General features: G+C 66.9%; 116 protein-coding genes, 2 tRNA genes and 1 pseudogene (2 of these 119 cut by a window edge). 42 read left to right on the top strand and 77 right to left on the bottom strand.

Annotation, left to right across the window (positions count from 1 at the left end; genetic code table 11):
- Positions 1–289, top strand: partial view of an HpcH/HpaI aldolase family protein gene (locus tag ACZ5TV_RS08465; RefSeq protein WP_379780246.1) — the 3' portion only. The gene continues 539 nt to the left of window position 1, outside the view; 289 of the gene's 828 nt are visible here — the last part of the coding sequence; its start codon lies off the left edge, out of view; it ends in the stop codon at positions 287–289.
- A 76-nt stretch (positions 290–365) separates the two neighbouring features.
- Here ACZ5TV_RS08465 and ACZ5TV_RS08460 read toward each other — a convergent pair whose 3' ends face one another.
- A complete protein-coding gene (locus ACZ5TV_RS08460; protein ID WP_379780244.1) occupies positions 366–917 on the bottom strand; it encodes a DUF1684 domain-containing protein in 552 nt (183 codons plus the stop codon).
- 91 nt (positions 918–1,008) lie between these two features.
- On the opposite strand from ACZ5TV_RS08460, the gene ACZ5TV_RS08455 reads away from it, so the two are divergent.
- Positions 1,009–1,410, top strand: coding sequence for a hypothetical protein (locus ACZ5TV_RS08455; protein ID WP_379780242.1), 402 nt, complete (start codon positions 1,009–1,011; stop codon positions 1,408–1,410).
- Positions 1,411–1,421: 11 nt separating this feature from the next.
- Here the strand turns inward: ACZ5TV_RS08455 and ACZ5TV_RS08450 are convergent, their stop codons facing one another.
- The 3 genes from ACZ5TV_RS08450 to ACZ5TV_RS08440 all read right to left on the bottom strand — a co-directional run bounded on the left by ACZ5TV_RS08450 (position 1,422) and on the right by ACZ5TV_RS08440 (position 2,909).
- Positions 1,422–2,126: a helix-turn-helix domain-containing protein gene (locus tag ACZ5TV_RS08450; RefSeq protein WP_379780240.1), complete on the bottom strand. Its 705-nt coding sequence runs from the start codon at positions 2,124–2,126 to the stop codon at positions 1,422–1,424.
- A 124-nt stretch (positions 2,127–2,250) separates the two neighbouring features.
- On the bottom strand, positions 2,251–2,529 hold the full coding sequence (locus ACZ5TV_RS08445) for a DUF7521 family protein (RefSeq protein ID WP_379780238.1): 279 nt from the start codon (positions 2,527–2,529) through the stop codon (positions 2,251–2,253).
- Entirely contained in the window at positions 2,526–2,909 is a 384-nt protein-coding gene (locus ACZ5TV_RS08440; RefSeq protein ID WP_379780236.1) for a helix-turn-helix domain-containing protein, read from the bottom strand. Before ACZ5TV_RS08440 ends, ACZ5TV_RS08445 begins: the two co-directional genes overlap by 4 nt.
- A 100-nt stretch (positions 2,910–3,009) precedes the next feature.
- Between ACZ5TV_RS08440 and ACZ5TV_RS08435 the strand changes: the two genes are divergently transcribed.
- Complete coding sequence (locus tag ACZ5TV_RS08435) at positions 3,010–3,384, top strand: DUF7853 family protein (protein WP_379780234.1); 375 nt, start codon at positions 3,010–3,012, stop codon at positions 3,382–3,384.
- Positions 3,385–3,434: 50 nt separating this feature from the next.
- On the opposite strand, the gene ACZ5TV_RS08430 is transcribed toward ACZ5TV_RS08435, so the two are convergent.
- Positions 3,435–5,585: a (Fe-S)-binding protein gene (locus ACZ5TV_RS08430; protein WP_379780232.1), complete on the bottom strand. Its 2,151-nt coding sequence runs from the start codon at positions 5,583–5,585 to the stop codon at positions 3,435–3,437.
- Between the two features lie 236 nt (positions 5,586–5,821).
- Between ACZ5TV_RS08430 and ACZ5TV_RS08425 the strand changes: the two genes are divergently transcribed.
- Entirely contained in the window at positions 5,822–6,304 is a 483-nt protein-coding gene (locus ACZ5TV_RS08425; RefSeq protein ID WP_379780230.1) for an Lrp/AsnC family transcriptional regulator, read from the top strand.
- A gap of 51 nt (positions 6,305–6,355) precedes the next feature.
- Here the strand turns inward: ACZ5TV_RS08425 and ACZ5TV_RS08420 are convergent, their stop codons facing one another.
- Entirely contained in the window at positions 6,356–8,752 is a 2,397-nt protein-coding gene (locus tag ACZ5TV_RS08420; protein WP_379780228.1) for an APC family permease, read from the bottom strand.
- A 420-nt stretch (positions 8,753–9,172) separates the two neighbouring features.
- On the opposite strand from ACZ5TV_RS08420, the gene ACZ5TV_RS08415 reads away from it, so the two are divergent.
- Positions 9,173–9,526, top strand: a complete 354-nt coding sequence (locus ACZ5TV_RS08415; protein ID WP_379780226.1) for a hypothetical protein — start codon at positions 9,173–9,175, stop codon at positions 9,524–9,526.
- A 130-nt stretch (positions 9,527–9,656) separates the two neighbouring features.
- Complete coding sequence (locus ACZ5TV_RS08410; RefSeq protein ID WP_379780224.1) at positions 9,657–10,019, top strand: hypothetical protein; 363 nt, start codon at positions 9,657–9,659, stop codon at positions 10,017–10,019.
- A gap of 7 nt (positions 10,020–10,026) precedes the next feature.
- On the opposite strand, the gene ACZ5TV_RS08405 is transcribed toward ACZ5TV_RS08410, so the two are convergent.
- Genes ACZ5TV_RS08405 through ACZ5TV_RS08395 form a run of 3 tightly spaced genes read right to left on the bottom strand, consistent with a single transcriptional unit; the run spans position 10,027 to position 12,111 of the window.
- The gene (locus ACZ5TV_RS08405) at positions 10,027–10,740 is read right to left on the bottom strand and encodes an energy-coupling factor transporter transmembrane component T family protein (protein ID WP_379780222.1); all 714 of its coding nucleotides are present in this window, start codon (positions 10,738–10,740) and stop codon (positions 10,027–10,029) included.
- Positions 10,741–10,780: 40 nt separating this feature from the next.
- Positions 10,781–11,512, bottom strand: a complete 732-nt coding sequence (locus tag ACZ5TV_RS08400; protein WP_464383693.1) for an energy-coupling factor ABC transporter ATP-binding protein — start codon at positions 11,510–11,512, stop codon at positions 10,781–10,783.
- A 5-nt stretch (positions 11,513–11,517) separates the two neighbouring features.
- Positions 11,518–12,111: a biotin transporter BioY gene (locus ACZ5TV_RS08395; RefSeq protein WP_379782486.1), complete on the bottom strand. Its 594-nt coding sequence runs from the start codon at positions 12,109–12,111 to the stop codon at positions 11,518–11,520.
- Between the two features lie 100 nt (positions 12,112–12,211).
- On the opposite strand from ACZ5TV_RS08395, the gene ACZ5TV_RS08390 reads away from it, so the two are divergent.
- The gene (locus tag ACZ5TV_RS08390; protein WP_379782488.1) at positions 12,212–12,835 is read left to right on the top strand and encodes a hypothetical protein; all 624 of its coding nucleotides are present in this window, start codon (positions 12,212–12,214) and stop codon (positions 12,833–12,835) included.
- A 42-nt stretch (positions 12,836–12,877) separates the two neighbouring features.
- On the opposite strand, the gene lrp is transcribed toward ACZ5TV_RS08390, so the two are convergent.
- Positions 12,878–13,339, bottom strand: coding sequence for an HTH-type transcriptional regulator Lrp (lrp, locus tag ACZ5TV_RS08385; protein WP_379782490.1), 462 nt, complete (start codon positions 13,337–13,339; stop codon positions 12,878–12,880).
- A 126-nt stretch (positions 13,340–13,465) separates the two neighbouring features.
- On the opposite strand from lrp, the gene glnA reads away from it, so the two are divergent.
- A complete protein-coding gene (glnA, locus tag ACZ5TV_RS08380) occupies positions 13,466–14,836 on the top strand; it encodes a type I glutamate--ammonia ligase (RefSeq protein ID WP_379782492.1) in 1,371 nt (456 codons plus the stop codon).
- A gap of 654 nt (positions 14,837–15,490) precedes the next feature.
- Here glnA and ACZ5TV_RS08375 read toward each other — a convergent pair.
- From ACZ5TV_RS08375 to ACZ5TV_RS08365, 3 genes are all read right to left on the bottom strand, one after another.
- On the bottom strand, positions 15,491–16,480 hold the full coding sequence (locus tag ACZ5TV_RS08375) for a phosphatase PAP2 family protein (protein WP_464383692.1): 990 nt from the start codon (positions 16,478–16,480) through the stop codon (positions 15,491–15,493).
- A 21-nt stretch (positions 16,481–16,501) separates the two neighbouring features.
- Positions 16,502–17,788 (bottom strand): YhjD/YihY/BrkB family envelope integrity protein, encoded by a 1,287-nt coding sequence (locus tag ACZ5TV_RS08370; protein ID WP_379778513.1) that lies wholly within the window; start codon positions 17,786–17,788, stop codon positions 16,502–16,504.
- A 112-nt stretch (positions 17,789–17,900) separates the two neighbouring features.
- Entirely contained in the window at positions 17,901–19,022 is a 1,122-nt protein-coding gene (locus ACZ5TV_RS08365) for a tRNA (guanine(26)-N(2))-dimethyltransferase (protein ID WP_379778511.1), read from the bottom strand.
- A gap of 94 nt (positions 19,023–19,116) precedes the next feature.
- On the opposite strand from ACZ5TV_RS08365, the gene ACZ5TV_RS08360 reads away from it, so the two are divergent.
- Entirely contained in the window at positions 19,117–21,210 is a 2,094-nt protein-coding gene (locus tag ACZ5TV_RS08360; protein ID WP_379778509.1) for a heavy metal translocating P-type ATPase, read from the top strand.
- Between the two features lie 128 nt (positions 21,211–21,338).
- Here ACZ5TV_RS08360 and ACZ5TV_RS08355 read toward each other — a convergent pair whose 3' ends face one another.
- From ACZ5TV_RS08355 to ACZ5TV_RS08345, 3 genes are all read right to left on the bottom strand, one after another.
- On the bottom strand, positions 21,339–23,042 hold the full coding sequence (locus ACZ5TV_RS08355) for a formate--tetrahydrofolate ligase (RefSeq protein WP_379778507.1): 1,704 nt from the start codon (positions 23,040–23,042) through the stop codon (positions 21,339–21,341).
- Between the two features lie 97 nt (positions 23,043–23,139).
- A complete protein-coding gene (locus tag ACZ5TV_RS08350) occupies positions 23,140–23,439 on the bottom strand; it encodes a DUF7521 family protein (RefSeq protein WP_379778505.1) in 300 nt (99 codons plus the stop codon).
- A gap of 1 nt (position 23,440) precedes the next feature.
- On the bottom strand, positions 23,441–23,851 hold the full coding sequence (locus ACZ5TV_RS08345) for an ArsR family transcriptional regulator (RefSeq protein ID WP_379778503.1): 411 nt from the start codon (positions 23,849–23,851) through the stop codon (positions 23,441–23,443).
- 277 nt (positions 23,852–24,128) lie between these two features.
- Between ACZ5TV_RS08345 and ACZ5TV_RS08340 the strand changes: the two genes are divergently transcribed.
- The 3 genes from ACZ5TV_RS08340 (at position 24,129) to ACZ5TV_RS08330 (ending at position 28,202) form a co-directional block, all read left to right on the top strand.
- Entirely contained in the window at positions 24,129–24,617 is a 489-nt protein-coding gene (locus tag ACZ5TV_RS08340; protein ID WP_379778501.1) for a cation:proton antiporter regulatory subunit, read from the top strand.
- 140 nt (positions 24,618–24,757) lie between these two features.
- Entirely contained in the window at positions 24,758–26,500 is a 1,743-nt protein-coding gene (locus tag ACZ5TV_RS08335; protein WP_379778499.1) for a cation:proton antiporter domain-containing protein, read from the top strand.
- Positions 26,493–28,202 carry a cation:proton antiporter domain-containing protein gene (locus ACZ5TV_RS08330; RefSeq protein WP_379778497.1) on the top strand — a complete coding sequence of 570 codons (1,710 nt, stop codon included), beginning with the start codon at positions 26,493–26,495 and terminating at the stop codon, positions 28,200–28,202. The genes ACZ5TV_RS08335 and ACZ5TV_RS08330 overlap by 8 nt, the downstream gene beginning before the upstream one ends.
- Before the next feature lie 40 nt (positions 28,203–28,242).
- Here ACZ5TV_RS08330 and ACZ5TV_RS08325 read toward each other — a convergent pair whose 3' ends face one another.
- Both ACZ5TV_RS08325 and ACZ5TV_RS08320 read right to left on the bottom strand, forming a co-directional pair.
- Complete coding sequence (locus ACZ5TV_RS08325; protein ID WP_379778495.1) at positions 28,243–28,545, bottom strand: FkbM family methyltransferase; 303 nt, start codon at positions 28,543–28,545, stop codon at positions 28,243–28,245.
- A gap of 90 nt (positions 28,546–28,635) precedes the next feature.
- Positions 28,636–29,454 (bottom strand): phosphatase PAP2 family protein, encoded by an 819-nt coding sequence (locus ACZ5TV_RS08320; protein ID WP_379778493.1) that lies wholly within the window; start codon positions 29,452–29,454, stop codon positions 28,636–28,638.
- Between the two features lie 205 nt (positions 29,455–29,659).
- On the opposite strand from ACZ5TV_RS08320, the pseudogene ACZ5TV_RS08315 reads away from it, so the two are divergent.
- Positions 29,660–30,509, top strand: a pseudogene (locus ACZ5TV_RS08315) (AAA family ATPase).
- 141 nt (positions 30,510–30,650) lie between these two features.
- On the opposite strand, the gene secY reads toward ACZ5TV_RS08315, so the two are convergent.
- From secY to ACZ5TV_RS08190, 25 genes are read right to left on the bottom strand one after another with little or no spacing between them, the layout of a single operon-like run.
- Positions 30,651–32,126, bottom strand: coding sequence for a preprotein translocase subunit SecY (secY, locus tag ACZ5TV_RS08310; RefSeq protein ID WP_379778491.1), 1,476 nt, complete (start codon positions 32,124–32,126; stop codon positions 30,651–30,653).
- A gap of 3 nt (positions 32,127–32,129) precedes the next feature.
- Positions 32,130–32,627: an uL15m family ribosomal protein gene (locus ACZ5TV_RS08305; protein ID WP_379778489.1), complete on the bottom strand. Its 498-nt coding sequence runs from the start codon at positions 32,625–32,627 to the stop codon at positions 32,130–32,132.
- On the bottom strand, positions 32,624–33,088 hold the full coding sequence (locus tag ACZ5TV_RS08300) for a 50S ribosomal protein L30 (protein WP_379778487.1): 465 nt from the start codon (positions 33,086–33,088) through the stop codon (positions 32,624–32,626). Before ACZ5TV_RS08300 ends, ACZ5TV_RS08305 begins: the two co-directional genes overlap by 4 nt.
- Positions 33,088–33,735, bottom strand: a complete 648-nt coding sequence (locus ACZ5TV_RS08295; protein WP_379778485.1) for a 30S ribosomal protein S5 — start codon at positions 33,733–33,735, stop codon at positions 33,088–33,090. The genes ACZ5TV_RS08300 and ACZ5TV_RS08295 overlap by 1 nt, the downstream gene beginning before the upstream one ends.
- A complete protein-coding gene (locus ACZ5TV_RS08290) occupies positions 33,728–34,285 on the bottom strand; it encodes a 50S ribosomal protein L18 (protein WP_379778483.1) in 558 nt (185 codons plus the stop codon). The genes ACZ5TV_RS08295 and ACZ5TV_RS08290 overlap by 8 nt, the downstream gene beginning before the upstream one ends.
- Complete coding sequence (locus ACZ5TV_RS08285) at positions 34,285–34,746, bottom strand: 50S ribosomal protein L19e (RefSeq protein ID WP_379778481.1); 462 nt, start codon at positions 34,744–34,746, stop codon at positions 34,285–34,287. Before ACZ5TV_RS08285 ends, ACZ5TV_RS08290 begins: the two co-directional genes overlap by 1 nt.
- Entirely contained in the window at positions 34,739–35,455 is a 717-nt protein-coding gene (locus ACZ5TV_RS08280) for a 50S ribosomal protein L32e (RefSeq protein WP_379778479.1), read from the bottom strand. Before ACZ5TV_RS08280 ends, ACZ5TV_RS08285 begins: the two co-directional genes overlap by 8 nt.
- A 1-nt stretch (position 35,456) precedes the next feature.
- A complete protein-coding gene (locus ACZ5TV_RS08275) occupies positions 35,457–35,990 on the bottom strand; it encodes a 50S ribosomal protein L6 (protein ID WP_379778477.1) in 534 nt (177 codons plus the stop codon).
- A gap of 2 nt (positions 35,991–35,992) precedes the next feature.
- A complete protein-coding gene (locus tag ACZ5TV_RS08270; protein WP_209483241.1) occupies positions 35,993–36,385 on the bottom strand; it encodes a 30S ribosomal protein S8 in 393 nt (130 codons plus the stop codon).
- A 2-nt stretch (positions 36,386–36,387) separates the two neighbouring features.
- Positions 36,388–36,561 (bottom strand): 30S ribosomal protein S14, encoded by a 174-nt coding sequence (locus ACZ5TV_RS08265; protein ID WP_379778474.1) that lies wholly within the window; start codon positions 36,559–36,561, stop codon positions 36,388–36,390.
- A complete protein-coding gene (locus tag ACZ5TV_RS08260; protein WP_379778472.1) occupies positions 36,558–37,082 on the bottom strand; it encodes a 50S ribosomal protein L5 in 525 nt (174 codons plus the stop codon). Before ACZ5TV_RS08260 ends, ACZ5TV_RS08265 begins: the two co-directional genes overlap by 4 nt.
- Entirely contained in the window at positions 37,075–37,830 is a 756-nt protein-coding gene (locus ACZ5TV_RS08255; RefSeq protein WP_379778470.1) for a 30S ribosomal protein S4e, read from the bottom strand. The genes ACZ5TV_RS08260 and ACZ5TV_RS08255 overlap by 8 nt, the downstream gene beginning before the upstream one ends.
- Positions 37,827–38,183: a 50S ribosomal protein L24 gene (gene rplX / locus ACZ5TV_RS08250; RefSeq protein ID WP_379778468.1), complete on the bottom strand. Its 357-nt coding sequence runs from the start codon at positions 38,181–38,183 to the stop codon at positions 37,827–37,829. Before rplX ends, ACZ5TV_RS08255 begins: the two co-directional genes overlap by 4 nt.
- 2 nt (positions 38,184–38,185) lie before the next feature.
- Entirely contained in the window at positions 38,186–38,584 is a 399-nt protein-coding gene (locus tag ACZ5TV_RS08245) for a 50S ribosomal protein L14 (RefSeq protein ID WP_379778466.1), read from the bottom strand.
- Positions 38,584–38,928 carry a 30S ribosomal protein S17 gene (locus ACZ5TV_RS08240; protein ID WP_379778464.1) on the bottom strand — a complete coding sequence of 115 codons (345 nt, stop codon included), beginning with the start codon at positions 38,926–38,928 and terminating at the stop codon, positions 38,584–38,586. The genes ACZ5TV_RS08245 and ACZ5TV_RS08240 overlap by 1 nt, the downstream gene beginning before the upstream one ends.
- Positions 38,919–39,377 (bottom strand): ribonuclease P protein component 1, encoded by a 459-nt coding sequence (locus ACZ5TV_RS08235; RefSeq protein WP_379778462.1) that lies wholly within the window; start codon positions 39,375–39,377, stop codon positions 38,919–38,921. Before ACZ5TV_RS08235 ends, ACZ5TV_RS08240 begins: the two co-directional genes overlap by 10 nt.
- A gap of 2 nt (positions 39,378–39,379) precedes the next feature.
- Complete coding sequence (rpmC, locus tag ACZ5TV_RS08230) at positions 39,380–39,592, bottom strand: 50S ribosomal protein L29 (protein ID WP_379778460.1); 213 nt, start codon at positions 39,590–39,592, stop codon at positions 39,380–39,382.
- Positions 39,593–39,594: 2 nt separating this feature from the next.
- Positions 39,595–40,536 carry a 30S ribosomal protein S3 gene (locus ACZ5TV_RS08225; protein WP_379778458.1) on the bottom strand — a complete coding sequence of 314 codons (942 nt, stop codon included), beginning with the start codon at positions 40,534–40,536 and terminating at the stop codon, positions 39,595–39,597.
- Positions 40,536–41,000: a 50S ribosomal protein L22 gene (locus ACZ5TV_RS08220; protein ID WP_379778456.1), complete on the bottom strand. Its 465-nt coding sequence runs from the start codon at positions 40,998–41,000 to the stop codon at positions 40,536–40,538. Before ACZ5TV_RS08220 ends, ACZ5TV_RS08225 begins: the two co-directional genes overlap by 1 nt.
- 3 nt (positions 41,001–41,003) lie before the next feature.
- Positions 41,004–41,429, bottom strand: a complete 426-nt coding sequence (locus ACZ5TV_RS08215) for a 30S ribosomal protein S19 (protein ID WP_379778454.1) — start codon at positions 41,427–41,429, stop codon at positions 41,004–41,006.
- Positions 41,426–42,148, bottom strand: a complete 723-nt coding sequence (locus ACZ5TV_RS08210; RefSeq protein WP_379778452.1) for a 50S ribosomal protein L2 — start codon at positions 42,146–42,148, stop codon at positions 41,426–41,428. Before ACZ5TV_RS08210 ends, ACZ5TV_RS08215 begins: the two co-directional genes overlap by 4 nt.
- A 1-nt stretch (position 42,149) precedes the next feature.
- Complete coding sequence (locus ACZ5TV_RS08205; protein ID WP_379778450.1) at positions 42,150–42,404, bottom strand: 50S ribosomal protein L23; 255 nt, start codon at positions 42,402–42,404, stop codon at positions 42,150–42,152.
- Positions 42,401–43,147, bottom strand: coding sequence for a 50S ribosomal protein L4 (gene rpl4p / locus ACZ5TV_RS08200; protein WP_464383691.1), 747 nt, complete (start codon positions 43,145–43,147; stop codon positions 42,401–42,403). Before rpl4p ends, ACZ5TV_RS08205 begins: the two co-directional genes overlap by 4 nt.
- Positions 43,148–43,150: 3 nt before the next feature.
- Entirely contained in the window at positions 43,151–44,167 is a 1,017-nt protein-coding gene (locus ACZ5TV_RS08195) for a 50S ribosomal protein L3 (RefSeq protein WP_379781252.1), read from the bottom strand.
- Between the two features lie 4 nt (positions 44,168–44,171).
- Positions 44,172–45,038, bottom strand: a complete 867-nt coding sequence (locus ACZ5TV_RS08190) for a putative RNA uridine N3 methyltransferase (protein ID WP_379781254.1) — start codon at positions 45,036–45,038, stop codon at positions 44,172–44,174.
- Between the two features lie 246 nt (positions 45,039–45,284).
- On the opposite strand from ACZ5TV_RS08190, the gene ACZ5TV_RS08185 reads away from it, so the two are divergent.
- A complete protein-coding gene (locus tag ACZ5TV_RS08185; protein ID WP_379781256.1) occupies positions 45,285–46,427 on the top strand; it encodes an aminopeptidase in 1,143 nt (380 codons plus the stop codon).
- A gap of 81 nt (positions 46,428–46,508) precedes the next feature.
- On the opposite strand, the gene ACZ5TV_RS08180 is transcribed toward ACZ5TV_RS08185, so the two are convergent.
- The 11 genes from ACZ5TV_RS08180 to ACZ5TV_RS08130 all read right to left on the bottom strand — a co-directional run bounded on the left by ACZ5TV_RS08180 (position 46,509) and on the right by ACZ5TV_RS08130 (position 59,048).
- Positions 46,509–46,928 (bottom strand): hypothetical protein, encoded by a 420-nt coding sequence (locus tag ACZ5TV_RS08180; protein ID WP_379781258.1) that lies wholly within the window; start codon positions 46,926–46,928, stop codon positions 46,509–46,511.
- An 89-nt stretch (positions 46,929–47,017) separates the two neighbouring features.
- The gene (gene pheT, locus ACZ5TV_RS08175) at positions 47,018–48,754 is read right to left on the bottom strand and encodes a phenylalanine--tRNA ligase subunit beta (protein ID WP_379781260.1); all 1,737 of its coding nucleotides are present in this window, start codon (positions 48,752–48,754) and stop codon (positions 47,018–47,020) included.
- A complete protein-coding gene (pheS, locus tag ACZ5TV_RS08170; protein ID WP_379781262.1) occupies positions 48,754–50,292 on the bottom strand; it encodes a phenylalanine--tRNA ligase subunit alpha in 1,539 nt (512 codons plus the stop codon). Before pheS ends, pheT begins: the two co-directional genes overlap by 1 nt.
- 295 nt (positions 50,293–50,587) lie before the next feature.
- On the bottom strand, positions 50,588–51,244 hold the full coding sequence (locus ACZ5TV_RS08165; protein WP_464383690.1) for a M48 family metalloprotease: 657 nt from the start codon (positions 51,242–51,244) through the stop codon (positions 50,588–50,590).
- Between the two features lie 189 nt (positions 51,245–51,433).
- Positions 51,434–52,084, bottom strand: coding sequence for a nucleotide-binding protein (locus tag ACZ5TV_RS08160; protein ID WP_464383689.1), 651 nt, complete (start codon positions 52,082–52,084; stop codon positions 51,434–51,436).
- On the bottom strand, positions 52,081–53,055 hold the full coding sequence (locus ACZ5TV_RS08155) for a DUF7857 domain-containing protein (protein ID WP_464383688.1): 975 nt from the start codon (positions 53,053–53,055) through the stop codon (positions 52,081–52,083). The genes ACZ5TV_RS08160 and ACZ5TV_RS08155 overlap by 4 nt, the downstream gene beginning before the upstream one ends.
- Before the next feature lie 24 nt (positions 53,056–53,079).
- Positions 53,080–53,850: a DUF7856 family protein gene (locus tag ACZ5TV_RS08150; RefSeq protein ID WP_379780791.1), complete on the bottom strand. Its 771-nt coding sequence runs from the start codon at positions 53,848–53,850 to the stop codon at positions 53,080–53,082.
- Positions 53,847–54,185 (bottom strand): DUF7855 family protein, encoded by a 339-nt coding sequence (locus ACZ5TV_RS08145; RefSeq protein ID WP_379780789.1) that lies wholly within the window; start codon positions 54,183–54,185, stop codon positions 53,847–53,849. The genes ACZ5TV_RS08150 and ACZ5TV_RS08145 overlap by 4 nt, the downstream gene beginning before the upstream one ends.
- 80 nt (positions 54,186–54,265) lie before the next feature.
- A complete protein-coding gene (locus tag ACZ5TV_RS08140; RefSeq protein ID WP_379780787.1) occupies positions 54,266–54,565 on the bottom strand; it encodes a DUF7854 family protein in 300 nt (99 codons plus the stop codon).
- Positions 54,566–58,606 carry an LAGLIDADG family homing endonuclease gene (locus tag ACZ5TV_RS08135; protein ID WP_379780785.1) on the bottom strand — a complete coding sequence of 1,347 codons (4,041 nt, stop codon included), beginning with the start codon at positions 58,604–58,606 and terminating at the stop codon, positions 54,566–54,568.
- Positions 58,607–58,685: 79 nt separating this feature from the next.
- The gene (locus ACZ5TV_RS08130; protein WP_379780783.1) at positions 58,686–59,048 is read right to left on the bottom strand and encodes a TRAM domain-containing protein; all 363 of its coding nucleotides are present in this window, start codon (positions 59,046–59,048) and stop codon (positions 58,686–58,688) included.
- A 137-nt stretch (positions 59,049–59,185) separates the two neighbouring features.
- Between ACZ5TV_RS08130 and ACZ5TV_RS08125 the strand changes: the two genes are divergently transcribed.
- The gene (locus ACZ5TV_RS08125) at positions 59,186–61,528 is read left to right on the top strand and encodes a DEAD/DEAH box helicase (RefSeq protein WP_464383687.1); all 2,343 of its coding nucleotides are present in this window, start codon (positions 59,186–59,188) and stop codon (positions 61,526–61,528) included.
- 65 nt (positions 61,529–61,593) lie between these two features.
- On the opposite strand, the gene ACZ5TV_RS08120 is transcribed toward ACZ5TV_RS08125, so the two are convergent.
- The gene (locus ACZ5TV_RS08120; RefSeq protein ID WP_379780953.1) at positions 61,594–62,052 is read right to left on the bottom strand and encodes a pyridoxamine 5'-phosphate oxidase family protein; all 459 of its coding nucleotides are present in this window, start codon (positions 62,050–62,052) and stop codon (positions 61,594–61,596) included.
- Between the two features lie 106 nt (positions 62,053–62,158).
- Between ACZ5TV_RS08120 and ACZ5TV_RS08115 the strand changes: the two genes are divergently transcribed.
- Positions 62,159–62,899 carry a DUF91 domain-containing protein gene (locus ACZ5TV_RS08115; RefSeq protein WP_379780951.1) on the top strand — a complete coding sequence of 247 codons (741 nt, stop codon included), beginning with the start codon at positions 62,159–62,161 and terminating at the stop codon, positions 62,897–62,899.
- Positions 62,900–62,957: 58 nt separating this feature from the next.
- Here the strand turns inward: ACZ5TV_RS08115 and ACZ5TV_RS08110 are convergent, their stop codons facing one another.
- Positions 62,958–63,944, bottom strand: a complete 987-nt coding sequence (locus tag ACZ5TV_RS08110) for a tyrosine--tRNA ligase (protein WP_379780949.1) — start codon at positions 63,942–63,944, stop codon at positions 62,958–62,960.
- 88 nt (positions 63,945–64,032) lie between these two features.
- Entirely contained in the window at positions 64,033–66,075 is a 2,043-nt protein-coding gene (locus ACZ5TV_RS08105) for a DUF460 domain-containing protein (RefSeq protein ID WP_379780947.1), read from the bottom strand.
- Positions 66,076–66,317: 242 nt separating this feature from the next.
- Here ACZ5TV_RS08105 and rio1 point away from each other — a divergent pair, with 242 nt between their 5' ends.
- From rio1 to ACZ5TV_RS08085, 4 genes are all read left to right on the top strand, one after another.
- A complete protein-coding gene (gene rio1 / locus ACZ5TV_RS08100) occupies positions 66,318–67,241 on the top strand; it encodes a serine/threonine-protein kinase Rio1 (RefSeq protein WP_379780945.1) in 924 nt (307 codons plus the stop codon).
- 142 nt (positions 67,242–67,383) lie between these two features.
- Entirely contained in the window at positions 67,384–67,926 is a 543-nt protein-coding gene (locus ACZ5TV_RS08095; protein ID WP_379780943.1) for a KH domain-containing protein, read from the top strand.
- A gap of 348 nt (positions 67,927–68,274) precedes the next feature.
- The gene (gene thsA, locus ACZ5TV_RS08090; protein ID WP_464384335.1) at positions 68,275–69,927 is read left to right on the top strand and encodes a thermosome subunit alpha; all 1,653 of its coding nucleotides are present in this window, start codon (positions 68,275–68,277) and stop codon (positions 69,925–69,927) included.
- A gap of 329 nt (positions 69,928–70,256) precedes the next feature.
- Positions 70,257–70,913, top strand: a complete 657-nt coding sequence (locus ACZ5TV_RS08085) for a lactate utilization protein (protein ID WP_379783488.1) — start codon at positions 70,257–70,259, stop codon at positions 70,911–70,913.
- A gap of 185 nt (positions 70,914–71,098) precedes the next feature.
- On the opposite strand, the gene ACZ5TV_RS08080 is transcribed toward ACZ5TV_RS08085, so the two are convergent.
- A tRNA-Lys gene (locus tag ACZ5TV_RS08080) sits at positions 71,099–71,172 on the bottom strand.
- A gap of 96 nt (positions 71,173–71,268) precedes the next feature.
- Here ACZ5TV_RS08080 and ACZ5TV_RS08075 point away from each other — a divergent pair.
- Positions 71,269–72,627 (top strand): M20 family metallopeptidase, encoded by a 1,359-nt coding sequence (locus ACZ5TV_RS08075; RefSeq protein WP_464383686.1) that lies wholly within the window; start codon positions 71,269–71,271, stop codon positions 72,625–72,627.
- Between the two features lie 14 nt (positions 72,628–72,641).
- Here ACZ5TV_RS08075 and ACZ5TV_RS08070 read toward each other — a convergent pair whose 3' ends face one another.
- The 6 genes from ACZ5TV_RS08070 to ACZ5TV_RS08045 all read right to left on the bottom strand — a co-directional run bounded on the left by ACZ5TV_RS08070 (position 72,642) and on the right by ACZ5TV_RS08045 (position 77,692).
- Entirely contained in the window at positions 72,642–73,322 is a 681-nt protein-coding gene (locus ACZ5TV_RS08070; RefSeq protein ID WP_464383685.1) for a DUF7119 family protein, read from the bottom strand.
- A 70-nt stretch (positions 73,323–73,392) separates the two neighbouring features.
- Positions 73,393–73,734, bottom strand: a complete 342-nt coding sequence (locus ACZ5TV_RS08065) for a DUF7126 family protein (RefSeq protein ID WP_464383684.1) — start codon at positions 73,732–73,734, stop codon at positions 73,393–73,395.
- Positions 73,734–74,651 carry a glutamine-hydrolyzing GMP synthase gene (gene guaA / locus ACZ5TV_RS08060; protein WP_379779710.1) on the bottom strand — a complete coding sequence of 306 codons (918 nt, stop codon included), beginning with the start codon at positions 74,649–74,651 and terminating at the stop codon, positions 73,734–73,736. Before guaA ends, ACZ5TV_RS08065 begins: the two co-directional genes overlap by 1 nt.
- Positions 74,651–76,306, bottom strand: a complete 1,656-nt coding sequence (locus ACZ5TV_RS08055) for a CTP synthase (protein ID WP_379779712.1) — start codon at positions 76,304–76,306, stop codon at positions 74,651–74,653. The genes guaA and ACZ5TV_RS08055 overlap by 1 nt, the downstream gene beginning before the upstream one ends.
- 214 nt (positions 76,307–76,520) lie before the next feature.
- A complete protein-coding gene (locus ACZ5TV_RS08050; protein ID WP_379779714.1) occupies positions 76,521–76,718 on the bottom strand; it encodes a DUF8106 domain-containing protein in 198 nt (65 codons plus the stop codon).
- An 890-nt stretch (positions 76,719–77,608) separates the two neighbouring features.
- Positions 77,609–77,692: transfer RNA gene (locus ACZ5TV_RS08045), tRNA-Leu, on the bottom strand.
- A gap of 122 nt (positions 77,693–77,814) precedes the next feature.
- Between ACZ5TV_RS08045 and ACZ5TV_RS08040 the strand changes: the two genes are divergently transcribed.
- The 4 genes from ACZ5TV_RS08040 to ACZ5TV_RS08025 all read left to right on the top strand — a co-directional run bounded on the left by ACZ5TV_RS08040 (position 77,815) and on the right by ACZ5TV_RS08025 (position 80,907).
- The gene (locus ACZ5TV_RS08040) at positions 77,815–78,309 is read left to right on the top strand and encodes a DUF309 domain-containing protein (RefSeq protein WP_379779716.1); all 495 of its coding nucleotides are present in this window, start codon (positions 77,815–77,817) and stop codon (positions 78,307–78,309) included.
- Positions 78,306–78,941, top strand: a complete 636-nt coding sequence (locus tag ACZ5TV_RS08035) for a DUF192 domain-containing protein (protein WP_379779718.1) — start codon at positions 78,306–78,308, stop codon at positions 78,939–78,941. Before ACZ5TV_RS08040 ends, ACZ5TV_RS08035 begins: the two co-directional genes overlap by 4 nt.
- A gap of 57 nt (positions 78,942–78,998) precedes the next feature.
- Positions 78,999–79,802 carry a M14 family metallopeptidase gene (locus ACZ5TV_RS08030; RefSeq protein WP_379779720.1) on the top strand — a complete coding sequence of 268 codons (804 nt, stop codon included), beginning with the start codon at positions 78,999–79,001 and terminating at the stop codon, positions 79,800–79,802.
- Positions 79,803–80,109: 307 nt separating this feature from the next.
- Positions 80,110–80,907 carry a transcriptional regulator FilR1 domain-containing protein gene (locus ACZ5TV_RS08025; RefSeq protein WP_379779722.1) on the top strand — a complete coding sequence of 266 codons (798 nt, stop codon included), beginning with the start codon at positions 80,110–80,112 and terminating at the stop codon, positions 80,905–80,907.
- A gap of 6 nt (positions 80,908–80,913) precedes the next feature.
- Here ACZ5TV_RS08025 and ACZ5TV_RS08020 read toward each other — a convergent pair whose 3' ends face one another.
- Together ACZ5TV_RS08020 and ACZ5TV_RS08015 are read right to left on the bottom strand one after the other, a co-directional pair.
- Positions 80,914–81,210: a DUF7521 family protein gene (locus ACZ5TV_RS08020; protein WP_379779724.1), complete on the bottom strand. Its 297-nt coding sequence runs from the start codon at positions 81,208–81,210 to the stop codon at positions 80,914–80,916.
- Positions 81,207–81,560, bottom strand: a complete 354-nt coding sequence (locus tag ACZ5TV_RS08015; protein WP_379779726.1) for an ArsR/SmtB family transcription factor — start codon at positions 81,558–81,560, stop codon at positions 81,207–81,209. Before ACZ5TV_RS08015 ends, ACZ5TV_RS08020 begins: the two co-directional genes overlap by 4 nt.
- A 176-nt stretch (positions 81,561–81,736) precedes the next feature.
- On the opposite strand from ACZ5TV_RS08015, the gene ACZ5TV_RS08010 reads away from it, so the two are divergent.
- From ACZ5TV_RS08010 to ACZ5TV_RS07995, 4 genes are all read left to right on the top strand, one after another.
- Positions 81,737–82,117 (top strand): hypothetical protein, encoded by a 381-nt coding sequence (locus ACZ5TV_RS08010; protein ID WP_379779728.1) that lies wholly within the window; start codon positions 81,737–81,739, stop codon positions 82,115–82,117.
- Positions 82,114–83,043 (top strand): ABC transporter ATP-binding protein, encoded by a 930-nt coding sequence (locus ACZ5TV_RS08005; RefSeq protein ID WP_379779730.1) that lies wholly within the window; start codon positions 82,114–82,116, stop codon positions 83,041–83,043. Before ACZ5TV_RS08010 ends, ACZ5TV_RS08005 begins: the two co-directional genes overlap by 4 nt.
- Positions 83,040–83,885, top strand: coding sequence for an ABC transporter permease subunit (locus ACZ5TV_RS08000; RefSeq protein WP_379779732.1), 846 nt, complete (start codon positions 83,040–83,042; stop codon positions 83,883–83,885). Before ACZ5TV_RS08005 ends, ACZ5TV_RS08000 begins: the two co-directional genes overlap by 4 nt.
- Before the next feature lie 110 nt (positions 83,886–83,995).
- Entirely contained in the window at positions 83,996–84,892 is an 897-nt protein-coding gene (locus tag ACZ5TV_RS07995; protein ID WP_379779734.1) for a hypothetical protein, read from the top strand.
- 25 nt (positions 84,893–84,917) lie between these two features.
- Here the strand turns inward: ACZ5TV_RS07995 and ACZ5TV_RS07990 are convergent, their stop codons facing one another.
- Positions 84,918–85,361, bottom strand: a complete 444-nt coding sequence (locus ACZ5TV_RS07990) for a cupin domain-containing protein (protein WP_379779736.1) — start codon at positions 85,359–85,361, stop codon at positions 84,918–84,920.
- A 110-nt stretch (positions 85,362–85,471) separates the two neighbouring features.
- Between ACZ5TV_RS07990 and ACZ5TV_RS07985 the strand changes: the two genes are divergently transcribed.
- The gene (locus ACZ5TV_RS07985; protein ID WP_379779738.1) at positions 85,472–86,650 is read left to right on the top strand and encodes a CBS domain-containing protein; all 1,179 of its coding nucleotides are present in this window, start codon (positions 85,472–85,474) and stop codon (positions 86,648–86,650) included.
- A gap of 3 nt (positions 86,651–86,653) precedes the next feature.
- Here the strand turns inward: ACZ5TV_RS07985 and ACZ5TV_RS07980 are convergent, their stop codons facing one another.
- Positions 86,654–88,174: an alpha-isopropylmalate synthase regulatory domain-containing protein gene (locus ACZ5TV_RS07980; protein ID WP_379779742.1), complete on the bottom strand. Its 1,521-nt coding sequence runs from the start codon at positions 88,172–88,174 to the stop codon at positions 86,654–86,656.
- 361 nt (positions 88,175–88,535) lie between these two features.
- Here ACZ5TV_RS07980 and ACZ5TV_RS07975 point away from each other — a divergent pair, with 361 nt between their 5' ends.
- Complete coding sequence (locus tag ACZ5TV_RS07975; RefSeq protein WP_379779740.1) at positions 88,536–89,024, top strand: cupin domain-containing protein; 489 nt, start codon at positions 88,536–88,538, stop codon at positions 89,022–89,024.
- A gap of 18 nt (positions 89,025–89,042) precedes the next feature.
- On the opposite strand, the gene ACZ5TV_RS07970 is transcribed toward ACZ5TV_RS07975, so the two are convergent.
- The 3 genes from ACZ5TV_RS07970 to gap form a co-directional block, all read right to left on the bottom strand.
- Positions 89,043–89,702 (bottom strand): hypothetical protein, encoded by a 660-nt coding sequence (locus ACZ5TV_RS07970; protein ID WP_464383683.1) that lies wholly within the window; start codon positions 89,700–89,702, stop codon positions 89,043–89,045.
- A 141-nt stretch (positions 89,703–89,843) separates the two neighbouring features.
- Complete coding sequence (locus ACZ5TV_RS07965) at positions 89,844–91,061, bottom strand: phosphoglycerate kinase (protein ID WP_379780842.1); 1,218 nt, start codon at positions 91,059–91,061, stop codon at positions 89,844–89,846.
- 119 nt (positions 91,062–91,180) lie between these two features.
- Entirely contained in the window at positions 91,181–92,239 is a 1,059-nt protein-coding gene (gene gap, locus ACZ5TV_RS07960) for a type I glyceraldehyde-3-phosphate dehydrogenase (protein WP_379780839.1), read from the bottom strand.
- A 160-nt stretch (positions 92,240–92,399) separates the two neighbouring features.
- On the opposite strand from gap, the gene ACZ5TV_RS07955 reads away from it, so the two are divergent.
- Positions 92,400–92,783, top strand: a complete 384-nt coding sequence (locus tag ACZ5TV_RS07955) for an Hsp20/alpha crystallin family protein (protein WP_379780837.1) — start codon at positions 92,400–92,402, stop codon at positions 92,781–92,783.
- A gap of 41 nt (positions 92,784–92,824) precedes the next feature.
- Here ACZ5TV_RS07955 and ACZ5TV_RS07950 read toward each other — a convergent pair whose 3' ends face one another.
- Together ACZ5TV_RS07950 and eif1A are read right to left on the bottom strand one after the other, a co-directional pair.
- A complete protein-coding gene (locus tag ACZ5TV_RS07950) occupies positions 92,825–93,718 on the bottom strand; it encodes an ATP-grasp domain-containing protein (RefSeq protein ID WP_379780834.1) in 894 nt (297 codons plus the stop codon).
- A 69-nt stretch (positions 93,719–93,787) separates the two neighbouring features.
- The gene (gene eif1A / locus ACZ5TV_RS07945) at positions 93,788–94,078 is read right to left on the bottom strand and encodes a translation initiation factor eIF-1A (protein ID WP_379780832.1); all 291 of its coding nucleotides are present in this window, start codon (positions 94,076–94,078) and stop codon (positions 93,788–93,790) included.
- A gap of 126 nt (positions 94,079–94,204) precedes the next feature.
- Here eif1A and ACZ5TV_RS07940 point away from each other — a divergent pair, with 126 nt between their 5' ends.
- A complete protein-coding gene (locus ACZ5TV_RS07940; protein ID WP_379780830.1) occupies positions 94,205–94,384 on the top strand; it encodes a DUF7470 family protein in 180 nt (59 codons plus the stop codon).
- A 116-nt stretch (positions 94,385–94,500) separates the two neighbouring features.
- Complete coding sequence (locus ACZ5TV_RS07935; RefSeq protein ID WP_379780828.1) at positions 94,501–94,740, top strand: hypothetical protein; 240 nt, start codon at positions 94,501–94,503, stop codon at positions 94,738–94,740.
- Between the two features lie 37 nt (positions 94,741–94,777).
- Here the strand turns inward: ACZ5TV_RS07935 and ACZ5TV_RS07930 are convergent, their stop codons facing one another.
- Complete coding sequence (locus tag ACZ5TV_RS07930; RefSeq protein WP_379780826.1) at positions 94,778–96,454, bottom strand: cryptochrome/photolyase family protein; 1,677 nt, start codon at positions 96,452–96,454, stop codon at positions 94,778–94,780.
- A 91-nt stretch (positions 96,455–96,545) separates the two neighbouring features.
- On the opposite strand from ACZ5TV_RS07930, the gene ACZ5TV_RS07925 reads away from it, so the two are divergent.
- From ACZ5TV_RS07925 to ACZ5TV_RS07915, 3 genes are all read left to right on the top strand, one after another.
- Entirely contained in the window at positions 96,546–96,743 is a 198-nt protein-coding gene (locus ACZ5TV_RS07925; protein WP_209484260.1) for a hypothetical protein, read from the top strand.
- Positions 96,744–96,830: 87 nt separating this feature from the next.
- Positions 96,831–97,805: an aldo/keto reductase gene (locus tag ACZ5TV_RS07920; protein WP_379780824.1), complete on the top strand. Its 975-nt coding sequence runs from the start codon at positions 96,831–96,833 to the stop codon at positions 97,803–97,805.
- A gap of 103 nt (positions 97,806–97,908) precedes the next feature.
- On the top strand, positions 97,909–98,343 hold the full coding sequence (locus tag ACZ5TV_RS07915; protein ID WP_464384324.1) for a hypothetical protein: 435 nt from the start codon (positions 97,909–97,911) through the stop codon (positions 98,341–98,343).
- 753 nt (positions 98,344–99,096) lie between these two features.
- Here ACZ5TV_RS07915 and ACZ5TV_RS07910 read toward each other — a convergent pair.
- A complete protein-coding gene (locus tag ACZ5TV_RS07910; RefSeq protein WP_379781489.1) occupies positions 99,097–102,267 on the bottom strand; it encodes an adenosylcobalamin-dependent ribonucleoside-diphosphate reductase in 3,171 nt (1,056 codons plus the stop codon).
- 432 nt (positions 102,268–102,699) lie between these two features.
- Between ACZ5TV_RS07910 and ACZ5TV_RS07905 the strand changes: the two genes are divergently transcribed.
- On the top strand, positions 102,700–102,951 hold the full coding sequence (locus tag ACZ5TV_RS07905; RefSeq protein WP_379781486.1) for a hypothetical protein: 252 nt from the start codon (positions 102,700–102,702) through the stop codon (positions 102,949–102,951).
- A 39-nt stretch (positions 102,952–102,990) separates the two neighbouring features.
- Here the strand turns inward: ACZ5TV_RS07905 and ACZ5TV_RS07900 are convergent, their stop codons facing one another.
- Both ACZ5TV_RS07900 and ACZ5TV_RS07895 read right to left on the bottom strand, forming a co-directional pair.
- Positions 102,991–105,273, bottom strand: a complete 2,283-nt coding sequence (locus ACZ5TV_RS07900; RefSeq protein WP_379781484.1) for a CDC48 family AAA ATPase — start codon at positions 105,271–105,273, stop codon at positions 102,991–102,993.
- Positions 105,270–105,521: an Hsp20/alpha crystallin family protein gene (locus ACZ5TV_RS07895; RefSeq protein ID WP_464384323.1), complete on the bottom strand. Its 252-nt coding sequence runs from the start codon at positions 105,519–105,521 to the stop codon at positions 105,270–105,272. Before ACZ5TV_RS07895 ends, ACZ5TV_RS07900 begins: the two co-directional genes overlap by 4 nt.
- 204 nt (positions 105,522–105,725) lie before the next feature.
- Between ACZ5TV_RS07895 and ACZ5TV_RS07890 the strand changes: the two genes are divergently transcribed.
- From ACZ5TV_RS07890 to ACZ5TV_RS07875, 4 genes are all read left to right on the top strand, one after another.
- Positions 105,726–106,496 carry an alpha/beta fold hydrolase gene (locus ACZ5TV_RS07890; protein ID WP_379781483.1) on the top strand — a complete coding sequence of 257 codons (771 nt, stop codon included), beginning with the start codon at positions 105,726–105,728 and terminating at the stop codon, positions 106,494–106,496.
- Positions 106,497–106,562: 66 nt separating this feature from the next.
- The gene (locus ACZ5TV_RS07885; protein ID WP_379781481.1) at positions 106,563–107,309 is read left to right on the top strand and encodes a DUF2391 family protein; all 747 of its coding nucleotides are present in this window, start codon (positions 106,563–106,565) and stop codon (positions 107,307–107,309) included.
- 113 nt (positions 107,310–107,422) lie between these two features.
- Positions 107,423–107,896 carry an Hsp20/alpha crystallin family protein gene (locus tag ACZ5TV_RS07880; RefSeq protein ID WP_464384322.1) on the top strand — a complete coding sequence of 158 codons (474 nt, stop codon included), beginning with the start codon at positions 107,423–107,425 and terminating at the stop codon, positions 107,894–107,896.
- A 3-nt stretch (positions 107,897–107,899) separates the two neighbouring features.
- On the top strand, positions 107,900–109,308 hold the 5' portion of the coding sequence (locus ACZ5TV_RS07875; protein ID WP_379782344.1) for an ABC1 kinase family protein. 265 nt of this gene lie beyond the right edge of the window; the window shows 1,409 of its 1,674 coding nt (coding positions 1–1,409); it begins with the start codon at positions 107,900–107,902; its stop codon lies off the right edge, out of view.

The raw sequence follows: 109,308 nt of genomic DNA, 5'->3' as shown, positions 1-109,308 counted from the left end.
GATCGCCGACGTGGCCGGGATCGACGCGCTGTTCGTCGGTCCAGCCGACCTGTCGGCGTCGCTCGGCCGGTTTCGCGCGTTCGACGACCCCGCGTTCGAGACGGCGATAACCCGAAGCGTCGCCGCAGCGGAGATGGCGGGGATCCCCGTCGGAACGCTGGCGACGAGCGAGAAGCGGATCGACGCGTGGCTCGACGCCGGCTTCGACTTCCTGATCGTCGGTACCGACGCCGGATTCCTCGCCGCGGGCGCGGATCGGGCGATCGACCGGTACGAAGAATCGGTGTGAGGTCGCCCTCCGACCCCGGTGTCTCCGTATCTATCGAGCGGTGACGTCCGTTTTTACGTATAAGATGGGTGACCGGTCACTCGAGCGTCGGGGCTCTCTCGCCGGCGGGGACGACGGTCTCCAGCCAGTTCTCCTCTGGCGGGAGCGGACACGCGAACGTCTCACTGTACGCACAGAACGGGTTGTACGCGAGGTTGAGATCGAGCGTGACGGCGTCGCCGTCGGCGAGTGAACCCTCGGGTTCGAGCTCCATGTATCGCCCCTGATGGTACGTCTGCTGGCCGGTCGTCTTGTCGCGGAACGGGACGAATATCGCGCCGTCGTCGCCTTCTTGGCGGTACCCCGCGAGCGTGTACGTCTCGCCGTCGAGCGCGAACCGGAACGTGACGACCCGGAGGTACCGAACCGGGTTGCTCGCGGTGGTCTCCATCTCGACCGGTTCGGGGTCGTCGTGGACGGTCACGGTCGCCTCGACGCGGTACTCCGGGTCGGGGTCGAAGTAGTCGAGCCCGTCGAAGCCGTCGCGGTGTTCAGGCGGGATCGGCGACTGCGGGTGATCGGCGAAGAACTCGTCTTTCTCCCGGCGGTTGGCCCGGAGGCGGTCGGCGTAGGATGGGTCGTCGCTCATACACAGTGTTCGTAGAGCCGGTACATAAGTGAAGATCGGATCTCTGGGCCCTTCACACAAAGTATTTAATCGGTTGATTTATAGAATTGATATGAAAAATAATATCGTTCTTTCGTACATGGTAGTTTCTTCAATAGTGGCTATCGTCCCGTTTTTAAATATCGTATTGCCAGCTGGTATGGATCTATCTATTCCACCGGAATTATTCATAAACCTTCTTATATTTATTGTGATCCCCATATGCGCGTACTATTTGGACGATCGTTGTAGTGTTGGAGAGGATTGGCGGTACTCGATCAGCGTTTATATCGGAGCCCTGTTGACGGTTCTAGCGTTTTATCACTCCGAAGTCGTGTTCGGTGTGACTTTGATCGCGTTCTCAGTTTGGGTATTTGAATCAGCAGTGATCTCGAAGAGCCTGTTTCGACTTTTTGTCGGGGAGATGGGTGCGATCGCGGCAGGAGTGGTGATCGTGGTATCCCTCGTTGGATAAGCCCGAAGTGATCACAGCTCCCGGAGGTCCGCGAGGCAGGCGTCGAGGTCGCGCGTCGAAGTCGCCAGGGAGAACCCGTCGACGCGGGCGAGGTCGCCGGCGTGCTCCCAGAGGTCGTCGGCCTCGATACCGTGGAGCACGACGGCGTTCGGCGTCGGGCTGACGACCCGCATCGCGACCAACGGCGACTCCCCACGGGTCACTCGCGTGAACACCAGCGCACGGTTCGTCGACTGGCCGTACAGCCGGTAGAACTCCTCGCTCGAGAGCCGGGTGATCGCCTGAATGGAGTCGATCACCGTGTGGCCGTTGACGTGGTCGCGGTCGCCGCGGACGATCTCCGTCGCGCCCATCGCGTCGTAGAACGCGTCGAGCGGAACCGCGGTGGCGTACTCCCGGAGGTCGTGAACGATGTCGCTCTCGAACCCCGCCGAGAGCACCCGGGCGTACTGGCGGAGTCGACCGCCCCCGCGCCGTTCGTCGATGTCGAGCAACCCCTCGACGGTTCGTCGGACGACGCCGATACCGGGGCTCTCGCGGCGACCGCTCTCGTAGTCGGAGACGACGGACGACGACACCCCGAGCTGGTCGGCCAGCTCCGTCTGAGAAACGTCGAAGTCGGTCCGCCACTTACGGAGGGTCGCCCCCGGATCGTCGCTGAGGGTTATTTCCCCCGCGATCCGGCGGGAGAGCTCCTCGCGTGCGGTCTCGCTCATCGGTTCGATCGTCGCGAGAGCCGCACAAAAGGGTACTGTTCGGCCGACGGGTCTCCTGTCGCCCCAGGGTCCGGATCCACTTGGTCCGACCCGCCACCGATCGGTCCGACCCGTCCCCGACCGGTCACTCCACGTACAGCGAGTAGACGATCACGGCGAAGCCGACCGCGGTCAGCAGGCTGTCGATCGCGATCCCGACGGCGAGGTCCGCACCGATGATCTGGTGGGAGACGCCACCGACGAGCGCGCCGACGGTGACGACGCCGAACCCGATCCCCAGCGCGCGCAGCGAGGGATCGCCGGTCCGCTCGAACGCGCGGAGCGCGTAGTAGGTGATTGAGCCACCGAGCAGGAGGATGGCGGTCTTTGCGACGATGATGGCGATGTCTATGTGGGCACTCATGTTTCCTCACGGAGTTCGGACCAGAGGTCGGCGAGCCGTTCGTCCCGGGTCCGCTCGGGGCGCTCGAACTCGACAGTGAGCTCGCGGTCGGCCTCGTCGTTGATCGACACGTGAACCTCCTCGAACGCGACCGAGTAGCGCGTCGTGTGCTGGCCGTCTCGTCGGATGTCCGTCGATTCGCTCAGGAGCGAAGCGTCGACGAGCGTCTCCAGTTTCCGGTAGGTCGTCGACAGCGGGATACCGCACTCCTCCGAGAGCTCGCTGGCGGTTTTCGGCTCCGAGAGGGCGAGGACGATCCGCTGGGCGGCGTCGTCGGCAAGCGCATCGAGGACATCGGTAACGGCCGGTGGATCCTCTTCACGCGACGGGTCCCGCACCATGACCGTCCATTCCGGCCGGCAGGGGTTAAACCATCGAACTTCGAGCCGTCGTGGGACACACGCATACTTTTAAGCCCCTCCCTACGGAGAACCCACGTGAATGAGCCCTCCGAGAGACGGCCAGTCGGCCGATCCGACGTTCACCCGCGAGGAAGCGTGGGTCGCACACGCCGCGCTGCTGGCGGCCTGTGAGCGAGCGGCCGACGATCATCGGACCGTCGATCCCCCCGCGCTCGCCGGTCCGACAGAGCGCGACGCCGGCGGCGACACCGCCGAGGTCGACCCGGTAAATCCGTATCGGCAGCCGATCCGCCGCATCGAACGGGGCGACCCGCTCGACGCGACGGAGACCGCGCTGTTACACGACGCGCTCGTTGATTACCTCGGCGACGCGCCGGTTCGCGACCGGGCCGCGGGTCGCGCCCTGCTTCGCCGTACGGCCGCGACGATCGACGCGGGCGAGATCGACCACTGAAACACTGAGAAACCGCCGCGCCGGAGATCGAAATCGCCCTGTCGCCCCCGTTACGACCCCGTTTCCAGCGCCTCCAGCAACAGCTCCGCGACGTCGACGATCTCGACGTCCTCCTCGAACCCACCCGTCTTCCGCCCGTCCTCGAACATCGTCGTACACATCGGGCAAGCGACGACGAACTTCTCGACGGCGTCGCCCGCGGCGGTGTCCTCGACCGCCTCCCGGAGGCGTTCCTCCGAGGGCTTCACGTCCTCGTCGTGTTCGGTCCAGAGACCACCACCCCCGCCGCCACAACAGAAGGATCGCTCGCGGGAGCGCGGCATCTCGTGGAGTTCGGCCCCGGTCGCACGGATCAGCTCGCGGGGTGCCTCGTACTCGTCGTTGTAGCGTCCGAGATGGCAGGGGTCGTGGTAGGTGACCGTGTAGCCGAGCTCGTCGCCGGAGAGCCCCAGCCGACCGTCCTCGACCAGCTGTTCGACCACCTGCGTCCAGTGAAACACGTCGATCCCCCCGTCCGGGTTCCACGGCTCCTCGCGGTCGAACGGCATCATCGGGTCGTCGGCGAACTCGGCGAAGTCGACCTCGGGGTACTCGTGTTTCATCGTGTTGTACGAGTGCGGGTCCGTACAGACGATCGAGTCGAACTCGCACTCCGCGAACGTCTCGACGTGGTGACCCGCCAGCTCGAGATAGAGGAACTCCTCGCCGATCCGGCGGATGTCGTTGCCGTCGGTCTGCTCGTCATCGAACAGGATGCCGAACTCGACGTCGGCGGCCTCGAACAGGCGGGCGAGCGCGCGGGCGACGTTCTTGTTCCGATCGTCGAAGCTCGGGTAGTCGCCGACGTACCAGAGGTACTCGACCTCGGTCTCGCGCGCGTCGTCGATCTCGAAGTCGAGCTCGTCGGCCCAGTCCGCACGGGCGGCCTGCGACGCCCCGAACGTGTTCCCCGACCGCATCACGTCCTGAAACACGTCTTGGAGGTTCGAATCGACCGCTCCCTCGTCGACGAGCTGGCGGTTCATCTTCGTGAACGAGGTGAGGTGTTCGATGTCGACGGGGCAGGCGTCCATACAGGCCATACAGGACATACACGACTCCATCGACTCCGCGGCGACGACGCCGCCCTCGTCGGCGACGATGGGGACGGTTCCGCCGTCCGTCGCCATTCGATCGTCGCGTCCGACCACCGGGTCGTCGCTGACCGACTCGCGATACGCCTTGAGATCGAGGATCACGTCGCGCGGGTCGAGGTTTCGCCCGACGGTGTCGGCAGGGCACGCCGAGGTACACCGGCCGCATTTCGTACAGGCGTCACCGTCCATGAGCTCCTTCCAAGTGAAGTCCTCGATGGACTCGGCGTTCGTGTGATCGAGGTCGGCGGGGACGTTCGGGAGTCTCGCGCCCGCCTTCTCGTCGCGGGCGACGACGTTCGCGAACGAGGAGATCATGTGGAACGGCTTCGCGTATGGGATCCACGCGATGAACGCGAACGCGAGAAGCGAGTGGTGCCACCAGATCACGCCGTAGGCGGCCTCCGCACCGGCCTGCGTCAGTCCGGCCCACTGGAACGCGTTCGCCATCGCCATCCCGACGAACGAGACGGTTTCGCCGGCGCGCTCCGGTTGGCCGACGATCCCGAGCGCTTGAACGAGGAACCCGCCAACGCCGAGGAGGAACAGGGTCCACACGAACGCGTCGTCCTCCAGCGAGGTGTGTTTCCCCCACAGTCGACCCTCGCGGTTCCGGTATCGTTTGTAGATGGCCATCCCGACGCCGACGACGAACAGTAGGCCGAAGGCGTCGACGACGAACTGGTAGGCCAGATAGAAGTCGCCGACCCAGAACGACTCGCCGGCGAGGGGGCGGTAGACGTCGATATCGAAGCCGAGGATGGCGGTCGCGACCACGAGGACGAGGAACCCCCACAGCACGAACGTGTGCATCACGCCGGCGTACAGGTCGCGGTCGTACTGGTTCTCGTTCGAGAGCACCGTCTTCGTCGCGGCAACCGTTCGGGCGGGGAGGTTCGACAGCCGGTCCCGCGGGTCCGAACGTCCCTGAGAGTACGCCGCGAACCGGGCGTACACGCCGTACAGGAACACGAGGATCGCGACCGCGGCGAGCCAGTAGAAGGCGGCTTTCCCGATCGGACCGATGGTCCAGAACGTCTCCCGGGTCGCCGCCTGCAGCGGAGTCATGATCGATCAGGTGGGTAGCTTCGGGTTAAAACTTGCCACAATGAGAAGCGGGTACTCGAGGATTCTCGTCGGCGAGGACCGGCCCGTCCGTCGGAGACGGCACGCCGCTCGAATGGGCGAGCGGAGCGCTTCCACGGGCGAGTGGGGCGCTTCCACGGGTGGGCGAGCCGGCGACGCGATTCACGCCGATCGGAAGCGATTACCGCTCGCGCTCGCGAGGAGGATCACGTGATCCGATGATGGTGAGACGGGATAACTACCGGCTGGACGACGTCGATCAGCGGATCGTCTACGAGCTCATGCGTGACGCGAGGGATCTCTCCGTCCCGTCGCTCGCGGAGGAGCTCGATATCGCTCCCGGCACGGTCCGAAACCGGATCGAGCGGCTGGAGGAGGAGGGGGTGATCGAGGGGACGACGGCGATAATCGATTTCGAGCGCGCCGGTGGCCGGCTCCGCGTGTTGTACATGTGTACGGTCCCCGCGGCCGAGCGCGATCGGCTCGCCGCCGAGGCGCTCGCGCTCCCTGGCGTCATCAACGTGCGCGTCCTGATGGCCGGTCGACGCGACCTCCACGTCGAGGCGGTCGGTGAAGACACGGAGGACCTTCGAGAGATCGCCCGGGAGCTCTCCACGCTCGACATCCGGATCGAGGACGAGGAGCTGGTGGAGGACGAACGCCGTGCTCCCTACGAACCGTTTCGCGACGCTGACGAGTGAACTGGCCGCCCCGAACACATCCAAGAACGGGCTGACGGAGGCGCTGACGGCCTACGCGAACAGGTAGTCGGTTAGGAACCGTTTCACTCGACTCCGGGACTCCCGACCGTCGTGCGTCTGTACCATGAGTGCGGTACAGTCGACCGACTCCACTAGCTCGTTGCCCGGCCGACCGAGCAGCCGACCGGTCATTCCCGTCCGATCGACGCCGGTAACGAGCAGGTCCGCGTCGCCGACGAATCGAGTCAACCCTTCGATCCGGTTGTCGGTCTCGATCACCGTCGAGCGCGTCGGTACCGTACAGATCGAGATCAGGTCCGTGTGGTACGCCTCCATGGTTTCCCGCTGCGTGTCCGGGGCGTCCTCGGGGATCGCTTGGAGGAGGTTGATCGTCGCGTCAGCCTCCTCGGCGATCGCGTCCGCAAGCAGGAGCTTCACCGGGTCGTACGCCCCGCGGTTGGCGACCACGCTGATCTCGTCGAGCCCGTCGAGCCCGCGGTCCTCGACGAGCACCACGTCACATGGCGCGTTGTCGAGGAGCCAGTCAGTCTCTCCACCGAACAGGCGACGGTGGAAGTCGGCACGGTCGCGTTCGACCATCAGGAGGTCGTACCCCTCCAGCGTCGCGACGTCGACCATCGCCCGCTTGTGGTCCTCGCTGTCGACCTCACGGTACTCGATCCGCGTGTCCGCGGCCGCGTCCGTTTCCGTCGGGTCACCGGGTCCGCTCCCGCCGCTGTCGCCGTTGCCGCCGATCGAGTCGCCGGTCACCTCGACCCCGCCGGAGGTGAGCGTTGGGGGATTTACCGATCCGTGAGGGACCCAGTCGGGCCTGTCGTCGGCGTCCGTTCCGAGCCACTCGGGCGGGTCGGTGTCGTGGACCTCGACGTGGTCCTCGGCGAATACCCGATGCGGGATGTCGAGGAACTCGACGACCGAGACCACGGTCGACCGGAGTCGCCCGAGGTCGGTAGCGACCCGGAGCATGTCACGTTTCGCTCTTTCGGACGTCCGTTCCGTCACGCCGACGAGGACGTCGTACTCGGTATCGCTCTCGAACAGTTCGCGGGTCCGCTCGACCGCAGCATCGCCGATGTTCCGACGCACGGTGTCACGGGCGGCGCCCTCGCGGTCTATCCGTTTACGGACGTACCCGTAGTACCAGGCCAGCGAGCCGGCGATGATGATCACGGCGCCGACGATCGGGATCGTTCCCATCTGGCTCAACAGCACGAACCCAGCGACGATTCCGAATATTTGGATCCACGGATACAGCGGCGCGATCCAGTCCGGGTCGTACCCCTCGACTGCGCCTTCTCGGAAGCTAATAAGCGCGACGTTGATCAGCACGAACACGAGGATCTTGAACGCGCTCGCCAGCTTCGCGATCTGTAAGATCGGGAAGACGGCGATCATGACGAGGATCACCGCACCGGTGAGCATCACCGCTCGCGTCGGCGTGTTGAACCGGTCGCTGATCTCGGTCAGCGACGAGGGAGCGAGGTCGTCCCGGGCCATCGCGAACGGGTACCGCGAGGCGGATAACACCCCGGCGTTGGCCGTACTGATGAGCGCCAGCATCGCGGCCAGCGTGACGATGGCTACGCCGGGAGTGCCGAGCAGGAGCCGTCCGGCCTCCGCGACGATCGCGTCCTCTGCCCCGGGGATCCCGATGTTCGCGAGTCCGCCGGCCTCGTTGACCGGGAGGACGCCGACGAGCACCCAGACGATGAGTACGTACAGCCCGCCGGTGAAGAACAGCGATCCGAGCATGCCGAGCGGGATGTTCCGCGAGGGGTTCTCGATCTCCTCGGCGACGCTTGCGATCTTCGTCACGCCCGCGTACGAGACGTACACCGCGCCGGTCGCCTCCAAAAGGGAGAGCGATCCTGCGGCGCGCGGATCGAACGACCCCGACAGCCGCGAGGACTCGACCGCGGGGATCCCGGCGACGACGAAGATCGTCATCGCCGCCAGCATCACGACGACGATCCCGACCTGGAACCGGCCGGTCACATCGGATCCGACGAGGTTCAACGCGATCAACACGAGCGCGATGCCGATCGCGATCGCCTCGATCGACACCGGGAGGTCGCCGCCGAGCACGTACAGCAGGTACGGGACGCCACCGACGAGCGCGAGCGCGCCCTTAAACGACAGCGAGAACCACGTCCCAAGCCCGGCGATCGTCCCGAACAGCGGCCCCATCCCGCGTTCGATGTAGAGGTACGTCCCGCCGTCCTGCGGCATCGCCGTCGCCATCTCGATCTTGGATAGTGCCGCCGGTAACACGAGGACCCCGGCAAGCAGGAAGGCGAGGACCATCGTCGGGCCCGCGATCCGGTACGCCAGCGCGGGGAGGATGAAGATCCCCGATCCGACCATGGCACCGATGCTGATGGCTCCAACGGAGAACAGCCCGAGATCGCGTTTGAGCCCGCTAACCATCGGTCACCCGTCCGTCGATGCCGAGTTTCGGTTGGCTCGGTCGGCTCGGTCGGCTCGGTTCGACGCATCGATTCAGCTCGATGTATTGATCCGGTTCGGCGTGGCGGTGCGTTCGCTGAGTGGGAGTGATAGCTACCATCATCGTTCGATCCGGCGTCCGTCCGTGCTGCCGATCCGCGGCGATCCGCTCGAGACCTGTCCAGTCTCTGTTCGATCATGAATTATCTCTTTATGATAATAAATCTGTTTTTCTGAATTCCCATATGATATCTGTTACGTTAACCGATCCAACCGTGACGAGTGTCCTACTAATGATCTGCACTAGTGATGTTTCGGTCGGAGAAATAGCGATATCGGGCGTGTGCCGGGCACCCGTGTCCGGGAAAGATTTATGCCGATAACTGAATATTCCTAATGTATATGAGATATCTTGAGGCATACCGTACCGAGGCGATCACGCTGTTGATCGTCGTTGCGCTGGTCGTCGGTACGCTGGAAGGGTTCCACATCGGTGGGGTCGATCCGGTCGCGGTCGTCGGCGTCGGCGTCGGCCTCGCGGTCGTCTCGATGGGTATACTCCGCGCCATCGCCGTCGCCGAAGGGTTGTTCCTCGCGGAGGCTATTTCGGCGTCCGTACTCATCCCGCCGGTTATCGAACCCACGCTCCGATTCGAACTAATCGGCGTGTGGCTCGCCGTCTCGTTCGTGCTCGGTGTCGTGTTGAGTCGAGTCGCTAAGCGAACGGAACCGGCGTCCCCACGGGTCGACCCCTGACCCCTCCCTCGGGATCGTCACCAGCACGCGTGTCCGGTTCGACACCCCCTGCATGCTGCACTCACTGAACTGTACTGGCATGGAGCACGCCATGGTGTACACTTAGATACTACTGGAGCATGTGGAGATCATGCGCCGCTCTCGTCGCACCCTACTTCGCCGTGCGGTTCGCCATCCGGATGTGGTCGCGGCATCGCTGCGATATCACGTCCGCCGACTCGTCACTCGACCGATCCGGACCGCGATATGGCTCGCGTTCGTGTACGTCGTGGTCATCACCCTGTTCGTCGTCGGGAACGACGTCGAAGCCGCCATGCTCGCGGTCGATTCCGGCCTCTCGACTGCTATCGCCCTCTCGCTGCTTCCCCCGTGGTACGTTCTCCTGCTTGTGGGCGTCGTCGTGCTCGTCTCGGTTCCGATCACGTCGGTGACGATGGGCCTCCGTCGTGACCTCCGGTCAAGCCGGAGCCGTCGTCGTCGGTTGGATGAATAGTCGTTCGTCAGACGACGGTGACGAGCGCAGCGGCGAATAGTCCCGCGCCGACTCCCAACGCCCCGTAGTCACCCCGACTGAACGACAGTCGGGGGAGCGTCGGGTTCCACGCGAAACACCGAGCGGAGAGCGCGGTCCCGAGTCGATCGGCACGGCCGAACACACGGTTGATCCCGCCGACGGCGACGATCCGGAACCGGTCGCGAAGCGGTAGTGACCCCCCAGATCGTGCGTGAACCGCCTCTCGCGTCGCGAGCAGGTCGCGTTTCAACAGGGGGAGGAGCCGGAACACGAGCGCGACGCCGACGCCGAGGAACTGCCCCGGTTTCCCCGGCACAGTCCGTTGGATCGCCGCCCGCGACTCCCGGACGGGTGTCGATCGGACGTACGCCGCGGCGACGACGAGCACGAGGAGGACGCGATACCCCGCGAGCCCGGTGTCGATCGCCCGTTCGACCCGAAACCACGGCGTGCCGAGCGTCGCGCCGGCGACGAGCGGGGCGAGGAGCAGGAAGGGGAACGCGAACCGATACGCCCACAGGTCGGACGGACCGCCACCAGCGAGCCACAGACAGCCGACGGCGACGACGGTGAGGGCGGCGAGCCCTCGAGACGTCGTATGCGCGTAAGCGACCGCCGCGAACGCGACCTGGACGAGCAGCTTCGACCGGGGGTCGAGCCGATGGGCGACCGAGTCGCCGGGGGCGTACGAGAGGGTCATCGAGGGGAGCAGTGACGCGTCATCGGTGAGGCGAGCTGTCTCATCGGGACTCCCCGCTCGGGACGCGAACGCCGATCCCCGGGAGCTCCGTAGCCGCCTCGTCCGGCGGGGCATCGACGACGACACGGCCGTCAACGAGCCCGACAACCCGGTCCGCGAGCCCGAACACGTCGCGGAGGTCGTGGGTGACGACGACCACCGACGTCCCGTCGCGGTCGAGCGCACGGAGCCGGTCGAGAACCGCGCAGCGGGCCGGTTCGTCCAGCCCGGTGAACGGCTCGTCCAGGACGAGGTGGTCCGGCTCCATGGCAAGCGCGCCGGCGATCGCGACGCGTTCGCGTTCGCCGCCGGAGAGCGACGCGACCCGGTCGCCCTCGCGACCGGCCAGGTTGACCGCGTCGAGCGCCTCACGGACGCGTCGGTCGATTTCGTCGTGTGAGCACCCGAGGTTCTCGGGGCCGAACGCCACGTCCCCGCCCACGGTGGCGGCGACGATCTGATCCCGCGGGTCCTGAAACACCATGCCGACGGCCGACCGCGCCGCGACGAGATCCGACTCGACGGGAGTCCCGTTGACGCGAACCGTTCCCGAGTCGGGCGTGACGAGTCCGTTGAACGTTCGGACGAGCGTCGTCTTCCCGGAGCCGTTCGCGCCCGCGATGACGAGGAACTCGCCGTCCGGGATCGTGAGCGAGACGTCGTCGACCGCTACGGTCGACTCACTCTCCGTGTCAGTGGCGTACCGGTGAACGACCTCGTGGGCGTCGATCACGCGTTTCAGGCGGCGGTGATGGCGTCGGAGCGGACGACGCCGATCGCGGCGGCGATCTTCGCGGCCTCGAACGGCAGGAACGCGGCCGCGCCGGTGATGAACGCCTCAACGAGCGTGAGATCGAGAACGACCGCCATCCCGAGGACGCCGAAGGCGTAGATCACGGCGGTGCCGGCGAGCATCGCGCCGACGAGCCGACCGACGCCGACATCGGCGAGCGCGCCGGGGCCACGAAGCGAGCCACCGCCGTGGACGAGATATCCGACGACCGCCGCAGCGACCGGGTACGACCAGAGGTAGCCGAGCGTCGGTTCGGCCAGGAGAACCCCCAGTCCGCCGGTGCCCGCCGAGAACACGGGCGCGCCGAGCGCGCCGGCGGCGAGATAGAGGACGAGTGCCCCGCTTCCCCACAGCGGCCCGAGGAAGATCCCGGCGAGGAACACGCCGAGCACCTGGAGCGTGATCGGGGACGGCGAGAAGGGGTGTGGAAACGAGACGTACGCGAACGCGCCGACGAGCGCGGCGAACAGCGCCGCACGGGCGAGGTTAGTCGCCGCCTCGTCGCCGACGAGATCGACTGACTCCGTTCGTGTCGACATGGTTTGAGGATCTCGTAAACCGACTTGAGAGTATTGGTTTACGATCCTGGGGGCTACCGACGACACGTTTTTTCGGCCAGGCGACGTCCCTTCTCGACGTATGGACGAGAAAACCGAGGCGCTTCGGGACCTCTTCGTCGACGCGACGGGCGCGGAGACGGTGACCGAACGGCAGGCGGAGTCGCCCGGGAGCCTCACCGACCGCGACGAGGACGCGGTCGCGGCGCGCGTCGACGAGCTCGTCTCGACGATGCGCGAACGGTACGCGTTCGACGCCGGGCTCGACAATGCAGGCTACCGGCGGGTCGCGGTCGGCTTCTTCGACGACGAGGACGACGCGACGATCGCGGCGGCGCTCGCGGACGGATCGACGAGCATCGACGCCGACGTCGTCCGTGAGGCACGGTTCGACCTCCACCTCGTCGACGAGGACGACCGTGACACGCCTGCTCCCGTCGAGTACGCGGCGGTCAAGCGTGCGGTCGCCGCCGACAGACCGCTCACGGAGCTGGCGGCGACGCTCAGTGTGGACGCCGAAACCGTCGAGGCGTACGTGCCCGTCGCTCAGGCGGACCTCGCGTCGACGCGCGTGAACGACCGGTTCCGCGACGAGCTCCGTGCGCTGCTCACCGACGCCGACCTGGAAGGGTCACACGCCGCCGCCGCCCGGGAAGACGGGCTTCGGGAAGCGACGGAAGACATCGAGACCGACGTCTCGTTGTGATCCGGTTTCGGGGGATATCCCCGTCCGACCGGTCGAACCGATCTACTCCTCGTCGACGTCCAGCTCGAACTGCTCGTTCTCCGTGACTGCGTTGAGCACGACGCTCGTGTTCGACTCCCGGATATCGGCGTCGGTGAGGATCGATTTGATCTGGTCGTTCATGCCGTCGGTGTCGGTGAACTTGCCGATCGCGATCACGTCGTAATCGCCAGTCACCTCGTAGACGCTGACCATCTGTTTCTCTTGTCGGAGTTTCTCCGTGACGGCCGGCAGCGCGCTTCCCTCCACTTTCAGTTGTAACACGGCAGTCACGTCGAAGCCGAGCTTCTCGTAGTCGACGATCGGGGTGTATCCGCGGATCACGCCCTCGTCTTCGAGGTCGCGCAGGTGGTTCGAGACGGTCGTCACCGAGACGTCGAGCTCGTCCCCGAGACTTCGGAGGCTGGCTCGACCGTTACCGAGAAGCGAGTTCACGAGCTTGGCGTCGAGGTTTTCGTACGTCATTACACTCGAAAAGCCCCTGGAGGGTTTAGAATTTTACGAACGTCCAGTACTTGCCGGAGACTGGCGGTTCATGCGCCAAGCGACAAGGCCTTTATACTGGCAGTTGAGGATGTAATCGTCCAAAACATGACGGACGAACACGCGAAACCGGACGGCGGCCTCTCGGCCGAAGAACAGGCGGTACTCGACGAGATCGACGAGAAGAACGTCGACTTCCTGCGGCTCCAGTTCACCGACATCCTCGGCGTCGTAAAGAACGTCTCCGTGCCGGCCCATCAGGCCGAAAAGGCGTTCACGGAGGGGATCTACTTCGACGGCTCCTCGATCGAGGGGTTCGTCCGCATCCAGGAGTCCGACATGCGGCTCGTTCCCGACGCCGACACCTTCGCCGTGCTCCCGTGGCGCAGCGGCGAGGACGGGTCGGCGGCTGCCCGTGTCGTCTGTGACATCGTCGACACCGACGGCGAACCGTTCGCCGGCGGCCCGCGGCAGGTTCTCAAGAGCGTCCTCGAAAAAGCCGACGACATGGGGTACACCGTGTCCGTCGGCCCCGAGCCCGAGTTCTTCCTGTTCAAAACTGACGAGGAGGGGAACGCAACGACCACGCCGCACGACAAGGGCGGCTACTTCGACATGGCTCCCAAGGACCTCGCCTCCGATGTCCGCAAAGAGATCATCTTCACGTTAGAGGAGATGGGCTTCGAGATCGAGGCCTCCCACCACGAGGTCGCCGAAGGGCAACACGAGATCAACTTCAAGTACGACGACGCGCTCACGACCGCGGACAACATCGCGACGTTCCGGACGGTCGTCCGCGCGGTCGCGGCCCAACACGACCTCCACGCGACGTTCATGCCCAAGCCGATCGCGGAGATCAACGGCTCGGGGATGCACAGCCACATCTCGCTGTTCGACGAAGACGGAAACAACGCCTTCGCCGACGACGACGACGAGTTCAATCTGAGCGAGACGGCCTACCAGTTCATGGGCGGCATCCTGAACCACGCGCCCGCGTTCACGGCCGTCACGAACCCCACCGTGAACTCCTACAAGCGCCTGGTGCCAGGCTACGAGGCACCGATCTACGTCGCGTGGTCCGACACGAACCGCTCGGCGCTCGTCCGCGTCCCCGACGCGGCCGGCGTCTCCGCGCGCTTCGAGGTCCGCAGTCCCGACCCGTCGTGTAACCCGTACCTCGCCATGGCGTCGCTCATCGCCGCCGGCCTCCACGGCATCGAGACGGACGCCGACCCGGGCGACCCGGTCCGCGAGGACATCTACGAGTTCGACGACGAAAAACGCGAGGAGTACGGTATCGAGACGCTTCCGCCGAACCTCGGTTCCGCCGTCGACGCGTTGGAGGCCGACGAGGTCGTCTCCGAAGCGCTCGGCCCGCACACCTCCGAGAAGTTCGTCGAGGCCAAGTCCCAGGAGTTCAGCGAGTACCTCACCCAAGTGTCCGAGTGGGAGGAAGACCGCTACCTGGAGACGTTCTAAGGGGGTAGCGCGGTCCGACCCGGCGGTTCAGTCTCTCTCACCTCGTCTCGTTTCGGTTTCACGTATCGGATCTTCTTTGTCTCCTGCGTTGGCCTCTGACGGGCACGTGAACTCGACGAACGATCGGTAGCGGGAGTGGATATCGCGGTATGGATGATCGGTTGTGTATACGTAGAGGAGTGGTGTTGCTGGCGGCTGATCATCGCTCGTTATTGGTAGGTGTTTATAAATGGCTACTGGCGCGGTAAACACGTCCAAATCCCCACCCCAGCCGCTCGCTTATAAGTCGTTGCTGGCGCGGAAACGCGTCCTGGGCCCCACCGTGCGTTTATAAGTGGTTGCCTATGGATCGACGGTGAACACGTCCAAAGCCCAAGCCTTTGAGTCCCACCCCGCACAGTACCGCACCTCACGCCTCCCCAGCCTCGTCGTCGTCGGCCTCGCTCCGCTCGGCCGCCGCCGACTCCCTCGTGCGGACGGTTCGCGCCCTCCGGGCGCTCACCGGCACACGCCACCGCACGAGTTGGATATAAATAACCGTCGCCGTCGCTCTCGACCACTTATATACTATCTCGCCACAGCCGGTGTGCGATACCCACTCCCGACATCGCTCACATCGAGACGGGAGCGTGACGTTCGTGCGGAAACGGTCCCTCAGCTCCGAGCGTCGGACCGGCGTTCGATCCGTTCCGGCAACGCGGGGAGCGCGACGACGGCCGCGACGGCGACGGTCGTCGCGGCCAGCGCCACCGGAAGCGTCCCCGCCAGCGTGTACGCGCCCACCCAGAGCCCGCCGGTGACGGCGAGCGCGGGGGCCGCGATCCGGACCGGAACCGTCGGTTCGTCGCCGTCGACGAGCCGCCAGCCGAGCACGCCGCCGACGCCGGTGGCGACCCCGATCCCCGCCTCGACGACTTCGCCGGTGTGTCCGCCCGCGACGGTGACGGCCAACGCGCCGGTTGAGACGACCGCCGCGAGCGCGAACACCGGCGTCGGGTCGAGTCGGTGGAGATCGGTGTGCCCGGGACGGCGACGGAGTCGAGGATGGCCGGCGAGCCACAGCCCGACGGCGAGGACCGTCGCGCCGACGAACACCCCGGCGACGACATCGACGAGGTAGTGGACCTCGATGACGACCCGGGAGACGACGACGGCGAGCGCGATGCCGACCGCCGCGGAGTACCGGCGTCTGGGGCTGCCGAGGTCGGTCGCGACGAGGGCGAGCACGCCGTACGCGACCACCGCTCCCGTCGCGTGCCCGCTCGGAAAGCCGAACCCGTCGGAGACGAGCTGTCCCTCGTACCAGACGCCGAGGATGCCGGGGAGCCAGCCGGGGGCGTCGACGGGGCCGGCCGCGGCCGGCGGTCGGGCGGCCGCAGTCGCCGCCTTTCCGAGCGCGACCGCGGCGTACCCGGCGGCGACGACGGCGATCGCTGTCGCACCGGCTCGTCGGGGATGCGAGGCGACCCGGTCGTCGCCGAACCAGTAGAGAGCCGCTAGCAGGCCGAAGAGGAACCACGGGTCCGCGAGGTGGGTGAGGGCGGCGAAGGCGACGACGACCGCCTCGGGGAGCGCCTCGACGACGGCGAACTCGCCCACGCTGCGCGAGTCAGGTACGACGGCCGTGGGGTTGAGAGGTGACATGCGAGGTGCGGCCCCGGCCGATCAGTCGTCGCCGCGACGGCGGGCGTACTCCAACGCCTTGCCGGGCGTCTCTACGAGGTTGAGCCCGATGCCGACCATGATGAAGAGGGTGTACAGCCCCAGCGTCGAGAGCCCCAAGACGATCATGGCGGCGATGGCGTATATCCCGTTCAGCCACGCGAACGCGCCGAGCGTCAGTATCGTGCCGTACAGCAGGACGAGATACGGGCCCCATCCGCGGGCGTGTCCGCGTCGCATCCGCGACCGGACGTACCGTTTCAGCTCCGACTCCAGCGCCGGCTTCTCGACGGTCCGTCGCTGTACGTCCGCTTCGAACTCGTCGACCTGCGCGCGAAGCTTCTCGACCTCGTCCTCGAGGGCGGCGACGTCCGGGGCACCGCGCGGCCGCTCCCCGTCGTCGCCCTCGTCACGCTCCGACTGCCCGTTCATATCGGTGGGTCGACCGCGAGCGTGTTGTACCTGCCGGTCCGCGAGACTGGCGACGTCGTCGGAGGGGAGCGGAAGGGGCGAGCCGTCGGCCAACACCACGTTGAGCACCGCACCGAGTATCACGACGATCGCGGCGATGTAGAGCCACGTGACGAGCAGCAGGACGCCGCCGATGACGCCGTACACTTGGTACTGGCCGGCGCTCGCGGCGTACGCCTGAAACCCCGCTTGGAGGACGGTCCAGCCGACGGCGGCGAGGACGGCACCCGGGAGCGCCTCCCGAACCGTCACCGGCGGGTACGGTAGGAGGTAGTACATCGGGAGGAAGACGACGGTGAGCAGCACGGGAAGTCCCAGGACGCTCGCGACCTCCAAGAAGGGGACATCGATCGCGGTGACGGCCGCGCCGACGACGAGCATGACCGTGATCCCGACACCGATAGCCAGGACGACGGACCCCGCGTCGGTCAGCTGTTCGAGGAAGCTCACGTCGTCGTCGACGCCGTACACCTCGATGAACGCGGTGTCGAGCCCGCGGAACACCTTCAGCGTCGACCAGAGCAACACCCCGAGTCCGAGGATACTGGCCCCAGCGCGGCCCTGCGCGGACGCGACGGCGGCGCCGATGGCCTCCTCACCGGCGGGCGTGAGGAACTCGCCGGTGAGCGCGAGCAGCCGGGCCGCGACCGCGTCGCCGAAGACGGTGCTCGCGACGACCAACAGCAACAACAGCGCGGGAATGAGGGAGACGAACGCGTAGTACGCGACGCCGGCGGCGAGGAACGTCACCCGCTGGTCCTGGACCGCGTCGACGACGCGTCTGGCCGTGTCGAATCGAGGGGTCGCGTGTCGGGTCACGACCGTCGGTTCGGCCGACGGCTACTAAACCGGTCTGGTGGGACGGGGGTGACGAGGCTCGACATCGCTCCGTCGAGGAGCGCACACCCGGTGTCGGGCCGACGGGGACGCCTCACGCCTCGTCGACGACGACCGACCGCATCTCCGGGATCGACGCGTCCGTCTTGACCGCGGTCCCGCGGTAGTGGGCGCGACTCGCGGCGTAGCCGACCGCACGGAGCCGCTCGACGAACTCGTCCATCCCGATCGCCGGCTCTCCCCACTGTTTGTACAGCCGATGCTGGTCGTAGTGGGTCGGCGTATCGAGCTCGGTCGCGACGGTCCCGAGCAGTTTCCGCGCGCGTTTCGCCTCGCCCATATCGTCGGTGACGCGAGCACGGACCTTCCGGGCGAACGCCGCGTCCGCGACCGGTCCGAGCCAGATCGGCCCGGCGGTGAGAACGCGATCGCTCCCGCAGATCGGACACGTGTCGGCGGGGTCGGCGATCAGCCCGGCGGTCGGCTCGCGCCAGAGGCAGTCCTCACAGTTGTCGACGTACCCCAGCTGGTCGATGCAGCCGTCGGCCGCCTGCGCGCCGGACTCCAGCTCGAGGTAGGTTCGCGCGTAATGCCGCGAGACGTGCGAGAGGATCGGCCGGGCGGCCTTGTCGTACCGGGCCGCGGTACGGACCAGCGCGGAGATAAGCGTCCGGAGGCCCATCTCCGGGTGGTAGTCAGTGTTCCGCGGCACCGCGCCGTACTTCCGGATCCCGCTCGCGAGATGGGCCCCACACAGCGGCGCGGTGTCGGTCGCGGTGACACAGACGAGGTTCCGCGTGTTCGCGAAGGCGGCGTCCGCGAAGGGGATCGGCGTGCCGTACGGATCCAGATCGACCACGTCGAAGAACTCCTCGTGCAGCAGGGCGTTGACGTCGCGGTGGGCCGTCTCTCCCTCGAGACCGTTGGCGGCGAGGTTTTCGGCGGCCAGCTCGATCGCGTCGGCGTCGACATCGGCACAGGTGGCGTCGTATCCCTCGGCAGCCGCCCGAACCCCGCGGATCCCTGAAGCCGCCATCGCGTCGAGGTACGTCGCCGCTCGCGGTTCGCGCTCGCGATAGGCACGCAGTGTCGCGACCGTGATGTCCCGGTTCAGCTCCTGTGTCGGGTTGAAGAAGACGCCGCCGCCGGTCCCCTCGCTCGCGCCGTCGCGAGCCTCGGGGACCCGTACCGTGACGCCACCCTCCTCGATCTCCATGCCACGGCTTCGGCGATCCGGAACAAAAGCCCCCCGCTCCCACCGCCCGGGATCGGGCGTGAACGTTATCGGGGACGGTGAGCCAGAGAGAAGTATGGTCTCCGACGACGAGCGGGCGGTCGAGGACGACCGCTTGGCGCTCGACGACGGCGGTGACGTGACCGACCGCTCGGTCCTCCGACGACAGGGGGCGTTCGTCGCACTCACCTTCTGCGGGATGGTCGTCGGGCTCCTCGGGAGCTGGTTCGGCGCGTCCCAAACGGTCGTCTGGGGCAGCTACGCAGTGGCGTACGCATTCGGCGGCTGGTACGGGCTCAAAGAGAGCGTTCGGGCCCTCCGCGAGCCGGCGATCGAGATCGACCTGTTGATGATCCTCGCGGCGACCGGCGCGCTGTACATCGGCGCACCGTTCGAGGGAGCGATGCTGTTGTTCCTCTTCTCGCTGTCCGGCGTGTTAGAGGAGTACGCGATCGGGCGGTCCCGGAGCGCGATAGCGTCGCTCGTAGAGATGCGCCCGGAGTCCGCGCGGGTGCTGCGGAACGGCGAGGAGAGGATCGTCCCGATCGACGAGGTCGAGATCGGCGACGTGTTCGTCGTCCGGCCGGGGGATCGGCTCCCGCTGGACGGCGTCGTCGTCGACGGCGAGAGCACGGTCGACCAGTCCTCGCTGACCGGCGAGTCCGTTCCGGTGAGCAAGGAGCCCGGTGACGACGTGTTCGGCGGGACGATTAACGAGACGGGGAGCCTCGAGGTGGAGGTGACACGCGAGTCCGACGACTCCGCGATCGCCCGGCTCATCCACATGGTCGAGCGCGCACAGTCCAAGCGGGCACCGACCCAGCAGCTCATCGACCGGTTCGAGCAGCCGTACGTGGTGAGCGTGCTCGCGATGACGGCCGTGGCGATCGCGATCCCGCTCGTCGTTCTCGATCACGCCTTCGACCCGACGTTCTACCGCGCGATGACGCTCATGGTCGCCGCCTCCCCGTGTGCGGTGATCATCTCCACGCCGGCGGCGGTGTTGTCCGCGATCGCCGCCGGCGGCCGACAGGGAGTCCTGTTCAAGGGCGGCGAGCACATCGAGACGGCCGGGAACGTCGACGCAGTCGCGTTCGACAAGACGGGAACCCTGACCGAGGGCAATACGCGGCTGACGGACGCGATCGCTCGCCCCGACCTCGCGGTGTCGGCGCGAACGGATCGGTCGGCGGGGACGGGAGCGGATCGGGAGACAGGAACGGAAGTACCGATGAACGACGACGACCTGCTGGCGCTCGCCGCCGCGGTGCAGTCTCGGTCGGAACACCACCTCGCGGCGGCGACGGTCGACGCCGCGGTGGACCGCGGACTGGAGATCCCTGATGCCAGCGGCTTCGAGGCGGTCGTCGGCAAGGGCGTCCACGCCGACGTCGACGGCGACACGATCCACATCGGTAACGTGCGGTACTTCGAGACGGTGACGGCCGACCGATCGATCGACGGTCTCGATCGGGGGATCGATCGGCTGCGGTCGCTGGAGACCGACGGGAAAACGAGCGTGCTCGTCGTCCGTGAGGCAAGCGGCGAGCAGGGAACCGGGAGCGGCGACGGGGCGGGATCCGGGAGCGACGACGGCGACCTGCGCCTGCTCGGCTGGCTCGCGTTCACCGACACGATCCGCGAGAACGCGGCCGAAACGATAGCGCGGCTACGCGAGGCGGGCGTCGAAACGGTCGTCATGCTCACCGGCGACAACGAGCGCGTGGCCCGACACATCGCGGACGAGGTCGGGATCGACGAGGTACACGCGGAGCTGCTACCGGAGGAGAAGGTCGACCACGTCGAGGCGTTACAGGACCGTCACGAGGCGGTCGCGATGGTCGGCGACGGCGTCAACGACGCGCCGGCGCTCGCGACCGCGGACATCAGCGTCGGCATGGGCGGCGCGGGAACCGACGTGGCACTCGAAACCGCGGACATCGTGCTCATGTCCGACGACCTCGGGAAACTCCCGTACGCGTTCTCGCTCAGCCGTGAAACGCGAAAGACACTGTACGTCAACTTCGCGATCGCCTTCGGCGCGATCGCGATCATGATCGTGGCGATCCTCACTGCCGGCATTCCCCTCCCGCTCGCGGTAGTCGGCCACGAGGGGTCGACCGTCCTCGTGAGTTTGATCGGCCTCCGGCTGCTCCGGTTCGAGGGGTGAGATCCGTTCGATCGATGTCCGTCCGAAGCCTCCCGACATTCGCCCGGCGACTCCCCGACATTCGCCCGGCGTCCCCCCGACATTCGCCCGGCGACTCCAGACGTTCGCCCGGCGACTTCCGGTGTCCGTCAAAACAGGCCGGTGACGTTCCCGTCGGCGTCGACTGTCACGTCCTCTGCGGCTGGCTCCGACGGAAGCCCCGGCATCGTCATTACATCGGCAGTCTTGACGACAAGGAACCCGGCACCGGCGGACGGGGTCACTTCCCGAACCGTTAGCGTCCAGTCCGTTGGCACGCCCGTCGCCGAGGCGTCGTCGGAGAGCGAGTACGGCGTCTTCGAGAGACAGAGGGGGAGGTCGTCGTACCCATGGTCCGCGGCGCGGTCGATATCGTCGCCCGCCCCGTCCACGAACTCGACGCCGTCCGCCCCGTACACCTCCCGGGCGACGGTCATGATCTTCTCACGGATCGGGGCGTCGAGATCGTACAGCAGTTCGAACTCGCGGTCCGCCTCCGCGGCAGTCAGAACGTGACGGGCGAGGTCGGTCCCGCCGGACCCGCCCTCCTGGAACACGGTGGAGCGTGCGACCGGGACGGACGTCTCTGCGATCGCGTCCTCGAGCGCGGCCAAGTCGGCCTCGTCGTCGTCCGGGAACACGTTGATCGCGACGACAGCAGGGATCCCGAACGACTCGACGATCCCGACGTGGTGTCGGAGGTTGGCCGCACCCACGCGGACCGCTTCCGGGTCCGGGTCGTCAAGCGCGTCGAAGTCGGTTGGCCACATCTCCAAGCCATGTCGTTTGACGGCCCGGACGGAGGCGACCACGACGCCGACATCGGGAACGATCCCCTGTCGGGCGAGGACGTGGGCGAACTTCTCCGCGCCGAGATCCGCGCCGAACCCCGCCTCCGTTACGAGGAAATCCGCCAGCGACGCCCCGACCCGGTCGGCGACGAGCGTGTTGGTCCCGTGGGCGATGTTGGCGAACGGGCCGCCGTGGACGAACGCCGGGACGCCCTCGTTCGTCTGGACGAGGTTCGGCCGGAGGGCGTCACGGAGCAGCGCCGTGACCGCCCCGGTCACGCCGAGGTCGGCAGGCGTAACCGGGTCGCCATCGGTGTCATACGCGAGCACGATCCGCCCGATCCGCTCCTGCAGGTCTTCGAGATCCGCAGCCAGCCCCACAACCGCCATCAGCTCGGAGGCGGCAGTGATCACGAACTCGTTTTCCCGGGGGACGCTCCCGGTCGGGCCGCCGAGCCCGACGACGGTCTCGCGGAGCGCGCGGTCGTTCACGTCGAGCGCCCGCGGCCACGTTACCCGCCGGACATCGACGTCCAGCTCGTTCCCGTGGTGGACGTGGTTGTCGAGCGCCGCCGCAAGGAAGTCGTGTGCGGCCGTGACCGCGTGGATGTCGCCGGTGAAGTGGAGATTGATCGACTCCATCGGAAGGACCTGCGAGTAGCCGCCGCCCGCCGCACCACCTTTGATCCCGAACACCGGACCGAGCGAGGGCTCCCGGATCGCGATCGCCGGTCGCTCGCCGAGCTCGGCGAGCGCTTGACCGAGTCCGACCGTCGTAACCGTCTTTCCCTCGCCCTTCGGCGTCGGCGTCATCCCGGTGACGAGCACGACGGTTCCGTCCGCATCGCCTTCGGTCGCCGACCGTACCGCCTCCGTGGTCAGCTTGGCGACGCCCTCACCGTGGGGGGCGATGTCGGTGGGGTCCAGTCCGAGGTCGCCCGCGACCGCCTCGATCGGGCGGAGCGTGACTCCTCGAGCGATCTCGAGGTCGCTTTCGATCGGGCCTGGATTGGGTCCTGACATACGGTCGCGTTGAACGGTCGCCGTGAAGATAGTTGACCTTCCGGCCCGCCCGGCCGGAACGCAGGCGGATCGCCACGTATGCCCCGAACCGGTTCCGTCAGTACGAAAGAAGCGAGTACGCGATACAGCCCAGCCCGGCGGCGATGAACAGCGACTCCATCGTGTAGAGGACGAGGAGATGGCGTGCCACCAGCCAGTCTCCGCCGCCGATCCCCGGCGCGTACAGGGCTTCCGCGACGATACTCGCCGTGATGAGGCCGAACCCGAGAGTCGTGTACTTGAGCGAGTCTTGATCGAGGCGTTTCTGTGCGCGATAGCTGAGAACCGTGAGCACGCTCCCCAGCGTGAACACGAGGAGGTTGCTCACGATGAACATCCAGAGTGCGGTGTTCGCCATCTCAGTCCTCCGTCGGTGATTCCGAGGTCAGGTCGGGGAGATCGGTTCCGACGGACCGGCGGTGGCCCTCACCCAGGTCGCGGAACAGCTCGCCGAACTTGTCAACCGTATCCTTGCGGATCTCCAGGTTGACGGTGAACTCACCGTCTTCCACCCGTACGTTCACTTCCTGTAGGTCGGTCGCGTACTGCTTCGAGTGGTTCCCGTCGGTGTCGACGACCTGCTCTTCGGAGAGCATGTCGTACTCGACGAGGACGGTGATCCGTCGATAGATCGTCGGCAGTGACGCGTCACAGATCCGTTCGAACTCCTTGGCCGACAGCGACCGCACGCTGGCGGCCGCCAGGATCCGTCGACTCTCCTCGCTGGCCAGTACCTCGAATATCCCGCCGGGGTCCCATTGGTTGCTCATGATCGGTGGTGGTCGTCACGCGGATCGGTGTGCCGGGCCCGTTCCCTGACGTCCCGTCGTCCACACGTACTCGCACCATGCCATTAGGGATGTGGGTCATCCATCGCTCCAACGCACCGAGGGGTTTCTCGGAACCTAACGATCCGAAACGGGTGTTTCCATCGTCCAGCCCCCGTTACAGAGGTCCGACGCCGTCCGAACTTAGCGGTTTGAAGACCGATGTAACACTAAGGAGGATCCGGGTGGAACGGCGAACCAGCGCGGAGAGACACACAGTATGCCACTCGAGATACGGGAGCGTGAACTCCCCGGCGTCGGCGTCCGATACGAGGTCGACCTGACACAGGAGGAGAGCATCGCGACGGTCATCCACAACAGCGGGAGACGAGGGTTGTACTATCGCGAGGACCCTGCGGCGGACTACGAGATCGTCGCCGAGCTGTCCGATTCGCAGGCGCGGGCCCTCGGACTGCTGCTCGTGGGAGCGTACTATCAACCAGTCCCCGCCCGCACCGGCGAGGTCACCCCGACTGACGAGCACACGAAATGGTATCAGATCAGGCAGAACGCGCCAGCAGTCGGGAAGACGGTCGGCGAGATCGACGCCGGGACGGACGGGGAAGCCGCGATCCTCGCAGTCGTCCGGAGCGGTGAGCGAACCGCTCACCCACCGGAGACGTTCACGCTGGCGGTCGACGACCATCTCGTCGTTATCGGCGATCAGGCCGCACACCAGGAGCTGGACGAGCTCTTTCACGACACGTGACGCGCCGTATCGCGACCGGAACCGACGCGTGACGGATCGGATCGAACGCGATCACCGGGCCCATATATCCGAGACCCGTTCGTCGACTCGATGCGACCTATCAGCCCACGCCCACCGATGAACCGAACACTCCGTGAGTAATGGTCGGAGGAAGCGTCACGATCGCGACCGACTTCGCGCTGATCGTGTTGACAGCGGTGGCGCTGGGGTACCTGTTCCGATTGTCGGGACAACCGACCATCGTCGCATACATCTTCACGGGGATCGTCCTCGGCCCGGTGTTCCTCGACGTGATCACCGAAGGGGAACTCGTCGAGCTCATGGCGGAGCTGGGGTTGGGGTTCCTGCTGTTCTTGCTCGGTCTCAAGCTCCGGATCGACGATATCCGGGAGATCCTCCGACCGGTGATCAACATCGCGATCTGGCAGACGGTGCTTCAGACGGCCTTGGCGTTCGTGGTCGCGTACGCGCTAGGGTTCACCCTCGTGCAGACGACGATCATCGCGCTCGCGACCGTCTTCGGGGCGACGCCGATCATCGTCAAGGTACTCGCCGATAAAGACGAGCTCACCTCGCTCCCGGGGAAGATCGACGTCGGCGTGTTGATCCTTCAGGACATCTATCTCGTCGTCCTGCTCGCGATCCTCGGCGCGGAATCGTTCGACGACCCGGCGACCATCGCGGTCAACATCGGCGAGATATTCCTGTTGATGGCCGGAATCGGCGTTTTCTCGTATCTCGCCGCACGGCACGTACTGCCCGAGCTGTTCAGGATCGTTGCGGGCGACCGGGAGGCGTTTTTCATCGTCGGGATCGCGTGGGCGTTCCTGTTCATCTACGGTTCGATGGCGCTCGACCTCTCCATCGAGGTCGGGGCGTTCCTCGCGGGGTTGAGCCTCGCACAGGTGCAGTACACGACCGAGCTCACGGAGCGGGTCAGACCGCTCACGGACCTGTTCATGGTCGTGTTCTTCTCGAGTATCGGGCTCCGCATCGCCGCGGACGACCTCTTCGCGTTCTGGCGGGAGGCGGTGATCGCCTCGGCCGTGCTGATGATCGGTAACTTCCTCATCATGTTCTACCTCATCGACCGCGAGGATTTCACCCCGGAGACCTCGTTCCTCGGAAGCCTCAACATGGTCCAAGTCAGCGAGTTCTCGCTCGTCGTCGGCGCGTTGGCCGTCCGACAGGAGTTCATCGACGAGCCGGTGTTGGGGTATCTGAGTCTGATGGCGATCATGACGATGAGCCTTTCGACGTACCTGATCAAGTACAACCACCAGCTGTACGACGTCACGAAGCCGATATGGGACCGCTTCGAGAGCGACGAGAAGCGGGACGTCGACGTGCGATCCTATCGCCAGCACGCCGTGGTGATCGGCGTCGACGACGTCACCGAACCGACGTTACCATTGCTCCACGAGGCGGTCGGTGATGTAGTCATCGTCGATCGAAACCCGGAGACGTCCGAACGGTTCGCTGACACGCCGTACGACGTCATTTATGGTGACTTCAAGCACGGCGAACTCCGCAAGGAGGCAGGGATCGGACGGGCGTCCGTGGTCATGTCTTCGTCGGTACAGCCGGAGATCAACGAGATCGCGATCCGCGAGTCGGCGGACGACGCGCTCGTCATCGTCGAGTCGGACGGCGTTGACGCCGCCGTTGACCTCTATGAGGCGGGCGCGCACTACGTGACGATCCCGACCGTTCTCGCGGGGATCCGGATCCGAGAGTATCTCACTCGATACATCGAGGACCGTTCCTCGTTCCGGCATACCGTCGAGGAAGACATCGAACGGCTCCGTTCGACCGCCGAGGGGAGTGGGCCGCGCGACCCGGCGGCCGATCGCTTCGAGACGGACGGTGAGACCGATGTCTGAGCTCGTCGAGCCGCTGGCGATCGTTTTCATGACGGCGGCGCTGACGCTACTGGTCGCGACTCGTTACCCCATCCCGGCGGTCCCGCTGTATATCCTCGTCGGACTCGGGATCGGCGTCGGCGATCTGATAGACCCGGGAACGACGCTCGAACTCGCCCAGCTGGGGATCGCGTTCCTCGTCTTCGCGTTCGGCGTGAGCGCCGAGCCGAGCCGGTTCCGGTCCGTCGCCAGGGACAGCGAACACGTGGCGGCCGTCCAAGTGCTCGTCGTCGGCGGGATCGGGTTCGGGATCGGGCTTCTGTTCGGACTCGACCCGATCCCGGCAGCGTACTTCGCGGTGGCGGCCGCGTTGAGCTCCTCGCTCGTCGGCCGCGAGCTCGCGGAAGGGGAGATCCGACTCAACCTGATCCACGGACGGCTCACCGAATCGATCCACTTCGTCCAGGACCTGTTCGCCGTCGGTATCATCCTGATCCTCGGAACCGCGACGTTCACCCTCGATGGAGTCGCTCTCCAGCTCGGATACGGCGTGTTGCTGCTCGCCGGTGCGATCCTCATCCGAGTCTACCTCTTCGGGCTCTTCGTACGGCTCTCCGGTGACTCGGACGAGCTGATCATGCTCACCGGGATCGGGATCCTCATCGGCTTCCTCGCGCTCGCCGAACTGCTCGGCGTGTCGATCGTCGTCGGTGCCTTCGCCGCCGGGATCTCGATCACTCAGGAGTTCGAACACAACCTGGCGCTGTTGTCCGCGCTCGAATCCATCGAGAACTTCTTCACTGCCATCTTTTTCGTCACGCTCGGTAGCCTCGTGGTTGCGCCCACGGTCACCGTCCTCGCGATGGCGGGGACCCTCGTCGTCGGGATCGTTATCGTCAAACCGCTCGTCACCGCCTGGGCACTGATCTATCAGGGATACGACCCGCGGACGGCCGCCCTCACCAGCTTCAGTCTGGATCAGATCAGCGAGTTCGCGCTGATACTCGCCATCAGCGGCCTGTTGGTCGGGGCGATCCCCCAATCGCTGTTCGACGCCATCATCCTCGCGGCGGCGGCGACGATGGTGACGTCGTCAGTCACGTACACTTACGAGGACCGGTTCTATCGGGTGCTCGACCGAATCGGAACGTTTGGGTCGGCACGGGAACGCACGCGCGCTCGAAGTTCGATTCCCGATCAGCCGCTGGAGGACCACGTCGTGGTCGTCGGCTACGGAAAGCTCGGCAGCAGTATCGTCTCCATCTGTCGGCAACTCGACAAGCCCGTCGTCGTCGTCGAGAGCGACCCGGATCGGTTCGAGCTCGCCCGGGAGTTCCATGAGACCTGCGTGTTCGGCGATGCGATGAACGACGACGTCAAGGCGCTCGTCGCACCCGATCGGGCCGACCTCGTCGTGTCGACCGCTCCCGACCGCCCAGTCTCGGACCGACTCCTCTCGTGGGAGACCGACGCGGACGTGATCCTGCGTGCGGACGACACGGAGACCGCAATCGAGCTCGTCGACGCCGGCGCGACCTACGTCAACGTCACCGACTTCCTCGCAAGCGAACAGTTCGGCCGGACGCTGGCCGAACTCATCGGTGCCGACGCCTCACCCGAGGAGCTACGCCGAGAGAACTACCGCTCGCTCAGGGAGCGGGTGTCCGACTCGGGGATCGTCGGACAGATCGGGCCCGAAGGATTCGATTCCGGCCTCAAGTGAGCTCGAATTGCGGGCCGCTACTCCGAAATCGGGGACGCGATCACGTTCGGGGAACCGCCCGGAGGATAGGTGGTGCCGACCGGAGCGGTTCGTGCGCGTACCCCAAGCCGCAGAGGAGCTCTTTGACGGCCGCTGTGTCCGTATGCACCTCGCAGTAGATGACCCGCGGCCGGTGTTCCCGGATCGTTGCTTCCAGACCACGGAGAACCGCCGCCTCGGTACCCTCAGTGTCGGTCTTCAGGACATCCGGCGGCGGGATCTCGCCGTCGGCAACGAGGGTGTCGCCCGCGGCAGCGTGGACTCGGACCGTGTCGTCCGGGCCCTCACCGTACACGCCGGACACGTGTGCGGCCGGGAGCATCCGTCAGAGATACGATCTCTCGTACGGCGGCGACAGACTCCCAGCAGCGGGTGAGGGGATCGGACGGTTCGATTACTCAGCGACGATCCGTCCCGATATCGCGACCGCGACGACCGCGAGCACGATCCCGGCGACCACGTCCGTCACCCAGTGGATCCCCAACGCCATCGTGGAGACGACGACCGACGACCCGAGGACGGCCGCGACCGCGAACCACCGTTCGAACTCGGTTCGAGTCGTCGCAGCGACCAGCAGAACGGTAACGGAGAGCGCGGCGTGTAACGAGGGGAAGACGTTCGTGTTCGTGTTCACGAGCGCCGTTATCGACGTGATGTCCGGAACGAACTCCAGAAGCGGCGCGTCCGCGCTCGTCCCGTCGCTCGCCCGGGCGGCGTTGCGCGGACCGTAGGCGACGACGGCTGCATAACAGCCCACCGCGACCGCGTAGTTGACCGCGTACGCCGCGACGAGCCGCTTCATCGGTTGGGCCCGCTCGGCGAACAGATAGACGAGCAGGGGCGCGACCAACAACACCGCGTAGCCAACCACGTAGACGGCCGCGAAGTAGACCGTCGCCGGCGTCGGGAGCAGGCTCTGGAACGAAACGACGATGTCACCCTCGATCGCGTGGAGCGTTGCCGTCGCCTCGACGCCGTACGCGTGAGAGAACCGTTCGATGACGCCTTGGAGGCCCTTGTTCACGACCAACACGAGCGCGAGCGCCCCGACGTACGGGACGACCGCACGCAGCCGCTCGGCGAACCATCCGGGCCGTCTGCGTGCCGCACGAAGCCGGTCCGGTCCGACACACAGCCAGCCGACGGCGGCAATGCCGGCGAGCGTGGCGACGAGTATGACCGCCGCGAGCACGAGGACGCCTAGATCGAGCACGAGTGACGAGTAGGGTGACCGAACAATCAGCGTACCGGTCGATGACGCGTTCGCTCACGACAGTGTAAGTTAGCCCGGCAGATGCGTTATCGCCTGACCAGCTCAAATCAAGAGATGCGGTAAACTTCAGTAGACAATTTCAAATTAGCCTATTTTGAAATAGGCTATTTGGAAGTGTTATTCTCTGTCACAGTGGAGTGGGTGTATGGACCGCTTCGTGAATCGGGAAGCCGAACTCTCTCGGTTACGCGGATGCTACGACTCCGACGATCCAGAACTGGTCGTGGGTTTCGGTCGGCGACGCCTCGGAAAGACACAGCTCGTCCGACACTCGCTCTCCGACCGTGACGACGCAGTCGTCTATCAGGCCACAGAGACTACCTCCCAAATACAGCTCGACGAGTTCGTCGATGTCGCCTCCGAAAACGTTCCGGACATCACGTAGATCAAAGGGAACTGGGAAGCGTTGCTCGGATATCTGGGGGATCAGGACGGAGTCGTGGTTCTCGACGAGTTCCCATACCGAATCGATGCCGACGAAAGCCTCCTCTCGGTCATTCAGCGACTGTGGGACCGGCGACTCCAGAACACCTCGGGGACGCCTCTCTTGGTCGGGTCGTCGATCAGCATGATGGAGGAAGCGACGCTGCTCGGGAACAGTCCACTGTACGGCCGATTCACGGAACGACCCGACCGCCGACCCCTCGATTTCGCCGCTGCACAGGAGTTCGTTCCGGACGGATATTCGCCCGAAGAACGAATCTTCACGTGGGGAATCTTCGGTGGCGTTCCGTACTATCTCGATGGCGTCGATCTCGGACGGGACGATGGTCGTGAGGGAATGCAAGTTCACGAACGCACCGCTTGACTACGGGGCCCTCGCTTCTCTCGAAGACCACGCGGTGGAGATACGCTGGATGCCGGACGTCGGTGAGAGAAACATCAAGTACGCCTTATTCCCCCGGAATGGTGCAACACAGTCCGTCCTAGAAGCTGTATCCGAGCGCGATAACGTACAACTGTTCGGGCTCGGTGATATTACGGACCAAGCGTAAGGGCGCTATCAAACGCTATGAAGGCGAGAGAGGCACGATAGCTGACGCTTGGAATCAAGCGAGTCGCAGAACCGGCTACGCGGCTTTTGATAAAGCTGCGTAAGAACGCCCAGAACGCGCGGTTACGTTCTAGAACTGTTCTTACTCGTTGCCGAACATCTGGCGCATCATCGGATGCATTTCCATCAGCTGCTCTTCGGCGATCTCTTCGTACAGCTTGTAGGTGATGGAGACCGCCAGCAGTAGGCCCGTTCCGGAGACCTGCCCGATCGTGCCGAGCAGGTTCGCCATGACGGCGAGCAGCCCAACGAGCGCGCCGCCGATGACCGTCACCTGCGGGATGTACCGCTCCATGACCTTCTCGACGACCTGCGGGTTCCGGCGGAAGCCGGGGATTTGCATCCCCGAGTTCTGGATCTGTTTTGCGGTCGCCTCCGGCCCCATCCCGGTCGTCTCGACCCAGAAGATCGCGAAGATCGCACCGCCGATCACCATGAACGTCAGGTCGATAATTATTCGAACGGTGATCATCCACGGCTCAACGGTCGCCGGGATCTCTCCAAGGAACCACATCCATTCCTCACGACGCTGGATCGGGTTCAGGTAGTAGAACACCCCGGAGACCGGTTCGCCCTGGTCACCGTACACGCCGAGCCACTCCGGCATCCCCGCCCACTGCGAGGAGAGGATCTGCCCGATGAACTGGATGTTCGCCTGCAGCGCGCGAACGAGGATCATCGGCAGGACAGAGGCGTAGATGAGTTTCACCGGGAAGCGGCCACGAGCGCCTTTCACGCGGGCGTGTGACAGCGGGATCTCGACGCGGACCGACTCCGCATACACGACGATCCCGAAGATGAACACCGTGGTGAACAGCGCGAGGACGTTCCCCGGGTCGAACAGCAGGTTCTGGAGCCCCTCGGCCGTGAACGGCGAGCCGAGCGCGATCTCACCGATGATGATCCCGTACCAGCTGGCGAAGAACCCGGAAGTGCCGAGCGCGGAGAAGCTGAAGAACCCGCCGATGATCTGCTGGCTCACCGCGGCGATAATGAACAGCCCCACGCCGGATCCGACGCCCCACTTGCTCACGATCTCGTCCATGAACAGGATGAGGACGCCTCCGATGAACACTTGTGTGAATATCAGCAGCTCGACGCCGAACCCACCGATCCCGAGCGCCTCACCGACCGCGGGGTCGGCTGGAAGGAACTCGCCAGTGAACACCATCGGAGCGGCGGTCAACGCCGTGACGATGATCACGAGGAGCTTCTGGAGCCCCTGGTACAGCACCTGATCGCGTGGATCGTTGGTGTCCAACCCGAGTAGGTTCGCCCCACCTAGGAGCTGGAGGACGATGGACGCCGTGACGATCGGACCGATACCGACCTGGAGCAGCGAGCCGTGCTCACCGGCGAGCACCGACCGGAACTGCCCGAAGAAGTCGGTCCCCTGTCCGGCGACAAGCCCGAAGGGGTTGATGTTTGTCAGGAAGAAATAAACGATCAGGATCCCGGCCGTCCACGCCAGCTTTCGCTTGAACGGGACGTGACCCGCCGGGCGATCCACGACGGGCATCCGGGTGAGTACCGGTTCGGCGACTTCCTTCCAGCTCATAACTTACGCCTCGTTATTATTCTCGTCCGAAGTGTTTTCCGGTTCGTCGTCGGCGGGTTCGGCGCGATCGGAAAGGACCGCGTCGCCGCCGGCGGACTCGATACCCTCGACTGCGCCGGCCGTGAACGCGTCGGCCGTCACATGGAGCTCGTTTCGGACCTGCCCGCCACCGAGAACCTTCACGACGTCGGCGTCGTGCCCGTCGTCAACGACGTCGCGTGCGTCGATAACGTACGCGTCGCCGTCCTCCTCGGCGAGGCCGTCCGCGACGTACAGCGCCGCGTCTTCGTCGAGCTTCTGGGCTTTGACCTCGAGGACGTCAGTCTGCGCGTCCTCCGGCCGCTTGAACCCGTGCTTGCCGAGGGGTCCGTAGTTGTGGAACTCGTGTTTCGAGCGGCCCGCAGCACCGCGACCGCCGCGGTGACCGGCACCGCGCCGGTTCTTGTGCGTGCCGCCGCCGTGTGTCCGAGAGCCTCGCTGTCTGCGTTTCTTGTCTGTCATCGCATCGCCTCCAAGAGCGAATCGATCTCTTCGGTCGAGTGTCGGCCGAGCTCGCCGCCCTCGATGACGGGGTGTTTGATCCCGTCATGGCCGCCACGCGGCGCGTGCAGTCGAAGCGTCGGGGAGAGACCCTGCTCGCGCAGCGTCGTCTCCTCGCCGACGACCGCCGCGGCCAGCGCCTCGACGTCGTCGTACTCCGTGTTGTCCGCGATCCACTCGTCGTCGATATCGGCGTCGCCCTCGAGCGGTTCGCCGCGCCGTTCGATGGTGGCCGCGACCGCTTCGACGCTCGGTTCGCCGAACGCGACGAGGTCGTTCACCTTCGTGATCATGCCGCGATAGGAGTCGGTCTCCGGAACGAACGTGGCGTGGTTGACGCGCCCGACGTTCAGCATGTCGAGCGTGTCCTCGACGCCCTGTTCGACGTTGACCTCACCGCGGAGCTGGACTATCGCCTGCATCACTCGCTCACCTCGTCGTAGTGGACCTGTCGAGCGTGCTGCGGCGTTCGGGACTGCGCTGCGTTCTCCAAGGCGTTGAACGTCGCTTTCGCGAGGTTCACCGTCGTACGGGTGTTGCCGTCAGAGCTCGTCCACGCGTCCTCGACGCCGGCGAGCTCGAGGATGTTCTTGACCGTCTCGGCGGCCGCCAGCCCGAGCCCCTGCGGGGCGGGCTTGATCTCGACGGTGACGGAGCCCGCCTTCCCCTCTGCTTTCCGGGTGAGCGAGTTCGTTCCGCCGGGTTGGTCCTCCCACGACCCCGAGCCACGGTCGACCTTGATTACGTTCAGTTTCGCGACGTCGATCGCCTTCTGGATCGCGCCGCCGACCTGATCGTCACGCGCCTGCGCGTAGCCGAGGTAGCCGTCGCGGTTCCCCACCGCCACGACACACCGGAACTTCACGCGCCGACCGGAGTCGGTCATTCGCTGGACCATGTTGATGTCCAGCACTTCGTCTTCGAGCCCCGGGAGGAGCTGGTCGACGATCTCGGCCTCCTTCAGCGGGAGCCCGGAGTCGAGTGCCTGTTCCATGGACGTGATGTCCCCGTCCTGTACCTTGCGGCCGAGACGCGTTCGCGGCTCCCAGCCGTCGTCGTGTCTACTCATGGGTCTCCTGTAGCTCGTCGAGCACGTCGTCGAAGTGCTCGGGTAACTCGCTGGCGTCGAACTCCCCACTGTACAGCGGCTCGTCGAGCTGCTCGGCGTACGCGGCGATATGCTCGCCACGCGTGCGCGACCAGTCGGCCAGCACGTCGTCGTTGTGGGGGATCTCGAGGCCCGCGTCGATCGCTCCTTCCTGTACTGCGAACGTCTTGTTGCCGGGCGTCGCCGTGTTGAGCCCGATGTCGAGTACGGCCTCTTCGAGGCCGGCGTCGACGGCGCGAGCGCCGGCGAGGTATCCCGTGAGGTACGCGCTGGGGAGATTGCCCGTCGGGGCGTCCCAGCCGTACTCCGCGAGGTCCTCGCTCGTGGCTGTCGCGTGGGTCTCATCGCCGTCGGATCCGGGGGTAACCAGCTGCGCCCTGACGTGAGCGTTGCTCACCCGAGCGACCAGGCGAGGCTTGCCCGATTTCAGCAGGCGCAACCTCTGGTGGTAATCCGTCCGGACCTCGCGGCGGCGCCGCATCGGCACCTTGTATCGTGGTCCTGTCGCCATTATTCTCTCACCTCGTAACCGTACTGCGTCTCGATGAACGCCTCCAGACGGGCGACGTCCTCGAACTCGCCACCGCTCGCTTTGTTGTAGAGCGTGCGGTATTCGCTGGCGTCGAGCATGTCCGCCTCGTCGCGGAGCTCCTTGAGGCGCGCACGCTGTGCGCGGATCCGCGCCTTCCAGTCGTCTTTCGTGTTCTGTCGCGCACCGGCTTTCCCTTTCCGGGTGCCGGCGCCGGACTGATGACCGTACGAGCGCTTCTCGGCGCGCTCTCGGGCCCGACCGCGGGAGTTCGTCTTCGCGTCCTTCGCGCGGATCGTCCCCTGGTCGATGAGCTCGCGGATGTCCTCGCGAGTGATCGCGTCGGCGATCGCCTCCTGTGCCTCGGGGTCGAGCCAGACGCGGCCCTTGCCGACGTCCAGCTCGTCCGCTGCAAGCCGTTTCTGTGCTTTCAGGTCACTCATCGTCGACCTCCACTTCGACGTAGGTCGGATTGAGAACGCGGATCTCGCGCTCCTCCGCCTCGTCCTCGATCAGTTCGCGTTTCCGGCCGCCGACCTTCGAGGCGATCCGTACCGCCTGCGTGTCGCCGTCGACGCCCTCGAGGTCGTCCGTGTTGTGAACACGGACCTCCTCGAAGCCGCTCGGATGCAGGTCGCGCGACGCGGTCGGCGAGCGGAACCCCGCCTCGACGACGTCGCCTTTGCCTTTCATCCGGCGGCGCTGCTTCGAGAGCCCGCCGCGCGGCTTGCGCCACGAGGTCGGGATGCGCTTCTTTTTGTGGTAGTCCTGCCGGTTGAACTGGGGTTTCCCCTCGCGGTGCTTCTGTGCGAGCGCGCGAGCGGTATCGTCGTCCAGCTCCGGCGTCTTGTCGGCGTGACCACGGGGACGAAGCTCCGTCTCGACCGTCTCGTCGGCGTCGGCCTCCTCGTCGGCGGCCTCGTCCTCCTCCTCGGTCTCGTCTTCGATCTCCGCGTCCGCCTCCTCGTCGACCTCCAAGCCACCGACGTCGGCTTTGATACGCGCGGCGAGCGCGTTCCCGACGCCGTCGACCTCGGAGAGCTCCGACTGGGAGGCGGCCTTCACGTCCTCGACCGTCTCGTAGCCGGCCGCACGAAGGGCGTCCGCCTTCGAGGGACCGACACCGCTGATGTCTTCGAGCTCGTCTGCCATGTTAGGCACCTCCAGTAGGCTTCTCGACGATGTACACGCCGTCTTGGAAGACACGCGTGTCCTTGTCGGTCACCTTCGTCAGCTGTTCGATGTCGGCGGCGGTCTGCCCGACGGCCTCCTTGTCGGAGCCCGACAGCGTAACCGTCTCGCCGTCTACCTGTACGTCCGTATCCCCGCGGATCGGGGCGCGCCGTGCGGCCCGCTCACCGAGGAAGTTCTCGATGACGACCTCGTCGCCCTCCACGTTGACCTGCATCGGGAAGTGGGCGTAGAAGACTTCCATCTTGTACTCCCATCCGTCGGTCACGCCGTGGATCATGTTGGAGACGTGGCTCTCGAAGGTGCCGACCGTGGCGTTCGTCTTCGCGTCCTCGTTCTCCGAGGCGATCACGACCGCGCCGTCCTCGACCGACACGTCGATGTCGGGGTACCAGAGGCGTCGCGTGACGCTTCCATTGGGACCCTCGACCGTGAGCTCGAGGTGGTCGATCTCGGCGGAGACGTCGTCCGGGATCTCGATTTCGACTCTGTTCATTGTTAGTATACGTATGCGATCACTTGGCCACCGATGCCCTCTTCGCGGGCCTCGTAGTGACTCATGACGCCGTGGCTCGTCGTGACGATGAGCGTCCCGTAGTCACGGGCGGGGAGGTATCGCTTCTCCCATTTCTCGAACTCGTCCGCACCCGCCGAGTAGCGGGGCTTGACGGCACCACATTCGTTGATCGCGCCTTTCAGTTCGACCTCGAACTTCCCGGCTTTCCCGTCGTCGACGTACTCGAAGCCGTCGACGTACCCGCGGTCGTAGAGGACCTCGAGGACGGAGCCGATGATGTTCGAAGCGGGCTCTACCGTGTACGACAGGTGGCCGACGCTCTCGGCGTTATCGACGCCTGCGAGCGCGTTGGCGAATGGATCGTTTCCTGTCATGATCAGCTGTACTTCTCGAATCCCATGTCTCGAGCGACCTCGCGGAAGCACTGCCGGCAGAGGTTGATGTCGTACTTGCCGACTAACCCCTGCTCGCGGTCACACCGCCGGCACGAGTGCCGGTGACCGGTGCGTTTCGCCGCGTGCTCGCCCGTCTCGTTGTTCGCTTCACTCATGCCGTTATCTCCACGTCGAAGTTCGTTTCGAGGAACGCGATCGCGTCCTCGGCGGTCATCCGATGGTTCGACGGGATCGATCGGGTGACCTTGTCGCGTTTGGCGACGCGGTACCCCGGCCGGACGATCGTCGTCGTCACGTCGAGCCCGTAGATACCGATGTTCGGGTCGTATTCCTGGCTCGGGAAGTCGGTGTGGTCCTCGACCCCGAAGCTCAGGTTCCCCGTGTCGTCGAACTGGCTCTCCGCAACGTCGACCAGATCGAGTGCGGTCTCGAGGAACTCGTGTGCGTCCTCGCCGCGAAGCGTCACCTTGACGCCGATCGGGTCGCCCTTGCGGATCCCGAACTCGGCGATGGTGCGCTTCGAGGTGGTCCGAACGGACTGCTGTTCGGTGATCTCCTCGATGATCTCCTCGGCGTCCGCGAGCGGCTCACCGCCCTGGCCGACGCCCATGTGGACGACGACCTTCTCGAGGGTCGGCTCGCGCATCTCGTGGGTCACGGTCTCGGCGTCACTCATCGCTCTCACCCGCCTCGTCGGCGTCGGACTCGGCCGCCGCCTCCGCGGCGTCCTCGTCGTCCGTGAAGTTCTCGTCGATGACGACGACGTACTCCTCGACGGTCTCGTACCCGTCACCGTCGTCGCCGACGACAACGGTGTTCGAGCCCGATCCGAGGGTGACGTCGATCGTCTCGATCGTCCCGATGCTGCCGGCGTGCTGGCCGGCGACCGCGGTGACGAGCGCGCCCTCCTCGTACTCGAAGTGGGCGACGATCTCCTTCGACTCGTTGTCGATGACGATCGAGTCCTTGGTGTCGTAGTCGGCGTCGACATCGACACGCACGTTGGTGCCGTCGTGGAGCGTCAGCTGGGCGTCGCCGCCGGGAACGACCGTCTTGTTGACGACCTTCCCGAGGCGGCTGCCCGCGGACTCCTCGTCGATGGGCGTCAGCGCGAGCCGACCCCCCTCGTCGGGGAAGACGCGGAAGTACTCCCCGCGAACGGGGAACGCCAGGATGTCGAACATCCCGATCGGACGCTGTTCGTCCGAGATCGCGTCCCCGTTGACGAGGACCGAGTCGGTGTTCAGCGCGTAGCGCGCCTCCTTCGTCGAGTCGACGTAGCCGAGCACGTCCCGCAGCAGGACGACGAGCGGAACCCCGTCCTCACCGTGCGGGCCGGCGCCGGCCTTCACGGTGAACGTCTGGGTCTTCCGCTCGACCGGCCATGAGTTCGGTACTGCCAGTCGTTTCTGATGTCGCGTCATTCGTTGTCCTCCTGGAGCCGCGCCTCGCGACGCTCGTCCGTGAGGTCCAGCTCCGTCACGCGGACGTTGCTCGCCGGGAGCGGGCGGGGAGCCTCTTCCCCGTCCGCTCGCTCGACGGTCACGTCCTCGACGGTGATCCGCTCGTCCGTGAGGTCGACCGAGAGGACCTCCCCCTCGGTGCCCGCGGCGTCGCCGCGGAGTACCTCGACGGTGTCGCCCGCGTTGACGCGGACGTTTCGCTGGCCGTACTCCTCGCGGAGTTCGTCCGTGAGCGTGGCTCGGACCTGTCGCTGTCGCTCGTGAAGCGACGCGGTCTCCGACCGTTTTCGTTGTTTGCGTGGCTGTTTCGTCATTGTTATACGATCATCGTCGCGGTCGACGCGATGCTCCCGTATCGCTCGGCGACCTCACGCGCGACGGGACCTTTGATCTCGGTCCCGCGCGGTTCGTCGAGGTCGTCGATGATGACGGCCGCGTTGTCCTCGAATCGGACCCGCGTACCGTCGGGACGGCGGATCGGCTTGCGCTGGCGGACGACGACCGCCTCCAGCACCTGCCGCCGCATCTCCGGCGTCCCTTTCGTGACCGATACGGTCACCTTATCGCCGATACCCGCCTTCGGATGTCGGTTCTTCGTGCCGGAGTACCCCGACACGGAGATCACCTTGAGCTCGCGTGCGCCGGTGTTGTCGGCACACGTGATGAGCGACCCCTTCGAGAGGCCCGGCGTGACGTCGGCTTTGAGCGCCTCCATCACTGATCACCCGACAGGTTCTCGACGACGACGTGTGATTTCGTCTTCGAGAGCGGTCGCGTCTCCGCGATCGTCACTTCGTCACCTTCCTCGAGCGAGTCGAGCACGCCCGGCACGTGTGCCGGAATGCGCGACCGACGCTTCATGTACCGATCGTATTTCGGTACGAACACGTCGTATTCTCGCTCGACGATGACGGTCTTTTCCATATCCGTCGACACGACCGTCCCCTCTCGGAGCTGGCCGCGGACGGGAAGCTCCCCGTAAAAGGGGCACTTCTCGTAGTCGTAATCCTCCGGGTCCGTTGGTTCCGGAGGCATGGGTACGTCTATTCCTATCGCCATTGTGAGACTCCTCGTTCGGTGCGTTCGGCGGGCCGGTCCCGCAGCCGCGTACCATCCACCGTAACGTAGCCTACGCCTTTGCACTCGCCTCGCCGGCTCGCCGAGCCCGCGTCGTCACCGACGACGACGGTTGTGGACTCGGACGGGCCGGACTGACGGGGGCGGACCCCCGTAGTATCCGACCCGAGTTGGGACGCAGACCCCGACGACTGGCCGTCGTCGGCGGCTTCATCTGTGCGTGCGGTCGCCGTCTCGACGACCGCGAACTCGAACGTCGTGCCCCGCTTGGGCACTCGTTTATCCCCCGATCCGGTCCGCACCACGAGGGTGTTGACCGTCTCGAACAGCACGCGACCCGCGATCCCGACGTGGGCGTCGCTGTCGGCGTCAGCCACCCGAACCGGGAGGCCGACGAGTTCGTGCCGTGTGAGCGTTTCGGGGGAGATCATCGTTACTCGTCGTCGAAGTCGCCTTCTTCCTGCTGGATCGTCTTGATCCGCGCGATCGTCTTCTTCAGCTCGTTCATGCGGCCCGGGCTCTCGGGCATCCCGCCGGCCGCCTGCTGTGCCTTCGTGTTGAGGAGCTCCGTCTCGAGCTCCTCCAGCTCGACCTCCCGCTCGGCGGCGGTCATGTCACGGATCTCTTCGGTGTAGAGGATAGCCATTGTTACTCGTCCTCCTCGTCGTCGGCGGCTTCCATCTCCGCGACCAAGTCGGCCGCCTCGGACTCGATCTCCTCGTCGAGCTCGTCGAGCTCGTCCGGTTCACCGTCGACATCGCCGGTCTCGACCGGCTCCTCGGCAGGAACGTCCGTCGCGTCACCGCCGGCGTCGGCGGCCTCTTCGACGACCTCCTCGACGACTTCCTCGTCGATGACGTCCGCCGGGTCCTCATCCGGGACCTCGACGTCGTCGTCGGCCCCGACGTCCGGGACATCCTCGGGTTCCTCCTCCAGAAGCGCTTCGACGCCCTCGTCGGCGCCCGCACTGGCCTGTTCGACCTCCGGGACCTCGGCGTCCTCACGGATATCGAAGTCGTCCGGGAGCTTCGCACCCGGCGGGATGATCTTCACGTTGACCCCGATGGTGCCGAGTTTCATCACGGCGACGCCCTGGCCGTGGTCGACGACCTCCTGGGCGGGCTCGCCGTTGTGTTTGATGTAGCCCCGGTTGAACTTCTCGACACGCGAACGCGCGCCGGTGACCTTCCCGCTCAGGACGATCTCGGCGCCCAGCGCGCCGGCGTCCATGATCCGGTCGATCGTCGTGTGACCCGCCTTCCGGAAGTACCAACCCCGTTCGAGGGCGTTGGCGAGACGGTCAGCGACGATCTGGGCGTTCAGGTCGGGCTCGTCGACCTCCTGAACGTCGATCTGGGGGTCGTCCATCCCGAATCGCTCTTCCAGCTCCGTGGTGATCTTCCGGATGTTCTTCCCGCCTTTCCCGATGACCATCCCGGGCTTCTCCGCCTTGAGGACGATCTGGGTGCCCATCGGCGTCTTGGCGACGTCCATGCCGCCGTAGCCGGCGCGCCCGAGCTCGTCGGCGAAGAACTCGTTGATCTGTGAACGGCGAAGGCCGTCCTCGATGAATTGGTGTTCGTCAGCCATTAGTCGTCACCCTCCGGCTCCTCGATGATCAGTTCGACGTCCGCGAGCGTCGTGTTCCACTGGGTGGCACCCGCCGCGCGCGGGTTCCGACCCGGTCGCTCGCCGACCTTGTGCGGGGCGACGTGTTTGATAACCATCTCGTCGCCGTCGAACCCCTGCTCGATCGCGTTGTTCTTGACGTTCTCTAGGAGCTTGAGGAAGTCCTTCGCGGCCTTCTCGGGGTATCGGCCCGCGTCCCACCCGTCGATGTCGGACCGGTGGCCCGCGCCAGCGTTGTGCTGGCGCATCGGGACCGACCGCTCCTCGTCGATGACGGCGTGGAGGAACTCCTCGGCGTCGGCGACGGTCTCGCCTTTGATCTCCCGGGAGATCTCCTTGCTGTCCTTCACGCTGATGGGCCGGTCGCGGAGCATCCCCTTGGCGGTGGTCTCCGGGTCGGCCTCGACGCTGTAATTGATTCCCATGGGTTACTTGAGGGGCACGAACTTCGAGGACCGGGTCGCGCCGATGCCGGCCTGGCCGTGTGAAACGGTGCTTCGAGTGAGGTGGAACTCGCCGAGATAATGACCGATCATCTCGGGTTCGACCTGCACGCGCTCGAAGCTGTGGCCGTTGTACACGGAGAAGGTGATACCGACGAACTCCGGCAGGATCGGCATGTCGCGCAGATGCGTCCGGATGGGGTCGTCGGCGGTCTCCTCTTTGTCGCGGTTGCGGGCCTTCTCGAGCAGTTTCTCGTGCTCGACGCCCAGCCCTCGCGTGATACTTCGCCGCTGGCGTGCGGGGAGCAGTTCCGCGACTTCGTCTACGTCCATTTCCTGCAGCTCGTCGAGCGAGTGACCGCGGTAGGCGAACTCTTTGCCCTCGCGGCCGGTACGGTATTCGGAACTCATTTGTTGCTACCTCGTCCGGTGCGTTTGGATGCGATGTCACCGACCTTCCGTCCCGGCGGGGCGTCCCGCGAGACGGACTTCGGCTTGCCGGGGTGCTGTCGGCCACCGCCACCGAACGGGTGGTCGACGGCGTTCATCGCGACGCCGCGAACGCGCGGGTACTTCGTCCCACGTGCTCGCATCTTGTGATGCTTGTTGCCGGCCTTGACGAACGGCTTCTCCGTCCGTCCACCGCCGGCGACCACGCCGATCGTGGCGCGGCACTGCGGGTCGAGCCGCTTCACTTCGCCGCTCGGCAGCTGGACGACCGTGACGTCACGGTCGTGGGTGAGAAGCGTCGCCGAGACGCCCGACGCGCGGGCGAACTTCCCACCGTCGCCCCGGTTGCTCTCGACGTTACAGACGGGGACCCCCTCGGGGATCTCCGCCAGCGGCAGGGTGTTGCCGGGTTTGATCTCCGCGCTCACGCCGACCTGGATCGTGTCGCCCACGCTGACGCCTTCCGGCGCGAGCACGAGGCGACGGTCGTCGTCCTCGAACGCGATCTCCGCGAGGGGAGCCGAGCGGGCGGGGTCGTGTTCGATCCCGACGATCTCGCCGCTGATCGTGTCGGCGTCCTCGAGTGTTTTGTGCGACAGCTCCGCCTTGTAGCGGTGGGACGGGGCCCGGAACGTCGGGCCGCCGCGTCCACGCCGCTGTCCTTGGATTCGTCGTCCCATCTCAGAACACCCCGATACGGGAGGCGATCTCGGTCGCGTCGTCGTCGTCCGACAGCGTGACCGTCGCCTTCTTTTTGCCTTTCGACGTCACCTGCGTGTTCACATCGTCGACGACCACGTCGTACCGGCGCTCCACTTCGTCGCGGACCTCCGGTTTCGTCGCGTCGACGTCGACGAGGAACAGCAGCTTGTTCTTGAAGTCCATCTCGTTCATCGCCTGCTCGGTCACGAGCGGGTGTTCGATGATCGAGCTCATCGGTCGGCCACCTCCTCGACCGCGCTCTCGGTCCACAGCGTGAGTCGACCCGGGTGTGCACCGGGCGCGAGGTCCTCCGCGTTGACCTCGCCCGCAGTCGCGACGTCAACGCCCGCGAGGTTGCGGGCGGCACGCGACGGCGTCTCGCTGGTGACGACGAGCACCGATTTCGGCTGGCGGTACTTGCGGCCGCGGGCTTTCCCTTGTCCCGCGCGGACGGAGCGTCCGTCCTCGGCGCGCTCGATGTCGGCATCGACGCCGACGGCTTCGAGCACGCCCAGGGCGTCCTGGGTCTTCTCGAGGTCCTCGAACTCGTCGCTCACCACGAGCGGGAGGTCGAGGTCCTCGTCGAACGCGTGGCCGCGCTCGGCGACGAGCTCGGCGTCGGCGGTGGCCGCGATGGCCGACCGGACGGCGAGCTGTCGTTCCTTGTCGTTGAGTTTCTTCGTCTGGTCCTTCTCGGCCTTCGGCGGGTGCGCGCGGCGGCCCGACACGGCGTGCGGGACGCGGCGAGCGACGTTCTCGGAGCGCGGGACGTGTGCGAGCCCGCGACCGGAGCCGAACGACTCCGCGGGGGTTCGCAGCCCGGCGAACTCGTCGGCACCGTAGGCCTGTTTCCGGTTAGCCTGTGCGGCGGAGACCGCGCGACCGATGAGGTCCGGTCGGAACGCGGTGTCGAAGATCGCCGGCAGCTCGATGCTGCCCGCGTCCCCGCCGTCCAGGTCGTGTACTGTTGCGTTCATTGGTTATCCCTGGTTGGATGCGGTGGATACGTACCGGACCTCGGGGTCGAGGCGCGGCTGGTCGTTCGGCCGGATGGCCGGGCGGAACCGCAGCAGACGCTGTTCCGGCCCCGGCAGCGAGCCCTTGATGAGCGCGTACTCGCCGTCGACCTCGCCGTAATTGACGAAGCCGCCGTCGACGGAGGCGTCGTCGCCCTCGCCGAAGTCGATGAGGCGCTTGTTGAGCTCGGTGCGCTGGTGGTAGCCGGTCTGGCCCTGCTGGGGGACGGTGGAGCGGACGCGGGAGGGGTTCCACGGACCGAGGTTACCGATCCGACGCCGCCATCCCTGACGGGCGTGTTTCCCCTTCCGTTTCTGAACGCCCCATCGCTTGACGGGACCCTGCGTCCCCTTCCCCTTCGTGATGCCGGAGACGTCGGTGTACTGTCCGGCCCGGAAGACGTCGCCGAACTCGTGGGCGCCGCCCGCCTCGACGAGTTCGAGCGCGAAGTCGGCGCGCTCCGCGAGGGAGCCGCCGCCGACGCGCGTCTCCATGACGTCGGGTTTCTTCTTCGGGACGTTCGCGAGCTCCGAGGGCGACGTGTGCGTGATCGCACGAACGTCGTCGACGACGCCGTCGTCGAGCAGCTCGCGCAGCTCGGCGGCGTCGGTCTCGAAGGTGTCCTCCATCGGGAGGTCGAGCGCGCGGTCGAGCTCCTCGTGGAACTCGGTGGCCCATACCTCGGCGACGGGTTTCTGTCCGTACGGCGTCTGTTCGTAGGCTCGCACGGCGACGGCGTGCATCGGCGGCGTCTCCACCACCGTGACGGGGACGGATTCCTCCATCCCCTCCCGGGGCGAGTCCGCCTCGTCGTTGACCATCATGACGTGGGTCATCCCGGCTTTGTAGCCGGCGAACCCCTGCAGTGCGGGGGCCCCATCGTCGTCTGGCCACGAGCGGATGCGCGGCACCTCGCTGTCGGCGCGGGTGCGTGGGCCGTAGCCCAGCGAGCCTTTTCGTGGTCGGCTTGGTTGTGGCATGTGTTTACTCCGTGAGTGTGAGCGAGCCGAGGGTCGCGAACAGAGCCTCCTCCGTTCGGACTACCCCGCTGCCCTGTGCCGGGATCGTGTTCAACCAGAGGTCGAACCCCGGATCGGGTTCGACGCGGCGGCCGTCGGCGACGGCCGCCTGGACTGTCTCGGGTGATACCCCGAGCATCTCCGGAAGCCCCCGTTCGGGCGCGCCGAAAGCGACGGTGTACCCGCCGGCTTCGCGCGCGTCCGAGACGATATCGCCCAGTCGCGAGACGGAGAGCTCCTCCCCGTACCGCGACGTCGCGACGGCGAGTCCGTCGCCGCCGAGCGCTTCCGAAAGGTCCGCTCCCACGACCTGAAAACCGTTCGCCGGTTTTCCGGTGATGCGGGCGCGGACCGGTTCTCTCGAAGAGACCCTGATGGTGACGCGCTCCCCCCGCTCGACCTCCATTCCGGAGGGGACGAGCAGGGAGATCGGGTGTTCCCGCAGCGGGGAATTGACCCGAACGCGGCCTTCAGGTCCGACCTCGGTCACGAGTCCCTGTGTTGTCGACTCTTCCCCGTCGGGGGACGAGCCGGTCCGCCATGACACGCGGAGCGGCGGCAGTACGCCGGCGTACCGGAGCGCGTCGCGTTCCCCCCAGAGCTCCTTCCGGAGCGCCGGGGGCGTCGCGGCGTACCCCAGCACGGTTCGGACGTACTCCCCGCCCCGGCGGCGTTCACCTTCCCGGTCGGGGAAGACGACGAGCCGGTCCGCCCGGAACACCGCCGCCGCACGGGCGACGTAGCCGAGTTTGCGAGTCGCCTCGCGGTCGTCCTCGGCTTCCCGGACGACCGAGGACGGAACACAGATCGTGACTCCGTCCTCGGTGCGCATCGTGGCGAGACTGTATACCCGATTCCGGACGACGGCGTAAAAGGATAGCGGTCCGGTTTCCGGGCTGTGGACCGTTCACACGGCGCTTGGCGAGCGATACGGGTCGTTCGGATCGCCGATCCCCGATGGCCGGGCGAGCGCTCGTAGTCGGGTGAGTCCCGGGTGAGTGTCACAGTCGGCCGACCGGGTCGCGGCCGGTCCGGCCGGCGAGGACGCCTTTTTCAAGGGTCCCCGAGACGAGACGGTATGGACGAACGCGTCAGGGAACACGCGGAGCTGCTCGTCGACTGGAGCGCGCGGGTCGAAGCCGGTGACGACGTGGTCGTGAGCGTCGCCGAGGACGCCCACGAGCTGGGCGTCGCCGTCGCCGAAGCGCTCGGCGAACGCGGGGTAAACGTCACGACGCTGTACGGTTCCGACGAGATCGGCCGCGCGTATTTAAAAGGAGCCGAGACACGAGCCGACGGCGATAACGCCGAGGTCCCCGAGTTCGACAACGACCCCGCCGTCGATCGGGCGATCTTCGAGGCGGCAGACGCCTACCTCCGGATCGGGGGCGGTCGCAACACCACCGCCTCGGCCGATGTCGCGAGCAGCACCCGCCAAGTCTACGCCAAAGCCCGGAAAGAGGTCCGCGAGGCCCGAATGGACACCGACTGGGTGTCGACAGTTCACCCCACGCGCAGCCTCGCACAGCAGGCGGGAATGGCCTACGAGGAGTATCAGGACTTCGTGTACGACGCCGTCCTGCGCGACTGGGAGTCGCTGGCCGCGGAGATGTCCCACATGAAGGAGGTGTTGGACGCCGGCAGCGAGGTGCGGATCGTCACCGAGCGCGACGACGCGCCCGACACCGATATCACGATGTCGATCGCGGGGCGAACCGCCGTCAACTCCGCGGCCTCCGTCGCGTACGACTCGCATAACCTGCCGAGCGGCGAGGTGTTCACCGCCCCGTACGACACCGAGGGCGAGGCGTTTTTCGACGTGCCGATGACGATCGACGCGACCCGAGTGCGGAACGTCCACCTCACGTTCGAAGGGGGCGAGGTCGTGGACTTCTCCGCGGGCGCGGGCGAGGGCGCGCTCGCGGGCGTACTCGATACCGATGAGGGCGCGCGCCGCCTCGGAGAGCTCGGGATCGGCATGAACCGCGGCATCGATCGGTTCACCGACTCGATCCTCTTCGACGAGAAGATGGGCGACACCGTCCACATGGCGGTCGGCCGCGCCTACGACGCCTGCCTTCCGGACGGGAAGTCGGGGAACGACAGCGCGGTCCACGTCGACATGATAACCGACGTGAGCGAGGACTCGTTCATGGCCGTCGACGGCGAGGTCGTCCAGCGGAACGGCACGTTCCGGTGGGAGGACGGGTTCGAGGCGTAGCGGAGCGGCCGACTCCGCTTATAAATGCTCTCCGAGGCGCTCGACGACGCTTATAAACACGGACGGAACCCTCGACGACCCTTATAAACCGACCCGCGGCCGATCGGCCGCGAGCCGCCATAGCGCCGGCGAGAGCGCGATCGCCGTCAACAGCCCGTGGACGGCACCGTCCGCGGCGAGAACGAGTCCCCATACGACGATGGCGGTCAGCGCGACGGTCCCGCCGATCCACCCGAACACCCACCGACGGTACAACGCGAGGCCGCTGGCGACCGCGAGAGCGCCGAACCCGCCGTACACGGCAGCCGTCACGGTTCCATGGGGGACGACGGCGTCGACGACGACCGGCCCCGTCAGCAACGCGGCCGCGGCAACGAGGAGCGTGTACGCTCCCGAGAGGACACAGACGACCGCGTACGCGACCCGTTCGGACGCGGACAGCTCGCTCTCGTCGGACGGGCGTCGGTGGCGGAGCGGGGTCGGTATCGCGTGGAGGGGCATACGAGGTGTTCACGGCGCGGTCGACAAAAACTCGACCCCGGTGCGACCAACGGCTCGATCGCCCACAACCCGACCGCCCACAACCCGACCTACCGCAGCGCGTCGAGGTCGAACTCGAAGGCGGCCACCGGCACCTCCAGGTCGTGTTCGACGAGCACCGCGGGGTGGAGCTCGCCGACGACGCCGACGGAGTCGCCGTCGACCACGACCTCGGCGACCCGGCCGTCGATGAACGACGGGTGGTCCGTGGGCGGCGTCGAGAGGTCGGCACGGAAGTCGTCACACACCGACTGGAGACGGCCCTTCGCCGCCTCGTAGGAGGCGTCGCGGCGGGCGACCGCGCCGGCGACGTGGCGGGCCTCCGCGACGTTCGTGTTCTCCGTCTCGTCGCGCTCGGCGACGAAGCCGATCTCCGAGACGTCCTGCGGGTAGGCGTTGTGGGTGTTCCCCTCCAACAGCAACAGAAGCGACGGGAGCGCCCACGTCCGCAGCTGGGTGTACTCCTCGCTGTACGGCTCCGTGATCGACACGGGCTCGCCGCCGCCGAGGACATCGGTCCCCGCCTCGACGTTCATCCGGTCGTAGTTCTCGACCCCGCTCGTCATGTGGAAATTCAACAGGTCCTCGAAGCCGAGGCCGACGAGGCTCGTCCGGACGGCGTCCTCCAGTCGTGTCCGCTCGTGACGCCTGCCGACGGTACCGATGTCCGGGTATCTCGGCTCCAGGTTCCCGAACCCGTACGCCCGACCAACGTCGTCGACGAGGTCGAGCGGGTGGAGCACGTCGACACGGTACGGCGGGATCTCGACGTCGTACACCACGTCCTCGTCGAGGGTGTACGTCGCGTCCAGCCCCGAGCGCTCGAAGCAGTCGACGACGTCCTCCGGCTCGAACTCGACGCCGAGCAGCGTCTCGATCCGGTCGTGGCTCACCGACTTCTCGTCGATCTCGAGGTTCGGCCGGAGCAGCTCCGGGCCGTACTCCGCGGGATAGGCCGCGCCGTCGGCGTACTCGACCTCCACCTCCTCTATCGTCGCACCCCGTGCGGAGAGCGCGTAACAGACGATCGTACACATCTTGTCGATCGTCCACTGGTCGGTGCCGGTGAGCTCGACGAACAGCTCGCGGGAGCCGGTCGTCACCTCCGTCCGCTTCCCGTTGATCACCGGCGGGAACGAGAACAGCCCGAGTTCGTCGTAGATCGCCGGGTAGCGGTCGTACTCGCGCACGAGGTCCGCGTACTTGCGGCCGGTGTCGTGCTCTTCGAGGACCGCCGCCGGACTCAACTCGTCGTTCGCGTCGAGCGGAACGAACGTGTCGCCGTCGGGGTCGACGCCGCGGTACGTGATCGACCGCTCCGCGCCCTCCTTCAGCGGCGCGCCCTTCACCATCGCGAGGTCGTGGATCCCGATCGCGCCCTTCGCGCGACCGCGACCCATGGTCGCGTGGAGCTTCTCTTGGAGTTGGATCAGCGAGTCGAGAGCGGCTTCGTCCAGATCGACGCCGCGAACCACCGCACCCGTCACGTAGGGACGCTCGTCGGGGACGGATTCGTCGACCTCGATCGTCCACTCGGCGTCGTTGGTGTCCGGGACGTACACGCCGCGGTCGTCGCCGTAGTGGTAGCGGAGCGACCGCGCCACGCCCTCGACGCTCAGCCGGTCGAGCCGGTCGGGCGCGAACTCGAACTGGAGGTCGCCGTCGTCGGTCTCCCCCTCGAACTCCAGACCGAGCCCGAACAGATCGTTCTTGAACGTCTCGTCGTCCGTGTCCGTGTGGCCGGTGAGCTGCCGCAGCTCGTCGGGATCGACATCGACGACGGGCATCAGTAGCTCACCTCCGCGTTCCGTAGGAACTCGATGTCGGCCAGCGTCCCGTGGAGGTCGCGGATGTCCTCCGCGCCGGTGGTCAACATTGCGAGCCGCTCCAAGGCGAGTCCCCACGCCATCACGTCGCAGTCGACGCCGAGCGGCCCGGTCACCTCCTCGCGGAAGATACCGGAATTGCCGATCTCGATCTCCTCGCCGGTCTCGGGGTGTTTCCCGAACAGCTCGAAGGAAGGCTCGGTGTAGGGGTTGTAGTGCGGCTTGAACCGGATGTCGGTGATACCGAACTGTCGGTAGAACTCCTCGAACGTCCCCATCAGGTCACGCACGGAGAGATCCTCCGCCATCACCCACCCCTCTATCTGGAAGAACTCCAGCAGGTGGGTCGGATCGAGCGTGTCGTTCCGATACACCTTCTCGACGGAGAAGTAGCGCTGTGGCGGCTCCAGCTCCGCGCCGGCGTACCCGGAGAGGTAGCGCATCGACAGCGAGGTCGTGTGCCCGCGCAGCGCCACCTCCCGAGCGAACGCCTCGGACCACGGGGAGTGGTAGCCGTCACCGTCCGCACCGTACCCGTCGCGATGCGCCGACTCGACCCGCTCGATGAGCTGTTCGGGGATGTCGTCCATCGGCGGCACGTCGAGCGCGAACCGGTCCCAGTGGGTCCGAGCCGGGTGGTCCTGCGGCATGAACAGGCAGTCGTTGATCCAGAAGTCGCTGTCGGCGTGGGGGCCCTCCATCTCCTGAAACCCCATCCCGACGAGCACGTCCTTCACCCGGTCCGCGGTCCGCCGAAGCACGTGCTTTCGACCGCCGCCGACCGCGGGGGCGTCGGCGGTCACGTCGTACTCGCTGAACTCGACGTCGCGCCACTCGCCGCTGGCGATCAGCTCCGGGGTGACCTGCCCGACCGTCTCCGCGGCCTCGACGCCCTCCATCAGCGCCGTGACGCCCTCGTCAGTCAGCGTGACCGATCGGGTGGTCCGTTCCGTGATCTCGACCAGCCCGCGCGAGGCGAGTCGGTCGAGGACGTCGTCGTCGACGTCGATGTCGGCTAGATCGATGTCGGCTACATCGCCGTTGGCGTCGTCGCCGAGCGCCGCCAGCGCCGTCACCTCGGGGTCGTCGTCGGGATCGACCGACGGGTCGATCGTCAGCTCGCCCGAGTCGACCGAGCCGAACCCTTTCCGCGGGAAGTTCGCTAACGCGATGTCGACCTCGGGGCCGGCGAGGTCGGCACGGCCGATTGCCTCGCCCATCGAGACGGGGTCGTCCGCCGCGCCCGCGTCGAGCGCGGCGCGGAAGAGGCGAGTCTCGGGGAGACTCTCGTCGAGGTATTCGCGCCCCTCGTCGGAGAGGGTCGCGACATCGACGGTCGTCTCCGATACCTCGACGAGGCCCTCGTCGCGGAGGTCGAACGCCGCGCCGGTGACCGTCTCGGGTTTCAACCCCGTCTCGGCCGCGAGGTCGTCTATCGTCCGTTCGTCCGTCGCGCTCGCGGCTTCGAGGACCGCGAGCTGTCGTTCCGGGAGTCGCATTCGGTTGTGTGGATACGTGTGTGGCTGCGTGGTAACGGTTCCGGCACGTTGCCGGCGCGATGCGTGGCGGCCGTCGCGGCTCCCGCCGGACGGGGCCGCGCGACCGCGGGCCGAGTCGCCCGGTTTCACCCTCCCGCCGCGGGACGGATCCGCCGCGCGCGACTCAGCCGAAGAAGGCCCCGAACGCGTCGCCGTCGCTCGTGCGGGCGATCCCGCCAGCCGTGTGTTCGGGTGGCATACAGCCACGTGGCCCGCGCCGGGAGTTATGTGTTGTGTTCGGCGAGAAACGCGCTCGTCACTCCCGGTCGTCGCGGTCCCGAAGCGCGGCGATCCGGTCGCCGAGCGGCGGTTGGACTTCGAACCACGTCGACCAGTCGCCGGTCTCCGGTTCGACCCCACGCAACGCCGCGACGTGTTCGAACGCGTCGGCGACGCGGGCGCCCCCGGCGACGTCCGCCGCCCGCTGGTCCGCGGCGTACTGGACGCGTCGGCCGACCCAGAACGACGCGAGGCCGACGGCGATGACCGCCGTGAACCCCGAGCCGAACGGGACGACCGTCGTCACGATCGCCGCGAGCAGGCCGACGACGGCCGCCACCGCGACTGCGCGGAACTCCCCGTAGTAGGCGTCGACTCGCCCCGACTCCGCGGCCAGGAGCCCGATCGCGACGTCCTCGTCGAGCTCGTCGAGCACGTAGTCGGTGACGAACAGCACCCGCCTGCGCGGTGGACCCCGGACGGCGACGTCGACGGACTCCGACCCGCTCGTCTCGACGATCGCGACCCGGTCGACGTCGAGCCCAGCCGCCTCACGGAGCGCGTCGAGCGCCGCCCGTTCCGGGTCGGTCGGCTCCCGGAGCTCGCGGAACCGGTCGTTGACGATCAGCGGGCCGACCTCGACCGCGAGGAACGCGACGACGCCGACGGAGACGAGGAACGCGGCCGTAAGCATCGGCCGTGTCTCTGGGGCGCGGCCGCTAAAACCACCCGGTCTCGCTCGCCGACCCGACCGATCCCCGTGTCGGTCAGTGCGAGCCCCAGTCCGTCGGTGCGGGTCTCAGTCTGTCAGTGCGTGTCTCAGTCGATCGGCGGTGATCCCGAGCAGCCAGCGTTGGTCTCGAGCAGTCAGCGCGGAACTCCGTCAGCGCGGGACCCGATCGGCCAACGACCGGATCGCCGCTGTGGCCTCGCTGTCCGGTGCGGCGTCGACGACTGGTTCCTCCGCCACGACGGACCGGCCGACGCGCGGGTCCGCGGGCACGACCGCCGCCGGCGCGCCGAGGGCGTCCGCGATCGCGTCCGTCGGCGGATCGTCGGTCACGCGATTGACCGCACAGCCGACGAGGCCGGCAGCTAGTTCCCGGGCGAGCGCCCGAGACTTGATCGCGTCCGCCAGCGCGAACGCCCGGGGGGAGACGACGATCAGACAGGCGTCCGCGACCGCGAGCGGCACCCCGGCGTCCGCCCGTCGCCCAGCCGGGCAGTCGATCACGACGGTCCCGTGTTCGCGCTCGATGGCCGCCACGGCCGCGGTGAGGTTCGTTAGGTCGGCCGCCCGAGCGCCGGCGAGCGTCCGCCCGCAGGGGACCACGTCGACCGGGCCGGGACGGACCGCCTCCGTCACTGCCGCGTGGCCGGCGAGGACGTCGTGGAGGTCCGGTCCGCGTCCACCGGGGAGGTCCGCCATCCCGAGGTCGGCGTCGACGACGACCGCGTCGAGCGCGGCGGCGACGTTGTACGCGAGCGTGGTTTTCCCGACCCCGCCCTTCCCGCCCGCGACGGCGAGGATCACGAGAGCCGCTCCAACGCCGCCACGGGCGCGTCCGTCGCCTCGGCGCGGTCCGCCAGCTCGGCCGCCCGGTCGCTTACCCGGCGGAGCAACGCCGCGTCGGCATCGACCCGCTCGTCGAGGGCCGCGACCGCGTCGACACCACCGATGGCGGCGACGTGCTCCGTCGCAGCGTCAAGATCGGCGTCCGCGAGTCGCTCCGCGCGGTCGACCCGTCGCTCCACCGCCGCGAACCACTGGTCGAGACGGACGGGTCCGATCGGCGAGAAACCACCATCGTCGTCGACGTCAGAGCCCCCCTCCTCCTCGTCGGTACGGGGGCCTCCTATTCGAGGGCCTTCCTCGTTCGCGTCGACACCGGGTCCGTTCTCGTTCTCGTCAGCATGGGGCCTCACGGAGGGGTATTCGGACGCACTGTCGCCGTCCCCCTCGGCGACACGTCTCACCGAGACGGACTCCGGGTTCTCTTGGTCGGTAGAACCGACGGAATCGTCGTGTTGTATCGCGGTTGCGGGCTCCGAGTCGGCCGGACCACCAGCTCGGACGGCCGGACCACCAACTCGGACGGCCGGACCACCAGCTCGGACGGCGGCACGCGGCGGACGATGTGTCCCGAGCGTCCGGATCGCCTCCGCGACCTCCAACTCTCCGTCTTCGTGCGTCACGTCCGTCGCATCCGGCGGGTCTACCGCGTCCAGCGTATCGACCCCGACGACCGTGGCGGGCGGGTCGACCGGCGTAGCCGGCGATGCGAACCCGACACCGCGGGTTTCCCGGGATTCGAGCCGAAGGGTGACGCCGTCACGGTCCCACCCGGCCTCCGGGACGCCGGAGCGGCGCGGTGGTAGAACCGGTCCGTTGAGCCGGCTATCGATCCGAACGCGCCGGGGGACGTCGGCGTCGTTTCGGACTCGACAGGCGACGAAGCAGACGCCATCGACGGTGTCGACGGTACACGAGAGATCGACGCTCATGCGGTGGCTGGCTCGGCATGGTATCTAAAGCTCCGGGCGCGTTGTCCGGACACCGAGGACTCGCTCCGCCGGCGGCCCGTCCCACGACTCGAAGGCGCTCACGACCGCGGGACTGAGCGAGACTGGTCCATCGATCGAAGCGATCCGAACCGCCGCGAGCGACGCGGCGACCCGCGACCCCTCGTACTCGCTCGCGTCGCGTCCGGGCGTCGCGAGATCGCCTTCCGGCACGGCAGGGAGAGCCTCCCGAAACGCCGGATATATCGAGTTCGCGAGCTCGGTTCGGGCGTCCCGCCGGCGGTTTCGAAGCCGGTCGGTGAGACGGAGGCGGCGCTCACGCTCGTCGCGCGCCTGCTTCGCCCGCCTGCGTGCCTGTTCGAGCCCTTGTTCGGCCGCGATGCGATCCGTCTGTGCGACGGACAGGGCCGCGGCCGCGTCCTGTAACTCCGCGATCGACGCCGCCGTGTCGGCGTCGACTGCCCGTCGGGCCCGGACGTCCCCACGGATGGTCGCGACGCGCTCTTTCAGCCGACCCTCCTCCCCGGTCGCATCGGCCAGCTGGCGACGGGCGCTCTGGAGGTCAACCGTCGGGACCGTGATCGACGCGATCTCCTCTCGAAGCTGGGCGATCTCGGACGCGAGCGAAGCGGTCCGCCCCCGAGATCGGGCGGCGGCCGCTAGAGAGACACGCACGGAGCGATCGGTTGGAACCGTCCCCAGCACCGCCTCCGGTGACGGGATACCGAGTCCGGGAGTCCCGCCGCCCGCATTACCCCCGGAATCCGACCGGCTCACAGCTCGCGCCCTCGTAGGGAGTCCGGGTCGGGGTAGTCCGTCCCCGCGGCGAACGACGCGTACGGTGTCGACCGCGTTTCGCGGTTCGCGTACGCGGTTGCCGCGTCACGGACCGCCTCGTCCACGGCAAGGAACTCGTTGAATGGTTCGGTCCGTTCGATCTGGACGTCGTCACCGTGCGTCTCCCTGAGACGCAATGCGAGGAACGCGCCGTACGCGGTCGGTTCGAACAGTGCCGCTCGGCCGAACCGTCGAGCGACCTGATCGTCGTGGCGACGACAGGCGTTACGGAGCCCGGTCCGGGCAGCCGACGAATACGTCACGACCAACAACACGAGCGTCACTGCTCGGGTCCCGAATAAATCGCTTCCGAACGGTGTCGTAGTCGGTATCTGAAACGACGACGCCGAACGTTTCAGACCCGTTCAACGTCGAACTCCGGCACGTCGCCCTCGTCGTCGATCCGGTCCGGATCGATCCCCGCGGCCGCGAGTACCCGTTCCCGCGCCGCCGGGGCCGATGCAGCGACGACGACCCGCCCGTCGACCGCGGGGTCCCCAACCGCGCGGAACACGTCGTCCTCGCCGTCGAGCTCGGAGGCGTACGTCCGCAGCGTCGCGGCGACCCGACGCTCCGCCTCCGTGAGGTCGACATCCCCTTCCTCGAAGGCACGAAGCGCGTCCTCGACGTTCCGCAGCGCAGAGATCCGGTCCATCTACGTCGTCCGCAGGTGGCCCTGCTTCGGCTCGTACACTTCGCCTTTCGTGCGGAGCTTCTCGATCTCCTGCTCGGCTTTCCCGGGGTCCATCCCGATCTCGCCGGCGCGGTCAAGCACCTCTTCCACGGGTGCGCCTTCTTCGTACTCCTCCTCGATGTCGGCGATGAGCCCTTTGATGTTCTTGATGCGGTCGCGCTGGCTCTTCGAGGTCCCGGTCTCGACGACGTCCGCGTCGAACTGGCCCGTCTCGGGGTCGACGCCGATGTCTTTGAGACACGACTCGACGATGTCGGTCGCGCGGTCCGCGTCCTCGCGTTCGACCGTGTCCGAGAGCCGGACGCGCGCGCTCGCCTCCGAGAGCCGTACCATCGCCTCCAGCTTCCGCGCGGTGACCGGCACGGGCGCGTCCTCGTCGGCCCCTTTCGACCGGAGGTCGACGTAGAACTCCTCTATCAGCTCTTTCGCCTCCTCGGTCATCGTCGGGTAACACGACCGTTTCGCGTGCGCGATGTACTTCCGGAGCAGCTCGGCGTCGATCTCCGGGGCGACCTCCTGTGTCACCTCCGCGACCTGGTCGGAGGTGAACTCCGAGCTCGCCAGCTCCGTGCGCTGGGTGTTGAGTTCGCCCGCGTAGTTCGTCTTGATGATGTGTTTCGCCAGCCGGGAGTCGTGTTCGGGGTCCGGGCTGTCCGTCACCGTGAAGATGAGATCGAACCGGGAGATGAGCGCGGGCTCCAGGTCGATCTGCTCGCCGATCGGCTCGTACTGGTCGAACCGGCCGTACTTGGGGTTGGCTGCGCCCAACAGGGAACACCGGGCCTTCAGCGTCGCGTTGATCCCCGCCTTCGAGACGGAGATCTGCTGCTGTTCGAGCCCCTCGTGCATCGCAGAGCGGTCGGAGGAGTTGTGAACGACGATTCCGTTCGCGACGAAGTTGTGTGTCTCCTCGACGGTCAGATCGTACACCTTCGGTCGCCGCCCATCCTCGATCCGCGCCAGTATTGACCGCAGTTCCGCTTTCATGGCGTCGGCCTCCTCGGCGATAGCATCGCGCAGGTCGTCAAGACAGTCCGTTTCGACGGTGCCGGACAGCCACCGCGACACCGTCGCCTGATTCACGTCGAGCCCCGACGCTACGTCCGCCTGACTGACTCCGTAGTCGTCGAGCGCCGTCGAGAGTTCCGCCCGTGTTTCGCCGATCGGACCGCGGTCGAGCAGCTCGCGAGCGCGCTCTTCGACCCTCTCCACCGGCCCCCCGATGAGGTCTGCGAGACGCTGTCGGAGCACCTCGCCACGGTGTTCGGTCGACTCGGGCGGAACGGTTTCGACCGATCCCACCCGACGCCACTTCACGTCTCCCTGGACGAGATCACGAAGGTCGTCCAAGTCGGTCTCCGCGACTTCGGTGAGGATCGCACGGAGCCGCTCGGCCACCGTCCGACGGACCTCGTCGCGTTCGCCCCACTCACGAGAGATCTGCTGTTGGGACAACGCGGTTCCGTCCGCGAGTTCGGACTGCGAGACGTGGTACCGGTGTCGGAGGTCTGAAATCGTCTCCCACGTCGGTTTCTCGTTGAGTCGACACCGGTCCTCGACGGCTGTCTCTCGTCGATCTTCGAACGCCGAGAGGACCCGGCCGGCGCGGTGGAGCGAGACGTTCACATCCCCTCTCTCGAAGTCGTGATACGTGACCGCGTCGAGACCGCACTCGCTTTGATGAAGCCGGAGCGAATCGCGAGACCGCGCGAGCGCGTCGCCGATATCCGGAATCACGTCGAGAATCGTGCGATCACCGTCGGCTGAATCAACGACGCGGTCGAGGGCCTCGGCCTTTCGCGTGGCCGTGAATCCGACGAGATCCCGGAATGATGTGAGCGAATCCGCGTCGGTCACCGTGAGGTAGAACACGTCGCGACCACCGTCTCGTTCGCGGTGCTGGAGCTGGCTCGACACACCGAACTGTAAGAGGAGGTTCCGAGCGCCTCGGAGGAGCTCCCGGCTCGCCGAGGCTATCCGAACGTTGCCCGCCGACTCGTCGACGTGGCCCTCGCTGTCTGCCAGCGCACGGACGAACGCGGCCTTGGCCGCGCGGCTCCCGGCCGAGACGGCCGTCGGGAAGCACTTCTCGTCGTATCGACCGAGGTTCATCCCTGCGTCGAGGACGGCGTCGGCGTATTCTTTCCCAGTGACGCGAACCGTCTCGACTCCGCCGTCGCGCTTTTCGCTCGGCGGGCGGACCGGCTCGACGCCGAACGTCGTCCGTGCGGCTCGCTCGAAGTCGTCGAGCAGTTCGTCGTCGGTGTTGGTGAACCGGACGCCGTAGACGCCCTCCTCGCGGTCGTAGTAGACGTTCCCGTCGCCGGAGAGGTATCCGAGGACGCTCGCCATGGCGGCGTCGATTCCGTCGTCGTCAAGCAGTTCGACGCTTTCGTCGCCGCCCGCCATTACCGCCGTCCCGGCACCATCGGCAGCCTTCGTCGGAACCTCGCGGGGGACGTACACCCAGTCGCCGTCGTCGATCGCGGCCGCCTCGCGCTCGATGCGCTCCCCGTCATCGAGGACGAAGAACGGGTGATCGGCCGTCGCCGTCAGCGACTCACCCGTCTCCATCGTGACCCGTGTCAGCTCCGACGGTGCGTCGTACTCGTGGACTGCGGAGACGGACCGTTCGACCAGCTGCCCACTCCCGTCCATCGTCCAGACGTCGAGGTCGATGTTGCGGATGCGTCGACCGTTCGAGAGTTCCTCGATCTCGCCGTCCTCGGCGACCTCTCGCGCCAGTTCGTCGATGCGCTCCACGCGTCCGTCCGCCAACGAGACCAGCGTGTCACCGGTGACACAGTCCATCTTATCCAGCTCGTCGACTGCGGCAATTCCCTTGTCTGCGAGGACGAGCGCACCGGCTTCGAGCGACCACTGCTGGCCGTCGCCGAAGTCGTCGCGGACGGCTGCAGCGGTAAGGCCTGCTGCAGAGCTGCCTTTACCGGACGTATAGACGGAGCGAGGTGCGATGTTTTCTACATACGAAATCATTTGAGATTTGCCAGTACCAGGGTCGCCGATAAGGAGCATATGGAGGTCGCCGCGGATCCGCGAGCCGTCGGGGAGGTGTTTGGTGACGCCCGAGAACAGCTGGAGGATCATCGCGAGCTTCTCCTCCTCGTAACCGTAGATAGCGGGCGCGATGGAATCGACCATCGCCTCGTAGATGTCGTCGCGATTGGAGAGTTCGATGATCTCGCGTTTGTCCGCCTCCGTGATGTCCATGTCCTCGAACTCCTCGTCCTCGATAGCGATCGAAACCCCGTCCATGTACAGATCGAAGATGGCGGACTTCTCGTTGCCCTGCTCGACCTGTTCGATGTGGAGGACACCGACGCAGGTGACGTGGTCGCCAGGACTCACCTTTCCGGTGACGTCGTCGACGATGTCGACGTCGAGCGACTGGGGGGTCTCGCCGCCGCGCAGTCCCTCGGGCGACTCCTGGATTCGCAGCTTCTGGGAGTCGATGAACTCCGACTGGTCGAAGTTGACGCGGAACGGGCCCTGCCGTTCACACCCTTGACACTCGTGGGGTTCTTGGAAACCGCCGTCGCTCTGGGGAATGTACGTCATCGTGCCACAGCGCTGGCACTCGAAGGCGGCCTCGGTCACTTTCGGGCGGACGTCGGTCGCCTTACGGACGATCCCTTGTACGGAGACGAGCTTCCCGATGTGGTCGTCGTGAACGCGGATCCCGCGGATGTCGATGCTCTCGGGGAGGTTCTCGATTCGGACGTGGGCACGGCCGAGGCTGACGTCGGCAGGGAGGTCGTACAGTCGCAGCGCCTCCTCGGCGTACTCGCGCATCTGGTCCGGCTTGCTGCGGAAGTCCTCGGCGAGGTCCCGGTCGAACTGGAAGAGGTCGTCGTAGTCGACGTACAACGAGCGCTGTTCGTTGGGGTAGTTCTGTGCGAGGGTGCCGATCTCCTCGCGATAGTAGTTGCGGTAGAACTGAATGAACCGCTCTGTGAGGTCCTGATTCCCGGCCTGAGCCATTACGGCACACCTTCGTCGGCATTACGTATGAACCTCATGTTCGAAGCGGAGGTGGCCGCGGCGTGCCTACCGGGTCCGGTCATGCTTTCGTTACGAACGTCGCGTCGGCGGACGTTCGTCCCTGATTGAACGAGAGCACCTTCGCACGGATCACGTCTCCAGGCTGGAGGTCCCGAGGGATGTCCGCGGTGAAGACGACGAACCCCTCGACCTTGCCGACGGCGACCTCGTTGCCGGAGTGATGGTCGGTGAGCTCGGTCACGCCGAACTCGTACGTCTCGCCGATCTCGACCGGCGGGTCGCGCTCCTGTGCGGCCTCGTGGGCCCGTTTCGACTCGCGTGCGTCCGAGGAGGGGGCACGAAGTCGGCGAACGACGACGAACAGGACGAAGAGCACGGCTGCCACACCGGCCCCATAGACGATCGGCGACGACGGGATCATACCGGTGGGTCGACGCGCCGGTACGTAAACGGTCGGGTCCGTCGGCATGAGAAACGCCTTTGCCCTCGAAGCCCCCGACTCGATCCAATGCGAACCAGCCGCGGTGACCGTCGACTCGTCCACGGGTGTGGTGTGGCGTGAAGGTCGCGGACGCGGTGCCGGAGTTCGCCGACGCCTTCGGGTTCGAGGAGTTCAACCGGATGCAGCGGGAGGCGCTGCCCGGGATCTTCGAATCGGACCACAACGTCGTCGCGTCCGCGCCGACCGCCTCGGGGAAGACCGCGCTGGCCGAGCTCGCGATCTGTAAGACCCTCTCGGAGGGCGGCACGGCCCTCTTTATCGCGCCGCTCCGCGCGCTCACCAACGAGAAGGAGAGCGAGTGGGAGCGGTTCGAGGAGCTGGGCTACTCCGTGTACGTCGTCTCCGGCGAGCGCGACCTCAACCCCCGCCGCGCCGAGCGCGCGGACGTGCTGGTGACGACTCCCGAGAAGGCAGACAGCGCGACCCGGAAACACGACTCCGCGCGCTACTCGTTTATCACCGACATAGACTGTATCGTCATCGACGAGGTCCACCTCCTCGACAGCGAGAAGCGCGGCGCGGTGCTCGAAGTCACCGTCTCGCGGCTCCGGCGCCTCCAAGACCCTCGAGTGGTCGCGCTGTCGGCGACGATGCCGAACATCGGGGACGTGGCGGAGTGGCTCGACGCGCCGCCGGAGACGACGTACGAGTTCGGCGACGAGTACCGACCCGTCGAGCTGGAGACCGGCGTAAAAACGTACAGTCACGGGTCGAACGCGTTCGCGGACAAGTACCGACGGCTCTACCGCGCACTCGACCTGGCCGAGCCACACGTCCGCGAGGACGGTCAGGCGCTCGTGTTCGTCTCCTCGCGACAGGACACGGTACAGGCGGCGAAGAAGGCGCGCGACGAGATCACGGAGCGGGACATCCCGATCGACTCGCGCGGCGACTACGAGTTCCACAACGAGGCGAAATCGCTGTCGAACGACACGCTCCGGCAATCGGTGCTCGACGGGGTCGGCTTCCACCACGCGGGGCTCGGCAAGGAAGACCGCGACCGCGTCGAGGCGTGGTTCAAAGAAGGGAAGATCAAGTTGCTCTTTTCCACCTCGACGCTGGCGTGGGGGGTGAACCTCCCGGCGCGGTGTGTCGTGATCCGCGATACGAAGTACCACGACCCGCTAGAGGGGGAGACGGACATCTCCCCGCTCGACGTGCTCCAGATGCTCGGACGGGCTGGACGGCCCGGCTACGACGACGTGGGATACGGCTGGGTCGTCTGTGACCGCTCGGACGCAGATAAGTACCGGCGGCTGCTCCGCGAGGGGAAAGAGATCGAGTCACGGCTGGCGGGCGACCTCGAATCCCACCTCAACGCGGAGGTGTCGATGGGGACGATCCGTGGATTGGGTGACGTGATGGACTGGCTGGAGACGACCTTCTACTACGTCCGCGCGCGGTCGAAGCCGGAGGAGTACGGGTTCGAGGGGCTTCGGGACCGCGTCCGCGACACGCTCGACTCGCTGATCGCGGACGGGTTCGTGGCCGCCGGCGACGACCTCGCGGTCGAGCCGACCGCGCTCGGACGGCTCGCCTCGAAGTACTACCTTCGGCTCGACACCGCCCGTGAGTTCCGGGCGCTCGCCGACAGCGAGCGGCTCACCGCGGACGCCGTCCTCGAAACGGTGGCCGCCGCCGGGGAGTTCGACTCCGTCTCCGCGCGTTCGGCCGAGTCCGACGCGATCGACCGGGTCCTCGACGGCCGCGACACCACGCTCGAGGACGGCCATCGAAAGGTGTTCGCCATCCTGCTCGCGAGCATGGCGGACGCGACGCCCTCTGATCTCCGGTCGGACGCGTGGGTGATCCGGCAGAACGCGCTCCGACTCCTGGCCGCGCTCTCGGAGTTCCTCGACCGGTTCGCCGGTTCCCGAGCGGCGAACCTCGCGTGCCGGGTCGAGGCGCGGGTGGAACACGGGGTCGCCAAGGAGGCGGTCGCGCTGACCGCGATCGACGGCGTGGGCGCGAAGCGGGCGGACCGGCTCGCTGCCGCGGGGCTCACGTCCCCCGCAGCCGTCGTCGATGCCGGCTCCAAGGCGCTCGCGAACGCCGGGATGAGCGACTCCGTAGCCGAACGGGTGGTCGAGGCCGCACGCGACTGCCCCCGGGTCGCGGTGGACTGGGGGTCGTTCCCCGACCGGATCGCGACCGGCGAGAACGAGCTGTGTGAGGTCGGCATCGCCACGACCGACGGAGCCGGGCGCGTCGGGATCCGCGTCACGGTCAACGACGTGGAGATGACCGCAACGACGACGTACCTCGACGGCGAGACGACCGTCCCAGTTGGCGTGTTCGGCCCGCCGGACGCCGACGAGCTGGAGTTCGTCGTCGAGGTCGTCTTCCCCGACCTGCCGTTGATGCCCGTGCGCGCGACACGGACGGTCCAAGTAGCGTAGTTCGCCGGGCATCGACCGTTCTCGTGGTGGTGTTCGTCGAACACGGAGACGGGAGCCGCCGGAGCTCAGTTCTCGGTGGTACGACCGGAGATCCGCTCGATGTCGAGTTTGCGGACGGTCACTTCGATGTCCTCGATGGCCTCGTCGAACACGCGGATCGGGGAGAAACAGTCGTTGATCTCGGCCGTATCGAACCGTTGGCGATCGGCCTCCGTGAGGTCCGTGAGGCGTCCGCTGACGACGATGCTCCACGAGTCGAACGCCTTCGGGTCGTTCGTCGGGTCCGCACCGTACAGGACGTAACACGCCGTCTCGGTCGACTCCAAGAACGTCCGTTTCGTGCCCCCCTCGGTCAGCCCCAGCCGGAAGTAAAGGCCGTCCCCGTCGTAGTAGTGTGCCAACGGAATCGCGTACGCGTCGTTACCGGTCGCCAGCGCGAGGACACCCGAATCGGCCGTTCGTAGTCGTTGTTCGACCGACTCGTCGTCCATTCCGGTCGTGTACGCGTATTCGACATGATTCATCTCATATACCTGTTGGACGAGCAACTACATAGCAGTACGGAGGCGTCTCCGCGTCGCGCGGCAGTTCGCCCACTCGTTAAACCGGAAAACGGGACAACGACGCCCCATGCCAGCACGCCTTCGCGTCCTCGCCGGCGACTGTCAGGTGACCGAACGCGGCGACCGGACCCGAACGTATCGCGGCCGTGTCGTGGTCCTGATCAAGCCCGATAACACGACGCTCGTCCACGACGCCGACGGGTACCAGCCCGTCGCGTGGCTCACTCGCCCCGACTCGGTGGTCGTTGAGGGCGACGGTGCGGGGTTTACCGTCACCGCACGCGACGGCACCCGGCAGCTCCGCGTCGTCGCCGAGACGGCGACCGCCAGCCGCGCGCTCCCGGTCACGGAGGCGGGGATTCCCGTCGGGACGTGTCCCGACGACGGCGGGTCGCTCGTCCGTTCGCGCGGGGACGTGGTCTGTCTGGACTGCGAGGAGCGGTGGGGACTCCCCGCCGGCGCGAGCGTCACCGACGCGACGTGTGAGACGTGTGGTCTACCGAAGATCCGCGTCGAGCGCGGCGAGGCGTTTCACCTCTGTCTGGACGCCGCCTGCGACCCGATGGCGGCGGCCGTCCGCGACCGGTTCGACCGCGTCTGGGACTGTCCCGACTGTGACGGCGAGCTCACCGTCGAGTCCGCGCCCGGCCGGGTGTATCTCGCGTGCGACCGCCGCCCGGAGTGTGAGACGACGTTCTCGATCCCCTCGGGGATCGTCGTCGACGAGTGTGACTGCGGGCTCCCAGTCTTCGAGACTGCGACCGGTCGCGACTGTCTCGACGCGAGCTGCCGGCTCGGTGGTCACTGAGCGGCGAGTGGAAGGGGATGGGGACTGAAACCGGAGGAGATGAAGCGGAGTCGATCGCCTACTCGGCGAGCTGCTCGCGCCCCGGAGCGATCAGCCGGTCGAGGTACTCGGCGAGTGCTCCCTTCGCGTCGGCCGGGTGGAGCTCGCCGGACTCGAGGTCGGCTTCGAGCGCGTCGTAGGCGTCGTACTTCAGGTCGCCGCCGTACTGTTCGGGTCGCTCGACGACGACCGTCTCGAACCGCGGGAACACGTGGTACTCGAACACTTGGAGGACGGGGTTCTCGCGCGACTCACCCTCCTCGGTCGGCTCCGGGTCCGCCGTCGGGGGACAGTACGCCTTGTTCACCTTCGACTCGATGTCGTCGCGGGAGTCCTCCATGGAGATGGTGACACCCTCGCTGGAGGACATTTTCCCGCGACCGGTCCCGAGGTCGGCGATGAGCGGCGTGTGCAGACTCGTCGGCGGCTCGCGGTCGATGCTCGGTAGCACGTCGCGGGCGAGCATGTGGACCTTCCGCTGTTCCATCCCGCCGACGGCGAGGTCGACGCCGAGGTACGGGATGTCGAGCGCCTGCATCAACGGGTAGACGGCCTGGGACACCTTCACGGAGTCGCCCGAGGTGATCTCCGCCATCGCCCGCTCGGCGCGGGCGAGGGTCGTCTCGAGCTCCAACGCGTGGAGGTCGAGGGTGTAGTCCTCGTCGAGCTGGAAGTCGGAGCCGAGCACGAACTGTGTGTCCGACTCTTCGAGCCCGTAGGCGATGAACTGGTCGCGCATCCGCTCGGCGGTCCGGCGGATCTCCGCGAACGATCCCTTGTCGTTGAGGTACGCGTGGACATCGGCGAGGAGGACGGTGACTTCGAACCCCGCCTCCTGGAGGTCGATGAGTTTGTTCGCCGTGAGCATGTGCCCGATGTGGAGCACGCCGGAGGGCTCGTACCCGACGTACGCGCGCTTGCCGTCGGGGTCGGCTGCCAGCGTCTCGATCTCCTCCTCCGTGACCACCTCGGCCGCGTTCCGGGTGATCAGCTCGTGGGCGTCCATGGGTACGATAGCGGGAGGGTTCGGGATATGACTTCTGGAACCGCCCGGAACCGACGCCGCCAAACGACTGGGAGCGCCGGTCGACGGGTCACTCCTCGGTTTGCGGGAGCCGAGTCCCCGCCCGGTGTTCCGAGATGATCCGGTCGAGCCGCTCCGCCTTCTCGTCGCGCCGCCGGCGTTCCGCACGGGACTCCCAGTCGTCGATCGCCGCGTCCAGCGCCGACTCGTCGGCGACGGCCAGCTCGTCGACCTCTCGGACGGGAACCGCGTCGACCGGGACGACCGGGATCCCGTGGTCGAACAGCACCTGGTCGGCGACATCCGAGAGGTTGCCGTCGCGGATCACCGCGTGCGGCTCCGTCCCAGCCAGCCGTTCGGCGGTCCGACGGCCCGCACCGGATGCGTCACGGAGGTAGACGACATCGCCACGGACGAGGCCGTACGCCTCGTCGGCGGCGTCGAGCGCGTCGAGCGTGAACTGCTCGACGACTTTCACGCTGACGAGGCCCTGACCCTCGGCGACGTCGGCGAAGTTCGAGTGGTCGAGCTTCCACAGCTCCTTGAGCGTCTCCACCTTGCGTTCGAGCGCCTCGACCGTCTCGCGGGCGTCGTCGCGCTCGCGTTCGAGCCGCTCGGTCTCCCGCTCCAGCCGTGAGACTTCCCGACGGGTACGCGCCTCGATCCGCTCCTCGCGTTTCGCCTCGGAAAGCGCCTCCTCCAGCTCCGCGATCCGGTCGTCGCGCTCGTCGAGCTCGGACTCCAGCGACTCCGCGTGCGACTCCAGCCGGTCGACGCGCTCGCGGAGCCGGCGGATCGTCTCTTCTTCCTCGGTCCGCTCGGGTTCCGTCGGGTCCTCGTCCGGGTCGGCATCGCCGTCGTCGTCGCCGTCGTCCTCTCGGAGCTCCTCGATGACGGCCTCCACGGACGCGCCGCCGGCGACGACGCCGGCGATGACGGCCTCACGGTCCATTCGCGGCGGCGTCTTCTCCGTGATCCGTTCGAACTGGTCCGCGTGGTCGTCGTAGGCGTACAGCGCGGCCGCCAGCGCGTCACGCTCGTGGTCGTTCTCGTAGCCGGCCTCCCGAGTGCGGTGGAGTTTCTCGTCGACCGGAAGGTCGGTGGTCGGCCGCCACCCCGCGGCGTCGAACGAGCGGCGGAACTTCTCGACCGTTTCGGGCATCGGCTCCACGTCGGCGGCGACGAGTATCGGCCGCCCCTGCTCGATTATCCACTCGGTCACCTCGGCGGTGTCGGCGGTCCGGGAGGAGTACAGCGCGTGGACGGTGCCGTCGAGCCCGACCACCGCGGCCGCGGTGGTGGTTCCGGGATCGATCCCGACGATCACGCGGTCGCGACGTTTCACGAGCGGTTCGTACTCGATTCCGTCGCGGCGCTCGCGTTCCACCTCGACGCGCACGTCCCCCGCACGCGAGTTCGACAGGGGGATCTCCTCGGGGCGGGCCTCGACGGTGAAGACGGCACTGGAATAGCCGCCGTACTTCTCCGTCACCTCGCGGTCGTACTCGAGGTTCGCCTCGCGGAGCTTCGTCTCGACCTGTCGGCTGCGCTTTTTGACGTTACCGTGGATCCGCCGAGTGTAGCGGTCTTGGCTCCAACCGCCTTTCCCGGTGGATCGGCCGCGAGAGACTTTGACGGTCGTCTCGTCGGTGAACGCGGTGACCTCGTGGCCGACGTTGGCCGCGGCGAGGCGGGCGGCCGCCTCCGCTTCCTTCATCGGCTTCTTACCGTACGGGATCCCGTGGCGGGAGGCGACTCGCGAGAGCGGCTCCGGCCGCTCCGCGCCGGTCACCTGGACGAGGCGTGTTCCGTCCGGGAGGCTCCGGAGCAGTCCGACGAGCGCGTTCTTGTCCGGCGCGAGCTCGTAGGCGTTGTCGGTGGCGACGTACAGCGGTTCGCGATCGTCGATCAGTCGGCGGAGCTTGCGGAGGGAGACGACATCACGGGAGACCCGGGCGAGCGGGCCGTCGGCGTCCGGGACGTCCGGGTCGTCCGCGTCGACGGGGTCGAGGATCACGAGCGCGTAGGAGGGATTGTCGCCGCGGACGTCGCCGCTCTGGACGTCGACGCCGAACACCGGCCGGTCGCGGGCGCGGATAGTCCGGGTTGGCACGGATTCACGTAGGCCGCTCGGGCGTATATACCCCACGCCGGAACCGGTGGTGTCGACCGCGGCGTCACGTGCTGACGGCCGGTTCGGGGATCACGGTTGGACGGCCGGTTCGGGGATCACGGTTGGACAGTCAGTTCGGAAAGCACAGTCGAACGACCGGGTCGAGGCGTCACGCCCCACGTCCGTCGGGGAGGACCGCCGACCCGCCCGCTTATACGGCGGGGCATCGAAACGGGGAACGAATGAGCGAGGAGTTCGCGCTGCTCGAACCGGCGGATCAGCCCGGCGACGAGTGGGAGGCGCTCGACGTCTCCGACACGGAAGCCGACCGGATCGCCCGGCGACAGGACCGCGAGTTCGACGAGTTCCGGAAGCGGATCAAGGACACCGAACAGTTCAAGCTCCAGGAGTCGGTGTTCGACGACGCGACCCTCGCGGCGGTGTACAAGCTGGTCCAGGACGGCTACGTGGACGCCTTCGGCGGCCCCGTCTCAACCGGTAAGGAGGCGAGCGTCTTCGAGGCGCTCGGCGGGCAGGCGGGCGAGCGACCAGCGCCCGGGACGGCGGTCGACGCCGACGGCGACGGCCATCCCGACCGCGAGGTCGCCGTGAAGGTGTACCGGATCAACTCCTCGAACTTCCGGCAGATGCGCGACTACTTGGAGGGCGACCCGCGGTTCGAGGGGATCGCGAACGACAAGAAGGCAGTCGTGCTGGCGTGGACGAAAAAGGAGTTCGCCAACCTCGAACGGGCCCGGAAAGCGGGCGTCCGGGTCCCCGAGCCGATCGCCGTCCAACGAAACGTACTCGTGATGGAGCTCGTCGGGCACGCGGACGACCGCGCCCGGCGGCTGAACGAGGTCGACGTCGAGAACCCGGAAACCGCCTATGAGGTCGTCCGCGAGTACATGCGGCGGCTCTACCGCGCCGGCCTGATCCACGGCGACCTCTCGGAGTACAACATGATCATCCACGACGGCGAGCTGGTCGTCATCGACATGGGACAGGCGGTCACCGTCCATCACCCGAACGCCGGGGAGTTCCTCGCGCGCGACTGCGAGAACGTGGCGACGTTCTTCACGCGCCAAGGGATCGACATCGACCCCGACGAGCTGCAGGAGTACGTGACGGAACCGGAGCCGAGCGACGAAGCCGGAACCGACTGACGTGTCTTGAGGTCGACGAATCCGGAACCGACTGACGTGTCTTGAGGTCGACGAATCCGGGGCCTACGGAACCGCGCGTCACACCCCCTCACACCGCGGCTCCCGGAACATGTTTAAAAGTCTCGGCCGGGTATCTTGGTGTATGCAACACGTGACGGTTCCGCAGGACCGGATCGGTGTCGTCATCGGTGCCGGTGGCGAGACGATGCGGGAGATCGAAGACCGCGCAGGCGTGCGACTCGACGTCGACTCGGAGTCCGGCAGCGTCGCCATCGAGGAGGCGGGCGACCCCGTCGCCGCGATGGTCGCGCCGGACGTGATCAAGGCGATCGGGAGGGGGTTCAAACCCGAGACCGCGCTGTCGATCCTCGATCACGACCTCCGGACGCTCGAACTGATCGACCTGACAGAACACACCCGTAACGACAACGACCTCCAGCGGAAGAAGGGCCGGATCATCGGCGAGAACGGCCGGACTCGCGAGCTGTTAGAGGAGCTGTCGGGCGCGAACGTCGTCGTCTACGGGACGACGGTCGGTGCGGTCGGTCAACCCGAGGAGCTACAGGTGGTCCGCCGCGCGGTCGGCATGCTGCTCGACGGCGCGCCACACGGCGCGGTGTACTCGTACCTCGAACGGAAGTCGAACGAGCTGAACGACGACGTCAGTTTCCAGTCGCCGCAGTGACGGCTGACGCCGCTCTGGCGACGCGGCGGTGTTCACCCGCTTGCGTGTCGACTGCGTACTGACCGTACACTAACTGCGCATAGGCTACACACTGACTGCGTACTGACGGCACAGACACCCGCACTCAACGCCAGTCAACGCGGACGAAATCGTCCCATGTGGGCGTGTTCATCACGGCACACGCGGCCACCACCGGATCTATATAAAGGCCCGTGATAACGAGCCACATGAAAACAGTCTACCCCGCCCCGTGTTGCGTTTCCGCACGGATTGAACGATGGGTTTATATAGAATCACAATCAATCAATGGTTGTAATGTCACAGCGCCAGCGGATGGGCAATCAGCCGATGATCGTACTTTCCGAGGAGTCGCAGCGGACCTCCGGAAAGGACGCGCAGAACATGAACATCACGGCCGGCAAGGCGGTCGCGGAGTCCGTCCGCACCACGCTCGGCCCGAAAGGGATGGACAAGATGCTCGTCGACTCCGGCGGGTCCGTCGTCGTCACGAACGACGGCGTTACCATCCTGAAAGAGATGGACATCGACCACCCGGCGGCCAACATGATCGTCGAGGTGTCCGAGACGCAGGAGGAGGAGGTCGGTGACGGAACCACCTCCGCCGTCGTCGTCGCCGGGGAACTCCTCGACCAGGCCGAGGAGCTCCTCGACCAGGACATCCACGCGACCACCCTCGCACAGGGGTACCGCCAGGCCGCCGAGAAGGCCAAGGAGATCCTCGAAGAGGAGGCCATCGAGGTCTCCGCGGACGACCGCGAGACGCTCGTCGAGATCGCCTCCACGGCGATGACTGGCAAGGGCGCGGAGAACGCGAAAGAGCTCCTCGCCGAGCTCGTCGTCGACGCCGTGATCGCGGTCGCCGACGACGACGACATCGACACGGAGAACGTCTCCGTCGAGAAGGTCGTCGGCAGCTCGATCGACCAGTCCGAGCTCGTCGAGGGTGTCATCGTCGACAAGGAGCGCGTCGACGAGAACATGCCCTACGCGGTCGAGGACGCCGACGTCGCGCTGTTCGACGGTGCCATCGAAGTGAAAGAGACCGAGATCGACGCCGAGGTCAACGTCACCGACCCCGACCAGCTCCAGCAGTTCCTCGACCAGGAGGAGGAGCAGCTCCGTGAGATGGTCGACCACCTCGTCGACATCGGCGCCGACGTCGTCTTCGTCGGCGACGGCATCGACGACATGGCCCAGCACTACCTCGCACAGGAGGGTATCCTCGCGGTCCGCCGCGCGAAGTCCGGCGACCTGAAACGCCTCGCCCGCGCGACCGGCGGCCGCGTCGTCTCCAACCTCGAGGACATCGAGAGCGACGACCTCGGCTTCGCCGGCTCCGTCGCCCAGAAGGACGTCGGCGGCGACGAGCGCATCTTCGTCGAGGACGTCGAGGAGGCCAAGTCCGTCACGCTCATCCTCCGCGGCGGCACCGAACACGTCGTCGACGAGGTCGAGCGCGCCATCGAGGACTCGCTCGGCGTCGTCCGCACGACGCTGCTCGACGGGCAGGTGCTGCCCGGCGGCGGTGCGCCCGAGACCGAGCTCGCCCTACAGCTCCGTGACTTCGCCGACTCCGTCGGCGGTCGCGAGCAGCTCGCCGTCGAGGCGTTCGCCGACGCGCTGGAGGTCATCCCGCGCACGCTGGCCGAGAACGCCGGGCTCGACCCCATCGACTCGCTGGTCGACCTCCGCTCCCGGCACGACGCCGGCGAATTCGGTGCCGGTCTCGACGCCTACACGGGCGACGTGATCGACATGGAGGCCGAGGGCGTCGTGGAGCCGCTCCGCGTCAAGACCCAGGCCATCGAGTCCGCCACCGAGGCGGCCGTCATGATCCTCCGCATCGACGACGTCATCGCGGCCGGTGACCTCAAGGGCGGCGGCTCCGACGACGGCGGCGACGAGGGCGGCCCCGGCGGCGCGCCCGGCGGCATGGGTGGCGGCATGGGCGGCATGGGCGGTATGGGCGGTGCGATGTAAACTCCGCGTAGGAGAGACACCCCACCCACGCCGACCGAAGCCGATTCGAACGGATCCGCCGACCGACCGTCGCACGCCCGTTCCGGGCCTCGACGACACGCGATTTTTATCGATGACCGACCGTTGAGCCGTCGGCTCGGCGTTCAAGCGGAAGCGGTCGCTCCGCCGACACGACGATAACAGCGATGTAACCACCCGACACGGGTGTCCGCGAGCGGTTAAGTGGCTCCTCGACGTTCGATCCGATAGCGAGACGGCCGTCGGCGCGCCGATCGATATGCGCGGTTCATGTGGGCGCGTCGCGGACCGACTTCGAATACGACTTCACTATGTCACAGCAGAAAGCGGATTACGCGGACGACGCCGAGATCGAGGCCGAACTGGACGAGCTCCCCGACGACGACACCGTCGCGGAGACGGTAGCGAACCTCGAAGAACGCGGCTTCGAGGTCGTCGTCGTCGACAACGGCGCCGAGGCACTCGACGAGATCGAGTCCCGGATCCCGGCCGGCGTCTCCGTGATGAACGGTCACTCGACGACGTTAGAGGAGATCGGGTTCGACGAGCTCCTCAGCGAGGGCAACCACGGTTGGGAGAGCCTCCCCGACCAGATCTGGAGCATCGACGACGACGCGGAGCGCCAGGCAGCGCGCCGCGAGTCACAGACCGCCGACTACTTCCTCGGGAGCGTCAACGCCGTCGCGACCACCGGCGAGCTCGTCGCCGCGGACCTCTCCGGAAGCCGGATCGGCGCGTACCCGTTCGCCGCCGGCAACGTCGTCATCGTGACGGGCACGAACAAGGTCGTCCCGACGCTGGACGACGCGTTCGACCGGCTGGAGTCGGTCGCGTACCCGCTGGAGAACGAGCGGGCGAAGGAGGCGTACGGCGTCGAGTCCGCGATCGCCAAACAGCTCGTCTATCGGCGGGAGCCGGAGGAGGGGCGGACGACGGTCGTGCTCGTGCGCGAGCAGCTCGGGTACTGAGCGCGGTTTCAGGTCGGTTCGACCCGGTTCTTTGCTGTCGCTCGACGGATCAGTACACGGGCCGGGAGGGATTCGAACCGAGTAGAGACGATCGTTCTCGCTTTGCTCGAACGCTGCGACTCTCCGGGTTCGAATCCTTCCTCTATCGAGTTCTGTCGCTCGCGATACTGCTCGCGACAAAAATACGGGCCGGGAGGGATTCGAACCCCCGACCGTCCGGTTAAAAGCCGGACGCTCTCCCTAACTGAGCTACCGGCCCGCATCAGTTCGTATGGCGAGACTACGGATAAACGTTTAGAAACCGCAGGGACGGTGGACCCGAAACGTTACCCTCGCCCCCGCCGTCGCCGCCGGTATGTCCTTCGAGATGCGGGCGTTCGCCGAGCGCCTCTGTCGGTTCCGCTCCACCGCCGGCGAGGAACGAGTCGCCGCCGAGTGGGTCGAGACGCGACTCGCCGAACTGGGGTTCGAGACGTACGCGTGGGACGCGGACCCGGAGCTGCTCGCGACCCACCCGTCGTTTCCGGACGACCCGGACGATATCGACGTCACGGGGCGGAGAAGCGTCGCGGGCGTCCTAGAGATCGGTGCCGTGGACGGTAAGGGTGACGACCCGGCCCGCGACGACCCGCTCACGGTCGTGTTGAACGGTCATCTCGATGTCGTCCCTGCCGAGGCGGCGAGCTGGTCGAGCGACCCCTTCGATCCGGTGTGGCGGTCGGACGAGGGGGGAGCGCTGGACAGAGAACGGGGCGGAGACGACCCAAGTGGAGCGGATGAGGACGACGGCGAGACGCTCACCGCTCGCGGTGCGGCGGACATGAAATCGGGGGTCGCCGCGTGTGTCGGTGCCGCACTCGACGTCCGGGAGGCGGCCGCCAACGGGACGTTCGATCCGCCCGAGCCGGGGCTTCGGATCGTCGTCGAGGCGGTCGCCGGCGAGGAGGACGGCGGCTACGGCGCGGCGACCGCGGCGCTCGCGACCCCGTACCCCTTCGGGCGCGACGCGGCGATCGTCGCGGAGCCGACGGAACTCCGTCCGGTCGTCGCCTGCGAGGGCTGTCTGATGGCCGAGCTCCGGCTCGTCGGCCGGAGCGCACACGCCGCCACGCGCTGGCGCGGCGAGGACGTGCTCCCGCGGTTCGAGGCGATCCGGAGGGCATTTCGCGACCTCGAACGAGAACGCGCGGAGACGGTGACACATCCCCTGTTCGACGAGTTCCCAGTTCCCTGGCCAGTGGTCTGTGGGACGGTCGACGCCGGGTCATGGCCGTCGACAGTACCCGCGTCGTTGACGGCGGCGTTCCGGATCGGCGTTGCCCCCGGAGAGACCGTCGACGAAGTGGAGCGGGCCTTCCGGGAGCGGCTCGACGGGGTCGCCGCCGACGACCCGTGGCTCAGCGAGCATCCCCCGACGTTCGAGCGGTTCTCCGTCCAGTTCGAGCCGAGCGAGATCCCCGCGGACGCGCCCGTCGTCGAGGCAGTCCGAGAAGGACTCGTCGACGCCGGGCTACCGGACGCCGAGCCCATCGGCGCGACCTACGGGACGGACGCGCGCCACTACGTCGAGGCCGGGATCCCGACCGTCGTCTTCGGTCCCGGCACTATCGATGAGGCACATTACCCGGACGAGACGATCGAGTGGGCGGCGGTCGAAGACGGGCGAGCGACTATCGCCGCGGCGGTGCGTCGGCTCGCGGAGCGAGCGGGGTAACGGACGGACAGCGCCTACCGCGGGTCGGCGTCGGAGCGGGTCGCCGCGAACTGTTCGTCGAGCGCTTCCGAGACGACCTGACCGGGCTCGACGTTTCGCATCGCGGCCCGCCGCCGGAGCTCGACGTACGTCTCCGACGGGAGGTCCATCCGCATGCGGCCGAGCTCGACACCGGTCTCGCGCACCGCACTCTCGACGTTCGCGCCGTCATTGACCGCGGAGGCGGCCGATCTGATCTCACGAACCGTCATCTCCCCGTCGATGGCGGCCCACGCGAGCAGGTAGCGGTCGGTCCCCCCAAGCCGCGCGACGTGTTTCGCCGCGCTCGGCGCGATCCGGCCGCGTGCCACCTGTCTGCGGATCGCCTGCGGCAGGTCGTGGACGCGTGCCCACTTGCGGATGAACGAAACTGAGACGCCGTCACCGGCGCGTTCCGCCGCCGCCTTGTACGACCCGACGCCGCGAACGAGCGCCGCACACGCCGCCGCCCCGCGGAGCATCAACACGTGATCGTCGTCGCCCACCTCGCCGGCCGCGAACCGGCGAACCGTCTCCGCGGCCTCGGCGACGCTGTCGGGGTCGTTGGGGTCGAAGCCGACCGCCTCCGACGCCCGGTCACCCGTGACCGCCGGGTCGGACCGGACGACGGGCTCACCCACCGGGGACCGTCTGTCCGCGCGTGACTCCTCGTCCATACACTCACTTCGGGGCCGGACACATAAGCGGCGGGCACGGGGGCAGGAATCGCGCCCCCGACCGTGACGGTCAGTCGTCGCCAGCGAGCTCCTCGGCGACGACGGCGGCGGTCAGCAGCGCCGGATCGACCGCGAGGTCGGCGACGGCAGCGACGAACTCCGGAAGCGACCGCTCCGCGTACGTCACGACGGTCACGTCGGGGTTCAGCTCCTTGGCGACCGGGATCCCGGTTGCCTCCTCGACGTCGGTCAAGACGAGGTAGTCGGCGTCGGCGATCCCAGCGTCGGTCAGCGCTGCGGCGGAGACGACGTCCTCGATCCGCGAGACCGTCGCGCCGAGCGCGGTCAGCTCCTCGCCGACGCCGTGTTCGTCGGGGCCGGCGACGACGACGGTGACGGAGTCGCCCGTCATCACTCGTACTCGATCGTCGCGGGCGGTTTGTGGGTCACGTCGTAGACCACGCGGGCGACGTTCTCGTTTTCGCCCGTTATCCGGCTCTGGATCCGCTGGAGGGTGCTCCAGTCGATCTCCTGTGCGCGGGCGGTCATCCCGTCGCGGCTCTCGACCGACCGGACCGCGACGACCCAGCCGTGGACGCGGTTGTCACCTTTGACGCCAGTCGCCTTGCCGAGGACGGCGGCGAACGCCTGCCACGGGTCGTACTCCGCTAGCTCCTCCTCGACGACATGGGTCGCCTCACGGGCGACGGCCGCCGTTTCGGGGGTCACCTCACCGACGATCCGGACGGCGAGCCCGGGGCCGGGGAACGGCATCCGCTCGGAGATTATCTCCTCCAAGCCGAGCTCGCGGGCGACCTCGCGGACCTCGTCCTTGTAGAGGTCACGCACCGGCTCGACGATCCCGTCGAAGTCGACGACCTCGGGGAGACCGCCCACGTTGTGGTGGGACTTGATGTTCCCCTCGGACTCGATCCGGTCGGGATAGATCGTCCCTTGAACGAGGTAGTCGGCGCCGACGTCGCGGGCAACGTCCTCGAACTCGTCGATGAACCCCTCGCCGATGACGTGACGCTTCTCCTCGGGGTCGGTGACGCCGGCAAGCCGGTCGAAGAAGCGCTCTTGCGCCTCGATGACCCGGAGCGACTCCATAAACGAGAACGTCTCGCGGATCTCCTCGGTCTCGCCTTTCCGCATCAGGCCCGTGTCGACGTAGACGGGCGTGAGCTGGTCGCCGACCGCCTCGTACGCGAGCGTCGCCGCGACCGAGGAGTCGACGCCGCCGGAGAGGGCGATAACGGCGTTCGAATCGCCGATCGCCTCGCGGATCTCGGTTATCGCCTCGTCGATGAACGCGTCCGTCTCGACCATTATAGCCTCACGTCCGCGTTCCGTTCGGTTGTGTCCGTCGATTCCAGCGCCGCCTCCACGAGCGAGACGAACGGCGGGCTCGCCCGGTCCGGTCGTGACCGGAACTCCGGATGCGCCTGCGTCCCGAGGAAGAACGGGTGGTCCGCGCGTTCGAGGATCTCCATCCGATTGTCGGCTCGGCCGGAGAAGCGGAGGCCGTCGGCCTCCAACCGGTCGATGTACTCGGGGTTCACCTCGTAGCGGTGGCGGTGACGCTCGGTACAGGAGTCGGCGTCGTACACCGCGGCCGCCAGCGTGTCCGGGTCGATGTCCGTCTCGTGAGCGCCGAGCCGCATCGTCCCGCCCATGTCCTCCGTCTCGTACTGGTCCGGGAGGAGGTCGATGACGGGATGGGGCGTGTCCGGATCGATTTCGGCCGAATGGGCGTCGGAGAGGCCGAGCACGTTGCGGGCGTGTTCGACGACCGCCATCTGGAAGCCCAAACAGAGCCCGAGGAAGGGGACGTCGTGCTCGCGGGCGTAGCGGATCGCCTCGATCTTCCCCTCCGTCCCCCGGGAGCCGAAGCCGCCGGGGACGACGACGGCGTCCGCCGAGGCGAGCCGCTGTTCGTGACGCTCCGTGGTCTCGTCGGCGTCGACCCAGCGGACGTTCACTTCGGTCTCGGTGTGGATCCCCGCGTGTTTCAGCGCCTCGTGGATGGACATGTACGCGTCCTCTAAGGCGTACTTGCCGACGAGCGCCACGTCGATCTCGCGGTCGCGGTCGCGGGTGACGAGCTCGCGCCACTCGGTGGAACGCTCCGCTTTCGGCAGCGCCTCGTCGACGAGTCCGAGCCGTTCCATCACGTACTCGTCTAACCCCTCGTCTTCGACCATCAGTGGAACGTGGTAGATGTCCTCCACGTCGGGGTTCGAGAAGACGGCGTCCGTCGGCACGTCACAGAACAAGGCGATCTTCTCTTTCGTCTCGGGGTCAAGCCGGTCCTCACAGCGCCCGACGAGCACGTCCGGCTGGAGACCGATAGAGCGCAGCTCCTTGACGGAGTGTTGGGTCGGCTTCGTCTTCTGCTCACCGTTCTTCGAGTAGGGGACGAGCGTGACGTGCGTAAAGAGGATGTCCTCCGGCTCCTCCTCGTGGGCGAACTGGCGGAGGGCTTCGAGGAACGGCATCGACTCGATGTCGCCGACCGTCCCGCCGATCTCGATCAGACAGACGTCGGAGCCCTCGGCTGCCTCTCGGATGCGCCGTTTGATGTCGTCGGTGACGTGCGGGATGATCTGGACGGTCTTTCCGAGGTAGTCGCCGGCGCGCTCGCGCTCGATGACGTGCTGGTACGTCTTCCCCGTGGTGACGTTGTGATCGAACGTCATGTCGGTGCCGAGGAAGCGCTCGTAGTTACCCAAGTCGAGGTCGACCTCGCCGCCGTCCTTGAGGACGTACACCTCGCCGTGCTCGTACGGGTTCATCGTCCCGGCGTCGACGTTGAGGTACGGGTCGACTTTCACCGCGGTCACGTCGAAGCCCGCGTTCGAGAGGAGTCGGCCGGTGCTGGCGGCGGTGATCCCCTTTCCCAGCCCGGACATGACCCCGCCCGTCACGAACACGAACTTCCGACCCAGCGATGGGTCGTACCCAGTGTCGGGATCCGTTGGCATATCGACCGTCCGTCAGGGGTCGGCAAAACCGTTTCGGAGCGGTCGGGACGGCGGGAGAATACTCGACGATCGACCGTGAACGTGGACGGACGATCGATCGGGGACAGGGAGCGATCGGGGCGGAGACGGGATGCGATCGGGGCAGAGACGGGATGCGATCGGGGACGAAAACGGGGAGCGACCGTGAACGCGAAGGATCGAGCGCCGGACGTGCCTAGGCGGCCAGCGGGTCGAGTCGCGTCCGGACCTCGATCGTGGCGCCACAGACCGGACAAACGTGCGTCTCACCGTTCGGCTCTTCTTCGACGAGCCAGTCGCCGTCGGCGTCGCTCTCGTGGCCGCACTCGGGGCAGAACAGCGTCGTCTTCGACCGGGACCGCGGCGCAGGCCGGGCGGATCGGGTGGGGGGCATGGTAAGTATCCCAGTTAGGTGGCCGCGCCGAATAACGTTGTTGGCGACGAACGATCGGGAAGGATCGGCGTTCTCACGCCCGCTCAACCGGGATCGGCACTCCCAACCGAACCAAGGATCTGGCGTGAGGGTTTATATACTATCATCCGCCGACCGCCCCGCTCCCACCGGCCGGACGCCCCGCGACGGCGGCGGCCACCCTGACCCCCGAGATCGGACTGCTGTTCTCGGCGGTTCTCCCCGGTCTTATTTATAAGTCGATCGCGGTAGGTAGCGGCCTGAGGCATGGCTCGGTACATGTGGGAACCGAGGGGCGGTTCAGGGTCATTTATAAAAGAGCGGCGGTCACCGTCGGCGATCTCACGCATTCGTTCGCACCCTTATAAGTACACGAACGCCACGCGTCACGGCGAGTTCCGCGAGGCGTGGAGCGCTTCCGGGAGGCCGTCACCGCCGCTCCCGGTCGTTCCGTGTGAGAAGTTTTGCGAGGGAAGAGCGCTCCGAGAGCGTCTTCCGCATGTACGCGCTGTAGACGCGCTCATGCGAGGGGAGGGATTTGAACCACGGTCGCGCCGAAGGCGCTCCCTGATTCAAATCCCCCTGCACTCACGTGCTGTAGACGCGCTCATGCGAGGGGAGGGATTTGAACTCACTGACCACGGGAAGGCGTTCCGGGCTTCGGTTGCGTCTCTCCGCACCGCCCGACGGACGGGTTCGGGGCTGCGACTTCCCTGCCTCCGCTCGCGTCGCTCGCGGAGACTCTACAGGAACGGGTCTCAAGTCCGCCGCCGTTTCCGGCCTCGGCTAACGTAGATGGTGTTGTGAGAAGTTTTGCGAGGGAAGAGCGCTCCGAGAGCGTCTTCCGCATGTACGCGCTGTGGACGCGCTCATGCGAGGGGAGGGATTTGAACCCACGGACCTCTACAGGAGCGGATCTTGAGTCCGCCGCCGTTTCCGGGCTTGGCTACCCTCGCACGCGACCGGTCGTTCGGTGTCGCCCGTCTTTATCCCGTCGGTTCCGCGCGGACCCAGTTCGGGTCGGGAACACGCCTCGAAACCACGAAACGATTAGGTCGGTGGGGACGGACCGTTCGGTATGGACGATCACACCCGTGACCCGGACGTCGCACCCCCGCTTGCCGGCCAGCCCGCCGGGTGGCGGCGGGAGCGCGGCGAGTCCAACGGGTGGGAACACGGCACGCTCCGGCGGGCGGTCGTGAACGGCGTCCGACTGTTCAACGACGGCGCGTACCACGAGTCACACGACTGTTTCGAGGACGAGTGGTACAACTACGGGCGCGGGACGACGGAGAGCGCCTTCCTCCACGGGATGGTCCAGGTCGCCGCAGGGGCGTACAAACACGTCGACTTCGAGAACGACGACGGGATGCGATCGCTGTTCGAGACCGCGCTCCAGTACCTCCACGGCGTTCCCGAGGACTTCTACGGGGTCGACGTCGGCGACGTGCGGACCACGCTCGCCGACGCCCTCGACGACCCGAGCGCGCTGGACGGCTGGCGGATCACGCTCGACGGCGACCGCCCGAACGCGCGGGCCGAACACTACGCGTACGCCGAACGACTCGAATGAGCGACGACGGACCCGAACCGACCGCCGAAGGGATCGGCTCCTCGACGCGGCGGGGATGGCTCCGCGCGGTCGGCGTTGGGAGTGTCGCTGCCGGCCTGGCAACTACCGGATGCCTCGATCAGGCGGAAAACGGGCGGCGTGAAGTGGGCGAGCAGGGTGGACGGGATGAGCAGGAGGGACGACCGGACGGGACCGGATCCGGGGGCGACCCGATCCATTCGGGGTACGACACCCGGGAAGTGACCGTGGAGACGGCCGACAGCGAGCCGCGAGGGTCGGTGACGGCGGCGATCGCCGACACGCCGGAGCTGCGGTACACCGGGTTGAGCGACACCGCGTCGCTGCCGGCGGACCGCGGGATGCTGTTCGTCTACGAGTCGGTCGCCGATCGCGTGTTCGTGATGCGCGAAATGGAGTTCGGGATCGACATCGTTTACGCGGACGCCGACGGCGTCGTCACGGCGATCCACCACGCGCCCGCGCCGGAGCCAGGTGAGGACGGGGAGTCACACCGGTATCCCGGCCGGGGGCAGTACGTCCTAGAGGTCGCGTACCGATGGACCGCCGACCGCGACGTGGCGGTCGGGGACGTCCTGCGGTTCGGCCCCCGAGAGCCGGCGGACGCCACGTGACCTCCCAGAGACGGCCGGATCCGAACGCCACTTACCCGCCGGTCGTCTGGGTGGCCCATGGACGTGTACGAGCTGGGCGACGGGACGCCGAAGATCGCCGTCGTGGGGGCGATCCACGGCGACGAGCCCTGCGGTGCCCGAGCCGTCGAGCGGCTCGTCGCCGAGTCGCCGTCGGTCGAACGCCCGATCAAACTGATCGTCGCGAACGAGGCGGCGCTGGACGCCGGGGAGCGCTACCTCGACGTCGACCTCAACCGAGCGTTTCCCGGCGACCCCGACGCCGACACGCGGGAGGAACGGCTCGCACACCGACTCCGGTCCGAGCTCGTCGGCTGCACCACCCTCGCGATCCACTCCACGCAGTCGTACGCCGCGCCGTTCGTCGTGATCCACTCGATGGACGAGGTCGCGCGCGGCGTCGCCCCGCACCTCCCCGTCGATGCGGTCGTCCAGACCGACGGGTTCACCGAGGGACGACTGATCGAACACCCCCACACGCTCGAAGTCGAAGCCGGGCTCCAAGGCACCGAGTCGGCGGCCGACAACGCCTACTGGCTGTCGCGGGCGTTCCTCGCGGCGACGGGGGCGCTGTCGGCACCGACCTCGGACGACGCCCTCGACGCCGGCGGCCGGCGGGAGGTCCCCGTGTTTCGGCTTCGCGAGCGGATCCCGAAACCCCCGGCGACGAAGTACGAGGTGTTCGCGCACAACTTCGAGCGCGTCGACGTCGATAGCCGGTTCGCGACCGCGGACGGCGAGCCGCTGCACGCCGACGAGCCGTTCTACCCGGTGTTGCTGTCGGCGTACGGCTACCGCGACCAGTTCGGGTACGCCGCCGAGCGGGTCGGCACGGTCGAGTGAGTCCCGATAACGGGACACGAGGTCGAACCGAGTCCGACACGCCCACTCTTATCCACCGGGTGTCCTCGGTTCGGAGCTGTTCGTCCGTGCGAGGCGATACCGGTGAGCGGGATCAGATGCAACAGGCGTAGCCACACGCACAGTCGAGGTAACAGCACGCACACGGCGAGCAGGGGAGCGGCGCACAGACCCCACAGCCGACCCCGCAGCCACAACACCAGCCGATCCCGCATCCACAGTCCCAGTCACAACTGCTCCCAGTGACGTCGTCGGGACGGGAGTTCGCCGGCGGTTCGGCGAATCCCTCGTGACCGGCGAGCCCGGACACCGCGACGTGGTTGGTCGCGGGACGCAGACGGTCCCCGAGCACGTCCGGGTCGAGCCCCGTCGCGAGCTCGTCGACGCTCTCGGGTGCTCGCGGTCCACCGTAGAGCGAGCGCTCCGGTCGCTCGAGAACGGCGGTGTCGCGACGTATCGCAACGGTGAGTGGCATGCGACGTTCCTGGGTCGGTTCCTCGACCGTCGGTTCCGGGCGTATCGATCGGAGGTGGCCGACGCCGCGAGCGCCGCACCGGTGTTGGAGTCGCTGCCGCGAGACTCGGAGATGCCGCCCGCGTACGTGTCGGGAGCTGACGCTTGGACCGGGACGCCGGCGGTACCCGACCGGCCGCTCACCCCCGTGTTCGAGTCGCTTCGTCGTGCGGAACGGATCCGAGCGGTCGTGCCACGGGCTCTGGCGGGGGCGATCGATCGGTTCCACGAACACGCGACGGACGGCGAGACGTACGACGTTTCGGTCGTCGTGTCGCCCGCAGTGTGGGGCGAACTCGACTGTCTCGACGCGTTCGATCGAGCGCCGGTGCTCACGGACCCGGACCTCGACCTGTATCGTGGTCCGGTCTCGACGACGTACACCCTCTGGATCGCCGACGAGACCGAGATGGGCGTCATCGTCCACACGTCGACCGGTGTCTCCGGGGTGTTACGCAACGAGCACGAGGACGCGGTTCGCGCCGCCCTCAACGAGTTTCAGTCGGTGAAGTGTGAGGCGGATCGCATCGACGCTTCGGCCACGTCAACCGGCTCGATGAACGACGACCGGTAACCGGTCTCAGCTACGAGGGGTCCACAGTCCGTACAGGATACAGCACAATCCAACGATTTGGACGCCCTGGAGCGCGTATCCGGCCGCCATCATCGATCTAGCGGGCAGGACGGCGGTTCCAACGAGGCTCAAAAGCGGGGTCCAAAACACCAGCACGAACCCGGTTCCGACGTACAGCATCGGCCGTTCACCGGACCGACGATAGGCGATGAGCCCGAGGATCCCGATCGCGACGCCGAGTACGGTCGAGGTGGCTGTCAGCCCGAACGCGAGGAGACCGCCACCGAGCGCAGCGTCGATCACTCCTCACGCACCTCGTTGACGAACTCGGTGAACCGGTCAGCCATCCGCCCCCGTCGGGCGACGGTCGCCTCGAACTCGCCGTCGGAGAACTCGATCAGGACGCGGTCGAACGTCGACCGATACACGTGGTAGTGGTGACCGTCCGGCTCCATCTCGACCCGTTCGGTGACGAGCCCACACTCGGAGAGCGTGTCGAGACGCCGATATACGGTCTGTTCCGAGACACCGCAACAGTCGCTCAGCTCCGTCGCGGATCGGGCCTCCGCGTGGGTTTCGGCGAGGATCCGGCGTGCGCGCTCGTCGCTGAGCACGCTGGTTATCACGTGCACGTCGGCGTCATCTCCCTGCATCGATGCGGGGCACGCGGTTATTTAATTCGGATCCACGATTCCAACAGTTGGAGTTACGACTAGAGACATTTAAATCATTGTACGGTGGATTGAGGTATGAACCCCACCACGCCACACGAAGCGGCCCCGTTCGTCACCTCGCTCGACCACGATCCGGTTCGACCGGCCGGTCGACGATGACGGGATCAGGAACGCGCACCCGCTGGGTGTACGCCATCGCCGCCGTGCCGGTCACGTTCGCCCTCCTCGCGGTCGCGGGAACGGCGGTCGCGGCCACGGTCCTGTCCGGGACGACCGCTTTCGGAACGGCTGCGCTCGACGATCCGGTCGTTGGGACGGCCGTAGCCCTCGCGATCGTTCCGAACCTGGTCGCGGTGGTGGTGTTGCCGTATGCGGTGTATCGTGACCTCGGCTCGGTGCGGGACGTTACCGGCGACTGGAGCCCCGACCGGTCGCTCCACACGCTGATCGCCGTCGTGGGACTATTCGTCCCGTTCGTGATCCCGGGGTACGCGACGTACTACCTCGTGAAACGTCGCCGTCACGTGGGGGTGTGACCGTGGCCGAACCGGCGCTCGCGTTTCGTGGCGTAGACAAGCGATACGGCGAGACGGTCGCGGTGGAGGAGCTCTCGCTCGTCGTCGATCCGGGCGAAACGTTCGGCTTCCTCGGGCCGAACGGCGCGGGTAAGACGACCGCGATCCACCTCGCGTTGGGGTTCGTCCGGCCGGATCGTGGACGCGTCGAGGTGTTCGGTCACGACGTGATGGCGACGCCGCGGCAAGTCCGCCGACGCGTCGGTGTGCTTCCCGAGGGGTTCGACGGCTACGACCGTCTCACCGGGCGTGAACACGTCGAGTTCGCCGCCGCCTCGAAGGGTGTCGAGGCGGAGTCATCAACGCTGCTCGACCGCGTCGGGCTCCGAGGGGACGCGGATCGCAGGGTCGCCTCCTACTCGAAGGGGATGCGCCAGCGCCTGTTGCTCGCGATGGCGCTCGTCGGCGAACCGGAGCTGCTCGTCCTCGACGAGCCCGCAACGGGGCTCGATCCCGCCGGGACGGCCCGCCTCAGGGAGGTCATCGGAGCAGCGGTCGAGGACGGCGCAACCGTGTTCTTTTCGAGTCACGACCTCACACAGGTGGAGGCGGTGTGTGACCGCGTCGGGATCCTCCGTGACGGGCGGCTCGTCGCCGACGAAACGGTCGAGACGCTCCGCGACTCCGCCAGTGCACGGGCCGTCGTCGACATCCGGACCGGGGACGCGCCGACACCGCTCGTGGACCGCTTATGCCGTCTCGACGGGGTGGAAACCGTCGACGTCGACGGTCGCTCGGTCAGCGTATCGTGCAGCCGGGACAGGATATCGACGGTGATCGACGCGATAGGAGAGAGTCCCGTGCCGATAGAGGGGATCACGACGGAGACCTCGTCGCTCGAGGAGGCGTTCCTCGATCGAACGACCGGTACCGAGGTGGTCGAATGAGCGCCCTCGTCATCGCACGAAAGGAGTTCGTCGACGCGATCCGGTCACGGACGCTTCAGGGACTCGTCGTGCTGTTCGCCACGTTCATCTGTGGTGGTATCGTGGTCGCAACGAACGTCCCGACCCTCATAGACGCCGACGTGGATCCCGCGACGTTCGGTATCCTGTTCGGGCTGCTCTCGCCCGCGGCGCTTGTCGTGCCGGTGATCAGTGTACTGGTCGGATACCGCGCTATCGCCGGCGAAGTGGCCGACGGCGGCATCTACTGTCTACTCGGGCTGCCACACACCCGTCGGGACGTGTTGGTGGGAAAGTTTCTCGGACGCTTCGGCGTCGTCACCGCCGCCATCCTCGTCGGGTTCACCGTCGGCGCGGCGACGCTGTATCTGACGGTTACGTCGTTCGCCGTGGGGCCGTACCTCACGTTCGTCGCCGCGACCCTCCTGTTGGGGGGTGTGTATCTCGCGTTCACCACGTCGATATCGGCGGCGACCGCCTCCCCGTCCCGTGCAGCCTGGGGCGGGTTCGGCGTTTTCGTGGTGTTCCAGTTCCTCTGGGAGCTCGCCGGGTTCCTCGCCAGATACGCCGTGACCGGAACGGCCTCGCCGGAGCCGCCGCTCCCAGCGTGGTACACTACCTTTGTTCGGTTGAGTCCACAGAACGCGTATCAGGCGGCGGCGACGGTCGGGCTACCGAGCGACGACCCGTTCGTCGCTGGGATCGTCGCCGGGGAAGAGGCCTCGTTACTGACGTCGCGACCGTTCGCGTTCGTGATACTGATCGGATGGCTGTCGATCCCGCTCGCAGTGAGTTACTGGCAGGTGACGACGATGGAGTTCTGATCCGCCCGACGATGGAGTTCCGATCTCGCGACTGACACTCCGTTCCGACCGTGTTCGTTTCGGTAACTTATCAAAACCCATATATCCGAATACATATCAGTAATGTATACATGAACCGACGACAGTTCCTGTTGGCTGGAAGTTCCGCTGCGGCGACGGCCGGGCTCGCCGGGTGTACCGATTTTATCGGCGGCGACGGCGGCGATATCAGCGATGTCGGCACGTGGCTTCCCGATCCGCGCGATATCGACTCGGATCTCGATCATTACTCGTTCGAGGCCAGATCCCCGGCGGCGCAGGCCGAAGCGGTCGACGACCTCGTCTTGGAGACGACGTTCAGGCCGAGCCTCGATTTCGGGTCGGTGAGCGTCACGGACGTCGATAACACGGTCAGCGCGAGCATGAGCACGGGGAGTGCGAACTACTCGTTCGACCTGTACTTCGGCTCGTTCGACGCCGACTGGATCGAGACCAACGTGAGAAACGGCGGATACGGGCGGGACCGGAGCGAGGGCGACCTGACGATCTACGAGGACGGCGACGACTTCGGGAGCCGCGCGATCGCGGTCTCCGGGGACACCGTCATCGAGGCGAGCCACGACGGGGAGGACGCGGACGCGACACGTCTCGTCACGACGCTCCTCGATACGGAAGCCGGCGAGGTGTCCCGGTACACCGACGCGCTCTCGGATATGAGTGACCTCCTCGACCGCCTGCCGGGGGGCCATCAGGTGACCGGTGAGACGTTCGAACGGACGGAGAACAACGACCCCGAGTTCGGCGAGTTCCGGAACCAGGTCGCGTCGGGTCGCTCGGAGACGATCACCGGCCGTGAGATCGACCGCTCCGAGGTGTTGGTGTTCCTCGACGAGGCCGATGTCGTCGAGCGCGACATCGATCGCTACATCGAGGAGAGCGGGCAGTTCGCCGACTTCCTCGGTCAGCCGTCCTACGAGATAGCCGGTCGAACCGTCACGATCAGCGGCACGACGCCGTACTCGTTCTGATCCCCCCTCGACGGTCCGCGAACCGTCACTCGACGAGTTCGATCGTGTCGTCGCCGTTCGGCACCGCACAGAGGAACGCGCCAACGTCGTCGCCCTCGTTGCGGTACCAGTGTTCGACGCCGGCAGGGATGAGAAGGGCGTCGCCGGCCGAGACGACGTGTTCCGCGTCGCCGACTCCGACCACGTACTCGCCCGAGAGGACGTACTGTTCGTGTTCGACCGCGTTGGTGTGACGAGGGACCTCGGCGCCCGGGGCGAGTTCGAATCGTCGAAGCGCGAACGTCGGTGCCCCGTCCGACTCGTCGATCAGTACCCCTTTTCGTAGCCCCTCGGCGGCGGCAACCGCTTCGTACGTGACATCGGTGCCACGCGTGATGACGGCGGACGCGTCGGTGGCGGTAGCAGTATCGGCGGCGATATCCGTGGTATCGGTCGGTTCACGCTCGGCAGAGTCGGTCGGCTCGTCCATATTCGACATGTGTGACCGACGCGACTTATATACAGACGGCGGGGCAATCGGGACGACCGCCCGTTACTGACCACCGGACGTTTAAGCGGGGGCCAGCCGAACGGAAAGGTATGCGTGGACTCCGTATCGGGACCGTCGTCGGCATCCCGGTGAGGCTCAACTGGACGTTCCTGATCGTGTTGCCGCTGTTCGCGTACCTCATCGGCGCCGAGGTGGCGACGATCGCGGAAGTGATGAACGAGACGATGGGCGCGGGCATCGACGCGACGGCGATCACCGGCGGGCTCACGCCGTGGGCGCTCGGGCTCGCCGCCGGCCTCGGGCTGTTCGGCGGCGTGCTCCTCCACGAGTTCGGCCACTCGCTGGTCGCGATGCGGTACGGCTACGAGATCGACTCGATCACGCTCTGGCTGCTCGGCGGCCTCGCCAGCTTCACGGAGTTCCCCGAGGACTGGAAACACGAGTTCTGGATCGCGGTCGCGGGGCCGATAGTCAGTCTCGGCGTCGGTGCCGCCTGTTACGGCGTGTTCCTCCTCGCGCCCACGGGATCGAACGCCGTCCTGTTCGTCTTCGGCTACCTCGCGCTGTTGAACGTGGTGTTGGCCGTCTTCAACATGCTCCCCGCGTTCCCGATGGACGGGGGACGGGTGTTGCGGGCGCTCATGGCGCGGACCCGGCCGCACGCGCAGGCGACCCAGCAGGCCGCCGCGGTCGGCAAGGTGTTCGCGTTCCTGATGGGGCTCGTCGGGCTGTTCACCTTCCAGCTGCTGTTGATCCTCCTCGCCTTCTTCGTCTACATCGCCGCCTCCGGGGAGGCCCAACAGACCACGTTGAAGGCCGCATTCGAAGACGTCACCGTCGCCGACGTGATGACTCGACGCGAGGCGCTCCACACGGTGACCGAGGACACCTCGGTCGCCGAGCTGATGAGTCGGATGTTCGAGGAGCGACACACCGGCTACCCGGTGATGGACCGCGCCGGGCTCGTCGGGATGGTGACGCTGGAAGACGCCCGGGGCATCCGAGAGGTGGAACGCGACGCCTACCGGGTCGAGGACGTGATGGTCACCGACGTCGCGACCGTGGCCGCCGATACTGATGCCATGACCGCGCTGCGCGTGATGCAGGAACACGACGTCGGGCGACTCCCGGTGACGAACGAGGAGGGGGAGCTCGTCGGGCTCATCTCGCGGTCGGACCTGATGACCGCGTTCAACATCATTCAGACGAGCGGGACTCCGAGCGTGATCGCTGGACGGCGGATGGGCGAGGACGGCGGCGTACTGTAGCGGTTACTCGGAAGGGCGTGTGACGCCGGCGTCTTTGTCCGCATCGTTCGCCTCCAGCGCCGAGAGTCGGTCGAGAGCGTCGACCATCGCGACGACGCTAGCTCGCGTGATGTCGGCATCGGCGGCGGACACGGAGACGGAGCGGTCCCCGCGGGAGAGGTCGACCGCGACGGTGACGACGGCGTCCGTCCCGCCGGTGATGGCGTCGACGTGATACGAGTCGAGCTCGAAGGCGGCGTCGTCGACGTGGGAGCCGTCCGACCCAGCGGAGCCGTCCGCTCCGTCCGCCCCGTTCCCTTGCTGGAGCGCCGTTCGCACCGCTTCCAATCCGGCGTCGACCGGTCCGGACCCGGTTCCGGAGGCGACGTGCTCCTCGTCGCCGACGCGGAGCCGGACGGACGCGGTGGGGAGGTTCCCACCCGAAGTCGCGGAGAGGTCGACGAGCTCGACGTTGCGGTCGCGCTCGCGACCCTGGACATCCTCGGCCATCGCGAGCAGATCGGCGTCCGTGACGCGTTTTCCCCGGTCGCCGAGCTCTTTCACCCGCGAGACGACCTCGCGGAGGTCCGTCTCCGTGACGTCGATCTCGTGTTCGGCGAGCGCGGCGGCGACGCCCGCGCGTCCGGCGTGTTTCCCCAACACGAGCCGCCGCTCGCGACCGACCGTCTCCGGCGGGTACGGTTCGTACATCGCCCCGTCCTTCAGCGTCCCGTCAGTGTGGATCCCGGACTCGTGCGCGAAGGCGTTGGCGCCACAGACCGCCTTGTTGGGGGGGATCGCCACCCCCGTGACGTCGGCGACCCGGCGGCAGAGCCGGTAGAGGCGGTCGAGCGCGACCGTATCGACGTCGTAACACCGGTCCAGGGCGATTGCGACCTCCTCGAGCGCGACGTTGCCGGCGCGCTCGCCGACGCCGGTTACCGTGCCGTGGACGGTGTCCGCGCCCGCCTCCAGCCCTGCGTGGACGTTCGCCAGCCCGAAGCCGAGGTCGTCGTGCGTGTGGAGGCTCGTCGGCCCGAGCTCGACGAGCCGCGAGACGACCTCGGCGGTTCGCTCGGGGCCGGCCGCACCCACCGTGTCACAGTAACAGACGCGGTCCGCGCCAGCGTCGAGTCCCGCACCCATGAGCCGTTCGAGATAGTCGAGATCCGCCCGCGAGCCGTCCTCGCCGAGGACCTCGACCCAGAGGCCGTGGTCCGTGGCGTACTCGACGAGCTCGACGGTCGTCTCCACGACCGCGTCGCGGCTCGATCCGACCTTCGTCTCGACGTGTCTGTCGGATGCGGGGACGACGAGATTGATCCCGTCGACGTCGCAGTCGAGCGCCGCGTCGACGTCGGCTTGTACCCCGCGCGCGAAGCTCGTGACCGTCGCGTCGAGGCCCTCGCGGGCGACCCGACGGATCGCCTCGCGCTCGCCCGCCGAGGTGCACGCCGATCCGGCTTCGATGACGTGGACCCCCGCGGCGTCGAGCTCGCGAGCGATGTCGACCTTGTCAGCCGGCGTGAGCGAGACGCCGGGCATCTGCTCGCCGTCGCGCAGCGTCGTGTCCAGTAGCTGTACCTCCTCGAGGTGTGTGAATGGGTTCAAAAGGGTCTCCGTATCGGTGTCGGTGGGGGCCACGCCGTCGTGAGACGAGCGGTCCCGGCTGTCTGATCGGTCGTTACGTTCGGCGGATTTCGCGGCCAGCCGCCGCGAGGCGACTTCCTCTATCCTCCGAACGAGCACGATCGTGTCGTGTCATTCGTACCCGTGCCGACGGGTCACACCCGTATAAGCTGCCGGGTCGTGTCAGGTTTTGTCCGACGGAGTACTCCTCGTCGTCTCCCGACTCCACCTCCCGTCAGCCCCGGTGATTATTCCGACGCCCCGAGAGGAAACACCTATGCGGAAAGTCGCTATCGACGACGTCGACGTCGTCACCAACCCGATGGGCGTTCACGACCTGCGAAAGCCGGTGTCGCGGGCGCTCGGTACCGACCACGTCGCGATGAACTACTTCGAGCTCGCGCCGGGCGACGCGTTCGCCGGCGGGCTCCACACTCACGAGGACCAAGAGGAGGTGTTTTACGTGCTCTCCGGAACCGCCACGTTCGAGGTCGGCCGCGAGCGCGAGCACGTCGACGTGACCGCCGGCGAGCTGATCCGGTTCGCGCCGGGGGAGTTCCAGTCGGGGTTCGTCCGTGAGGACGCCACGAGCGACGTGACCGCGTGGGCGTTCGGGGCCCCCGGGGCACGTCACGACTGGGACGCGATCCGCACTATCGCGACCTGTCGCGACTGCGGCGGGGAGCGTGTCCACGGAGCCGCGCTCACCGACGAGGGGCGGTTCCGGTTCACCTGTACCGAGTGTGGGACGTCGTTCTCGCCGTAGGGGGCGGGCCCACGACCGTCAGCCGAGCAGCGACCGGAGCGAGCGGCGGCCGGTGCCACACGTCTCGCGGTACGTACACCCCGAACATCGGGCGTCGTCGACACGGGCGGGCGGCCCGTCGATCGCCCGGGCCGCCCGCAGCGCCCGACGATACGTCGCCTTGCGGCGAGTCGTGAGCCGAACGGACCGGAGTACTCCGACTGTCGGGTACTCGACGAGCGCACGCGGCACCCGCCGCTCCCGCTCCCACGCCAGCGCCTTCGCGGCGGCGACCGCCCGGACGGACTGGTGTTCCCAGACCCCGCGTTCCGGGGGCTCGCCGGGCGAACAGATCACGGGGACCGGCGGGCCGTCGTCGACACCTGCGAGGACTTTGTGAACGATCCCGTGACAGTCGCGTCCGGCGTGGAACGCCCGCTCCGCGGCGGGGGCGACCAGCCGGTCGTACACGTCGCGCTCGCGCAGTCGGACGAGGTTCCGCCGATAGGCGGCCGGCGACCGACGGATCGGGAGCCGCCGGAGAACGGCATCGGACGCGTCGACCAGCTCGGGGTACCGGAACGCGAGGTCGATCCGTTCACGGACCTCGTCGGGAACACGTCGGTCGTCCTCCCGACGTCGATAGTAGAGCTGTCGGGGGCAGTACGCGGCGGCGGCGAGGTCGCTGAACGGGGTCACGCGCCGGGATCGTTCCGGCTTCGTATATAAAGAGTCGCGCGGCGGGAGGCCGCTGACGGGACGACAGGGTGGTGGGATAGCAAGGTGGCGGGAGGCGGTCGGCGGGACCGCAGAGCGAGTAGGTCGACCGCCGGAGACGAATTACGTCGCGGCCGCCTCGAGCAGCTCGATCGCGGGCAGCGATTCTCCGGTGAGCGCGCGGATATACGCGCCGCCCGCGATGGAGACGTGCGAGAAGTCGGCCTCGTCGAGCCCGTACATCCCGATCGCCCGCGAGGTGTCGCCGCCACCGACGACGGAGAAACAGTCCGTCTCCGCGATCGCTTCCAGCACGCCGACGGTGCCGACGGAGAACCGCTCGTCCTCGAACACGCCGAGTGCCCCCTTCACGAACACCGCGTCGGACTCGTGGATCAGCGGCTCGTACTCCTCGACGGTGCCCGAGCCGACATCGAGGTAGGCATCCGTCTTCTCGTCGATCTCGGCGAGCGTGTGCTCCGCGCGCTCCCCCTCCGAGTCCTCGTACGCAAGGTCGCTCGCGAGGTGGATCGCGTCACCGCGCTCGTCGAGGATCGACGCCACCGCCTCGCGGTTCGCCGCCCACTGTTCGTCGAACAGGTCCATGCCTTCGAGGTCGTGCCCGACCGGATAGCCCGCGGCGCGCAAGAACAGCTCGCCGGCGACGCCACCGAGCAGGAAGCGGTCGACCGTCCCCTCGAGGGCGTCCATCACGCCGATCACGTCGGTTGCTTTCGTCCCGCCGACCACCATCGTCACCGGCCCGTCGAACTCGCGACGGGCGATGGCGGTGTTCGCCTCGTACTCCGATTCCATCACGCGGCCGGCGTACGCGGGCAACACGAGCGGGAAGCCGACGAGCGAGGCGTGGTTCCGGTGGGCCGCGGAGTACGCGTCGTTGACGTACGCGTCGAAAAGCGGCGCGAGCGTTCGAACGAACGCCGTCTCCGCCTTTTCCTCCGGTGCGGCCTCGGGGAGCTCGTCGTCGCACATCCGCGTGTTCTCCAAGAGGAGCACCTCGCCCGCATCGAGCCCCTCGATGGCGGCGACCGCCTCGTCGCCGTACGTGTCCGCGACGAAGGCGACGTCGCGGCCGACGTGCTCCGCGAGGATCGAGGCGTGTCCCGCGAGCGACGTGAAGTCGTCGCGACCGGGACGGCCCTGGTGAGCCATACAGACGACCCGATGGCCCGCCTCGGCCAGCTCGCGGACGGTTCGCGCGTGGCGTTCGAACCGGCGGTTGTCCTGCGGCTCGCCGTCCTCGATCGGGGAATTGAGGTCGAGGCGAACGAGCACCCGTGCGTCGGTCGGCAGATCGTCGAGTGTGTTGAACGTGGACATGTCTGGGATGGTGTCGAAGTGTACCGAGGTGTGTCGGCGAGCGTCGTGAAGACTTCGACTGCGGCGTGTGAGGGCGTCGATTGTCTCGGGGAAACTGTTCTCCGGCAGAGATACGCGGATTACGCCTCGTCGTGGACGAACGCGGCCATGTCGAGCATCCGGTTCGAGAAGCCGTACTCGTTGTCGTACCAGGTGAGGATCTTCAGGAGCTTCCCGCCCGCGATGGTGTTCGTCGACTGCAGGTCGACGTAGCTGGAGAACGGGAGTCCAACGATGTCGCTGGAAACCACTTCGTCGTCGGTGTACCCGAGCACGCCCGCCAGCGGGCCGGAGTCGGCCGCGTCACGGAAGGCGTCGTTGACGGCTTCGGCGTCGGCGGGCTCGTCGAGGCTGACGACGAACTCCGTGATGGAGCCGTTGGGGACGGGGACGCGCATCGCCATCCCGTCTATCTTTCCGTCCAGCTGCGGGAGGACCTCCTGGGCCGCGCCCGCGGCGCCGGTCGACGTCGGGACGATGTTCTCGGCGGCCGCTCGACCACGTCGGGTCTTCGCCTTCGGACCGTCGATGAGCGCCTGCGAACCGGTGTAGGCGTGAACCGTGGTGAGCGTACCGGCCTCGATACCGAACGCCTCATCGAGCACCTTCGCGACGGGCGTGATGGAGTTCGTCGTACACGAGGCGTTCGAGATCACGTCCTCGCCCTCGTACTCGTCGTGGTTGACGCCGTACACGAGCTGTTTGACGGGTTTCTCGCCTTTCGGGGGCGCGGAGATGAGGACGGTGTCCGCGCCGCCGTCGAGGTGAGCGCTCGCGTCGTCCTTCGTCCGGAAGACACCCGTACACTCCAACGCGACGTCGACGTCGAGGTCGTCCCACGGCAGATCCGCGGGATCCTGGACGTTGAACAGCGGGACCGACGTGCCGCCGATCGTCAGCTCGTCACCGTCGTCGCCGAGGGCAACGCCGTCGAGCCGACCCATCGTCGTGTCGTACTTCGCGAGGTACGCCATGTCCTCGAAGTCCATCACGTCGTTGATACCGGCGAGCTCGATGCGAGGGTTCTCGAGCACGGCCCGGAACACGTTGCGTCCGATCCGACCGAACCCGTTTAACCCCACTCGGACGACCTCGTCGTCCGCGATGTCCGCGCCAGCAGTCAAGTACGATTTACTCATAAGCGAAAAAGTGGGACGCAGATACTTAAATCCGACCAGTCACACCCGACTCCCGGTTATCACGGTGTAGAGACCCTGAAAAAGAGATCTTCGACGATCGGTTCCGGCCGATACGGCGGTCGACAGAAGGCTTATCGGGATGACCGTCGTCACGTGAGATATGGACAGAGACGACCGTGACGATCCGTTCGGGGACTTCTTCGAGGAGATCGAACGGATGATGAACGAGATGGCCGGAACCGGAGCCGCGACCGGGGCCGACAACGCCGGGTTCGGGTCGGAGACGCACGTGGACGCGTACGCCACCGAGGATACCGTCCGACTCGTCGCCGACCTTCCAGCCGTCTCGAAGGAAGAGCTCTCCCTGCAGTGTGACGGCGAGGCGCTCACCATCTCCGCGGCGTCGGACCGCCGGGAGTACGACGAGACGGTCGAGCTCCCCGCGGCCGTCGACGAGCGCTCCGGCGATGCGACGTTCAACAACGGCGTGCTCGAAGTCGAGTTCGACCGCGACGACGACTCCGCCTCCATCGACGTTATCTGAGCCGCCGGCCTACACAACGGCGTCTCAGCCAGCCGGTCCCCTTACGCCTCCGCAACCCGCTCGATAAGCCCTGCGAGCCGGTCGTAGAAGCCGGGTTCGTACTTCGTCGCCGCGTCGACGGTCGGGCGCGCGTTCGTCTCGTTGACGACGAGCCGGTCGTCCGTTTCGAGGAGGTCGACGCCGAGGTAGTCGATATCGAGCGCGGCGGCTGCCCGTTCGGCCAGCGCACGACCCCTGGCGTGGAGGTCGACGCCGTTCGCCTCGGCCCCCCGATGGACGTTGTGTTTCCACCGTCCCGCCGCCAGCGCCTCGGCCGGGAGGGTCCGCCGGACCGCGCCCGCGTACTCGCCGTCGACGACCATCGCACGGTAGTCCCGAGCGTCCGGGAGGAACTCCTGTATCAGGTAGGACTTATCGCCGGTCGCCCGGTAGTCGTGGACCAGGTTCAGGTAGTCGACGACCCCCAAAAGCGAGTCCAGGTCCGTCGCCTTCGCGACGCCGACGCCGCGGGTCGCGGAGTTCGGCTTCACCACCACCGGAAATTCGAACCCGGCGACGGCGTCGACGACGACCGACTCGTCGACCGGGTTCGAGACGAGCGTCGTCCGTGGCACGGGGAGCCCGGCCGCCTCGAGCCTCGCGAGCACGCCCGCCTTGTTCCGCGAGGCGAGGACCGCGTCCCGCCCGTTCACCCACGGGACCGAGAGCCGGGTGTCGACGACGGCCCCCTCCATGAGCCGGGAGGGGTACACGAACCCCACGTCGAAGTCGGCGGGTGCGGTCCGATCGGCGGTGTCGTGCCCGCCAGCGACCCGGATCGATCGCTCTTTCGCGCGGACGTGGCCGACCTCGATCCCTCGGTCCGCGAGCGGCTCCCGCACCCGCTCGAACGTCTCGGCACGAGTGGTCATCGCGAGACGAACGGTGTCGGACATCGCGGGGTTACCGGTCGAAGTCACGCGGTCGGGAGGTCACTGGTCGATGCGACGACGAAACGAACCGAGTCACCGGAGGTGCCCTTCCTCGCGGAGCTGTTCGGCCTCGCTCTTCTCGTAGCGCCACGTGATGTCGGCTTTCTCGTCCTGCCAGTCCCACGGATCGACGAGCACGATATCGTCCTCGCGGATCCAGACGCGCTTTTGCATCCGGCCCGGGATCCGAGCCGTCCGTTCGGTTCCGTCGGCACATCGTACCGTGACGCGGTTCGCGCCGAGCATCTCGACGACCTCGGCGAACACCTCGTCGTCTTCGGGCATTCGGAGGTCACGCCGCCCGTCCCCGTCTCCGTCGGTCATGCGTAGTCGGGGATACGTGGCCCATGCGATAAAAGCCCAACCCTCCGAGCCGACGTGTCGACGCGGACGCGGAACGGGACCGACGATCCCGGCCTCTTTAAACCGCGGACGGAGTAGGACGGAGACATGCGAAAGACGCTCGGACTCGAGGGGATCGCCGGTGCCCTGATCGTGTTCCTCGCGATCGCGATCGTCACGCTTCAGGACCCGGTTATCGGCGGCGGAATGATGCTGTTCGTCGCCGGGCTCGCGCTGATCGCGAAAGGGATCGCCGACTCGACGATGCGCGCGTTCGGGATGAAGTGACGCAGGAAAAGAGGACATAACGCGGTGAAGTGACGCAGGAAAAGAGAACAGAGGGCGGGCGAACGCGAAGTAACGCGGGAGAAACGGTTATATCCGACGAGCACGGCCGAAGAGCTATGGTACGGATACCGGCGACCGTCGTCGAACTGTTCGAGCTGCTCGCGCTCCTGATCGGCTCCGTCGCCGTGTCGGGGATCGGCGTCGCCTTGGAGCTCACCGGGATCGAAGCGGTGAGCGGCGGGGAGCTCGCGGTGGGTGCGTGGGCGCTGGTCATGGGGACGGTCGCGCTGTACGCGGGTGTCGTCGCGCTCGGCTACGAGCAGGTGCTCCCGCGAGCGCGAGCGCTCGTGACGTGAACCAGGCGTAGATCGGACGGTCCCGACGACGGCCTGGTTACAGCTCCCCCTCGGCCGCCAGCTCGCGGACGCGTTTTGCGCGATCGCGGATCGCCTCCCACTCCGCGTCGTCCTTGTTATCGACGTGTGAGTACATCAGTCCCATCCGGCCGGTGCCCCGCAGGAGTTCCTCGTTTTCCTTCAAGAAGTCCCAGTACAACGCGTTGAACGGGCACGCGCCCTCACCCGTCGTACGCGACACCGCGTACGGACACGACGCGCAGTGGTCGCTCATGCGGTTCACGTAGCTCCCCGAGGAGGCATACGGTTTCGAGGAGAGCACGTCCGTGCCGAACGATCCCATGGCGACGACGTTGGGCGTCGTGACCCAGTGGTAGGCGTCGACGAAGCCGAGGTGGAACCAGTCGTTGAGCTCGCGCGGGTCCGCGCCGTAGACGAGCGCGAAGTTGGACAACACCATCAGTCGCTCGATGTGATGCGCGTAGCCGTACTCGCGGACGTTTCCGACCGCCTCCGAGAGGCAGGTCATGTCGGTGTCGCCGTCCCAGTACGCCGGCGGAAGCGAACGCTCCTGGTCCAGCTGGTTGGCCGTCGCGAGCTCCGGCATCGCCTCGCGGTAGACGTGTCGCATGAACTCCCGCCAGCCGAGGACCTGTCGGATGAACCCCTCCGCGGCGTTGAGCGGAACCGACGCCGCGTCTCCGTACACGTCCGTCGCGCCGCCGTCCCCATCCGTTGCGTCGTCGCTCCCGCCCGTCGTGTCGTCACCGTCCGGTCCGTCATCGGAGCGGAACGCCTCCAGCGTCGTTTCAGCAGACGACGGATCGTACCCGCCGGGTTCGACCCCACGCTCCTCGTACGCCGTTTCGACCGCGTCCACCGCCTCGCGGGGGTCGAGCAGCCCGAGGTTGATCGCGGGGGACAAAAGCGAGTGCGCGAGGAACGGCTCGGTTCCCACCATCGCGTCCTGATACCGGCCGAACGCCGGGAGCCGCCGCTCGACGAAGTCGTCGAGCGCCGCCAGCGCCTCCTCGCGAGTCACCGGCCAGCCGAACCCGTCCAGCGAGTCGTTCCCCCACGTGTCGAACCGCTCGGTGACCCACTCGTGGGTCTCGCGGGTCAACGCGTCCGGTTCGAAGCGCCGAGGCTCGGGCGGCTCCCAGTCGTCCGGCGGGGTCTCCTGGTTGTGGTCGTCGTAGTTCCACTCCCCGCCGACCGGCGCGTCGCCGTCCATCAACACGCCGGTCTCCCGGCGCACGTGTCGGTACCAGTGTTCCTGTCGGTACGTCCGGTCGGAGTCGTGCTCGCCGGTCCACGCGTGCCAGTCGGCAGGCGTCGTGTAGAACCGCTCGTTCTCGACGAGCTCGAGGGTACCGCCGTGCGCGGTCACGATCTCACGGAGCCGCTCGCCCGCCCCGTGGCTCGGAGGACGCATGAGCCGAAGCGTCGCGTCGGGACGGTCGGCGAGGAACGCCGCGACGCCGTCGCCGAAGGAGTCGGCCCGCAGGTACGTCACGTCGTGGCCGCGCTCGCGGAGGTCGTCACGAGCGTGGCGCATCGCCGAGAAGACGAGCGTCAGTTTGTGGGCGTGGTACGGCTTTCGGTCCGCGAACCCGCTCGCCTCGATCAGGAGGACCTCGTCGGCGGCGGCGAGCGCGTCGAGGGTCGGGTCGAGCTGGTCGCCGAGCAGCCACAGCGTCGTCGAATCGCTCACGCTCAGTGTACGCTCGCCTCGGATAAATGTCCGTGGGGGGAACCGCGTGGCTCCCCACGGGGTTTTTACTCCGTCCGAGTGACGGTCGGGCATGGACGACCTGCTTACGAACTGGTTGCTCGGCCTGATCGCCGCCCTCCTCGCCGTGTTAGTGCTCGATACGACCGGCCAAGAGTTCCTGAGCCCGCTCGACCCGGTTGCGAACGTGCTCGCGCTCGTCACCTTCCTCTCGTTCGTGCTGCTTACCGGCGCGTTCCTCGTGTACACCGCTTCGTTCCGCGACGAGTGAGGATATCACCGCGGCGGCGGCCGGGCTCGTTCCGGCGTCGCCGTCCGCCGAACCGATCTTTTTGAGGGCGGCCGACGAGCACAGGTCATGGAGTACACGACGCTCGGCAACACGGGGATGACGGTCTCGAAGATCTGTCTCGGCTGTATGAGCTTCGGCGACCCCGGCTGGCGCGACTGGGTGCTCGACGAGGAGGCGGGGGCCGAGCTGGTCGAGCGCGCCCTCGAGCTCGGGGTGACGTTCTTCGACACCGCCAACATGTACTCGAACGGCGAGTCGGAGCGAGTCCTCGGGGAGGCGCTGGAGGGACACCGCGAGGAGGCGGTCGTCGCCACCAAGGGGTACTTCCAGATGGACGAGTCGAACCCGAACTCCGGCGGGCTCTCGCGGAAGGCGATCGAACAGGAACTACAGGCGAGCCTCGACCGACTGGGAATGGAGACGGTTGACCTCTATCAGATCCACCGGTGGGACGACGACACCCCAATCGAGGAGACGCTAGCCGCCCTCGACGACGCGGTCCGCCGGGGACAGACGCGGTACGTCGGCGCGTCCTCGATGTGGGCTCACCAGTTCGCCGAGGCGCTCCACACGAGCGAGCGTGAGGGGTACGACCGGTTCGTTACCATGCAGAACCACTACAACCTCGTCTACCGCGAGGAGGAACGCGAGATGCTCCCGCTCTGTGAGAGGGAGGATATCGGCGTCGTTCCGTGGAGTCCGCTGGCCCGCGGCTATCTGGCCCGACCCGACGACGAGGTGGAGGCGACGACGCGGGGCGAGACGGAAGAGCACCTGTATCGACACCCGTACCGTGAGGGTGGCGGCCCCGAGATCAACGCCCGGGTGGAGGAGCTGGCCGCGGAGAAGGGAGTGAAGATGGCACAGATCGCGCTCGCCTGGCAGTTCCACAAGGAGTGGGTAGACGCGCCGATCGTGGGCACGACTAGCGTCGAACATCTCGAGGACGCCGTCGAGGCGCTCGACATCGACCTGTCGGATTCCGACATCGAGTGGCTGGAGGAGCCATACGAGCCGGTTCGCGTCTCCGGACACGAGTGACGGCGGGGCCGGGTTGATTCGGTCCGATCTAGTCCGGTCCGAAGCTACCGGTCAAACGCCACGAGAAACAACCCTTTTCGGACCCCGTCCCGAACCGACGGCCATGACGGACGACGAGACACCCGACGAGACGGATACGGGAGCCGACACCGAGGACGCGGCGGACGGATCGGACGAGGAGAAGTCGTTCCGCGAGCGCGTCGAGGAGATCCGCGAGCGACGCGAGCAGGAACGCGAGGAGGGCGACCGGCCGGATCCCGAGGAGATGATGGGCGGCGGCGGCCCGCCCGGCATGGGCGGCGGTGGCGGCGGCAACCCGTTCGCACAGATGATGTCCGGGATGATGGGCGGCGGCGGTCCCGGCGGCGCGGGCGGCCCACCCGGCATGGGCGGCGGTCCCGGCGGGCGACCGGGCGAGGCCGGCGGCGAACAGGCGGGCAACGAGGAGCTCGTCCGCGAGGTGCGCCAGCTCCGTGACGAGGTCCGCGACGCGACACGGCAGCTCCAGCGCATCGCGCAGGCGCTCGAGGACGACTGAACGCGGACGTCGTGGTATCTGCCGGTAGCCCGTGACGCTCGACGCCGGTATATAAGCGGCGGCGGAGGGCGTCGGAGACCGGTTCGCCCACCTGGTTCGTCACTATCGTGTTCGTCTAGGACAGGAGTTGGAACGGTGTACTCCGGGAGTAAGTATATCAGATCGCTGGCGGCCAACGGGTATTTAAACAGCCGTGAGCGACAGCGACGATCGCCTATATATGTGGTGGCGCGTGCCTCCAAGGCCGCTTCGCGGCCGAGGAGCACGCGCGAGGGAGTCGGCTCGGCGCTTATAAGCGCCGAGTCGACGAGGCTGGGGAGGTGTGAGGTGCTGTGCGGTTGCAGGGCTGGGTGGGACTCAAAGGGGCAGTCGCTGCGGGCTGCGCAGGCGACACAAGCACCGCAACGAGGGAGCGAACACCGTGAGCGACCGAGTGAGGAGCGCAGCGAGCGTGCGCAGCCCGCAGCGGCTGGGGCTTTGGAGGCCGTCACCGCAGCACCACTCTATCGCATATAAACAGCCGACAGCAACACCACTCTATCGCTTATAAACTACCACTCCACAAACGTGTTATACCCACTCCCGCAATCGATCAAAACACGCTCGACGAAACGGCTATTTGACGCGTACAGACACAAACGAGCCCGTGTCACGTGGTCACAGGCACACGCAGTGAACAACGGCAGTTCTTCGCCGCAAAAAATAAAACGGAACCCGAATCCCCGACGGGTTCAACCGTGCGAGGAGGTCACTCTAACACTCCGACCAGCCGCACGACTCGCACGTCTTGCAGCCCTCGGAGTAGTAGAGGTTCATCCCGCCACACTCGGGACACTCCGGCGACTCGCCGGCCGCGATGAGGTCCTGGGTGACGTCCGTCCCCGTCCCGTTCTCGGCGGGACCGGTCGATTCGGTCCCTGCGGGCGCGTCGGTCGCCGTGTCAACGGCGGTCGGCCCGCCGTCGGTCTGTCCGGGCGCGTCGGTCGTCTCGGCGTCCGCCCCCGTCGTCGCGTCGCTCACGTCGTCGAGACTCTGCTGTTGGGGGATCCCCTTGTCGATCTCGTCGTCGAGGTAGCGCCGGAGCGCGGTGCCGATCGCGTCCGGGATCGACTGGATCTGCTCGCCTTTGTCCCAGGCGACCTTGGGGCTCCGGGTGCCCTGTAGCTCGTCGACGATCTCCTCCGGATCGACGCCCGACCGGAGCGCCGTCGAGATGACCTTCGCGAGCGCTTCCGTGAAGGAGTTGGTGTAGCCGCCGGAGTGGCCGATGTTCGCGAACAGCTCGAACGGCCGGCCGTTCTCCTCCTCGTTGATCGTCACGTACAGCTTGCCGTAGCCGGTCTCGACGCGCTGAGTGACGCCCGACAGCGAGTCGGGACGCGGCCGCGTCTCCGTGTAGTCGACCTCGGGCTGATCGGCGGACTCGAGCAGCCCGGCGATCTCCGTGTCGATCGCGGCCTGGACGTCCTCGTTGTCGAGGAACGCCTCGATACCGCCGAACACCTCGCCGATCTGCTCGACGATCGTCTCGGCCGCCTCCGTCTCGTCCGCGAACTCCGTGTTCTTCGCGCGCGTCGTCAACACCTGCTTCGAGCGGGTGCCGTCGCGGTAGACGGTGACGCCCTTCCCGCCGTGGTCGTAGATGTAACGGTACACCTCCTCCATCTCCTCGGCGGTGGCGTCGTTCGGGAAGTTGCACGTCTTCGAGATGGCGGAGTCGACACCCTTCTGGCAGGCACACTGAACCGCGGCGTGCTGTTTGCCCGAGAGGTCGCCGGTGACGACGAAGAGCTCGCCGATGGCGTCCGGCACCGTCTCCAAGCCGTCGACGCCGTCGAACTCGTTTTCGGCCATCTGCGCCTGTGCCTCCCGCTTCACCGCGTCGACATCGATGTCGTTCTCCTCTAAGGTTCGCAGGAAGTAATCGTCGAACTCGACGAGCATCTCGTCGCCCTGCACGTCGTCGGAGACGTTCTTGTAGTAGGCGACGTTGTAGATGGGCTCACAGCCGCCCGTCGTGTTGCCGATCATCGACGTCGTGCCCGTGGGCGCGATCGTCGTCGTGTTGTGGTTGCGGATCGGGAACCCGTCCGCCCACTCGTCGGCGTCGAGCCCGGTGTAGTGTTCGAACCAGTCGCGGTACTCGGTGGGGTTCGCGTACTTCGACTCCTCCCAGTCGTTGAACACGCCGCGCTCCTCGGCGAGCTCGTGAGAGGTCAGCTTCGACTGGTGGTTGATGTGGGTCATCAGCTGGCGGGCGACCTCGTTGCCCTCCTCGGTGCCGTACCGGATACCGAGCTGGATGTACAGCTGTGCAAGCCCCATGATACCCAGCCCGATCTTCCGCATGTCACGGACCTTCTGTTCGATCTTCTCGACCGGGAAGTCCGACATCGTGACCACGTTCTCGAGGAAGCGAGTGCCGTAGTCGATCCGCTCGTCGAACTCCTGGAAGTCGATCGCCTCCTCGAGGAACGCCGACATGGCCGCCTCCTGTGAGTCGTACTCGTCGGCGTGTTCGGCGGACCAGACCCGCCAGTCCGGCGCGTCCTGTGCCGCGAGCGTCGAGAGGTTGATGTGACCGAGGTTACAGGCCTCGTACTCCTCCAGCGGCTGCTCGCCGCAGGGGTTCGTCGCGAGGATCCGATGGTCGGGGTTCTCCTCCACGTCGAACGAGTGTTCCTTGTTCACTCGTTCGAGGTAGATGACGCCGGGTTCGCCGTTCTCGTGAGCGCCCTCGATCATGTCGTCCCACAGCTCCTGTGCGGGGATCGAGAGCACTTCGCCGACCTCGACGTGCTCGCCGAGGCCGAACATCTCGTAGATCTCCTTCGTCTCGGGCGTCGCGACGTGGGGTTCCTCCGTCCGCGGGTTGGTGAAGGTGAACTCCTCGTCGTTGTACAGCGCCTCCATGAAGTCGTCGGTGACGCCGACCGAGATGTTGAAGTTCGAGAGGTGTCCCTCGACGGCGTTCCGGAGGTGTTCGGGCACCTTCCCGTCCTCGTCGATGAGGTCGCGGGCCTCCTCTAAGGCGTCCGCGAAGGAGTTGTGCGTGAAGTCGTCGGGGTCGTTCAGGCGCAGCGAGTGCGCAAGGGAGACGTCCTTGTTCTTCGAGTGGATGAACTGGATGACGTCCGGGTGCGAGACGCGCATGACGCCCATCTGGGCACCGCGGCGCGCGCCGCCCTGGGCGATCGTCTCACACATCTGGTCGAACGTCCGCATAAAGGTGATCGGCCCGGAGGCGATCCCGCCCGTCGAGCCGACGGCGTCGCCGTAGGGGCGGAGCTTCCAGAACGCGTACCCCATCCCGCCGCCGCTCTGGAACACTTCCGCGGCCTCCTTGGCGGTCTGGTGGATGTCGGTGATGTCGTCGGCCGGGGAGTCGACGAAGCAGGCGGAGAGCTGCTGGAGCTCGTCGCCGGCGTTCATCAGCGTCGGCGAGTTCGGCATAAAGGAGAGCTGCTCCATCCCCTCACGGAACGTTTCGGCGGTCGACTGGACGTGGTCCCGGACCCCCTCGGGCAGCTCGGGGACGACGGTCTCGTACGCGAACTTGTTGACGTTGTGTGCCGAAAGCGCCGTCTCGACATCGTCGTCGGTCGAGACACCAGTGCCGAACACCTCCGCCGCGAGCTCGTCACGGCGTGGGTGATCCGGCTTGATCTGGTCGGGCGTGACGGTGACCTCGACGCCGCGTTTCTCGGCCTCGAAGACCGCTTCCGCGAGCGCGACGTTGCGTGCGACGCGGTCGAACAGCTCCTCCTGACTCTCGACGGGTTCCCCGTCCGCGTTCTTCCGGAGATAGCGGGCAGGGAGGATATTGTGGTAGGCGTTGCCGGTGAGACGTTCCTCCATCGTCTCGCCGGTGGTCCGTTTGATCGGCAGTTCGAGCTCGTCCGCGGAGACGCCGTCGCTGCTCATTCGACGACCACCCCGATCGGCTGGCGTGTAATATGTGTCATCTGTAGTGTTGGTGTACTCGCGAGGCGGGCCCTTGATGTCTTCGGATGTCCCGGGCCCCGGCGGGCGTATATGTTCGATCCCGTATGTAACGGTCGTCCGGCGTGTGCGGCTGCGGAAACGGTTCGAATAAACGTAACACGCTCCGTCCACATAAGCATGGGTGGAGCGCACTGAAACTGAAGCAGGTGTGAGAAAACTGCGGGACACAGCCCGTTTCCCACCGGAAACAAAGGGGGGTTAGGCTCGAGGGAGATGCCCAGTCGTGGCCGCCGAACCCGAGGCGTCGCAACCGAAGAGCCGGGAGTGGAGAACGCGACGACCAGGTAAACATATCAGCCAAATATAATAGATGCCCCCAGACTTATACCGACCGTCGTCGTGGGTGCCGGTATGACCACGTTCGCCGCTGCCGTCGCGTCCGGTATCGCTACCGCTCACGCGAGTGTTCCCGGTATCCCCGGGGCGCTCGCGCAGGCCGGCGTCCTCGGTGACCCGATGGGCCAGCTGCTGATCGCGCTGGTCGTCATCGCGGTCGTTATCGTCGTCGGGAAGTTCCTCCTATCGCTCGCATGGCGGCTCATCACCATCGCCGTCGTCGTCGTGGCGGTGGCGTTCGGGCTGTCTGCAGCAGGGCTGATCTAACGGCCGGAACGTACTACGATCCGGGCCGAGCGTCGGGCGTTACTGGAACGCGCCGAACTCCGATTCCACCGGGGTGTCGGTGTCGGACCGCTGGAACCGCCGTTCGATCTCCTGGTACCGCTCGCGCGTCTCGGGGGTGACGCTCGGGTTCACTTCCTCCAGTGCACCCTCGAAGTGTGCCATCGTCACGCGGACGTTGCCGACGGACTCGCCGACCTCCTCGCGCGGCACGCTCTCGATGAACTCCCGGGAGGCGTTCATCGACGCTTCGCGGGCGACCGCCTCGATGTCCGCGCCGACGTACCCTTCGGTCTTTCGAGCGATCACGTCGAGGTCGACGTCGTCGGCCAACGGCTTGTTCCGCGTGTGGACCTCGAGGATCTTCCGCCGCGCCTCCTCGTCGGGAACGGGCACGTGAACGTGCCGGTCCAGCCGGCCGGGGCGGAGCAGCGCCGAGTCGATGAGGTCCGGACGGTTCGTCGTCGCGATGACGACCACGTCCTCCAGCGATTCGAGCCCGTCGAGCTCCGTCAGCAGCTGGGAGACGACCCGCTCGCCGACGCCGGAGTCGTTCGTGTTGCCGCCACGCTCGGTCGCGATCGAGTCGATCTCGTCGAAGAACACGATCGTCGGCGCGTTCTCCCGGGCCTTACTGAACACCTCGCGGACGCCCTTCTCGGACTCGCCCACGAACTTGTTCAACAGTTCGGGCCCCTTGATCGAGATGAAGTTCGACTCCGCCTCGTTGGCGACCGCCTTCGCGAGCAGCGTCTTCCCCGTGCCCGGCGGGCCGTACATCAGGACGCCCTTCGCGGCCTGCATGTCGAGCTCGTCGAACACCTCGGGGTACTCGAGCGGCCACTGGATCGTCTCGCGAAGCCGCTCTTTGGTGTCCTCCAAGCCGCCGACCTGGTCCCACGTGACGTCCGGGACCTCGACGAACACCTCGCGCAGCGCGGAGGGCTCGATCCCCTTCATGGCCTGCTTGAAGTCCGTCTCGGTGACTTGGATGCTGTTCAACACGTCGGCGTCGATCTCGTCGCTTTCGAGGTCGAGCTCGGGGCGGATCCGCCGCAGCGCGTGCATCGCGGACTCCTTCGCCAGCGATTCGAGGTCGGCCCCGACGAACCCGTGGGTGTTCTCCGCGTACTCGTCGAGGTCGATCCCGTCGACGAGCGGCATGTTCCGCGTGTGGACCTGCAGGATCTCCTTGCGGCCGTCGCGGTCGGGGACGCCGACCTCGATCTCGCGGTCGAAGCGGCCGCCGCGGCGGAGCGCGGGGTCGATGGCGTCGACGCGGTTGGTCGCACCGATGACGACGACCTCGCCGCGGTCCTCCAACCCGTCCATCAACGAGAGCAGCTGGGCCACGACGCGCCGCTCGACGTCGCCCCCGGCCTCCTCGCGTTTGGGGGCGATCGAGTCGAGCTCGTCCATGAACACGATCGCGGGGGCCTCCTCGGTAGCCTCCTCGAACACGTCACGGAGCTGTTCCTCGCTCTCGCCGTAGTACTTCGACATGATCTCCGGACCGGAGATCGTGTGGAAGCTGGCGTCGATCTCGTTGGCGACCGCCTTCGCGATCAGCGTCTTCCCGGTGCCCGGCGGGCCGTGCAGCAGCACGCCCTTCGGCGGGTCGATGCCGAGCCGCTTGAACAGCTCCGGGTGCCGCATCGGGAGCTCGATCATCTCGCGGACCTGTTCGAGCTCGTCGTCGAGCCCGCCGATGTCCTCGTAGGTGACGTCGGGGCCCTCGCCGGTGCCGTCCGGGCCGCCGTGTGCCTCGGAGCCGCTGACGATCTCCTCCGCGGGTTTCTCGGAGATCGTGACCTCCGTCGCGTCGGTGACGACGACGGTGCCTGAGGGATCGGTCTCGGCGATCTTCACCGGTACCGCCTGTCCCTGACCGCCGCCGCCCATCAACCCGAAACCGAACGGGATGCGGACGGTCTGTCCCTCCGTGATCGGCTGGCCGGCGAGCTTGTCGCGGATGAACCGGCCGACGTTCCCGCGGACGCCGAGCCGCTGGGGCAAAGCGATCGTGACGCGGTCGGCGGTGTGTACCTCGACGGACTCGACGGTCACGCGGTCGTCGATCCCGACGTTCGCCTCCTGACGGAGCTTCCCGTCGATGCGGATCACGCCGGAGCCGTCGTCCTCCGGGTAGCCGGGCCAGACGCGGGCGATAGCCGCACCGCTCGGGCCCTCGACACGGATGAAGTCGCCGCCGGAGAGGTCGAGCTCCTCGGCCGCAACGCGGTCTATCGCCGCGAGCCGGCGACCCGCGTCCTTCTGTTTCAGCGGCTTGATCGTGAGCTTCATCGGTCACCCTCGATGGTCAAGACGCCGTTCGTCACCGACGCGGTGGCGGCCGGGCCGGGGAGCTCGAACTCCGATTCGACCGGCTCGCCGTCGCCCTCAATCACGACGATCGCGGTGTGGCCGACGGTGTCGACGGTGATCGCCTCGTCGTCGCCGCCGACGTCGGCGGCGACGACCCACCCGTCCTCGTACTCGTAGCGGCGGACCAACGCGGCCTCGCCGGTCGATCGGGTCAGTTTGGTAGTCATCCTAACTACAAGTTAGGTCCGAGAGTATTTAAATGTTTTGTGAAAGATCGCATGACGTGACGATTTCGTTCGGATAGCGGTTGTATTGCGGTTCAGGTCGTCGGGACGACAGCGTCGGCGGACCACGGCGGGTCGTCGAGGGTCACCGAACTCCCGGCAGTCCGGTCGGCAGTTCTTATATACTCTCGCGCGGGAGGCGGGCGTATGCACCGAACGCGCCATCACGGTCGCGAGACCGCCTACCGGGAGTCGGACCGCGGCGGCGACGGACCGACCGTCTGTTGTATCCACGGGAGCGGCGGGACGAGCGACGGTTGGAAGGCACAGAGCCGCTTGAGCGACCGATTTCCCGTCGTCGCGCCCGATCTATCGGGGCACGGCGAAAGCGACGACGTGCGTACGGAGCCGGGGATCGAAACCCTCGACGCGTACGCCGACGACGTCGTCGCCGTCGCCGAGGAGACGGGTGCGACCGTGCTCTGCGGGAACTCGCTCGGTGGGGCCGTCGCCCTCTGGGTCGCGCTCGAACGCGACCTCCCCCTCGACGGCCTCGTCCTCGCGGGCACCGGGGCGAAGCTCGCGGTGGCCGAACCCCTCTTGGACGCGCTCGCGAACGACTTCGACCGGGCGGTGTCGACCCTCCACGAGCCCGACCGACTGTTTCACGATGCGCCCGACGAGTACGTCGAGCTCTCGATGGCGACGATGCGGGCCTGTGGCCGGGCCGTAACCGAGCGCGACTTCCGGACGTGTCACCGGTTCGATGTCCGCGACCGGCTCGATGAGGTCGCGACCCTCGCGCTCGCCGTCGTCGGCGAACACGACACGCTCACGCCGCCCTCGTACCACGACTACCTCGCCGACCGGATCCCCGACTGCGAGCGTGCGACCGTCGCCGACGCGGCCCACCTCGCGATGCTCGAGGAGCCGACCGCGTTCAACGCGGTGCTCGCCGAGTTTCTCGACCGATGCTGAGACGCGGATCCGCGTCCCTCCCTCCCGTCGTACAGTTTTTTCACTGGGGGGCGTGACGACCCGGCCATGAGTAGGGACGACCGCGGGGACGCCGTGGAACCGGGGGGTCGGTCGGGATCCGACACCGGACCGAACGCGGAGGACGCCGTCGACGTCGCGTCGCTTCCCGGGGGAGAGAACCCGGATATCAACGACCTATTGACCAAACTCGACGCGCTGAAAGATACCGTCGACGACCCACACGAGCGGGAGAAGGTGCGACAGACCATCTCGCTCGTGGAGCGGATGCCCGGAAGCGAGGCGTTCACCAGGCGGATCACGAAGTACACGACCCGGGATATCGCCGAGTCGTTCGTGGGCGGGATCCTCCTCTCGTTGCCGCTGCTCGTCGAGGACGGCGTCTTCGACATCGCCGAGTGGTTCGCGAGCGCGCTCGTCGGCGGCGTTCCCGTGTTCCTCGTCGCGAACGTCCTCTTCGTGTTGGTCATGACGTGGGGACTGTTGTACTACGCTGACTTCCGTGACCTTCAGGACGAGAGTCCGATACTCGGCTTCCTGCCGCGACGACTGGTCGCGGTGTTGGTCATCTCGCTCCTCGTCGCCGTGGGGACGATGACGCTCTGGGGGCGGCTGTTCGAGGGGGATCCGACGACCGTGGAGGCGATCGGTCGCGTCACGGTGATCTGGGCGGCCGCCGCGTTCGGGGCCGCGTTAGGCGACATCCTGCCGGGTGAGTCGACCGGGCAGGACGTGAACCAGCGGTTGACCGAATCGCGGGAGGCCCGGGAGCCGAACGACCGCCGCGACGACTGAGCGCGTGGCGGTCGCGGGTGGTGGGCGGTGGTCGCTCGTCGCGAGCGGGGTCGACCTGACCGAGAGGGGCCGGGGACCACAGGTTTTTCGCCGCGGCCGCCGTACTGATCGGTATGTCAGCGTTACGCGATGCGCTCCGGGACCTCCCGGACGCGGTGTTTGCGGATCTGCTCGAGTCCGACGACGAGTACGTCCTCCTCGTCGACCTCCCCGGAGCGGCCGCGGAGACCACGGAGGTACGCTTCGACGACGGTCGGATCGAGATCGAGGCGCGGCGCGAGAAGTCGACGCCGGAGGGGTTCCGCTACGTCCGCGAGGACCGTCCGCTGTTCCTGGACGCCGAGCTGCCGCTCCCGCCGGACGCCGACGGCGACACGGCGGGCGCGGAGATGGACCGCGGCGTGCTCGAGGTCGTCCTCCCCAAGCGTGACGAGCGCGACGCGCGACGGATCCCCGTCGAGGGCGGCGAGGAGGAGGACGACGACGCCACGGACGGGAGCGACGCTGCGAACGGGGAGTCGGCCGACAGTGAGCCCGATGCCGACGGCGCGGACGACGAGTCGGCCGACGACGACCGCAGCACCTGACGGGTGGTGACGCTGGTCAACTTCCGTGCGTACTGGCGGTTTCTCGTGGTGATTCGGCGGTTTTCCCCGCTGATCGTTGCCTACTGGCGCGATCGAAAGCGGTTCCTGCTGTTCGGCGGGAGCCGCGACGTCGACCCGGCGACCCAGCGCGAGCGTGCCGACGTTCTCCTCGACATCCTGCTCACGCTCGGCCCGACGTTCATCAAGCTCGGCCAGCTCCTCTCGACCCGGCCGGACCTCCTTCCGCCGGCGTACATCGAGGTGCTGGAGGGGCTCCAAGACGACGTGCCGCCGGCTCCGTGGGAGGAGTCGAAGCAGGTGTTGGAGGCGGAGCTCGGCCCCGTCGACGAGGTGTTCGACGACTTCGACACCGAGTCGATAAGCGGCGCGAGCCTCGGTCAAGTGTACACCGCGACGTACGAGGGCGAGGACGTCGCGATCAAGGTCCGCCGTCCGGGGATCGAGGAGCTCGTCGAGGCGGACCTCAAGGCGATCCGGTGGTCGCTCCCGCTCGTCCGCCGGTTCATCGGCGGCGGGCGGGCGTTCTCGCTGGAGAACCTCTCCGACGAGTTCGCGAAGACCATCCGCGAGGAGATGGATTACCGGCGCGAGCGGGAGATGCTCGAGGAGATCAAGGGGAACTTCGCGGGGAACGACCGGATCCGCATCCCGAGGACGTACGAAGCGGTCTCGGGGCCGCGCGTGCTCACGATGGAGTACATCGGCGGGACGAAGATCAGTCGGATCGACGAGCTGGACGACGCCGGGCTCGACCGGAGCGCGATCGCGGAGACCCTCCAAGAGGTGTACCTGCAGATGATCATCGACGACGGCGTGTTCCACGCCGACCCGCATCCGGGAAACCTCGCCGTCGACGACGACGGCGCGGTGATCTTCTACGACTTCGGGATGTCGGGGCGGGTCGACCCGTTCGTCCAGGAGAAGATCGTCGAGTTCTACGTCGCGGTGGCGAGACAGGACACCGACGCGATCCTCGACACCCTGATCTCGATGGGGACGCTCTCGCCGGAGGTCGACCGCGACGTGATGGGGGAGGTAATGGAGCTCGCGATCGCGGACGCCCGCGGGGAAGATATCGAGCAGTACCGCGTCAACCAGATCATCGAACAGGTGGAGTCGACGATCTACGAGTTCCCCCTTCGCCTCCCGCGGAACCTCGCGTTGGTCCTCCGGGTCGCCACCGTCGTCGAAGGGGTGTGTGTCACCCTCGACCCCGAGTTCGACTTCATCTCGACGGCGACCGACTACCTCGAACGGGAGGGGTACTACGAGCGGACCGCCAAGGAGCTCGCCGAGAACGCCGGTCGGCAGGTCCAGCGCACGACGGAGGCGCTGTTCACCGTCCCGCCGAAGGCGGACGCGTTCCTCGACCGGGCGAACCGGGGCGACCT

The organism is Halorubrum tibetense, assembly GCF_055396225.1.
The sequence above is the reverse complement of the archived record's forward strand: the minus strand, read 5'-3'. Positions and strand labels throughout refer to the sequence as shown.

Coding starts and splice junctions, on each gene's coding strand:
- ACZ5TV_RS08460 (WP_379780244.1), bottom strand. CDS start 917: ATGAGCGACGACCCATCCTACGCCGACCGCCTCCGGGCCAACCGCCGG.
- ACZ5TV_RS08455 (WP_379780242.1), top strand. CDS start 1,009: ATGAAAAATAATATCGTTCTTTCGTACATGGTAGTTTCTTCAATAGTG.
- ACZ5TV_RS08450 (WP_379780240.1), bottom strand. CDS start 2,126: ATGAGCGAGACCGCACGCGAGGAGCTCTCCCGCCGGATCGCGGGGGAA.
- ACZ5TV_RS08445 (WP_379780238.1), bottom strand. CDS start 2,529: ATGAGTGCCCACATAGACATCGCCATCATCGTCGCAAAGACCGCCATC.
- ACZ5TV_RS08440 (WP_379780236.1), bottom strand. CDS start 2,909: ATGGTGCGGGACCCGTCGCGTGAAGAGGATCCACCGGCCGTTACCGAT.
- ACZ5TV_RS08435 (WP_379780234.1), top strand. CDS start 3,010: ATGAGCCCTCCGAGAGACGGCCAGTCGGCCGATCCGACGTTCACCCGC.
- ACZ5TV_RS08430 (WP_379780232.1), bottom strand. CDS start 5,585: ATGACTCCGCTGCAGGCGGCGACCCGGGAGACGTTCTGGACCATCGGT.
- ACZ5TV_RS08425 (WP_379780230.1), top strand. CDS start 5,822: ATGATGGTGAGACGGGATAACTACCGGCTGGACGACGTCGATCAGCGG.
- ACZ5TV_RS08420 (WP_379780228.1), bottom strand. CDS start 8,752: ATGGTTAGCGGGCTCAAACGCGATCTCGGGCTGTTCTCCGTTGGAGCC.
- ACZ5TV_RS08415 (WP_379780226.1), top strand. CDS start 9,173: ATGAGATATCTTGAGGCATACCGTACCGAGGCGATCACGCTGTTGATC.
- ACZ5TV_RS08410 (WP_379780224.1), top strand. CDS start 9,657: ATGCGCCGCTCTCGTCGCACCCTACTTCGCCGTGCGGTTCGCCATCCG.
- ACZ5TV_RS08405 (WP_379780222.1), bottom strand. CDS start 10,740: ATGACCCTCTCGTACGCCCCCGGCGACTCGGTCGCCCATCGGCTCGAC.
- ACZ5TV_RS08395 (WP_379782486.1), bottom strand. CDS start 12,111: ATGTCGACACGAACGGAGTCAGTCGATCTCGTCGGCGACGAGGCGGCG.
- ACZ5TV_RS08390 (WP_379782488.1), top strand. CDS start 12,212: ATGGACGAGAAAACCGAGGCGCTTCGGGACCTCTTCGTCGACGCGACG.
- lrp (WP_379782490.1), bottom strand. CDS start 13,339: ATGACGTACGAAAACCTCGACGCCAAGCTCGTGAACTCGCTTCTCGGT.
- glnA (WP_379782492.1), top strand. CDS start 13,466: ATGACGGACGAACACGCGAAACCGGACGGCGGCCTCTCGGCCGAAGAA.
- ACZ5TV_RS08375 (WP_464383692.1), bottom strand. CDS start 16,480: ATGTCACCTCTCAACCCCACGGCCGTCGTACCTGACTCGCGCAGCGTG.
- ACZ5TV_RS08365 (WP_379778511.1), bottom strand. CDS start 19,022: ATGGAGATCGAGGAGGGTGGCGTCACGGTACGGGTCCCCGAGGCTCGC.
- ACZ5TV_RS08360 (WP_379778509.1), top strand. CDS start 19,117: ATGGTCTCCGACGACGAGCGGGCGGTCGAGGACGACCGCTTGGCGCTC.
- ACZ5TV_RS08355 (WP_379778507.1), bottom strand. CDS start 23,042: ATGTCAGGACCCAATCCAGGCCCGATCGAAAGCGACCTCGAGATCGCT.
- ACZ5TV_RS08350 (WP_379778505.1), bottom strand. CDS start 23,439: ATGGCGAACACCGCACTCTGGATGTTCATCGTGAGCAACCTCCTCGTG.
- ACZ5TV_RS08345 (WP_379778503.1), bottom strand. CDS start 23,851: ATGAGCAACCAATGGGACCCCGGCGGGATATTCGAGGTACTGGCCAGC.
- ACZ5TV_RS08340 (WP_379778501.1), top strand. CDS start 24,129: ATGCCACTCGAGATACGGGAGCGTGAACTCCCCGGCGTCGGCGTCCGA.
- ACZ5TV_RS08335 (WP_379778499.1), top strand. CDS start 24,758: ATGGTCGGAGGAAGCGTCACGATCGCGACCGACTTCGCGCTGATCGTG.
- ACZ5TV_RS08330 (WP_379778497.1), top strand. CDS start 26,493: ATGTCTGAGCTCGTCGAGCCGCTGGCGATCGTTTTCATGACGGCGGCG.
- secY (WP_379778491.1), bottom strand. CDS start 32,126: ATGAGCTGGAAGGAAGTCGCCGAACCGGTACTCACCCGGATGCCCGTC.
- ACZ5TV_RS08305 (WP_379778489.1), bottom strand. CDS start 32,627: ATGACAGACAAGAAACGCAGACAGCGAGGCTCTCGGACACACGGCGGC.
- ACZ5TV_RS08300 (WP_379778487.1), bottom strand. CDS start 33,088: ATGCAGGCGATAGTCCAGCTCCGCGGTGAGGTCAACGTCGAACAGGGC.
- ACZ5TV_RS08295 (WP_379778485.1), bottom strand. CDS start 33,735: ATGAGTAGACACGACGACGGCTGGGAGCCGCGAACGCGTCTCGGCCGC.
- ACZ5TV_RS08290 (WP_379778483.1), bottom strand. CDS start 34,285: ATGGCGACAGGACCACGATACAAGGTGCCGATGCGGCGCCGCCGCGAG.
- ACZ5TV_RS08285 (WP_379778481.1), bottom strand. CDS start 34,746: ATGAGTGACCTGAAAGCACAGAAACGGCTTGCAGCGGACGAGCTGGAC.
- ACZ5TV_RS08280 (WP_379778479.1), bottom strand. CDS start 35,455: ATGGCAGACGAGCTCGAAGACATCAGCGGTGTCGGTCCCTCGAAGGCG.
- ACZ5TV_RS08275 (WP_379778477.1), bottom strand. CDS start 35,990: ATGAACAGAGTCGAAATCGAGATCCCGGACGACGTCTCCGCCGAGATC.
- ACZ5TV_RS08270 (WP_209483241.1), bottom strand. CDS start 36,385: ATGACAGGAAACGATCCATTCGCCAACGCGCTCGCAGGCGTCGATAAC.
- ACZ5TV_RS08265 (WP_379778474.1), bottom strand. CDS start 36,561: ATGAGTGAAGCGAACAACGAGACGGGCGAGCACGCGGCGAAACGCACC.
- ACZ5TV_RS08260 (WP_379778472.1), bottom strand. CDS start 37,082: ATGAGTGACGCCGAGACCGTGACCCACGAGATGCGCGAGCCGACCCTC.
- ACZ5TV_RS08255 (WP_379778470.1), bottom strand. CDS start 37,830: ATGACGCGACATCAGAAACGACTGGCAGTACCGAACTCATGGCCGGTC.
- rplX (WP_379778468.1), bottom strand. CDS start 38,183: ATGACGAAACAGCCACGCAAACAACGAAAACGGTCGGAGACCGCGTCG.
- ACZ5TV_RS08245 (WP_379778466.1), bottom strand. CDS start 38,584: ATGGAGGCGCTCAAAGCCGACGTCACGCCGGGCCTCTCGAAGGGGTCG.
- ACZ5TV_RS08240 (WP_379778464.1), bottom strand. CDS start 38,928: ATGGCGATAGGAATAGACGTACCCATGCCTCCGGAACCAACGGACCCG.
- ACZ5TV_RS08235 (WP_379778462.1), bottom strand. CDS start 39,377: ATGATCTCCCCCGAAACGCTCACACGGCACGAACTCGTCGGCCTCCCG.
- rpmC (WP_379778460.1), bottom strand. CDS start 39,592: ATGGCTATCCTCTACACCGAAGAGATCCGTGACATGACCGCCGCCGAG.
- ACZ5TV_RS08225 (WP_379778458.1), bottom strand. CDS start 40,536: ATGGCTGACGAACACCAATTCATCGAGGACGGCCTTCGCCGTTCACAG.
- ACZ5TV_RS08220 (WP_379778456.1), bottom strand. CDS start 41,000: ATGGGAATCAATTACAGCGTCGAGGCCGACCCGGAGACCACCGCCAAG.
- ACZ5TV_RS08215 (WP_379778454.1), bottom strand. CDS start 41,429: ATGAGTTCCGAATACCGTACCGGCCGCGAGGGCAAAGAGTTCGCCTAC.
- ACZ5TV_RS08210 (WP_379778452.1), bottom strand. CDS start 42,148: ATGGGACGACGAATCCAAGGACAGCGGCGTGGACGCGGCGGCCCGACG.
- ACZ5TV_RS08205 (WP_379778450.1), bottom strand. CDS start 42,404: ATGAGCTCGATCATCGAACACCCGCTCGTGACCGAGCAGGCGATGAAC.
- rpl4p (WP_464383691.1), bottom strand. CDS start 43,147: ATGAACGCAACAGTACACGACCTGGACGGCGGGGACGCGGGCAGCATC.
- ACZ5TV_RS08195 (WP_379781252.1), bottom strand. CDS start 44,167: ATGCCACAACCAAGCCGACCACGAAAAGGCTCGCTGGGCTACGGCCCA.
- ACZ5TV_RS08190 (WP_379781254.1), bottom strand. CDS start 45,038: ATGCGCACCGAGGACGGAGTCACGATCTGTGTTCCGTCCTCGGTCGTC.
- ACZ5TV_RS08185 (WP_379781256.1), top strand. CDS start 45,285: ATGGACGAACGCGTCAGGGAACACGCGGAGCTGCTCGTCGACTGGAGC.
- ACZ5TV_RS08180 (WP_379781258.1), bottom strand. CDS start 46,928: ATGCCCCTCCACGCGATACCGACCCCGCTCCGCCACCGACGCCCGTCC.
- pheT (WP_379781260.1), bottom strand. CDS start 48,754: ATGCCCGTCGTCGATGTCGATCCCGACGAGCTGCGGCAGCTCACCGGC.
- pheS (WP_379781262.1), bottom strand. CDS start 50,292: ATGCGACTCCCGGAACGACAGCTCGCGGTCCTCGAAGCCGCGAGCGCG.
- ACZ5TV_RS08165 (WP_464383690.1), bottom strand. CDS start 51,244: ATGCTTACGGCCGCGTTCCTCGTCTCCGTCGGCGTCGTCGCGTTCCTC.
- ACZ5TV_RS08155 (WP_464383688.1), bottom strand. CDS start 53,055: ATGAGCGTCGATCTCTCGTGTACCGTCGACACCGTCGATGGCGTCTGC.
- ACZ5TV_RS08140 (WP_379780787.1), bottom strand. CDS start 54,565: ATGGACCGGATCTCTGCGCTGCGGAACGTCGAGGACGCGCTTCGTGCC.
- ACZ5TV_RS08135 (WP_379780785.1), bottom strand. CDS start 58,606: ATGGCTCAGGCCGGGAATCAGGACCTCACAGAGCGGTTCATTCAGTTC.
- ACZ5TV_RS08130 (WP_379780783.1), bottom strand. CDS start 59,048: ATGATCCCGTCGTCGCCGATCGTCTATGGGGCCGGTGTGGCAGCCGTG.
- ACZ5TV_RS08120 (WP_379780953.1), bottom strand. CDS start 62,052: ATGAATCATGTCGAATACGCGTACACGACCGGAATGGACGACGAGTCG.
- ACZ5TV_RS08115 (WP_379780951.1), top strand. CDS start 62,159: ATGCCAGCACGCCTTCGCGTCCTCGCCGGCGACTGTCAGGTGACCGAA.
- ACZ5TV_RS08110 (WP_379780949.1), bottom strand. CDS start 63,944: ATGGACGCCCACGAGCTGATCACCCGGAACGCGGCCGAGGTGGTCACG.
- rio1 (WP_379780945.1), top strand. CDS start 66,318: ATGAGCGAGGAGTTCGCGCTGCTCGAACCGGCGGATCAGCCCGGCGAC.
- ACZ5TV_RS08095 (WP_379780943.1), top strand. CDS start 67,384: ATGCAACACGTGACGGTTCCGCAGGACCGGATCGGTGTCGTCATCGGT.
- thsA (WP_464384335.1), top strand. CDS start 68,275: ATGATCGTACTTTCCGAGGAGTCGCAGCGGACCTCCGGAAAGGACGCG.
- ACZ5TV_RS08085 (WP_379783488.1), top strand. CDS start 70,257: ATGTCACAGCAGAAAGCGGATTACGCGGACGACGCCGAGATCGAGGCC.
- ACZ5TV_RS08075 (WP_464383686.1), top strand. CDS start 71,269: ATGTCCTTCGAGATGCGGGCGTTCGCCGAGCGCCTCTGTCGGTTCCGC.
- ACZ5TV_RS08070 (WP_464383685.1), bottom strand. CDS start 73,322: ATGGACGAGGAGTCACGCGCGGACAGACGGTCCCCGGTGGGTGAGCCC.
- ACZ5TV_RS08065 (WP_464383684.1), bottom strand. CDS start 73,734: ATGACGGGCGACTCCGTCACCGTCGTCGTCGCCGGCCCCGACGAACAC.
- guaA (WP_379779710.1), bottom strand. CDS start 74,651: ATGGTCGAGACGGACGCGTTCATCGACGAGGCGATAACCGAGATCCGC.
- ACZ5TV_RS08055 (WP_379779712.1), bottom strand. CDS start 76,306: ATGCCAACGGATCCCGACACTGGGTACGACCCATCGCTGGGTCGGAAG.
- ACZ5TV_RS08050 (WP_379779714.1), bottom strand. CDS start 76,718: ATGCCCCCCACCCGATCCGCCCGGCCTGCGCCGCGGTCCCGGTCGAAG.
- ACZ5TV_RS08040 (WP_379779716.1), top strand. CDS start 77,815: ATGGACGATCACACCCGTGACCCGGACGTCGCACCCCCGCTTGCCGGC.
- ACZ5TV_RS08035 (WP_379779718.1), top strand. CDS start 78,306: ATGAGCGACGACGGACCCGAACCGACCGCCGAAGGGATCGGCTCCTCG.
- ACZ5TV_RS08030 (WP_379779720.1), top strand. CDS start 78,999: ATGGACGTGTACGAGCTGGGCGACGGGACGCCGAAGATCGCCGTCGTG.
- ACZ5TV_RS08015 (WP_379779726.1), bottom strand. CDS start 81,560: ATGCAGGGAGATGACGCCGACGTGCACGTGATAACCAGCGTGCTCAGC.
- ACZ5TV_RS08010 (WP_379779728.1), top strand. CDS start 81,737: ATGACGGGATCAGGAACGCGCACCCGCTGGGTGTACGCCATCGCCGCC.
- ACZ5TV_RS08000 (WP_379779732.1), top strand. CDS start 83,040: ATGAGCGCCCTCGTCATCGCACGAAAGGAGTTCGTCGACGCGATCCGG.
- ACZ5TV_RS07995 (WP_379779734.1), top strand. CDS start 83,996: ATGAACCGACGACAGTTCCTGTTGGCTGGAAGTTCCGCTGCGGCGACG.
- ACZ5TV_RS07990 (WP_379779736.1), bottom strand. CDS start 85,361: ATGGACGAGCCGACCGACTCTGCCGAGCGTGAACCGACCGATACCACG.
- ACZ5TV_RS07985 (WP_379779738.1), top strand. CDS start 85,472: ATGCGTGGACTCCGTATCGGGACCGTCGTCGGCATCCCGGTGAGGCTC.
- ACZ5TV_RS07980 (WP_379779742.1), bottom strand. CDS start 88,174: ATGCCCGGCGTCTCGCTCACGCCGGCTGACAAGGTCGACATCGCTCGC.
- ACZ5TV_RS07975 (WP_379779740.1), top strand. CDS start 88,536: ATGCGGAAAGTCGCTATCGACGACGTCGACGTCGTCACCAACCCGATG.
- ACZ5TV_RS07965 (WP_379780842.1), bottom strand. CDS start 91,061: ATGTCCACGTTCAACACACTCGACGATCTGCCGACCGACGCACGGGTG.
- gap (WP_379780839.1), bottom strand. CDS start 92,239: ATGAGTAAATCGTACTTGACTGCTGGCGCGGACATCGCGGACGACGAG.
- ACZ5TV_RS07955 (WP_379780837.1), top strand. CDS start 92,400: ATGGACAGAGACGACCGTGACGATCCGTTCGGGGACTTCTTCGAGGAG.
- ACZ5TV_RS07950 (WP_379780834.1), bottom strand. CDS start 93,718: ATGTCCGACACCGTTCGTCTCGCGATGACCACTCGTGCCGAGACGTTC.
- eif1A (WP_379780832.1), bottom strand. CDS start 94,078: ATGACCGACGGAGACGGGGACGGGCGGCGTGACCTCCGAATGCCCGAA.
- ACZ5TV_RS07940 (WP_379780830.1), top strand. CDS start 94,205: ATGCGAAAGACGCTCGGACTCGAGGGGATCGCCGGTGCCCTGATCGTG.
- ACZ5TV_RS07935 (WP_379780828.1), top strand. CDS start 94,501: ATGGTACGGATACCGGCGACCGTCGTCGAACTGTTCGAGCTGCTCGCG.
- ACZ5TV_RS07925 (WP_209484260.1), top strand. CDS start 96,546: ATGGACGACCTGCTTACGAACTGGTTGCTCGGCCTGATCGCCGCCCTC.
- ACZ5TV_RS07920 (WP_379780824.1), top strand. CDS start 96,831: ATGGAGTACACGACGCTCGGCAACACGGGGATGACGGTCTCGAAGATC.
- ACZ5TV_RS07915 (WP_464384324.1), top strand. CDS start 97,909: ATGACGGACGACGAGACACCCGACGAGACGGATACGGGAGCCGACACC.
- ACZ5TV_RS07910 (WP_379781489.1), bottom strand. CDS start 102,267: ATGAGCAGCGACGGCGTCTCCGCGGACGAGCTCGAACTGCCGATCAAA.
- ACZ5TV_RS07905 (WP_379781486.1), top strand. CDS start 102,700: ATGACCACGTTCGCCGCTGCCGTCGCGTCCGGTATCGCTACCGCTCAC.
- ACZ5TV_RS07900 (WP_379781484.1), bottom strand. CDS start 105,273: ATGAAGCTCACGATCAAGCCGCTGAAACAGAAGGACGCGGGTCGCCGG.
- ACZ5TV_RS07895 (WP_464384323.1), bottom strand. CDS start 105,521: ATGACTACCAAACTGACCCGATCGACCGGCGAGGCCGCGTTGGTCCGC.
- ACZ5TV_RS07890 (WP_379781483.1), top strand. CDS start 105,726: ATGCACCGAACGCGCCATCACGGTCGCGAGACCGCCTACCGGGAGTCG.
- ACZ5TV_RS07885 (WP_379781481.1), top strand. CDS start 106,563: ATGAGTAGGGACGACCGCGGGGACGCCGTGGAACCGGGGGGTCGGTCG.
- ACZ5TV_RS07880 (WP_464384322.1), top strand. CDS start 107,423: ATGTCAGCGTTACGCGATGCGCTCCGGGACCTCCCGGACGCGGTGTTT.